Source organism: Pseudomonas sp. 21LCFQ02, assembly GCF_024129895.2.
GTDB lineage: Bacteria > Pseudomonadota > Gammaproteobacteria > Pseudomonadales > Pseudomonadaceae > Aquipseudomonas.
In genome coordinates, this window is sequence record NZ_CM178749.1 from 3381432 (window position 1) to 3495882 (window position 114451).

The 114451-nt window shown below is 61.2% G+C and carries 103 protein-coding genes and 3 tRNA genes (2 of these 106 only partly in view); 53 read left to right on the plus strand and 53 right to left on the minus strand.

Features of this window, described 5'->3' with window-relative positions:
- From ccmA to NJC40_RS15225, 10 genes are all read left to right on the plus strand, one after another.
- Nucleotides 1-77, plus strand: partial view of a cytochrome c biogenesis heme-transporting ATPase CcmA gene (ccmA, locus tag NJC40_RS15180; RefSeq protein WP_253140131.1) — the 3' end only. It extends 556 nt beyond the left edge of the window; only the last 77 of its 633 coding nucleotides appear in the window; its start codon lies beyond the left edge, outside the window; the stop codon is at nucleotides 75-77.
- The gene (ccmB, locus tag NJC40_RS15185; RefSeq protein ID WP_253115299.1) at nucleotides 74-745 is read left to right on the plus strand and encodes a heme exporter protein CcmB; all 672 of its coding nucleotides are present in this window, start codon (nucleotides 74-76) and stop codon (nucleotides 743-745) included. Before ccmA ends, ccmB begins: the two co-directional genes overlap by 4 nt.
- Nucleotides 746-846: 101 nt before the next feature.
- The gene (locus NJC40_RS15190) at nucleotides 847-1629 is read left to right on the plus strand and encodes a heme ABC transporter permease (protein WP_045489528.1); all 783 of its coding nucleotides are present in this window, start codon (nucleotides 847-849) and stop codon (nucleotides 1627-1629) included.
- Nucleotides 1626-1799: a heme exporter protein CcmD gene (ccmD, locus tag NJC40_RS15195; protein ID WP_045489531.1), complete on the plus strand. Its 174-nt coding sequence runs from the start codon at nucleotides 1626-1628 to the stop codon at nucleotides 1797-1799. The genes NJC40_RS15190 and ccmD overlap by 4 nt, the downstream gene beginning before the upstream one ends.
- Nucleotides 1799-2278 (plus strand): cytochrome c maturation protein CcmE, encoded by a 480-nt coding sequence (gene ccmE, locus NJC40_RS15200; protein WP_253140132.1) that lies wholly within the window; start codon nucleotides 1799-1801, stop codon nucleotides 2276-2278. The genes ccmD and ccmE overlap by 1 nt, the downstream gene beginning before the upstream one ends.
- A gap of 3 nt (nucleotides 2279-2281) precedes the next feature.
- Nucleotides 2282-4255, plus strand: a complete 1974-nt coding sequence (locus tag NJC40_RS15205) for a heme lyase CcmF/NrfE family subunit (RefSeq protein WP_253140133.1) — start codon at nucleotides 2282-2284, stop codon at nucleotides 4253-4255.
- Entirely contained in the window at nucleotides 4252-4788 is a 537-nt protein-coding gene (locus NJC40_RS15210; protein ID WP_253140134.1) for a DsbE family thiol:disulfide interchange protein, read from the plus strand. Before NJC40_RS15205 ends, NJC40_RS15210 begins: the two co-directional genes overlap by 4 nt.
- A complete protein-coding gene (locus NJC40_RS15215; RefSeq protein WP_045489539.1) occupies nucleotides 4785-5267 on the plus strand; it encodes a cytochrome c-type biogenesis protein in 483 nt (160 codons plus the stop codon). Before NJC40_RS15210 ends, NJC40_RS15215 begins: the two co-directional genes overlap by 4 nt.
- Complete coding sequence (gene ccmI, locus NJC40_RS15220) at nucleotides 5264-6451, plus strand: c-type cytochrome biogenesis protein CcmI (protein WP_253140135.1); 1188 nt, start codon at nucleotides 5264-5266, stop codon at nucleotides 6449-6451. The genes NJC40_RS15215 and ccmI overlap by 4 nt, the downstream gene beginning before the upstream one ends.
- 9 nt (nucleotides 6452-6460) lie before the next feature.
- Nucleotides 6461-6874 carry a hypothetical protein gene (locus tag NJC40_RS15225; protein ID WP_045489544.1) on the plus strand — a complete coding sequence of 138 codons (414 nt, stop codon included), beginning with the start codon at nucleotides 6461-6463 and terminating at the stop codon, nucleotides 6872-6874.
- Between the two features lie 367 nt (nucleotides 6875-7241).
- On the opposite strand, the gene NJC40_RS15230 is transcribed toward NJC40_RS15225, so the two are convergent.
- From NJC40_RS15230 to NJC40_RS15265, 8 genes are all read right to left on the minus strand, one after another.
- Nucleotides 7242-8237 (minus strand): sulfate ABC transporter substrate-binding protein, encoded by a 996-nt coding sequence (locus NJC40_RS15230; protein WP_253140136.1) that lies wholly within the window; start codon nucleotides 8235-8237, stop codon nucleotides 7242-7244.
- Between the two features lie 105 nt (nucleotides 8238-8342).
- Nucleotides 8343-9176 (minus strand): ion transporter, encoded by an 834-nt coding sequence (locus NJC40_RS15235; protein ID WP_045489551.1) that lies wholly within the window; start codon nucleotides 9174-9176, stop codon nucleotides 8343-8345.
- Nucleotides 9177-9465: 289 nt separating this feature from the next.
- Nucleotides 9466-10878: an efflux transporter outer membrane subunit gene (locus tag NJC40_RS15240; RefSeq protein ID WP_045489554.1), complete on the minus strand. Its 1413-nt coding sequence runs from the start codon at nucleotides 10876-10878 to the stop codon at nucleotides 9466-9468.
- Complete coding sequence (locus NJC40_RS15245) at nucleotides 10875-11762, minus strand: efflux RND transporter periplasmic adaptor subunit (protein WP_253140137.1); 888 nt, start codon at nucleotides 11760-11762, stop codon at nucleotides 10875-10877. Before NJC40_RS15245 ends, NJC40_RS15240 begins: the two co-directional genes overlap by 4 nt.
- Nucleotides 11759-11968 (minus strand): DUF1656 domain-containing protein, encoded by a 210-nt coding sequence (locus NJC40_RS15250; RefSeq protein ID WP_045489560.1) that lies wholly within the window; start codon nucleotides 11966-11968, stop codon nucleotides 11759-11761. Before NJC40_RS15250 ends, NJC40_RS15245 begins: the two co-directional genes overlap by 4 nt.
- A complete protein-coding gene (locus tag NJC40_RS15255; RefSeq protein WP_253140138.1) occupies nucleotides 11965-14052 on the minus strand; it encodes an FUSC family protein in 2088 nt (695 codons plus the stop codon). The genes NJC40_RS15250 and NJC40_RS15255 overlap by 4 nt, the downstream gene beginning before the upstream one ends.
- Nucleotides 14053-14054: 2 nt before the next feature.
- On the minus strand, nucleotides 14055-14504 hold the full coding sequence (locus tag NJC40_RS15260) for a MarR family winged helix-turn-helix transcriptional regulator (protein ID WP_253115277.1): 450 nt from the start codon (nucleotides 14502-14504) through the stop codon (nucleotides 14055-14057).
- A gap of 115 nt (nucleotides 14505-14619) precedes the next feature.
- Nucleotides 14620-15519, minus strand: a complete 900-nt coding sequence (locus tag NJC40_RS15265; RefSeq protein WP_045489568.1) for a LysR family transcriptional regulator — start codon at nucleotides 15517-15519, stop codon at nucleotides 14620-14622.
- A gap of 111 nt (nucleotides 15520-15630) precedes the next feature.
- Between NJC40_RS15265 and NJC40_RS15270 the strand changes: the two genes are divergently transcribed.
- Both NJC40_RS15270 and NJC40_RS15275 read left to right on the plus strand, forming a co-directional pair.
- Nucleotides 15631-16296, plus strand: a complete 666-nt coding sequence (locus NJC40_RS15270; protein ID WP_253115273.1) for an aspartate/glutamate racemase family protein — start codon at nucleotides 15631-15633, stop codon at nucleotides 16294-16296.
- A 303-nt stretch (nucleotides 16297-16599) separates the two neighbouring features.
- The gene (locus tag NJC40_RS15275; RefSeq protein ID WP_045489574.1) at nucleotides 16600-17268 is read left to right on the plus strand and encodes a polysaccharide lyase family 7 protein; all 669 of its coding nucleotides are present in this window, start codon (nucleotides 16600-16602) and stop codon (nucleotides 17266-17268) included.
- 85 nt (nucleotides 17269-17353) lie between these two features.
- Here the strand turns inward: NJC40_RS15275 and efeO (NJC40_RS15280) are convergent, their stop codons facing one another.
- The 5 genes from efeO (NJC40_RS15280) to ampC all read right to left on the minus strand — a co-directional run bounded on the left by efeO (NJC40_RS15280) (nucleotide 17354) and on the right by ampC (nucleotide 22990).
- A complete protein-coding gene (efeO, locus tag NJC40_RS15280) occupies nucleotides 17354-18178 on the minus strand; it encodes an iron uptake system protein EfeO (protein ID WP_045489576.1) in 825 nt (274 codons plus the stop codon).
- A gap of 21 nt (nucleotides 18179-18199) precedes the next feature.
- On the minus strand, nucleotides 18200-19507 hold the full coding sequence (efeB, locus tag NJC40_RS15285; protein ID WP_045489577.1) for an iron uptake transporter deferrochelatase/peroxidase subunit: 1308 nt from the start codon (nucleotides 19505-19507) through the stop codon (nucleotides 18200-18202).
- 22 nt (nucleotides 19508-19529) lie between these two features.
- A complete protein-coding gene (efeO, locus tag NJC40_RS15290) occupies nucleotides 19530-20726 on the minus strand; it encodes an iron uptake system protein EfeO (RefSeq protein ID WP_253140139.1) in 1197 nt (398 codons plus the stop codon).
- A gap of 15 nt (nucleotides 20727-20741) precedes the next feature.
- A complete protein-coding gene (efeU, locus tag NJC40_RS15295) occupies nucleotides 20742-21584 on the minus strand; it encodes an iron uptake transporter permease EfeU (protein ID WP_253140140.1) in 843 nt (280 codons plus the stop codon).
- Between the two features lie 233 nt (nucleotides 21585-21817).
- The gene (ampC, locus tag NJC40_RS15300; protein ID WP_492180567.1) at nucleotides 21818-22990 is read right to left on the minus strand and encodes a class C beta-lactamase; all 1173 of its coding nucleotides are present in this window, start codon (nucleotides 22988-22990) and stop codon (nucleotides 21818-21820) included.
- 178 nt (nucleotides 22991-23168) lie between these two features.
- Between ampC and NJC40_RS15305 the strand changes: the two genes are divergently transcribed.
- Nucleotides 23169-24620 (plus strand): SulP family inorganic anion transporter, encoded by a 1452-nt coding sequence (locus NJC40_RS15305; RefSeq protein ID WP_253140142.1) that lies wholly within the window; start codon nucleotides 23169-23171, stop codon nucleotides 24618-24620.
- Nucleotides 24621-24623: 3 nt separating this feature from the next.
- Nucleotides 24624-25733 carry a cell division protein ZapE gene (gene zapE / locus NJC40_RS15310; protein ID WP_253115257.1) on the plus strand — a complete coding sequence of 370 codons (1110 nt, stop codon included), beginning with the start codon at nucleotides 24624-24626 and terminating at the stop codon, nucleotides 25731-25733.
- Nucleotides 25734-26272: 539 nt separating this feature from the next.
- Here zapE and rarD read toward each other — a convergent pair.
- Entirely contained in the window at nucleotides 26273-27160 is an 888-nt protein-coding gene (gene rarD / locus NJC40_RS15315; RefSeq protein WP_045489594.1) for an EamA family transporter RarD, read from the minus strand.
- 282 nt (nucleotides 27161-27442) lie between these two features.
- On the opposite strand from rarD, the gene NJC40_RS15320 reads away from it, so the two are divergent.
- Both NJC40_RS15320 and NJC40_RS15325 read left to right on the plus strand, forming a co-directional pair.
- Nucleotides 27443-28105, plus strand: a complete 663-nt coding sequence (locus NJC40_RS15320) for a DUF4214 domain-containing protein (RefSeq protein ID WP_045489597.1) — start codon at nucleotides 27443-27445, stop codon at nucleotides 28103-28105.
- Nucleotides 28106-28182: 77 nt separating this feature from the next.
- Entirely contained in the window at nucleotides 28183-29340 is a 1158-nt protein-coding gene (locus NJC40_RS15325; RefSeq protein WP_253140143.1) for an MFS transporter, read from the plus strand.
- Nucleotides 29341-29347: 7 nt separating this feature from the next.
- On the opposite strand, the gene NJC40_RS15330 is transcribed toward NJC40_RS15325, so the two are convergent.
- Nucleotides 29348-30181, minus strand: a complete 834-nt coding sequence (locus NJC40_RS15330; RefSeq protein WP_253140144.1) for a PhzF family phenazine biosynthesis protein — start codon at nucleotides 30179-30181, stop codon at nucleotides 29348-29350.
- 89 nt (nucleotides 30182-30270) lie between these two features.
- Nucleotides 30271-30732: a multidrug/biocide efflux PACE transporter gene (locus NJC40_RS15335; protein WP_253140145.1), complete on the minus strand. Its 462-nt coding sequence runs from the start codon at nucleotides 30730-30732 to the stop codon at nucleotides 30271-30273.
- A 96-nt stretch (nucleotides 30733-30828) separates the two neighbouring features.
- Here NJC40_RS15335 and NJC40_RS15340 point away from each other — a divergent pair, with 96 nt between their 5' ends.
- From NJC40_RS15340 to NJC40_RS15365, 6 genes are all read left to right on the plus strand, one after another.
- A complete protein-coding gene (locus NJC40_RS15340) occupies nucleotides 30829-31701 on the plus strand; it encodes a LysR family transcriptional regulator (RefSeq protein WP_045489608.1) in 873 nt (290 codons plus the stop codon).
- A gap of 95 nt (nucleotides 31702-31796) precedes the next feature.
- Nucleotides 31797-33020, plus strand: a complete 1224-nt coding sequence (locus tag NJC40_RS15345; protein WP_253140146.1) for a SpoIIE family protein phosphatase — start codon at nucleotides 31797-31799, stop codon at nucleotides 33018-33020.
- Nucleotides 33013-33588, plus strand: coding sequence for a SiaB family protein kinase (locus NJC40_RS15350; protein ID WP_045489610.1), 576 nt, complete (start codon nucleotides 33013-33015; stop codon nucleotides 33586-33588). The genes NJC40_RS15345 and NJC40_RS15350 overlap by 8 nt, the downstream gene beginning before the upstream one ends.
- A gap of 17 nt (nucleotides 33589-33605) precedes the next feature.
- A complete protein-coding gene (locus NJC40_RS15355; RefSeq protein WP_045489613.1) occupies nucleotides 33606-33995 on the plus strand; it encodes a DUF1987 domain-containing protein in 390 nt (129 codons plus the stop codon).
- A gap of 12 nt (nucleotides 33996-34007) precedes the next feature.
- Nucleotides 34008-34757 carry a GGDEF domain-containing protein gene (locus tag NJC40_RS15360; protein WP_253140147.1) on the plus strand — a complete coding sequence of 250 codons (750 nt, stop codon included), beginning with the start codon at nucleotides 34008-34010 and terminating at the stop codon, nucleotides 34755-34757.
- Between the two features lie 104 nt (nucleotides 34758-34861).
- Nucleotides 34862-36061, plus strand: coding sequence for a GGDEF domain-containing protein (locus tag NJC40_RS15365; protein WP_158497591.1), 1200 nt, complete (start codon nucleotides 34862-34864; stop codon nucleotides 36059-36061).
- On the opposite strand, the gene paaZ is transcribed toward NJC40_RS15365, so the two are convergent.
- The 15 genes from paaZ to paaF form a co-directional block, all read right to left on the minus strand.
- Nucleotides 36058-38118 carry a phenylacetic acid degradation bifunctional protein PaaZ gene (paaZ, locus tag NJC40_RS15370; protein ID WP_253140148.1) on the minus strand — a complete coding sequence of 687 codons (2061 nt, stop codon included), beginning with the start codon at nucleotides 38116-38118 and terminating at the stop codon, nucleotides 36058-36060. The genes NJC40_RS15365 and paaZ overlap by 4 nt on opposite strands.
- Nucleotides 38119-38155: 37 nt before the next feature.
- Nucleotides 38156-39382, minus strand: coding sequence for an OprD family porin (locus tag NJC40_RS15375; protein WP_253140149.1), 1227 nt, complete (start codon nucleotides 39380-39382; stop codon nucleotides 38156-38158).
- Between the two features lie 68 nt (nucleotides 39383-39450).
- Nucleotides 39451-41097, minus strand: coding sequence for a cation acetate symporter (locus NJC40_RS15380; RefSeq protein WP_253140150.1), 1647 nt, complete (start codon nucleotides 41095-41097; stop codon nucleotides 39451-39453).
- On the minus strand, nucleotides 41094-41402 hold the full coding sequence (locus NJC40_RS15385; RefSeq protein ID WP_045489627.1) for a DUF485 domain-containing protein: 309 nt from the start codon (nucleotides 41400-41402) through the stop codon (nucleotides 41094-41096). The genes NJC40_RS15380 and NJC40_RS15385 overlap by 4 nt, the downstream gene beginning before the upstream one ends.
- A 148-nt stretch (nucleotides 41403-41550) precedes the next feature.
- The gene (paaE, locus tag NJC40_RS15390; protein ID WP_253140151.1) at nucleotides 41551-42627 is read right to left on the minus strand and encodes a 1,2-phenylacetyl-CoA epoxidase subunit PaaE; all 1077 of its coding nucleotides are present in this window, start codon (nucleotides 42625-42627) and stop codon (nucleotides 41551-41553) included.
- 24 nt (nucleotides 42628-42651) lie between these two features.
- Nucleotides 42652-43200 (minus strand): 1,2-phenylacetyl-CoA epoxidase subunit PaaD, encoded by a 549-nt coding sequence (paaD, locus tag NJC40_RS15395; protein WP_253140152.1) that lies wholly within the window; start codon nucleotides 43198-43200, stop codon nucleotides 42652-42654.
- Complete coding sequence (gene paaC, locus NJC40_RS15400; protein WP_045489636.1) at nucleotides 43187-43948, minus strand: 1,2-phenylacetyl-CoA epoxidase subunit PaaC; 762 nt, start codon at nucleotides 43946-43948, stop codon at nucleotides 43187-43189. Before paaC ends, paaD begins: the two co-directional genes overlap by 14 nt.
- 10 nt (nucleotides 43949-43958) lie before the next feature.
- Nucleotides 43959-44240, minus strand: coding sequence for a 1,2-phenylacetyl-CoA epoxidase subunit PaaB (gene paaB / locus NJC40_RS15405; RefSeq protein WP_024764426.1), 282 nt, complete (start codon nucleotides 44238-44240; stop codon nucleotides 43959-43961).
- 15 nt (nucleotides 44241-44255) lie between these two features.
- On the minus strand, nucleotides 44256-45248 hold the full coding sequence (gene paaA, locus NJC40_RS15410) for a 1,2-phenylacetyl-CoA epoxidase subunit PaaA (RefSeq protein WP_045489661.1): 993 nt from the start codon (nucleotides 45246-45248) through the stop codon (nucleotides 44256-44258).
- A gap of 571 nt (nucleotides 45249-45819) precedes the next feature.
- Nucleotides 45820-47145 carry a phenylacetate--CoA ligase PaaK gene (gene paaK, locus NJC40_RS15415; RefSeq protein WP_045489664.1) on the minus strand — a complete coding sequence of 442 codons (1326 nt, stop codon included), beginning with the start codon at nucleotides 47143-47145 and terminating at the stop codon, nucleotides 45820-45822.
- 80 nt (nucleotides 47146-47225) lie between these two features.
- On the minus strand, nucleotides 47226-48446 hold the full coding sequence (gene pcaF / locus NJC40_RS15420; RefSeq protein WP_253140153.1) for a 3-oxoadipyl-CoA thiolase: 1221 nt from the start codon (nucleotides 48444-48446) through the stop codon (nucleotides 47226-47228).
- Nucleotides 48439-48885: a hydroxyphenylacetyl-CoA thioesterase PaaI gene (gene paaI / locus NJC40_RS15425; protein WP_253117327.1), complete on the minus strand. Its 447-nt coding sequence runs from the start codon at nucleotides 48883-48885 to the stop codon at nucleotides 48439-48441. Before paaI ends, pcaF begins: the two co-directional genes overlap by 8 nt.
- Nucleotides 48875-50395 (minus strand): 3-hydroxyacyl-CoA dehydrogenase PaaH, encoded by a 1521-nt coding sequence (gene paaH, locus NJC40_RS15430; protein WP_253140154.1) that lies wholly within the window; start codon nucleotides 50393-50395, stop codon nucleotides 48875-48877. Before paaH ends, paaI begins: the two co-directional genes overlap by 11 nt.
- 3 nt (nucleotides 50396-50398) lie before the next feature.
- Nucleotides 50399-51190, minus strand: a complete 792-nt coding sequence (paaG, locus tag NJC40_RS15435) for a 2-(1,2-epoxy-1,2-dihydrophenyl)acetyl-CoA isomerase PaaG (RefSeq protein ID WP_045489674.1) — start codon at nucleotides 51188-51190, stop codon at nucleotides 50399-50401.
- Nucleotides 51191-51219: 29 nt separating this feature from the next.
- Entirely contained in the window at nucleotides 51220-51993 is a 774-nt protein-coding gene (gene paaF / locus NJC40_RS15440) for a 2,3-dehydroadipyl-CoA hydratase PaaF (RefSeq protein WP_253140155.1), read from the minus strand.
- Nucleotides 51994-52323: 330 nt separating this feature from the next.
- Here paaF and paaY point away from each other — a divergent pair, with 330 nt between their 5' ends.
- The 5 genes from paaY to NJC40_RS15465 all read left to right on the plus strand — a co-directional run bounded on the left by paaY (nucleotide 52324) and on the right by NJC40_RS15465 (nucleotide 56822).
- Nucleotides 52324-52917, plus strand: a complete 594-nt coding sequence (gene paaY / locus NJC40_RS15445; protein ID WP_253140156.1) for a phenylacetic acid degradation protein PaaY — start codon at nucleotides 52324-52326, stop codon at nucleotides 52915-52917.
- A 67-nt stretch (nucleotides 52918-52984) separates the two neighbouring features.
- Complete coding sequence (paaX, locus tag NJC40_RS15450; protein ID WP_253140157.1) at nucleotides 52985-53908, plus strand: phenylacetic acid degradation operon negative regulatory protein PaaX; 924 nt, start codon at nucleotides 52985-52987, stop codon at nucleotides 53906-53908.
- A gap of 311 nt (nucleotides 53909-54219) precedes the next feature.
- Entirely contained in the window at nucleotides 54220-56151 is a 1932-nt protein-coding gene (locus NJC40_RS15455) for a PAS domain-containing protein (protein ID WP_492180568.1), read from the plus strand.
- Between the two features lie 93 nt (nucleotides 56152-56244).
- Complete coding sequence (locus tag NJC40_RS15460; protein ID WP_045489685.1) at nucleotides 56245-56616, plus strand: hypothetical protein; 372 nt, start codon at nucleotides 56245-56247, stop codon at nucleotides 56614-56616.
- The gene (locus tag NJC40_RS15465) at nucleotides 56613-56822 is read left to right on the plus strand and encodes a helix-turn-helix transcriptional regulator (protein ID WP_045489688.1); all 210 of its coding nucleotides are present in this window, start codon (nucleotides 56613-56615) and stop codon (nucleotides 56820-56822) included. The genes NJC40_RS15460 and NJC40_RS15465 overlap by 4 nt, the downstream gene beginning before the upstream one ends.
- Before the next feature lies 1 nt (nucleotide 56823).
- On the opposite strand, the gene NJC40_RS15470 is transcribed toward NJC40_RS15465, so the two are convergent.
- On the minus strand, nucleotides 56824-57759 hold the full coding sequence (locus NJC40_RS15470) for an alpha/beta hydrolase (RefSeq protein ID WP_253140159.1): 936 nt from the start codon (nucleotides 57757-57759) through the stop codon (nucleotides 56824-56826).
- Between the two features lie 456 nt (nucleotides 57760-58215).
- On the opposite strand from NJC40_RS15470, the gene NJC40_RS15475 reads away from it, so the two are divergent.
- From NJC40_RS15475 to NJC40_RS15490, 4 genes are all read left to right on the plus strand, one after another.
- Nucleotides 58216-58695, plus strand: a complete 480-nt coding sequence (locus NJC40_RS15475; protein ID WP_045489693.1) for a GNAT family N-acetyltransferase — start codon at nucleotides 58216-58218, stop codon at nucleotides 58693-58695.
- Between the two features lie 336 nt (nucleotides 58696-59031).
- Nucleotides 59032-59298 (plus strand): DUF1652 domain-containing protein, encoded by a 267-nt coding sequence (locus NJC40_RS15480; protein ID WP_253140160.1) that lies wholly within the window; start codon nucleotides 59032-59034, stop codon nucleotides 59296-59298.
- A 499-nt stretch (nucleotides 59299-59797) separates the two neighbouring features.
- Entirely contained in the window at nucleotides 59798-61222 is a 1425-nt protein-coding gene (locus NJC40_RS15485) for an NAD(P)/FAD-dependent oxidoreductase (RefSeq protein WP_253140161.1), read from the plus strand.
- A 104-nt stretch (nucleotides 61223-61326) separates the two neighbouring features.
- Nucleotides 61327-61569 (plus strand): DUF465 domain-containing protein, encoded by a 243-nt coding sequence (locus tag NJC40_RS15490; RefSeq protein WP_045489700.1) that lies wholly within the window; start codon nucleotides 61327-61329, stop codon nucleotides 61567-61569.
- A 45-nt stretch (nucleotides 61570-61614) separates the two neighbouring features.
- Here the strand turns inward: NJC40_RS15490 and NJC40_RS15495 are convergent, their stop codons facing one another.
- The 6 genes from NJC40_RS15495 to NJC40_RS15520 form a co-directional block, all read right to left on the minus strand.
- Nucleotides 61615-62169, minus strand: a complete 555-nt coding sequence (locus NJC40_RS15495; RefSeq protein ID WP_253140162.1) for a DUF3618 domain-containing protein — start codon at nucleotides 62167-62169, stop codon at nucleotides 61615-61617.
- Nucleotides 62166-62576, minus strand: a complete 411-nt coding sequence (locus NJC40_RS15500) for a phage holin family protein (RefSeq protein WP_253140163.1) — start codon at nucleotides 62574-62576, stop codon at nucleotides 62166-62168. The genes NJC40_RS15495 and NJC40_RS15500 overlap by 4 nt, the downstream gene beginning before the upstream one ends.
- 2 nt (nucleotides 62577-62578) lie before the next feature.
- Complete coding sequence (locus NJC40_RS15505) at nucleotides 62579-63019, minus strand: hypothetical protein (RefSeq protein WP_253140164.1); 441 nt, start codon at nucleotides 63017-63019, stop codon at nucleotides 62579-62581.
- Between the two features lie 272 nt (nucleotides 63020-63291).
- The gene (gene csrA / locus NJC40_RS15510; protein ID WP_045489705.1) at nucleotides 63292-63480 is read right to left on the minus strand and encodes a carbon storage regulator CsrA; all 189 of its coding nucleotides are present in this window, start codon (nucleotides 63478-63480) and stop codon (nucleotides 63292-63294) included.
- A gap of 546 nt (nucleotides 63481-64026) precedes the next feature.
- Nucleotides 64027-65379: a GntP family permease gene (locus tag NJC40_RS15515; RefSeq protein WP_253117312.1), complete on the minus strand. Its 1353-nt coding sequence runs from the start codon at nucleotides 65377-65379 to the stop codon at nucleotides 64027-64029.
- Between the two features lie 95 nt (nucleotides 65380-65474).
- A complete protein-coding gene (locus NJC40_RS15520) occupies nucleotides 65475-65966 on the minus strand; it encodes a gluconokinase (protein WP_253140226.1) in 492 nt (163 codons plus the stop codon).
- Between the two features lie 264 nt (nucleotides 65967-66230).
- On the opposite strand from NJC40_RS15520, the gene gntR reads away from it, so the two are divergent.
- The gene (gntR, locus tag NJC40_RS15525) at nucleotides 66231-67250 is read left to right on the plus strand and encodes an HTH-type transcriptional regulator GntR (protein ID WP_253140165.1); all 1020 of its coding nucleotides are present in this window, start codon (nucleotides 66231-66233) and stop codon (nucleotides 67248-67250) included.
- Nucleotides 67251-67273: 23 nt separating this feature from the next.
- Here the strand turns inward: gntR and NJC40_RS15530 are convergent, their stop codons facing one another.
- Nucleotides 67274-68920 (minus strand): aldolase/citrate lyase/malate synthase family protein, encoded by a 1647-nt coding sequence (locus tag NJC40_RS15530; RefSeq protein WP_253140166.1) that lies wholly within the window; start codon nucleotides 68918-68920, stop codon nucleotides 67274-67276.
- Nucleotides 68921-68997: 77 nt separating this feature from the next.
- On the minus strand, nucleotides 68998-69405 hold the full coding sequence (locus tag NJC40_RS15535; RefSeq protein ID WP_045489716.1) for a heme-binding protein: 408 nt from the start codon (nucleotides 69403-69405) through the stop codon (nucleotides 68998-69000).
- 259 nt (nucleotides 69406-69664) lie between these two features.
- Here NJC40_RS15535 and hppD point away from each other — a divergent pair, with 259 nt between their 5' ends.
- From hppD to fahA, 3 genes are read left to right on the plus strand one after another with little or no spacing between them, the layout of a single operon-like run.
- On the plus strand, nucleotides 69665-70753 hold the full coding sequence (gene hppD, locus NJC40_RS15540; RefSeq protein ID WP_253140167.1) for a 4-hydroxyphenylpyruvate dioxygenase: 1089 nt from the start codon (nucleotides 69665-69667) through the stop codon (nucleotides 70751-70753).
- A gap of 53 nt (nucleotides 70754-70806) precedes the next feature.
- Entirely contained in the window at nucleotides 70807-72084 is a 1278-nt protein-coding gene (gene hmgA / locus NJC40_RS15545; protein ID WP_253140168.1) for a homogentisate 1,2-dioxygenase, read from the plus strand.
- On the plus strand, nucleotides 72077-73363 hold the full coding sequence (fahA, locus tag NJC40_RS15550) for a fumarylacetoacetase (protein WP_253140169.1): 1287 nt from the start codon (nucleotides 72077-72079) through the stop codon (nucleotides 73361-73363). Before hmgA ends, fahA begins: the two co-directional genes overlap by 8 nt.
- Nucleotides 73364-73368: 5 nt before the next feature.
- On the opposite strand, the gene NJC40_RS15555 is transcribed toward fahA, so the two are convergent.
- Nucleotides 73369-74115, minus strand: a complete 747-nt coding sequence (locus NJC40_RS15555) for a UDP-2,3-diacylglucosamine diphosphatase (RefSeq protein ID WP_045489723.1) — start codon at nucleotides 74113-74115, stop codon at nucleotides 73369-73371.
- Nucleotides 74112-74615 (minus strand): peptidylprolyl isomerase, encoded by a 504-nt coding sequence (locus NJC40_RS15560; protein ID WP_045489724.1) that lies wholly within the window; start codon nucleotides 74613-74615, stop codon nucleotides 74112-74114. Before NJC40_RS15560 ends, NJC40_RS15555 begins: the two co-directional genes overlap by 4 nt.
- Nucleotides 74616-74844: 229 nt before the next feature.
- Here NJC40_RS15560 and NJC40_RS15565 point away from each other — a divergent pair, with 229 nt between their 5' ends.
- Nucleotides 74845-76539, plus strand: a complete 1695-nt coding sequence (locus NJC40_RS15565) for a glutamine--tRNA ligase/YqeY domain fusion protein (RefSeq protein WP_045489726.1) — start codon at nucleotides 74845-74847, stop codon at nucleotides 76537-76539.
- 54 nt (nucleotides 76540-76593) lie between these two features.
- Complete coding sequence (gene cysS, locus NJC40_RS15570) at nucleotides 76594-77976, plus strand: cysteine--tRNA ligase (RefSeq protein ID WP_253140170.1); 1383 nt, start codon at nucleotides 76594-76596, stop codon at nucleotides 77974-77976.
- Nucleotides 77977-78054: 78 nt separating this feature from the next.
- Here the strand turns inward: cysS and folD are convergent, their stop codons facing one another.
- Nucleotides 78055-78909, minus strand: a complete 855-nt coding sequence (gene folD, locus NJC40_RS15575; RefSeq protein ID WP_253140171.1) for a bifunctional methylenetetrahydrofolate dehydrogenase/methenyltetrahydrofolate cyclohydrolase FolD — start codon at nucleotides 78907-78909, stop codon at nucleotides 78055-78057.
- A 299-nt stretch (nucleotides 78910-79208) separates the two neighbouring features.
- Here folD and NJC40_RS15580 point away from each other — a divergent pair.
- The 9 genes from NJC40_RS15580 (at nucleotide 79209) to NJC40_RS15620 (ending at nucleotide 88514) form a co-directional block, all read left to right on the plus strand.
- Nucleotides 79209-79285, plus strand: a tRNA-Arg gene (locus NJC40_RS15580).
- Between the two features lie 35 nt (nucleotides 79286-79320).
- A tRNA-His gene (locus NJC40_RS15585) sits at nucleotides 79321-79396 on the plus strand.
- A 58-nt stretch (nucleotides 79397-79454) separates the two neighbouring features.
- Nucleotides 79455-79539: transfer RNA gene (locus tag NJC40_RS15590), tRNA-Leu, on the plus strand.
- 371 nt (nucleotides 79540-79910) lie between these two features.
- The gene (gene tig, locus NJC40_RS15595; RefSeq protein WP_253140172.1) at nucleotides 79911-81221 is read left to right on the plus strand and encodes a trigger factor; all 1311 of its coding nucleotides are present in this window, start codon (nucleotides 79911-79913) and stop codon (nucleotides 81219-81221) included.
- 92 nt (nucleotides 81222-81313) lie between these two features.
- Complete coding sequence (clpP, locus tag NJC40_RS15600) at nucleotides 81314-81955, plus strand: ATP-dependent Clp endopeptidase proteolytic subunit ClpP (protein WP_045489734.1); 642 nt, start codon at nucleotides 81314-81316, stop codon at nucleotides 81953-81955.
- 105 nt (nucleotides 81956-82060) lie between these two features.
- The gene (gene clpX, locus NJC40_RS15605) at nucleotides 82061-83344 is read left to right on the plus strand and encodes an ATP-dependent Clp protease ATP-binding subunit ClpX (protein ID WP_045489737.1); all 1284 of its coding nucleotides are present in this window, start codon (nucleotides 82061-82063) and stop codon (nucleotides 83342-83344) included.
- 294 nt (nucleotides 83345-83638) lie between these two features.
- Nucleotides 83639-86035, plus strand: coding sequence for an endopeptidase La (gene lon / locus NJC40_RS15610; RefSeq protein WP_045489739.1), 2397 nt, complete (start codon nucleotides 83639-83641; stop codon nucleotides 86033-86035).
- 145 nt (nucleotides 86036-86180) lie between these two features.
- Nucleotides 86181-86453, plus strand: a complete 273-nt coding sequence (locus NJC40_RS15615) for an HU family DNA-binding protein (protein WP_045489741.1) — start codon at nucleotides 86181-86183, stop codon at nucleotides 86451-86453.
- A 177-nt stretch (nucleotides 86454-86630) separates the two neighbouring features.
- Entirely contained in the window at nucleotides 86631-88514 is a 1884-nt protein-coding gene (locus NJC40_RS15620) for a SurA N-terminal domain-containing protein (RefSeq protein WP_253140173.1), read from the plus strand.
- 137 nt (nucleotides 88515-88651) lie between these two features.
- Here NJC40_RS15620 and fabI read toward each other — a convergent pair whose 3' ends face one another.
- From fabI to gloB, 8 genes are all read right to left on the minus strand, one after another.
- Nucleotides 88652-89446 (minus strand): enoyl-ACP reductase FabI, encoded by a 795-nt coding sequence (gene fabI / locus NJC40_RS15625; RefSeq protein WP_045489747.1) that lies wholly within the window; start codon nucleotides 89444-89446, stop codon nucleotides 88652-88654.
- A gap of 18 nt (nucleotides 89447-89464) precedes the next feature.
- Nucleotides 89465-91075 (minus strand): ABC transporter ATP-binding protein, encoded by a 1611-nt coding sequence (locus NJC40_RS15630; RefSeq protein ID WP_253117300.1) that lies wholly within the window; start codon nucleotides 91073-91075, stop codon nucleotides 89465-89467.
- Between the two features lies 1 nt (nucleotide 91076).
- Entirely contained in the window at nucleotides 91077-92096 is a 1020-nt protein-coding gene (locus NJC40_RS15635) for an ABC transporter permease (RefSeq protein WP_045489752.1), read from the minus strand.
- Nucleotide 92097: 1 nt separating this feature from the next.
- Nucleotides 92098-93171, minus strand: a complete 1074-nt coding sequence (locus NJC40_RS15640) for a microcin C ABC transporter permease YejB (protein ID WP_045489754.1) — start codon at nucleotides 93169-93171, stop codon at nucleotides 92098-92100.
- Between the two features lies 1 nt (nucleotide 93172).
- Nucleotides 93173-95047 (minus strand): extracellular solute-binding protein, encoded by a 1875-nt coding sequence (locus NJC40_RS15645; protein ID WP_253140174.1) that lies wholly within the window; start codon nucleotides 95045-95047, stop codon nucleotides 93173-93175.
- Nucleotides 95044-96873, minus strand: coding sequence for an extracellular solute-binding protein (locus tag NJC40_RS15650; RefSeq protein WP_253140227.1), 1830 nt, complete (start codon nucleotides 96871-96873; stop codon nucleotides 95044-95046). Before NJC40_RS15650 ends, NJC40_RS15645 begins: the two co-directional genes overlap by 4 nt.
- 97 nt (nucleotides 96874-96970) lie before the next feature.
- Nucleotides 96971-98572, minus strand: coding sequence for a LysM peptidoglycan-binding domain-containing protein (locus NJC40_RS15655; RefSeq protein ID WP_253140175.1), 1602 nt, complete (start codon nucleotides 98570-98572; stop codon nucleotides 96971-96973).
- Nucleotides 98573-98670: 98 nt separating this feature from the next.
- Nucleotides 98671-99450: a hydroxyacylglutathione hydrolase gene (gene gloB / locus NJC40_RS15660; protein WP_045489760.1), complete on the minus strand. Its 780-nt coding sequence runs from the start codon at nucleotides 99448-99450 to the stop codon at nucleotides 98671-98673.
- A 285-nt stretch (nucleotides 99451-99735) separates the two neighbouring features.
- Between gloB and NJC40_RS15665 the strand changes: the two genes are divergently transcribed.
- From NJC40_RS15665 to NJC40_RS15680, 4 genes are all read left to right on the plus strand, one after another.
- Nucleotides 99736-100494, plus strand: a complete 759-nt coding sequence (locus tag NJC40_RS15665) for a methyltransferase domain-containing protein (RefSeq protein ID WP_253140176.1) — start codon at nucleotides 99736-99738, stop codon at nucleotides 100492-100494.
- Nucleotides 100495-100543: 49 nt separating this feature from the next.
- Nucleotides 100544-100990: a ribonuclease HI gene (gene rnhA / locus NJC40_RS15670; RefSeq protein WP_253140177.1), complete on the plus strand. Its 447-nt coding sequence runs from the start codon at nucleotides 100544-100546 to the stop codon at nucleotides 100988-100990.
- A 295-nt stretch (nucleotides 100991-101285) separates the two neighbouring features.
- Complete coding sequence (dnaQ, locus tag NJC40_RS15675) at nucleotides 101286-102053, plus strand: DNA polymerase III subunit epsilon (RefSeq protein WP_045489767.1); 768 nt, start codon at nucleotides 101286-101288, stop codon at nucleotides 102051-102053.
- Nucleotides 102054-102074: 21 nt separating this feature from the next.
- Complete coding sequence (locus tag NJC40_RS15680) at nucleotides 102075-102629, plus strand: GNAT family N-acetyltransferase (RefSeq protein ID WP_045489768.1); 555 nt, start codon at nucleotides 102075-102077, stop codon at nucleotides 102627-102629.
- A gap of 7 nt (nucleotides 102630-102636) precedes the next feature.
- Here NJC40_RS15680 and NJC40_RS15685 read toward each other — a convergent pair whose 3' ends face one another.
- A complete protein-coding gene (locus NJC40_RS15685) occupies nucleotides 102637-102849 on the minus strand; it encodes a hypothetical protein (RefSeq protein ID WP_045489770.1) in 213 nt (70 codons plus the stop codon).
- A gap of 197 nt (nucleotides 102850-103046) precedes the next feature.
- Between NJC40_RS15685 and NJC40_RS15690 the strand changes: the two genes are divergently transcribed.
- From NJC40_RS15690 to NJC40_RS15700, 3 genes are all read left to right on the plus strand, one after another.
- Entirely contained in the window at nucleotides 103047-103607 is a 561-nt protein-coding gene (locus tag NJC40_RS15690) for an NADPH-dependent FMN reductase (protein WP_045489771.1), read from the plus strand.
- A gap of 129 nt (nucleotides 103608-103736) precedes the next feature.
- Nucleotides 103737-108875, plus strand: a complete 5139-nt coding sequence (locus NJC40_RS15695; RefSeq protein WP_253140178.1) for a dermonecrotic toxin domain-containing protein — start codon at nucleotides 103737-103739, stop codon at nucleotides 108873-108875.
- Nucleotides 108876-109236: 361 nt separating this feature from the next.
- Nucleotides 109237-114393, plus strand: a complete 5157-nt coding sequence (locus NJC40_RS15700) for a dermonecrotic toxin domain-containing protein (protein ID WP_253140179.1) — start codon at nucleotides 109237-109239, stop codon at nucleotides 114391-114393.
- A gap of 5 nt (nucleotides 114394-114398) precedes the next feature.
- Here the strand turns inward: NJC40_RS15700 and NJC40_RS15705 are convergent, their stop codons facing one another.
- Nucleotides 114399-114451, minus strand: the end of a protein-coding gene (locus NJC40_RS15705) for an acyl-CoA dehydrogenase family protein (RefSeq protein WP_253140180.1). The gene runs 1099 nt beyond the window's last position; the window shows 53 of its 1152 coding nt (coding positions 1100-1152); the start codon falls outside the window, past its right edge — the gene reads right to left on this strand; its stop codon occupies nucleotides 114399-114401.

Sequence of the window (114451 nt, forward strand, 5' to 3'; positions counted from 1 at the left end):
TGATGACCACCCACCACCTGCTGCAGCGTCGGCCGGCCGGTTACCGCAACCTTGATCTGGCGCAGGTGCAGGCATGAGGCAGGTCTTTATCCTTCTGCTGGGGCGCGAAGTCCGCCTGTTGGTCCGCCGTCCGGCGGAGTTGCTCAACCCACTGGTTTTTTTCGCTATCGTGATTGCTCTGTTTCCCCTCGCGGTAGGGCCACAAGCGCAGTTGTTGCAGACCCTGGCGCCGGGATTGGTGTGGGTCGCAGCGCTGTTGGCGGTGTTGTTGTCGCTGGACGGTCTGTTTCGCAGCGATTTTGAAGACGGCTCGCTTGAGCAGTGGGTCCTTTCGCCGCACCCGCTGGCGCTTATGGTGTTGGCCAAGGTGCTGGCACACTGGCTGTTTTCCGGGTTGGCGCTGGTGTTGCTGGCACCTGTGCTGGCCTTGATGCTGGGGTTGCCTACGCGCTGCGTGCCGGCACTGGTGGCGTCACTGTTGCTGGGCACCATGGTATTGAGCCTGCTGGGCGCGGTCGGTGCCGCGCTGACCGTCGGCCTCAAGCGCGGCGGTCTGTTACTGGCCCTGCTGATTTTGCCGCTGTACATTCCGGTGCTGATTCTGGGCAGCGGTACGCTCCAGGCGTCCCTGCAGGGCATGCCGGTTGCTGGCTACCTTCTGTGGTTGAGTTGCTTGGCGGTGCTGGCATTGACGCTCTGCCCATTGGCCATTGCTGAGGGCTTGAAAATCAGCGTAGGTGAATAATCGAGGTGCCGAGACCGCTGTAGCGGTCATCAGCGACCCCTTGCAGGCGATGCGGGTAACCGGCCCACAGCGTTTGTGTAACCGTGAACAAAGGCAGTTTCATGAAAAGCAGCATTAGTTGGGCCTGGTTTCACCGTCTGGGCTCACCGAAAACCTTCTACGACTTCAGCGGCCGCTGGTTGCCCTGGCTGGCGGCGTTTGCCGCGCTGTCGCTGACTGTGGGAGTGGTCTGGGGTCTGGCCTTCGCGCCAGCGGACTACCAGCAGGGCAATAGCTTCCGGATCATCTATATCCATGTGCCCAGCGCCATCCTGGCTCAGTCGTGCTACATGATGCTGGCGGCCTGCGGCGTGGTGGGGCTGGTCTGGCGCATGAAGCTGGCTGACGTTGCACTGCAATGCGCGGCGCCCATCGGCGCCTGGATGACCGCCCTGGCGCTGTTGACCGGGGCGATCTGGGGCAAGCCGACCTGGGGGTCGTGGTGGGTCTGGGATGCGCGGCTGACGTCCATGCTGATTCTGTTGTTTCTGTATCTGGGGCTGATCGCGCTGGGCAACGCCATCAGCAACCGCGACAGCGCCGCCAAGGCCTGCGCGGTGCTGGCGATTGTCGGGGTGGTGAACATCCCGATCATCAAGTACTCGGTGGAGTGGTGGAACACCCTGCACCAAGGCGCGACCTTCACCCTCACAGAAAAACCGGCGATGCCCGCTGAAATGTGGCTGCCGCTGCTGTTCACCACATTGGGTTTTTACGCGTTCTTCGCCAGCGTGCTGCTGCTGCGCATGCGTCTTGAAGTGCTCAAGCGCGAGGCCCGGACCCGCTGGGTCCAGGATGAAGTGCTCAAAACCCTGGGGCGTCCGGTCACGCAGGTGCAACCATGAGTTTCGAATCCTTTGCCGACTTTCTGGCCATGGGCCGCCACGGGCTGTTCGTCTGGTCGGCCTATGGCCTGTTCGTGCTGGTGGTGTTGATCAATATCGCGTTGCCGCTGCTGTCCCGGCGCCGCTATTTGCAGGAGCAGGCCCGTCGCCTGCGCCGGGAGGGGAAGTGATGAACCCGCAGCGTAAAAAGCGTCTGCTATTGATCCTTGCGTTGCTGACGGGCATCGGCGCGGCGCTGGGGCTGGCCCTCAGCGCCCTGCAAGAGAACATCAACCTGTTCTATACCCCGACCCAGATCGCCAATGGCGAAGCGCCGCTGGACACCCGTATCCGCGCCGGTGGCATGGTGCAAAAGGGCTCATTGCAACGCTCGCCGGATTCGCTTGAGGTACGCTTTGTGGTCACCGACTACAACCGTTCGGTGACCATCCGCTATCAGGGCATCCTTCCGGATCTGTTCCGCGAAGGGCAGGGCATCGTCGCCCTGGGCCGGCTCAATGCCGCAGGCGTGGTCGAAGCCGATGAGGTGCTGGCCAAGCACGATGAGAAATACATGCCGCCGGAGGTCACCAAGGCTTTGCAAGACAGTGGCAAGACTGACAGCCCGACGCCTGCCGCAGCCGTTCCATCAGTCTCCAGGGAGGGGTAAGCCATGCTTCCCGAACTCGGCCATCTGGCCATGATTCTCGCGCTGTGCTTTGCCCTGGTCCAGGCCAGCCTGCCGCTGATTGGCGCTTGGCGCGGTGATCGTTTGTGGATGAGCATCGCCCGTCCCGCTGCCTGGGGGCAATTCGCGTTTCTGCTGTTCGCCTTCGGCTGCCTGACCCAGGCGTTCATGAGCGATGATTTTTCCGTGGCTTATGTCGCGCAAAACTCCAACAGCGCGCTGCCCTGGTATTACAAGTTCAGCGCGGTGTGGGGCGCCCACGAGGGTTCGCTATTGCTCTGGGCATTGATTCTGGGCGGCTGGACCTTCGCGGTGTCAGTCCTTTCACGGCAATTGCCACACGAGATGCTGGCCAGGGTGCTGGCGGTGATGGGCATGATCAGCGTGGGCTTTCTGTCGTTTCTGATTCTTACCTCCAACCCGTTCTTGCGCCTGTTGCCGCAGAGCCCGGCCAACGGCCGCGACCTCAACCCGTTGTTGCAGGATATTGGCCTGATCGTCCACCCGCCGATGCTGTACATGGGCTATGTCGGCTTTTCGGTGGCCTTTGCCTTTGCCATCGCGGCGCTGCTTGGTGGCCGTCTGGATGCGGCCTGGGCGCGCTGGTCGCGGCCATGGACCATGGTCGCCTGGGCATTTCTCGGCGTTGGCATCACCCTTGGTTCCTGGTGGGCCTATTACGAACTGGGCTGGGGCGGCTGGTGGTTCTGGGACCCGGTGGAGAATGCCTCGTTCATGCCCTGGCTGGTGGGCACGGCACTGATCCACTCACTGGCAGTGACAGAAAAGCGCGGCGTATTCAAAAGCTGGACGGTGCTGCTGGCCATCGCTGCCTTTTCCCTGAGCCTGCTGGGGACCTTCCTGGTCCGTTCCGGGGTGCTGACCTCGGTCCACGCCTTTGCTACCGATCCGGAGCGCGGGGTGTTTATCCTGGCTTTCCTGCTGCTGGTGGTCGGCGGCTCGCTGACGCTGTTCGCGGTGCGTGCGCCGGTGGTCAAGAGCCAGGTCGGCTTCGCCCTCTGGTCGCGCGAAACCCTGCTGTTGGCCAACAATCTGCTGCTGGTGGTCGCGGCGTCGATGATTTTGCTGGGCACCTTGTATCCGTTGGTCATTGATGCCCTCAGCGGTGCCAAGATGTCGGTCGGCCCGCCGTACTTCAATACCCTGTTCGTGCCGCTGATGGCGTTGCTGATGGCGGTGCTGAGTGTCGGCGTGCTGGTGCGCTGGAAAGACACACCGGTCAAGTGGCTGTTGGGCATGCTGACGCCGGTGTTGATCGGCAGCGTGGTATTGGCGGTGGCGCTGGGCCTGATCCTTGGCGAAGGCCAGTGGGCGGTACTGGCCGTGGTATTGCTGGCTGGCTGGGTGGTGCTGGGCGCGTTGCGGGATATCCACGACAAGATCCGCCACAAGGGCCTGTTCAAAGGGCTGGCCGGTCTGAGCCGCAGTTACTGGGGCATGCAGCTGGCGCACCTGGGGCTGGTGCTGTGCGCGCTGGGGGTGGTGCTTTCCAGCCAGCACAGTATCGAACGCGACCTGCGCCTGGCGCCGGGGCAATCCACCGAACTGGGCGGTTACCGCTTCGTGTTCGAAGGTGCCCGGCATTACGAGGGGCCGAACTTCACGTCCGACCGGGGCACGGTGCGGGTTCTGCGTAATGAGCAGCCAATCAGCGTCCTGCACCCGGAGAAGCGTCTGTACACCGTGCAGCAGTCGATGATGACCGAGGCCGGTATTGATGCAGGCTTTACCCGCGACCTGTATGTGGCGCTCGGCGAGCCGCTGGAGCAGGGCGCCTGGGCGGTGCGTATTCATGTCAAACCGTTCGTGCGCTGGATCTGGCTGGGCGGCCTGCTGACCGGGCTGGGCGGTTTCCTGGCGGCGCTGGATCGCCGCTATCGGCTCAAGGTCAGCCAAAAGGTACGCCAGGCCCTCAGTCCTGCCGGAGCATTGTCATGAGACGCTGGATTCTGTTGATCCCCCTGGTGGTCTTTCTCGGCCTCAGCGCGCTGTTGTTTCGCGGCCTGTTTCTTGACCCTGCCGCGTTGCCGTCGGCGCTGATCGGCAAGCCGTTTCCCGAGTTCAGCCTGCGCGATGTCAGCAGCGCCAGGACCCTGACCCGTGCCGACTTGATCGGGCGCCCGGCGCTGGTCAACGTCTGGGCCACCTGGTGCGTGGCCTGCCGCGCCGAACACCCGGTGCTCAACCGGCTGGCGCAGCAGGGGGTGGTGATCCATGGCATCAACTACAAGGATGTGAACGCCGAGGCGCAGAAGTGGCTCAAGGACTTTCATAACCCTTACCAGCTCAATATCCGCGACGATGACGGTACGCTGGGTCTGAACCTTGGCGTATACGGCGCTCCGGAAACCTTCCTGATCGACAGCCAAGGCATCATCCGCCACAAATTCGTCGGAGTGATCGACGATCAGGTCTGGCGCGAGCAACTGGCCGGCCGTTATCAGGCACTGGTTGACGAGGCCCGGCCATGAAGCGCTGGCTGGCCGCTGCGCTGTTGAGTCTGGGGCTGACCGGTCTGGCCCAGGCCGCCATCGAGGCGCATACCTTTCGCGATGAAGCCGAGCGGGCGCGGTTTGCCGAGCTGACCCGCGAACTGCGCTGCCCCAAGTGCCAGAATCAGGACATTGCCGACTCCAATGCGCCGATCGCTGCCGATCTGCGTAAGGAAATCTACCGGTTGCTGGAAGAGGGCCGCAGCAATCGCCAGATCGTCGATTACATGGTCGATCGCTACGGCGAGTTCGTGCGCTACAAGCCGACCCTCACGGCCCGCACCTGGCTGCTGTGGTTCGGCCCGGCCGGCCTGTTGATCGTCGGCGGCGCTGTGATTGCGCTGATCGTCCGGCGTCGGCGCCTTGCGGTGCACAGCGATGCAACGCTTTCTGACGAAGAGCGCGAGCGTCTGGCGAATCTTTTGAATAACCACCCCATGGATAAACACCGGCAATGATCGATTTCTGGATGGCCGTCGGGCTTGTGTCACTGGTGGCTGCAAGTTTCCTGCTGATTCCGATCCTGCGTGGCCGCCCGCTGGCGGCTGCTGCGGATCGCACGGCAGTCAATATCGAGCTGTACGAAGAGCGGCTGGCGCAGTTGCAGGCCCAACGTGATGCGGGCGGGCTGAGTGCCGAGCAACTGGACATCGGCAAGGCCGAAGCCGCACGCGAACTGCTGGCTGATACCGAAGGCAGCGACCGCGCCCGTGCGGCGGGCAGCCTGGGTAAAGCCTGGCCGTTGACCGCCGCCATCCTGGTGCCGCTGCTGGGGGTAGGTCTTTACCTGCATTACGGCGCCAGTGAGCGGGTCGAGCTGAGCCGGGAGTTCGCCGAACCGCCGACTTCGCTGGCAGAAATGACCCGTCGCCTGGAGCGGACCGTCGAAGTCCAGCCCGAATCGGCCGAGGGCTTCTACTTTCTGGGCCGCAGCTACATGGCCCAGCAACGCCCGGCCGATGCAGCGCGGCAGTTCGAACGCGCAGCGGCACTGACCGGCCGTCAACCGGAACTGTTGGGGCAATGGGCCCAGGCGTTGTACTTCGCCGCGAACAAGACCTTTACCCCGCAGGTGCAGGCGCTGACTGACGAAGCCCTGAAAACCGATGCCAACGAAGTCACCAGCCTGGGCTTGCTGGGCATCGCGGCGTTCGAGAGCAAGCGTTATCAGGACGCGGTGGACTACTGGACCCGCCTGCAACAGTTGCTGCCGGTTCAGGACCCGTCCCGTGCCGCGCTGGAAGGTGGCATCGCCAGAGCCCGTGAAAACCTCGGCACCACCGCGCCGGCGCCAGCCGTCAGTGGCCCGCAGCTCAAGGTCCGGGTCGAACTGGCCGCCGCGTTAAAAGACAAGGTACAGCCCGGCGACAGTGTATTCATCTTTGCCCGTGCCGTAGGCGGCCCGCCTGCGCCGTTGGCGGTCAGGCGGGTGACTGTGGCTGACCTGCCGATCGAGGTGCAGATGAGCGATGCCGACGCCATGATGCCGCAACTGAAACTGTCGAACTTCGCGCAAGTCCAACTCAGTGCACGGGTGTCGCGTGCCGGGCAGCCAACCAAGGGTGAATGGGTGGGCAACAGCCCACCACTGGCGACCAGCACGACGGCCCGTCAAGCGTTGATCATTGACCGTTCTGAATAGGTACTTGCCATGTCTGCTGTCATCACCTGGCGCCTTGCCCGCACAACCTTGCTGGCCGCCGTCATGGGCCTGAGCGCCTGTGCGGTACACCAGCCACCCTCCGGGCCGCGCAGCCAGGAGTCGATCAAGAGCCTGCCGGGCCCGTCGCAACCGGGCACGCCGAAGCCCAAGCCGAGCCAGCCTGTGAAACCGGCTCCTGCCAAAACCTCAGCCAGCTTTGCGCCGCCGCCAGGGGGCAATAGTCATTGGGATCAGAAACTGGGCGTCTATGTGCTCGATGGCAAGACCAACACGTTTTATCGCCAGCGCACGTACTACCAGTGGAACAACGGCTGGAGCTGGTCAACCCAGCCTGACGGGCCCTGGCAGCCTACCGATGCCAATGGTGTGCCGGGTGGGTTGGGGCAGAAGTTCGGTAATTGATGTGCGATGAGATTTTGACGGGTTGAGCGGTGTACATTCGCCGCGGCGGCGCCTGCAAGATCGCATTCCAAATGATCTGTGCTCGGCTGTAGATCGTTGCCGTTGATTTTGCTTTTGATCTTTGAGCCGAGATGGCACAGGCGCCGCAAATCGCGACTTGGGCGCTGGCCGAGGGTAGGCGTTGATTCGGGGGAGAAACCGACATGGATGTCGCTGCTCTTGAGATCAGGAGCAGGTGCGTTGGGCAGGACGCCCATCGCGCCGGCCCCCGAATCGACGCCGGACGGAGGGACGTTCGCCCGCAGTCCAGACAACCGCGGCAAAGACTCTTGCGCAGAACGGAAGGTCTTCGCGGCTAAAGCCGCTCCTACTTGCCGGTGTAAATCTGGTCGAACACGCCACCATCGACAAAGTGCGTCTTCTGCACGGTGCGCCAGTCACCAAAGGTCTTCTCTACCGATAGGAAGTCAACCTTCGGGAAGCGGTCCTTGTACTTGGCCAGTACCGTTTCATCACGCGGGCGCAGGAAGTTATTGGCGGCGATCTCCTGACCCTCAGGCGACCACAGATACTTCAGATAGGCTTCAGCCAGGGCACGCGAACCCTTCTTGTCGACCACCTTGTCAACCACGCTTACCGGTGGCTCGGCCTGAGCAGAAACACTCGGATAGATCACTTCAAACTGATCACGGCCAAATTCACGGGCGATCATTTCCGCTTCGTTCTCGAAGGTCACCAGCACGTCGCCGATCTGGTTGGTCATGAATGTGGTGGTGGCGCCACGGCCGCCGCTGTCCAGCACCGGCACATGCTTGAACAGCTTGCCGACAAACTCTTTGGCCTTGGCTTCATCGCCGCCATTCTTCAGGCTGTAGCCCCAGGCCGACAGATAGGTGTAACGACCATTACCCGAGGTCTTGGGGTTCGGCACGATGACCTCAACGCCATCCTTGATCAGATCCGGCCAGTCTTTCAGGGCTTTAGGGTTGCCCTTGCGCACGATGAATACCGTGGCGGAGGTGAACGGCGCGCTGTTGTTTGGCAGGCGCGTCACCCAGTCTTTGGGCACCAGCTCACCGTTGTCGGCCAGGGCGTTGATGTCGGTGGCCATGTTCATGGTGATCACATCCGCCGGCAGACCGTCGATGACCGAACGGGCCTGCTTGCTCGAACCACCAAAGGACATCTGCACGGTGGCCTTTTCCTTGTGCTGGGCCTCCCAATGCTTCTGGAACGCGACGTTGTAGTCTTTATAGAAGTCGCGCATCACGTCGTAGGAGACGTTCAGCAGCGGCGCGGCCTGGGCGCTGCTGCCCAGAGCCAGGCCGGCGGCCAGCAGTGAGGCGGCGAATAGTTTCTTCACAGCAGATTCCTTTAGATGAGTGCGTCGTTGTTATGCGGCAGATATCCAGCTGCCGCGATCATAACGGCGGGGCACCTTGCCATTAAAGATTAAAAAAATATTTACTTATGCCCGATCGTCGAGTTTCGGGAACAGCGCGTTGCCGCACCGTGAACAGAACGCTGCGCCGTGTTCATGCTGTTTCTTGGCGCACACCGGGCAGTCGTGCTTGAGCTGTTCACCGCGCATGGCATTGGCCAGCTCGGCGGTGAAGATTCCGGTGGGGACCGCGATGATCGAGTAACCGATGATCATCACCAGCGATGAAACCATCTGGCCCACCGGGGTCTTGGGCACGATGTCGCCAAAGCCCACGGTGGTCAGGGTCACGATGGCCCAGTAAATGCCCTTCGGAATGCTGGTAAAGCCATGCTCCGGGCCTTCGATCACGTACATCAGGGTGCCGAACACCGTTACCAGGGTCGAGACGCTGGCCAGAAACACGATGATCTTCTGTTTGCTGCCGCGCAGTGCTTCGAGCAGGTAGTGGGCCTGGCGCAGGTACATGCCCATTTTCAGGACCCGGAAGATACGCAACATGCGGATGATCCGCACGATCAACAGATACTGGGCGTCGCTGTAATAAATCGCCAGGATGCCGGGGATGATCGCCAGCAGGTCGACCAGCCCATAAAAGCTGAAAGCGTACTTCAATGGCCGGGGCGAGCAGTACAGGCGCAGCAGGTACTCGACGGCGAACACCGCTGTGAAGCCCCATTCGATCCAGGCCAGCGCGGTGGCGTATTCGGCGTGGATGCTCTCGATACTGTCAATGATGGTGACCAGCAGGCTGAGCAGGATGATCACCAGCAAGGTCTGGTCGAAGCGGCGGCCGGCGGGGGTGTCGGTCTGGAAGATGACCGTGTGCAACCGCTCGCGGCGGTTTGGGGTGGTGCTCATGGGTGGTCTCTGCGTGGCAAGGATGGCTCGGTGGTCATTCGACAGCGATGGCGAGCGTATTCAAGCGCTCAGCCTGTGATTTCGCCTCCTTGAGCAATTGCTCCCAGTCGCCTGGCTGCAGGTTAAGCCTTGTTCAGGGAAACGTCTGTTTCCCTGGTGCTGAAAAAGTTGTGAGAGTCTGCTCCTGGTTTCTGATGTTTACTACCTGCTGGATGTCAGATTTTTTCCGAAATTTTGTGAGAGATTTCTGCGAAGCTGCCCGTTCGGGCATGCTCGGGCTTGAGTCGGGCTACTGCTGCCAGCCCCCACCCAACGCCAGAAACAGATCGATCTGCCCCATCGCCACCTGGGTATTGGCCTGCGCCAGTTGTGCACGCATCTGGGTGTAGGTGCGGGTGGCCTGCAGGTCCGCCAGGAATGACTCCCGGCCGGCCTGGTAAAACCGATGGGTCTGTTCGGCGGCTTCTTTGGCCGATTGCTCGGCTTCTACCAAGGCATCGCGGCGGTCGAGCAGGGCGGTGTACTGGGCCATGCTGGTCTGGGTTTCGCGGATGGCATTGAGCACCACGGCGTCGAAGCGCGCCAGCGCGACCTGGCTTGCCGCCTCGGCCTGATGGATGCGCGCCCGGGTGCCATTGCTCGGCACGGTCCAACTGATCAGCGGGCCGAAGCCCCAGCGATTGGTGGCGGGTTTGCCCAGATGATCAAGAAAACCGATGGTCGCCACCGAGGCGCCAATGCTGATGTCCGGGTACAGCTCGCCGGTGGCCACGCCGATTTCGGCAGTGGCCATGTGCAGGTGACGCTCGGCCTGGCGGACATCGGGGCGGCGCTTGAGCAGCGCGGCGCCGTCGCCCACCGGAATGACCTGGGCGAGGTGCGGCAGCTCGGCGCAGTTCTCGACTCCGGCCGGCAGTTGCGCCACGGGTTTGGCCAGCAGCATCGACAGCCGGAACAGCGCGCTCTGGCGTAGCGCTTCATAGCGCGGCAGTTCGGCGCGCAGCGACTTGAATTGGGTCTGCGAGCGGGTCACCTGGGTCTGATCGCCACGCCCGGCATCGCGCAGGCGCTGGTTGAGGTTCACGCTCTGTTGTTGCAGGTCCAGCGACTGGTGAGCGATGGCCAGCTCTTCGTTGGCGGCGCAGACCTGGGTGTAGGCCCGCACCACGTCGGCCACCACGGTAATGCGCGCCGTATCAGCCGCCGCCTGGGTGGCGTCGACATTGGCCTGGGCCGCTTCGATGCCGCGTTGCAGGGTGCCGAACAGGTCAAACTGATACGAGGTGGTCAGACCCACATCACCCACGGTTGCCACCGGGACTTTTTCAGCCAGCAGAAAGGCTTCGCCCGATTCCTGTAAACGCTGGGCGCCGGCCTTGGCGCTGCCGTGAAAACCTCCGGCGGCTTCGGCCTCGGCGCTCTGGTAGCGCGAGCGTTGCAGGTTGGCCGCTGCGATGCGCAGGTCGGTGTTGCTGGCCAGCGCCTGGCGCACCAGCTCATCGAGTTGCCGGTCCTGGTACAGCCGCCACCAATGCTCAGGCACCGGCGCTGAAACCACATTGGCCGAGTTGCCCAGCGTACCTTGCAGGTCGGCACGATTGACTGCGGCGTCCTTGGGTGGCTGGTAGTCCGGGCCGACCACCTGACAGGCCGAGAGCAGGGCGCCGACGCTCAGCGCCAGCAGGCGTAAGGCCGGTTTCATTGCACGGCCTCCTGGTGTGAGGCGTCGATGATCGACACGGTGGCGGTACGCCCGGCGATCATGCGGAAATTCTCGGGCACTTGGTCGAAGGCAATGCGCACCGGGATACGCTGCGCCAGGCGTACCCAACTGAACGCGGGGTTGACGTTGGGCAACAGGTTGCTGCTGCTGGTGCGGTCACGGTCTTCGATGGCGGCGACCATGCTCACGACATGGCCTGTCAGGCGCGCATTGTCGCCCACCACGCGGATATCGACCTTTGAGCCAATATGGATGCCGTCGAGTTTGGTTTCTTCGAAGTAGCCGTCGATGTGGTAGGAGGCTGCATCCACCAGTGACAGCACCGGCCGCCCGGCAGTGACGAATTCATGGGGGCGTGGGGCGCGGTCGTTGAGGTAGCCATCCACCGGGCTACGGATCACCGAGCGATCCAGGTTCAGTTGCGCGGCGTCCACTGACACTCTGGCTTCATTGAGTGCTGACAGCGCCCGGGCCTCTTTGGACTGGCTCTCTTCCAGTTGTTCGCGCGATACCAGATTGCCCAGCGACCGGTTGCGGCGATTCTCGCGTTGCGCCTGCTGCCAGGTTTCCTGACGCTCGGCTGCGGTGGCCTGGGCCTGGCGCAGCGCCAGTTTGAAGCGGTCCTGGTCAATGCTGAACAGCACCTGGCCCTTGCTGACCTGCTGGTTGTCGCGCACCTGGACCTGCTGGATCAGCCCGGATACATCCGGGGCGATTTGCACGATGTCGGCGCGAATGTGCCCGTCGCGGGTCCAGGGCGCGAACATGTAGTACATCACCATGCGCCACACCAGCACGCTGGCCAGCGCCACCACAATTAACGTCAGGACCACGCGGCCCAAGGTCAGGATCGGTTTTTTCATGTCATCAGGTACCGGCTAAAGGTGTCCAGTACGCCCAGCAGCAGGGCATACAAACCTGTGTTGAACAACGCCCGGTGCCAGACCAGACGATAAAAGCGGGTGTGCGACAGCACAGCGTGAACAGCCAGAAACAACAGGTACGCCAGGCCCATCAGCACCAGAAAGGTCGGGATGAAGATCCCGTTGATATCCAGCTCGCCAATCATGCGGGTGCTCCATCGGGGCCGTGGATCGGTTGTTCGATGCTTTGGCCATTGACGTCGATGATCTCCAGCCCCGGCAGCAGTGCCAGGCGCAGGCCGCTCAGGGCATGCAGCAGGTGCAGGCGTGCCTGAGGTTCGGCCGGGGCCTGGCTGTTCAGCGCCCGCCGGGTTCGGTCCAGCGTCATCAGCAGGCCGTTGGGGGCCGGCAGGCGCTCCCCGGCCTTGAGGCAGGCGGCAAAATAACCGCCGATCTGCGCGACCACCTGACGCAGCGGTGCCTGACAGGAGGTCGGGATCCGGGGTGTCCAGGCCAGCAGGTCAAGCAGGTTCAACGCCACCCGCAGTTCACGCAGTGGCGTGCTGCTGTCCTGGGCGGTCTGGGCCAGGCGTGGCACCTGCTGCATGAGGCGGTCGATCATCTGCACGCCCAGGCGCCGATGTTCGGCCAGAGTGGCCGGTTCGCTCAGGCTGACAATGTCCTGCCAGTTGAAACGGGTCATGCGGCGCACGGCCATCTCTACACCGAACGGGCGCATGATCAGCGTCCAGATGAACGCGAACAGCAGACCGGCGGGGCCGGCCAGATTGTTGTTGATAAACACCAGAAAGTCGGCGTCATAGGCGCCCTGCACGCTGACGAACGTCGCGGTGTTTACCGCCGTCAGCACCGTAGGCAGGAAGAATTTCGGCTGGGCGCTGAGGGTCGCCACCGTGATGAATGGCGCTGCAAAGGCCAGTACCAGCATCGGGAAGTCATGCACTGTGGGCAGCACCACGAACAGGTACAGGCTCGACAGCACCACCGAAACCAGGGTCCAGAAGAAGAACCGGTAGATCTGCGGCGCCGGGTCATCCATGGCGGCAAAGAAGCTGCACGACACTGCGGCCAGAATCACTGCACTGGCGCCGTCCTGCCAGCCCATGAAAATCCAGATCAGCGAAGCGACGACAATCGCCAGCACCGCCGAAGCCACCGAGTAGAGCATCAGACCGCGATCCAGCGCCGGGCTGATCCGTCCCAGCCGCCAGTGTCGGTACACCGCCTGCCAGGGCCGGCCATCATCGGCCTCGATAGCCTGTTGCAAGCTTCGGCAGTCCTGCCACAGATCGATCCACTCGCCCAGGCGATACAGGGCGTTGGAGAGCAGCAGGTGCTCGCGCTCGTCGAGCTGTTCGGCGTCCGGTTGCAGGCGTTGCAACGCCTGATGCAGATAGTCCCACTGCTCCGGTTGCAGGCCCCTGGCAGTGGCTCGCAGCCAGTGGCGCGCCTCGATCAGCAGGGCCGAAAGGTCGGCCATGCGTTCCGGGCAGCGCCGTTCCAGCGCCCACAGCGCGTCGTTGAGCGCGTCGATCACCGGCAGCAGATGGATCATCCGCCCGCGCAGTTCCAGCGCGTGTCGCACGGTCTGTTTATGCGCACCCTCATGGCGCAATTGGCCAATCATTGGCTCCAGGCTGTTGAACCCGGCGGCCATGGCGGTGCGCAGGCCCGCGACCTCGCCGGGGTCAACGTTGCGGCTGAGAAACTGCTCGCTGTACAGGGTGGCATCGCTGAACCATTTGTCGGTGCTGGCCCGGAACACCGGCGCCAGGCGCCGTGGCCAGAACATGGCGCCGACCACCGCGGCGCAGGTGATCCCGAGGAAGATTTCTTCGGTACGCGACACAGCAATTTCAAACACCGCCTGGGGGTTGTCCACGGCGGGCAAGGCAATCAGCGGCATGGTGTAGCCGGCCAGCATCAGCGCGTAGCTGTTGGCGGTACGCAGGTGCAGCGACAGGTACAGCAGGGTGCCGGTCCACAAGGCAATAACGATGGCCAGCAGGATCGGCGTCTGGACGAAAATCGGCACCAGGATCACCGAGGCGCAGGCGCCAGTCAGTGTGCCTAGCGCCCGGTACAGGGCCTTGGAACTGGTCGGGCCGACAAACGGGCTGGCGACGATGTACACCGTGGCCATGGCCCAGTAAGGACGCGGCATTTCCATAGCCAGTGCGATGTACAGCGCCAGCATCGAGGCAGCGAAAGTGCGTACTCCGTGCAGCCAGTCGCGGCCGGGCGGCAGGTCGCTGAGAAAGTCCTTCATGCTCAAGCCGGATCCCCCTCGGGCGGCAGCGCATCAGAAAACGCCTGCAGCACGCGCAGGGCAATTTGCAGGTCTTCAGCGGTGATGCCGCTCAGCACCCCTGCACGCAGGCGGGTCAGCTCGACCTCGATTGAGGCGGCCAACTCGCGGCCCTTGTCGGTCAGGCTCAAGGCCTTGGCGCGGCGGTCGTTGGGGTCTTCGGTACGGCAGACGATCCCGGCCTTGCATAACTGGTCGAGCAGGCGCACCAGAGTCGGACTTTCCATCCCCGCAGCATGCGCCACCCTGACCTGATGCACCCCGTCGCCCAGGCGAGCGATGGCCAGCAGGGGACCGGCGCAGGCTTCGCTGATGCTGTAGCTGGACAGCGTGGCATGGCACAGCCGCCGCCAATGACGGGAGGCGGCGACCATGGTGCTGCTGATGGCGCGATGCAGGGTCGGGTCAGACATGGCTCAGGTCGTTAGGGTGAGTATTATTAGTGAGGATATTAATAGCTTGCTAAGTATTACTATCCTGTAACAACCTGTTTCAGTCAAATGAAATTTCTTGCTTGCAGGCGCGGCTTCAGCCGCGAACACGCTCCGCCGCTGACTCAGCGAAAAACGCCTGCGCCGCTTCGACAAACCGCTGGTTGGCCAATGACAAGTACTCCTGAGGACGCCAGCACAGGCCAAAGCTCAGCAGTAACGGCGGATCGAACGGCACGCCGACCAGCCTTGGTTGCTGACGCTGGATTGAGCGCAGCAGGGTGCAGATGCCCATCCCGTCGCAGGCCAGGCGGCTGATCAGCGACACGAAATTGCTCTCCAGGGCAATCCGGTAGCGGACCTGACGGTTGGCGCAGAAGGCGTCTAGCAGGTGACGCTGCAAGAAGCTCTGGTCGAACACCAGCATGTCGATGTCCTGCAGTTGCTCGGCGCAAATTGCTGTTTCGTTGGCCAGCGGGTGGTCGTGAGCCATGCACAGGACCATTTCGTCGCTGCCCAGCGCCACGTGCTCCCATTCAGGATCGATTCGGCGCTGCTCGAGCAGCGCAACGTCTATCTGCCGGTCCTTGAGGCGCTGGCGGATATCGTCAGCGCTGCCCTCGACCACGTGCATGGCCATAGCCGGATACCGCGCCCGAAACTGCGCCAGCAACTCAGGAATATGACCAATACCGTACAACGGCGGGATGCCGACGCGGATCTCGCCGCACTCCAGCGCGGTCAGGTCCTTGAGTGCTTGCCGCGCTCCGCGTAACTGCACCAGACCAGCTTCTACCCGTTGCACGAACAACTGGCCTTCAGCGGTGATCGTCAGTTGCCGGCCGGCGCGGTTGAACAGTTGCACGCCGAGTTCTTCTTCCAGCCGCGCCACGGCCATGCTCAGCGCCGGTTGCGCCACATGCAGCGCCTGCGCCGCCTTGGTGAAGCTGCCCAGTTGCGCGACCGTGACGCAGTAAGTCAGTGCCTTGAGATTCATGACTCGCCATAGCTAACAAAAATTGATAGGTAGCATCACAAATGAATATTTTTTGTGATGAGCGCGATGCGGCAGGATGGTGTCACGTTTTCCAGCTCATGAGGGTTCGTTTTGAACACGCCGCGTATTTTCCTGATCCATGCCACTCCCTTGTCGATCAGCCCCATCAATGCGGCCTTTGACCGGCACTGGCCGCAAGCCGAGCTTGTCAACTTGCTGGAAGACTCGCTGCCCCGTGATTTGAAGGCTGCCGGGCAGCTGACCCCGGCCATTATCCAGCGCTTTCTCGATCTGACCCGTTACGCGGTCAGTGCTGGTGCCGATGCCATTCTGTTTACCTGCTCGGCGTTCGGTGAAGCCATCGATGCCTGCAAGCGCGAAGTGAGCATTCCGCTGCTCAAGCCCAATGAGGCGATGATCGAAGCGGCGTTGGCGCAAGGCAGCCGGATCGGGCTGTTGGCGACCTTTGAACCGACCCTGGCGTCGATGCGTGCCGAATTTATCGCGGCTGCCGAACGCCAGGGCCAGGCCTTGGACTTGCAACTGCAACTGGCCGAGGACGGCATGCAGATCCTGGCTCAGGGTGATGGCCCTGAGCATGACCGGCGAGTGGCGCAAGCAGCTGATGCGTTGGGGCCGGCTGAGGTGATCTGCCTGGCGCAATTCTCCATGGCCCGTGCCAGTGAGTGGGTGCGTCAGGTCAGCGGCCTGCCGGTGTTGACCACGCCAGACAGCGCGGTTCTGAAGCTGCGCGGCCTGCTCGATCAGGCTGGTTGATGACCGTTGGTCGGAAGGCGTGCAACTTTTATTCGGTGTTTGAGTCGCGCCATTCAAAAAACTGACACTGCGATGTTGCCGCCTATGCCGATCAATCCGGCTTCGAAGCTGAAACGGTCCTGCACAAGGGCGGTCATCGGTGATATCGCAATAATGGCCAGGCGGCTCGGGCAACGATTCATTGACGCTTTCAGGGGGTCAACAAAAAACGCTCCAGGCCGATAGCGGTGGCGAACAGGGCAGGCCGAAAGGCCCGCTCCAGAGCCATTCTGTCGGTGCGCATGCGCACCTTGCGAGCCCCCTATGATTGACCTCGCCACCTGGAATTTGTCCGTTCCTGTCGGCATTCCCGCCACTACCATCAACACCCCGCAATTGGTGCGCGGCTACCAGGATGGTTACTTCCGCTCTGGCGAAACGCTGTTCTTCTGGGCGCCGGTAACCGGCTCGACCACTGACAACGCCAAGTACCCGCGCAGTGAACTGCGCGAGACCACCGCAGATGGTCGGGCTTTCAACTGGAGTTACACCTCGGCAGACAACGTTTTGCGTGCCGCCTTGACCGTTAACCAGGTGCCATCGAGCGGCAAGATTGTCATCGGCCAGATTCACGCTTATCAGAGTAATGAGCCGCTGCTCAAGGTGGAGTATCAGTACAAGGAGAAACTCCAGACCGGCAACATCGTTGCCAAACTGCGGCGCAACCCGGATGCCGAGATTGAAGTCATCACCCTGGCGCAAGGGGTGCCGCTCAATGTGCGCTTCAACTACACCATTGCGTTGACCAGCACCGGCGAGCTGAGCGTCAACGCTTATGATCACGACTGGAAAGTGCGCCTGGATCAGCAGTGGAGTACCAAACTTTTGTACTTCAAGGCCGGGGTCTATACCCAGGACAATACCGGCTATGCCAGTGAAGGGGGGGCGGCGACCTTTTATCTGCTGCGCATCAGCCACGACAAAAAGGCTTGAACCTTTGTAGGAGCAGCTTTAGCGGCGAAGCTAATTCGCGGCTAAAGCGGATCGCCGCCCGACCACTCCTACGGGGCAATGTCGATCAGTTCAGGCCCAGTTTGCCGCGCAGGGTCGAGAGGTCTTCGGCCAGGGTGTTGACCGGACCCACCAGTGCCTTGCGGTCGTTTTCCTTGACCTTGTCATAGGTCATAAAGCCGCCGTCAGCGGTCTGGTACTTGGCCAGGATCTTGTCCACCGAGGCGAAATTCTTGTCCACCTTGGCGGCAAAGGCTTTGTCCTGCTTCTCGATCTGCGGACGGAACAGGTCGACGATTTTCTTCGCGCCGTCAACGTTGCCCTGGAAGTCATACAGGTCGGTGTGGCTGTAGCGGTCTTCTTCGCCGGAGATCTTGGTGGCCGCCACTTCTTCGAGCAGCACGGCGGCGCCGCCGACTACTTTCTCCGGAGGGAAGGTCAAATCGGCAATGCGCTTTTGCAGGTCATTGACGTCAGCCATCAGCTTGTCAGCAATCGCGCCCTGATCTTGCGCGGTGTTCTTCTCGAACAGCGCGTGTTCCAAGCGGTGGAAACCGGTGAAGTCTTCGGCGTCCACGCCTTGTTCGTGGTCATCGACCCGCGAGTCGATGGAGGCGTCGAGGTCGCTGAACAGTTCGGCAATCGGCTCCACGCGCTCGTAGAACACGCGGGTCGGTGCGTAGAGTTTTTTCGCGGTGGCGATGTCGCCTTTTTTAACCGCATCGGTGAACTGGCGGGTGTGGCTGACCAGTTCATCGATGTTTTCGGTCACGTAGATCTTGTAGTCGGAGATCGGGCCGACCAGATCCAGCGGTGCGGGGGCGGCAACGGCGGCGAGCGGTGCGCTCAACACACCAAGGGCGAACAGCAGGGCGAGCGGGGTCTTGTTCATATCGACTCTTCCAGTTGAGGTTCAGACAGATTTCGGTGAAGTGGCCGCCAGCAGCGAGCGACCGATGAAATCTTCATCATTGGTCACCCCCGGCAGGGTGAAGAAGTAACCGCCGCCGACCGGCTTGAGGTATTCCTCCAGCGGTTCACCGTTAAGGCGGGTCTGGACGGTAATGAAGCCCTTCTCAAGGTCAGCCTGGTAGCAGATAAACAGCAGCCCCATATCCAGCTGACCATTCTTGTTGACGCCGTTGGAGTAGTTGAACGGGCGGCGCAGAATCAGGTTCTTGCGGCTCTCAGGGGTGCGCGGGTTGGCCAGGCGAATATGCGAATCCAGGCGGGTCTTTTTGCCGTGCGGGTCGGCGGCGTAATTCGGCTCGTCACTTTCGAGCTTGCCGTCCATGGGCGCACCGCTGGCTTTGGTGCGGCCGAAGATCGACTCCTGCTCCTGCAACGGGGTACGGTCCCAGCGTTCGACGAAGTTGCGGATGATGCGTACCACCTGATAGCTGCCGTGCGCGGCCCAGGCCGGCTCGTCACTGCCGGGCTGGACCCAGACCAGTTCGTCCATCTGTTTCTTGTCGTTGGAGTCCGGGTTGGCCGAGCCATCACGGAAACCCAGGAAGTTACGCGCGCTCTCTGCCGGCTGACCGGGCTTTTTCGGTGCCTGCGGCGGTACGGTGCCTTCCTGCTTCCAGCGCACCAGCAGCAGGTCCGGCAGGTTTTTGACGATGTCGCGCAGGGCGTGGATGTTGGTGTCCGGGGTGTTGGCGCAAAACTGAATGCTCAGGTCGCCATGGCAACTGGCGGCGTCCAGCGCGTCATTGGGAAAACCGACCATACGGCTCAGCCGCTTGGGTTTTGCCGCTTGCAGGCCGAAACGCTCGTCGAACAGCGAATCGCCCACCGACACGGTGATGGTCAGGTTGTCCGGGGTTACCAGTGGGCCGAGGATGCCGGAGTCCAGCGGTGGAAGCTTTGGATCAATGTCCTGGACCAGGCCGCCTTTCATCAAAAACGCGATGCGCTCGTTGAGGGTGCGCAGCAGTCGCTCCAGGTCTTGGCGGTCAGTGGCCAGTACATCGAAAGCGACGAACATGCCGGCCGCCGGGCGCGGGTTGACGATGCCGCTCTGGTGCACGCCATGAAAGGCGTTGCTGTCCTGGGTCTTGTCGCTGTTCGGTGCTTCGGTGACCTGCGCAGGTTTTGCGGCCATCGCTGGACCTGCCAGGCTGCTGCCGGCCAACGCCGCCCCGGCGGCGCCCAGCCCCATCAGCACGCGGCGGCGCTGGGGCGATTCGATCACAGCGGTTGCGTCTGGTTTTTTCATCTTGATTGAGTACTCCGCAGTCTTACAGGCTCGACAGGCCCAAGGCCGGATCGATTTGTTGCAGGGCATCGGCCAGCGCCGTGGACTGGCTGGCGATCAGTTGGCGGGCGGCGGCATCGACCTGATCGTAAGGTCGATAGCCGTCTGCGCTTTTCAGGCCGTTAAAGGTGCTGTCCAGGTTGGTCACGGCGCTGTCCAGGCGCTGTTGCAGGTCAGCGTGGTTCTTCGCCAGCAGTGGACGCAGCAGGTCGATGACCTTACGCGCGCCCTCAAGGTTGGCGGCAAACCCATTGAGGTCGGTGTGGCTGTAGCGTTCCTCTTCACCCTTGCTGCGGTTCTGCGCCAGGCTCAGCAGGTTGCGGATCACGATGCTGGTCAGTTGCTCCGGGGCAATGCTCTGGGCCAGCAGTTCCTGCTTGAGCCGTGCCACATCGGCACTGAGTTTTTGCGTCACAGGAGCAAGACCGTCGAGGCTGGCTTGCTTGAACAGACCGAATTCGATCCGGTGGAAGCCGCTGAAGCCTGGGTCTTGCTCACGTTGTTCGAAGTAATCGGCCCGGGCGTTGATGGTGTTGTCCAGTTCGGCCAGGCGCTGGGCGGCCGGGGCAATGCGCTGATAGGCGCTGCGCGCGGGCAGGTAGGCCGCCTGGGCAGCGTCGAGGTCGCCGGCTTCGATGGCTTGTTGCAAGCTGGCAACCGCTTTGATCAGCGCCGAGCCTTGCTGGCTCAGGTACACCCGGTACTCGGATAACGGGCCGATGAATGCGGTCATCGACGGGCGCGCCTTGGCCTGCGCCTCGGACTCGGCGGTCGGGGTCACGTGCAGGGTGCCGCGCGGGTTGCTCAGCAGGCCGCAAGTGATGGCGTAATCGCCGGGCATCAGATTAGCGTTGATCACCTGGCTCATGCCGGGGGTGATGTTTTCGCGCTCTTCGACCACCAGCACGCCGTCGAGGATTTCCCATTCCACAGCACGTTCGGACTGGTTAACGATGCGGAAGCTGTGCTTGCCCGCCGGCACGGTCAGGGCATTGGGCTCGCAACTGCGCGGGTGAATATTGATCACCGTTTCGTTACCGGCATTGGCGGCACGCTTGTGCGCGGCCACTTGCGAGGCGTAGTAGAACAGCCCGCCAGCGGCGAACATCAGGACCACGGAGCCGGCGACGGCCACGCGCAGGGCACGGGGAGACCAGGCTCCCGATGAGGCGTTGGACATGAGTATCCCTTGAGACTAGTGATTCGTGACGGCCGGGCGCGGCGCCTGCGGCTGGGCTTTGTGCGGCAGGAAAAACAGCGTCAGGGCGGCGAGCAGATACAGCAGCCATGCGCCGAGCACACTGACGGTGGGGGTGTCCTGGTAACCGAACATCCCGGCCAGGATCGCGCCGGTTGGACCATCCATCGGCAGCGTGGCGCTGAAATCGAAGACCACCTCTTGCCAGTGGTTCCAGATACCGGCTTCATGCAGTGACCTGACCGAATTGGCCAGCACTCCGGCCGCCACGACGAGGATGAACAGCCCGGTCCAGCGAAAGAACAGGCTCAGGTTCAGGCGCAGACTGCCGCGGTACAGTGCCACCCCCACGGCTACCGAGACCAGCAGGCCGAGCAGGGCACCCAGTGGGGCACCGGAGCCGGTGCTCTGCTGGAATACCGCGAGCAGAAAAAACACGGTCTCCAGACCTTCGCGGGCCACGGCGAAGAACACCATGGCAATCAACGCCCAGGTTTGATTGCGCGAACCGCTCAATGCGCTGTCCAGTGACTGTTGCAAATCGTCTTTGACCGAGCGCGCCACTTTGCGCATCCAGAACACCATGGAACTGAGGATGCCCACTGCCAGCAGGCCGACGATGCCTTCGAACAGTTCCTGCTGTTTTTGCGGAAATTCGGCGCTCATCAGTTCCAGGCCGCCACCGACGAACAAGGCCAGGGCGCCTGCGAGGAACACGCCGATCCACACCGCCGGCATCCATTGGCCGCGGCCGGTCTGTTTGAGATAGGAGGCAATGATGCCTACGATGAGCGCGGCTTCAATGCCTTCGCGCAGCATGATCAGAAAGGGAACGAGCATTTTTCACCAGGAATGACTACGGGCGGGTGAAGCGTTTCAAAGTGTTGCCACCGAAACAATGCGCAACATAATGATAGTCATTCCCGTGTAAGGGCCAGTTGTTTTTCCCTTATCCAAGGATTTCTGGCTGCTGTTCAGGGGCGGTTCAGGTGTTTGTCAAGCGCCGGTTGTCATGGCCAAAGCGTCTGGCGATGCCTTGTTTATCAATTCCAATCGGCGCTTTTAAACGGTTTTCAACGCACTAGTGGCGTGTCCGCAGCGTTGAGGATGGTCTGTGCCAAGCGCACTCGCTCTGGGTTCGGGTAGTTGCGGTTGGCCAGGATCACCACGCCCCATTCGCGGTCGGCCATGAAGGCCACATAACCACCGAAACCATTGGTCGAGCCGGTCTTGTTGAGCCAACTGCCGGGTACTGGCTGCACGGGGGGGCGCAGTGCCTGCGCCGCTTGGGTCTTGAGCGCCATGTCATTGGAATTGCCTGCCAGCAGTGCCGACAGGTCCGCCGGTGGCGGATAGCTCTCCCAGGCCAGCGCCTGAATCGCCGGGCCAAAGCTGAAATAACCCGTGTGGGTCGCTCGCAGCGCTTCTTGCAACGGACTGGTTGGCGGGTGGCTGGCGATATTGGCCTCGACAAAACGGATCAGGTCGGCGCTGCTGGATTTCACCCCGTAAGCCTGATCGGCCAGTATGCCGGGATTGAGCCGTACCGGTTGGTCCTGCCGGTCATAGCCTTGGGCATACAGGCTCTGTTTGTCCGCAGGCACCTTGATCCAGGTCGCCGACAGCCCCAGGGCCGGCAGCAACCCTTGCTGCATGGCCTGGTCGAACGGCAGCCCCAGGCTTTTGGCGGCAATCATCCCGAGCAGGCCGATACTCGGGTTGGCATAGCTGCGATGCGTGCCGGGCAGGTACTGCGGCTGCCATGCCTTGAAGTACGCCATCAGTTGTTGCTCATCCTGCACTCGATCCGGCACCTGTAACGGGAAGCCGCCGGCCGTGTGGGTGGCCAGGTGCAATACGGCGACCTTGCCCAGGCGGCTGTCATGCAGGGCGGGCAGGTAGCTGTCGATCGGGGCGTCGAGCCGGAGTTTGCCTTGCGCCTGAGCCCAGGTGGCGAGGGTCGCGGTGAAGGTCTTGCTGATCGAGCCCAGTTCGAACAGCGTGTCGCTGGTCACCGGTGCGCCCGTGTCTTTGGCCGCCACGCCGAAATTATAGAAGCGCTGGACGCCATGGTCAGTGACCGCGATGGCCATGCCGGCGATGCCGTTTTGTTGCATGACTTGCCGGGCGGCCTGCTCGATGAGCAGGTCCCGGGCCTGCGAATCGGTGGTCTGGCTCCAGGCCGCAGGGCTGCCGAGAAGGGCCAGCGTTACCGCGGTCAGCGTGATTGTTCGGTTCATTGTCAGTCCTGTTGCACGGGGGGGCGGTACATTGCCTGCCAATAGGAGAACGCTCAATAGACATTTGTTCTCTGAATATTGGCGAATGCACGCGCTGTAACCACATGTGTCTGGCTGCATTCGGCACGTTTGCGTACCATGCCAGCTTTTTCGCGTGCCCACGCGCCGCCTGGTCTGGTAACCCATGAAACTCTCCCGTCTGCGCGCCGATGTTCTCGCCGGCCTGACTACCTCTTTTGCGCTGGTGCCCGAGTGCATCGCCTTTGCCCTGGTGGCGCATCTCAACCCGCTGATGGGCCTGTACGGGGCTTTTATCATCTGCATCCTGACCGCCCTGTTGGGTGGTCGGCCGGGCATGATCTCCGGCGCAGCAGGCTCAATGGCGGTAGTGATCGTCGCGCTGGTGGTCGAACATGGCGTGCAATACCTGCTGGCCACGGTGCTGCTCGGCGGGGCGCTAATGGTGCTGTTCGGCCTGCTGCGCCTGGGCAAGCTGGTGCGGCTGGTGCCGTACCCGGTGATGCTCGGCTTCGTCAACGGTCTGGCCATTGTCATTGCCATGGCCCAGCTCGAACACTTTCAACATGACGGCGCCTGGCTCAGCGGCCAGGCGTTGTACATCATGCTCGCCTTGGTCGCGGTCACCATGGCCATCGTTTACCTGCTGCCGCGTCTGACCCGTGCGGCACCGCCCGCATTGGTAGCGATTGTCGGGGTTGGCCTGGCGGTGTACCTGCTCGACCTGCCGACCCGCACCCTGGGGGATATGGCGCACATGGCCGGTGGTTTGCCGGCCTTTGCCTGGCCGCAAGTGCCCTGGACGCTGGAAACCCTGTACATCGTCGCGCCTTATGCGCTGGTTATGGCCATGGTGGGCCTGCTGGAGACGTTGCTGACCCTTAACCTCACCGATGAAATCACCGAGACTCGTGGTTACCCGGACCGCGAGTGCGTGGCGCTGGGGGCGGCGAACATGGTGTCAGGGGTGTTCGGCGGGATGGGCGGCTGCGCCATGATTGGCCAGACCGTGATCAACCTTGGCTCCGGCGGTCGTGGGCGGCTGTCCGGGGTTGTGGCCGGTGGCATGATCCTGATGTTCATCCTGTTTCTGGCGCCGCTGATCGAGCGTATTGCATTGGCGGCACTGGTCGGTGTGATGTTGGTGGTGGCGCAGCAGACCTTCGCCTGGGCGTCGCTGCGCATCCTGCGCAAAGTGCCGGTCAGCGACATGCTGGCGATTGTCGCGGTAACCGTGGTCACGGTGCTCACCGACCTGGCCATGGCGGTGCTGTTCGGGGTTATCGTCGCCGCGCTGGACTTTGCCTGGAAGCATGCCCGTGACCTGTATGTCGACAGCCATCAGGCCGTCGATGGCAGCAAGGTCTACAACGCGCATGGCACGCTGTTCTTTGCCTCGACCACACATTTTCTCGAACAGTTCTCGCCGCAAGATGATCCTGAGCAGGTGGTACTCGACTGTCAGCACCTGAGCTTCGTCGACTACTCGGCCATTGCCGCACTCAAAACCCTGCGCGAGCGCTATGAAAAGGCCGGCAAACACCTGCGCGTGATCCATCTGTCCGAGCGTTGCCGCAGCCTGCTGCGGCGTGCCGGCATCCAGCCACAAGGAGTGTGAACAATGACTGGCCCGACGCCGCTGCAAGCCTATGAACAAGCCCTGCAACGGGGCTTTCATGCTGATGCGTCCCAGCGTGATGCCGCTGAACAGTTGCAGGCCTGCTGGCAGGCGCTGGCTGATGGCGGCGGCGCCAGGGGCATCTACTTGTGGGGGCCAGTGGGGCGCGGCAAGACCTGGCTGATGGATCGCTTCCATGAAAGCCTGCAAGTACCGTCGCGGCGTCAGCACTTTCATCACTTCATGCGCTGGGTCCACAAGCGCATGTTTGAACTGACCGGCACCGCCCAGCCGTTGGCGGTGATCGCCCGGGAACTGGCGGCAGACGTGCGAGTGCTGTGTTTCGACGAGCTGTTCGTCACCGACATTGGCGACGCGGTGATTCTCGGCGGGCTGCTACAGACCATGTTCGAAGCCGGTGTGGTGCTGGTCTGCACCTCGAACATCCCGCCGCCGCAGTTGTACAGCCACGGCCACAACCGCGAACGCTTCCTGCCGGCCATTGCTGCGATCGAGCACTACATGCAAGTGGTCGAGGTCGATGGCGGCGCAGACCACCGATTGCATCCGGGGCAACTGCTGCAACGCTACTGGGTCAGCGAACCCGGCAAGCCCGGCGCCCTGGCTGAAATCTTCAAGGGCCTGACCCATGGCCAGACCGTTCACGACACTCAGGTCATGCTGGGCTATCGCAGCGTCAATGTCCTGCAACATACCGACAACGTGATCTGGTGCCGCTACCGCGACCTGTGCGAACAACCACTGGCGGCGATGGACTTCATCGCCCTGTGCGACCGTTTTGCCGTGGTCATGCTCAGCGAAGTACCGCTGCTCAGCGCTGTACAGCGCGAGGCGAAGATTGCCCGCGGCACCGAAGACGGCGTCGAACAGGTCAAAGCCGGTGACCGCGAACTGCCGCAACTGTCACCCAAAGATGACAGCGTGCGGCGCTTCATCGCCCTGGTCGACGAATGCTACGACCGCCGCGTCCCGCTCTATGTCGAAGCCCCCGTGCCCATGGACCAGCTTTACACCCAGGGCTACCTGGAATTCGCCTTCCGCCGAACTTTGAGCCGTTTGCAGGAGATGCAGTTGCAGCGGTTTAGTGAGTGAGTGAGAGAGCCCCGGCAGATTAAAACCCGTCCTGCCAAGCGCACCTGCTCCTTATAGAAAGAGCAGCGACTTCCCTGCCGGCTTTCCCACCAAATCGACACCTGCGTTCGGCCAGCGCCCAAGTCGCGTTCGGCGGCGCCTGCAAGAACATTCCAAAACAAATCGCGCATGGCTTGAGAACTTCGTTGCCGTTGCCGTTGCCGTAGATTTTGATTTTTGAGCCGAGATGGCACAGACGACGCGGGCCGCGACTTTGGCGCTGGCCGAGGGTAGGCGTCGATTCGGGGGAGAAACCGACATGGAGGTCGGTTTCAGGTGCGCTGGGCAGGGATGCCCATCGCGCCGACCCCCGAATCGATGCCGGACGGAGGGAAGTTCGCCCGCAGGGCGGACCCAAGCCAGGAGCAAGCGGTTTTCCCCTATTTTGCCAAGCACAAAATAGGGTCGCCCGTCGGGGCGAAACCCGCAGGCCAGACAACCGCGGCAATGAACCTGCCAAGACATCAGCTGTTCGCGGCTGAAGCCGCTCCTACAGCCGTTCAGGAAACCGCGTTGCGCCGCCGCTGCGCCAACAGATGCTTAGCCCCCTCGATCACCAACACCAGCACCGCCAGCCAGATCGGCACATAGGTCAGCCACTCATCAGCGCCGATACTCTCGCCCAGCAACAACGCCACGCCCACCAGCAACACCGGCTCCACATAACTGAGCAGCCCGAACAGGCTGAACGACAACAGCCGGCTCGCCAGCAGATAGCTGATCAGCGCCGACGCACTGATCACCCCCAACAGCGGAATCAACACATACAACATCGGCGTCGCCTGCGCCGCCGCCGGATTACCGCTGACAATGAACCACACCCCGACCGGCAACATGAACAACATGTCAAACCACAGCCCGCCCAGATTGTCTGTCTGCAACCGTCGGCGCAGCACGAAATACACCGGATAACCGGCCGCCACCACCAGCGTCTCCCAGGAAAAACTGCCCAGTCGCCACACTTCATGCGCCACCCCAAACGCAGCAAAGGCTGCCGCCACCTTCTGCAGGTGCGACAGGTGCTCGCCATACACCAGACGCCCGGTCAGGATCATCGTCAGTGGCAACAGAAAATAACCCAGCGACACCTCCAGGCTGCGACCGTGCAACGGCGCCCACATGAACAACAGCAACTGCACACCCATCAGAAACGAAGACAGCATGATCCCCGGAATCAGCACCGGGTGACGCAAAATGCGCGCGCCCAGCGCCTTGACCAGCGGCCAGTCACCGCACATGAACATGAACAGCGTCACGCACGGCACCGTCAGCAGCATGCGCCAGCCGAAAATCTCTTCACCGCTGAGCGGGGCCATCAACGAGGTGTAGTAGTACATGACTCCGAACAGACAGGAAGCCAGTACCGAAAGCGCAATTCCTTTCTGCACGAGGGACTCTTGGGAACGCAATGGATGAAAGAGAAGGGTTGCACCGCAGTGGTGCAATGCCTGCCTATTCTAAGGACTGTTCGCGATTCAAAACAGTCGTGTAGTTGAAAATGCTACAGAATTTGTCCGTCTGCCTGCCCAGATGCGTCCCTTGAATACCCGAACGCGATGCCGTGCACTGAATGGGGGCGAGGTTGTAACTGGTTATTAAGTTTCGTTTAAGCCAAGTGCCATACATTTGCCTGACATCAAATGTTCACATTGTTAGGGAGAGGGTGAGTCATGGCGGATATCGATCTGAAGCGTTTCGATATTGTTTCCGGGCAGATCCAGCGGGTCTATGAGTTCGACGACGGTCGCTGGGAGCTTGAGAACATTGATCGCGACGAGACCTACAGCGTGTCTGGCACTGATGTGCTGCATGTCGAGCGCGACGATGGCTGGATCGAGACCACCGTTTACCGCGACCTGGACGGCAGTGGCATCTATCAGGAAATCTCGGTGTCGCACAGTCGTCCGGGCGAGACCGGCCAGCCGTTGGTGGCGCAAGTCAGTGATGCGTCACTGGCGCGCCTGTACATGACCACCTTCGACCGCAGCCCGGACCTTGGCGGCTTTCGTTACTGGGAACAGCAAGTGGACCGCGGCATGTCACTGACGGACGTGGCTGCAAGCTTTGTGAACAGTAGCGAGTTCAATCAGACCTACGGTGCCCTCAACAATACCGACTTCGTCAATCAGCTGTACCTCAATGCCCTGGATCGCAGCGCCGACGCCGGTGGCCGGGATTGGTGGACCGGCCATCTGGACAACCAGACCATGAGCCGTCAGGAAGTGGTGATCGCCTTCTCCGAGTCGGCCGAGTTCGTCGCCTTGAGCAACCAGGCCGTCGACGGCTTCATTCAACTGGCCGGCCAGCCGGTCGCTACTGAAGCGTTTGTCTGACGCGTATTCGACTTTTCCAGCGTTGTCAGGTCTGAGTCGCTACCATGGCCCTTTTTTGTCATGGATGAGGAGCCCGCATGACCGCTTGTGACACCGCTACCGCTGCCTCGCGCAGCACCCCGCGCCAGGAGCAGATGGCAACGCGCCTGGCGTTTTTCATTGCCGGTTTCGGGATGGCCGCCTGGGCACCACTGGTGCCTTACGCCAAGCTCCGCGTCGGCCTGGATGAGGGCATGCTCGGCCTGCTGCTGTTGTGTCTCGGGGTGGGTTCGATCAGTGCCATGCCGGTGGCCGGAGCGCTGGCGGCGCGTTGGGGGTGTCGACGTCTGCTTGTAGGCGGCACCTTGCTGATCTGCCTGTGCCTGCCCCTGCTGGCCACGGTCGACAGCCTGGCGCTACTGATTGCCGCGCTGTTTATGTTCGGGGTGGGGATGGGCGCTGTGGACTGCACGGCCAACATCCAGGCGGTGATTGTCGAGCGTGAAAGCGGCAAGACCATGATGTCGGGCTTTCACGGCTTGTTCAGCCTTGGCGGGATCGTCGGTGCTGCCGGCGTCAGCGTACTGCTGGTGCTGGGCGCCTCGCCGTTGCAGGCGATTTTGGTGGTGCTGGTCATTATTGCGCTGGCGTTGTTCAAGGCCATGGCGCATTTGCTGCCTTATGGCAGTGCTGCTGAAGGCCCGGCGTTTGCGATTCCGCGTGGGGTGGTGCTGTTCATTGGCCTGCTGTGCTTCACCGTATTTCTCGCCGAAGGTGCAATGCTCGACTGGAGTGCGGTGTTCCTGACCGCCAGCCGCGGCATGGAGACCGCCTACGCCGGCCTGGGTTATGCGGTATTTGCCGTGACCATGACCTTTGGCCGGTTGTTCGGCGATGCCATCGTGCGCCGGGTCGGGCCGAACCGCATCATTGTTTTGGGTGGCCTGCTGGCGGCGCTGGGCCTGGCCATCGCCACCCTGGTGCCGGCCTGGGAAGCGGCCTTGCTGGGGTATGCGATGGTTGGCGCCGGCTGCTCGAACATCGTTCCAGTGTGTTACAGCGCCGTAGGGCGCCAGCAAGACATGCCCGAAAGCGTGGCCATCCCGGCAGTGACCACGGTCGGCTATGCCGGGATTCTGATGGGGCCGGCAGCCATCGGCTTTGTCGCCCACCTCAGCAGCCTGGGCGTTGCGTTCATGGTCGTGGCGATCATGCTGCTGGGCGTTGCCGCCAGTGGCAGCCGGCTGAGGGCTTGATGCCTGATTATAGGTAGCGGGCCATTCCCGATACCCGGATCGAGCTGCCCGGCTGTGCGCTGATTTCTGCCCGCAGCCGCGACGGGCTGCCCATGTCTTCGCCCTGCAGGATATCGATCACACCGCCATGTGGCCAACCGATGTCACGCAGGTAACCGGCCAGCGCGGCAGTGGCGGCGCCGGTTGCCGGGTCTTCGTAGACACCGCCGAACGCGAACGGATTGCGGGTATGGAAAAACTGCGCGCTTTCAGCAAACACCAGCACAATTGTGGCCCAGCCTTCACGCACCATCAGCTCGCGCCCGGCGGCCTGGTCATAACGCATGGCGCTGAGCGCTTCACGGCTGTTGAGCGCCAGCACCAGGTGCCCCGCACCGCCATTGATCGCTGCTGGCGCAATGCGCAGGTCCAGCTCATCGCGGCGATAACCGAACAGAGCCAGCGCCTCGTTCAGCAGTGCTTCACTGATCGGCTGGCTGTGGGTCGGTGGTGATTGCAACGCCGCCGAAACCAGTTGCCCCTGCGCATGGCCCTCCACGGTAATGCTGGCCTGGTTCAATTGCAGATCGAACACTCCGTCACCGTGCTGCGCCGCCAGTGCCGCTCCTAGGGCAATGGTGGCATGGCCGCAGAATGGCACCTCGGCCAAGGGCGAGAAATAACGTACCCGCCAGCGCCCGCCGTCCAGTGGGGCGGCAAACGCGGTCTCGGAAAATCCGACCTCTGCCGCGATGGCTTGCATGCGTGGCTCATCGGGCAGGGCATCGCCAATCCACACCCCGGCCGGGTTGCCGCCTGTTTCGCCATCGCTGAAGGCCGCCAGTTTTAGGATCTCTGTCATGGTATTGCGCTCCCTGGCTTGTCAATTTCGGTCAGTGTGCAAGAAGCGGGCGAGCGCGGCCCCATACAGCCATGCGGTTTTTTGACCGGTCAGTTGTAGCGTTGCACTGGCCGGTTAGCCAGCAACCGCTCCCGCGCGCCATCCCAGGCCCAGTTGAACGCCATGGTGTAGGGCAGGAAAAACAGCAGCACGCCAATGTCCAGCCAGAACGCCTGGACCAGGCTGATCGACAGCCACCAGGCGGCCAGCGGTACCACGGCCAGAATCAGACCCGCCTCAAAGCACAGCGCATGCAGCGTACGGTTGGTCAGGGTCATGTTGAAGCCCATCCGGGCGCGGATACGGTCAAAAAGCAGGTTGAACAGCATGTTCCAGAGCATCGCCACGGTGGAGATCATCACTGTAAGGGCGCCCATGCTGCCAATTGAGCGATCCATCACCCAGGCCAGGATCGGCGCACAGATGATGACCCCGACCGTCTCGAAGGCGAAGGCGTGCAGCACGCGTTCCTTGAGGGTTTTGGCAGGGAGTGAATGGGCTGAGCTGTTCATGACGGAGCCACCTGTCAATAAAGATCCTGCATTCTTATCGGTCATCGGGCTAAAGTGAAAATACGATCAATCGGTAAAACCGATGGAGGCCGCGTCATGAATTATTCACCCGAAGCCCTTGAGGCGTTTGTCCAGATCGCCGCGCTGGGTTCGTTCAGTGCGGCGGCGCGCCGGCTGGGTAAAAGCCAGTCAACCATCAGCGAGGCCATTGCCCGGCTGGAGATCGATCTGGATCTGCAACTGTTTGATCGTTCGGCGCGCCAGCCGGTGTTGACCGCAGCGGGCAGGGCCATGCTGGAGCGGGTCGAGGATGTGCTGTGTGCCCAGGACTTGCTGCGTCGCACCGCCGGGCGGCTGGCGGCTGGCGTTGAGCCGCGCCTGACCCTGGTGTTGTCCGATGCCAACCAGTTCGTCGAATTCGAAGCGCGTATGACCGAGCTGGACCAGCGTTTTCCGGATATCGAGCTGGAATGCGTATTTGCCGAACACGGCGATGCCATCAATCTGATCCAGAGCGGCCGGGCGACGCTGGGCCTGCTTTCGGCCCAGGCCGGTTATCCGCCCGAGATCGGCCATGCAACCATCACCGAACGCGCCGATTTTGGCTTGTTCGTTGCGCACCAGCATCCACTGGCTGGCCAGCAGCAGGTCAGCTACGCGCAATTGGCGGGTCATCGGGCCTTGCGACTCAACACCCTGGTAGAGCACCTCAACCCGACCGATGACCTGCCCACCAGCAGCCGGCGCAGTTGGTCGGCGCCTAACTATCTGCTGCTAATGGACATGGCGGTGTTCGGCTTTGGCTGGGCCGCCTTGCCGCGCTGGCTGGTGTCTGGCTACGCCCAGGGGCGCTTGCAGGAGTTGCAGGTGCCGGGCTGGCCACGCCGCTCGGCGGTCGATGTGATCTGGTCGCGGCAGCGCACTCTGGGGCCTGCCGGCGCCTGGTTGCTGGAGACCCTGATGCCCTGAAAGGACACTGTAATATCAGTTTAATATCGCTGTAGTAGGGTCACGTATTTATGATGTGCAGTGGCCCGCGAATGAAAGCAGAGCATTTTCAATTCATGCGTCCCCGATTGCCCCGTGACCACAAAAGTGCGGGGGATCTGTGCAACTTCGTTCCAGCCATCGATATCGACGACAGTAACTCACTGGTCATGGAGGTCTTTACCACCCAGCGTGACCTGGTGTGTCTGGCGGTGGTCGATCAAGAGCGGCCGGTCGGGCTGATCAATCGCAATATCTTCATGTCACAGATGAGCAAGTTGTATCACCGCGAGCTGTACGACAAGAAAAGCTGCATCGCCTTCATGGACAAGGAGCCGCTGATCGTCGATGCCGAGATGAGCATCGAAGAGCTGACCTTCAAGACCGTCGAGTTTGGTGAAAAAGCGCTGGCCGACGGCTTTATCGTGACCCGTGAAGGGCGGTTTGTCGGCTTGGGCAACGGTTTGCAACTGATCGCGGTGGTGGCGGCGATGCAGGCGGAAAAGAACCGCCAGATGATGCAAAGCATCGAATACGCCAGTGTGATTCAACGCGCCATGCTGCGTGCTTCGCGCGAGACACTGGCCTCGACCTTGAGTGACGCCTCGCTGGTCTGGGAGCCGCGTGATGTGGTGGGCGGCGACTTCTATCACTTCTGCAAGTACCCCGACGGCTGGTTCGGGGCGATTGCCGACTGTACCGGCCATGGTGTGCCCGGTGCGTTCATGACCCTGATTGCCTCCAGCGCGCTGGGCCAGGCGCTGGATCAGTACGGGCCGCGCAACCCGGCGACCCTGCTGTCGGCGGTCAACCGCAGCGTCAAGAGCATGCTCGGTCAGGACCGCGACGCCGACGGCACCCCGGAATCCGATGACGGGCTGGACGCTGCGTTCTTCTGGTTCGATACCCATACCTGGACCCTGCGCTTTGCCGGTGCGCGGCTCTCCCTGCATGTGCTGCACCCGCAGGCTGAGCAGTTTCAGACGGTTGCCGGCCAGCGGATGGGCGTCGGCTACGTCGACAGCGGCATGGATTACCAATGGGAGATGCACAGTGTGCCGCTGGAGTCCGGCAGCCTGATTTTTATCACCACCGATGGCCTGACCGACCAGATTGGCGGGGTCAAGAACATCGCCTTTGGCAAGCGCCGGGTATTTGAAAGCCTGCTGGCCAATAGCGATAGCCCGGCGGCCGAGATTGGCCAGGGGTTGTTGCAAGTCCTGTCGCACTGGCAGGGCGAACAGAATCGTCGTGACGATTTGACTTTCTTTTGCGCTCGTCTCAGGAGCAATGATGACTAATCTGCTGCGCGCCATTGAGGACCATGACATGAGCTTTTTCGACCTTGCCCAACAGCGCAACGTGATTTTCTACCACATGGGCTACTTCTCCCACAGCGTCGTTTCGGCGATGGCCGAGGTGGTCAAGCTGCAGCTTGAAGTCTCCGGTGTCAGCGGCCCGACCCGCCGCAAGCTGTTCTCATCGTTCATCGAGCTGTCGCAAAACATCGTCCACTACTCGGTCGATGCCTTGGGCGTGTCGGCCGAGGACGACACCGGGCTGCGTCATGGGGCGGTCTGCATCAGTGCCGAAAACAATCGGTTCACCATGCTCTGTGCCAACCCGGTGGCCAGTGGCGAGGTCGAGCGGCTGCGCGCCAACCTCGAACCGCTGCGCGGCATGTCGGTTGAAGAAATCAAACAGGCCTACAAGGTGTCCCTGCGGGCCGAAACGCCGGAGGGCAGCAAAGGCGCGGGGCTGGGTTTTCTGACCATGGCCCGCGACGCCAGCGAGCCGCTGGAGTACAGCTTCCAGCCGCGCCCGCAAGACCCGGAGACCACCTTGTTCTGCCTCAAAGCCACTATTTGAATGGATTGATGACTGTGATGGACAATTTTTTCATTGAAGCCACTGCCACTTCGCCTGAAGTCGATTTTCGTTATGACCAACGCCTGCTGACCATCAAGGGCGAGTCCTATCCTGAAAACGCCGCCGCGTTTTATGCGCCGATCGTCCAGCAACTGCGCGACTTTCTTGCTAATTGCGCCGGCGTTGAAGTGACGGCCAACATTGCACTGGCCTACTTCAACAGCTCCAGCACCAAGATGCTGTTCAATATCTTCGATACCCTTGACCACGCGGCCATGGCCGGTAACAAGATCGTGGTCAACTGGTATCACGATGAAGAAGACGAAACGATCTTCGAGTTCGGTGAAGAACTGCAGGCCGATTTCACCTCGTTGACCTTCAATGATCATCCCGTGTCGGTTTCATAAAGGAGATTGGTCATGGTGACTGCTGGCTCTGCGCTCCAGGCGCGTGCGGATCAGACCGTGGACTTGTTCAGTAGCGAGACCGACGCGTTGCGGCGTGCCCGCTCGGTCCTCGCTCAGGCCGATGCCGACGCTGAGCTCTACCAGCAGTCGCTGGCCGAACTGACCAGCCACTTCGAGCGCCTGATTCGAGAAACCCGGCGCTTGATCACTCGCAGTGACCGTGCCGAACGCGAGATGAGCGCGCTCAATCTGCAGTTGCAAACGCTGGCCGAACAGCTGGAGTTCCGCGCTACCCATGATGCCCTGACCGGGGTGCTGAACCGCGGTGCTGTGATCGAGCGGGCCAAGCGGATGCTGGAAAGCACCGGCGCGGTATTGATCGTGCTGGACATTGATCTGTTCAAGCAGATCAACGATGACTTTGGTCATCCGGCGGGCGATGCAGTGATTCGCGGGATCGTCGAATGCCTGGCGCCGATCGTGGCCAAGGTCGGGGTGATCGGCCGGGTGGGCGGTGAAGAGTTCACCGTCGTGCTGCCTGGCAGCGACTTGCAGCAGGGGCTGGACTATGCCGAAGCCATGCGCGCGGCGATCGCCGGGCATTGCTTTGCTGCCCCGGTCAACCGCCAGGTCACTGCCAGTTTCGGGGTCAGCGCCAGTGCGGCCGGCCTGCGCTTCGATGCCGCTTACAGCTCTGCGGACACGGCGTTGTACCAGGCCAAACGTACCGGGCGTAACCGGGTAGAGCGGGCCCAAGGCTGACTCTGGCGGGCTGAAAACTATCTGCCCATCGGCCAGAGTCAAATTGCTGGCGCTCTGACATAATGCGAGGGTGCTTGCAGCCCTTTGTCCAGAAGCCGCCGTTCATGTTGCTCAGCGATCCCTTCTCGTTACTGTTGATCATCACTCCGTTCGGGATCATGACGGCGCTATTGCTGTGCCTGTCGTATGTCGGTGCGGGGCGCAGCAACAAGGCCCTGCACTGGTGGCTGTTGGGTGAACTGTGCAATACCTCGTACCGGGTTGCCGAAATGCTCCAGCCCGGCCTGTTGCTGCCGTCGCTGCACTGGCTGGAGATTCTGTCGCCACGCGCTGCCTTGCTGGCCAGCACCGGTCTGCTGATTGCCAGTATTGGTTGTCATACCGTGGCGTTGCGTCATTTTGTCGGGCTGCCGGGACGCCTCGGCCAGCAGCTCGGCTGGGTGCTGGTGCCGCTGGCCGGCTATCTGGCTCTGGCGGTGGCGTTGATCGACACTTCCTGGATTCTTCCCTGGTTTGCCGGGGTGGCGGCGCTGGCGATTGCCGTGCAGATGCGGGTCTGTGCCGGGCTGTTGAGGACTTATCGCGGCGCTTGGGGGATTGCCGCGACCCAGGTGTTCGCCTTCGGCTTCCAGCTGTGGTCATGTGTCAGCCTATTGATCGAGCCGATCCCGCCGCTGCCTTATGACGAGCCGGACATGCCCTCGCGGATGGCGCTGCTGGTGGATTTTACGGTGTCATTCCTGTTTACCCTCGGCTTTGCCCTGATGCTTCAGGAGCACTTGCGCATGCAGGCCCTGCAACTGAGCATCACCGACGTGCTGACCGGGGCCTTGAACCGGCGCGGCGCCCAGCCGATTCTCAACCAGCAATGGGCGCAGGCCGCACTCGGCAGCTATCCGCTGACGGTGGCGATGATCGATCTGGACAACTTCAAGAACATCAATGACAAGTACGGCCATGCGGTGGGCGACAGTGCCTTGCAGGCGTTCTCGGCGGCGGTGTTTTCGCTCAAGCGTCATAGCGATGTGTTCGTGCGCTGGGGCGGGGAAGAGTTTCTGTTGATGTTTCCGCACACCGATGTCGCCCAGGCGCAGGTGTTTATGGCGCGCCTGCGCGATGCGCTGGCCAGTCGCGAACTGGACCCGCAGTTGCCATTGCCGATTGCGTTCAGTGCCGGTCTGACCCAGTCCGGCAGCCGCCATCTGCAGCACAGCTTCGATGCGCTGCTGCGCACCGCAGACCAGGCGCTGTACCGGGCCAAGCAGCACCGTGACCGGGTCGAAGTCGGCGAGATCGCCGGTTAAGCAAGGCTTGAGCGTTTGAGCACCAGGGTCAGGATGTCGTAACTGGCCACCAACTCGTCGTGCTGGTTGGTCACCTCCACATCCCAGGCCACCACCCCTTGCGGTTCGTCCCTGGCGCTGAGCTTGCCCTGGTCGATCTTGCGCTTGCAGGTCAGCCGCGCACGGATCGTGTCACCAATGCCCACCGGGTTGATGAAGCGCAGCGTATCCAGGCCATAGTTGGCCAGTACCGGACCCGCCGCGGGGGAGACGAACAGCCCGGCGGCTGCAGAGAGTACGAAGTAGCCGTGGGCGATGCGCTTGCCGAACTGCGATTGGCGGGCGGCAATCTCGTCAAAATGCATGTAGAAGTGATCCCCCGACAGGCAGCCAAAGTTGACCAGGTCAGCTTCGGTCACGGTGCGCCGATGGGTCAGCAGCGATTCGCCGATCTGCAGGTCGTCAAAATAGCGGCGGAACGGGTGGACCTCGGTTTCGATCAGCCTGGCACCGCGCACGTACTCGCCGGTGACGGCCATGAGCATACTCGGCGAGCCTTGCACGGCGCTGCGTTGCAGGTAGTGTTTCACCGCCCGCAGACCGCCCAGTTCCTCACCGCCGCCGGCCCGCCCGGGGCCGCCGTGCTTGAGTTGGGGCAGGGGCGAGCCATGGCCGGTGGACTCGGCGGCTGATTCACGGTCGAGAATGTGCAGCCGACCATGCAGCGCGGCTGCGGCGGGCACCACTTTGGCGGCGACCTGCGGGTCTTTGGTGATCAGGCTGGCAACCAGGCTGCCTTTGCCACGGGCGGCCAGGGCAATGGCCTCGTCCAGATCCTCGTAGGCCATCAATGTGCTGACCGGCCCAAACGCTTCGATATCGTGGGCGCCGCCCTCGGCATGCGGGTTGCGGCTGCGCAGCAGGGTCGGGGCAAAGAACGCGCCCTCGGCCACCCCTTCGCCACGCGGCGCAAAACCGTCGGCGGCCCCCAGCAGCAGCTCACTGCTGGCCAGCAGCAGTTGCAAGCGCTCGGCAACGTCGGCCTGTTGTGCATGGGACGCCAGGGCGCCCATCTTCACGCCTTCCACTGACGGGTCGCCGACCACCACTTTACTGAGCCGCGCATGCAGCTGTTGCGCGACCGCATCGATGTGTCTGGCCGGCACAATGGCGCGGCGGATGGCGGTGCACTTCTGGCCGGCCTTGACGGTCATCTCGCGGGCCACTTCCTTGATGAACAGCTCGAACTCAGGATCGTCCGGGGTCACTTCCGGGGCGAGGATCGCGCAGTTCAGCGAGTCGGCCTCGGCGTTGAACGGCACGCACTGGCGGATCAGGTTAGGGTTGACGCGCAGTTTCGCGGCGGTGTCGGCCGAGCCGGTGAAGGTCAGCACATCCTGACCTTGCAGGCGGTCAAGCAAATCGCCCGTGCTGCCGATGATCAGTTGCAGGCTGCCAGCGGGCAGCAAGCCGGACTCGTGCATCAGGCGCACGGTCGCTTCGGCCAGGTAACTGGTCGCGGTGGCCGGTTTGACGATGCACGGCATGCCGGCCAGAAAGCTCGGCGCAAACTTTTCCAGCATCCCCCAGATTGGAAAGTTGAACGCATTGATATGCACTGCCACGCCGCCGCGCGGCACCAGAATATGGCTGCCAACGAAGCTGCCCAGCTTGCCCAGCGGCATGGCCGGGCCTTCGTGCAGCAGGTTGCCCGAGGGCAGTTCGCGGCGGCCGATACTGGCATAGGCGAACAGCGTACCGGCACCTCCCTCGATGTCGATCCAGCTATCGGTCCGCGTGGCGCCGCTATGGTGCGACAGGCTGTACAGCAGTTCCTTGCGTTCGAGCAGGTAGTTGCCGAGCGCCTTCAGGCATGCGGCGCGCTGCTGGAAATCCAGAGCCAGCAGGCTGTCACGGCCTTGCCGGCGCGCGTGCTCCAGGGCCTCGTTGAAATCCAGCGGCTCGTCATGCGTGTGGGCAATGCCCTGGCCATTGAGAGCGCTGCGCAGCGAGGCGGCGCCATGCTCGCCAATCCAGCGACCAGCGATAAAACTTTGCAGGGTAGGGGCGTTGCTCATCAGAGTGTCTCCACATTTATGGTGGGCGGGGCCAGCACTACCAAAGCGCCAGGGTGTAGCCCAGGATCAGCCGGTTCTCGTCCAGGTCGGTGCTCAGCCCGTTGCCGGAGCGAAAGGTCAGGTTGCGCCAGCGCATGCTCAAGCCCTTGAACGGGCCGCTTTGCAGCACGTAGGCGATATCGGTATTGCGTTCCCATTCTTCGCCGTGATCGCCGCTGGCGGTGCGCGCATTGCGGCCATCGACATAGCGGGTCATGAAGCTCAGGCCCGGCACGCCGAGGGCAGCAAAGTCATAGTCGTAACGCAGTTGCCAGGCGTCCTCTTCGGCGCGGGTAAAGGTGTTATAGGTCACCAGATTGACCGAGTACGGGTCACCGCCATTGAGAAACGCAAAGGCGCTGTCGCCCGACATGCGCTGAAAGCCCAGGCCGACTTTGTGCCCGCCGTAGCCCAGCGTGAACATGCCGTTGAGGTTGCGGTTATCGATGCGCCCGGCGCGTTGCTGGCCATCGTTGCCGCTGTCGAAATAGCGCAGGTCACTGCGCAGGCTCAAGTTCGTCCCCAGCGGCACGCTGTGCACCAGGCCGATAAAGTGCTGGCGGTAGATGTTGGTGAGCTTGCCGTAGTAGTAACTGGCGGTCAGTCGCGGGCTGAACGCGTAGCTGCCACCGGCAAAGTCAAACGCGTCGCTGCTGGCGGCGCCGTAGCCAATCGCATCGCGGCTGGACGAATCGCGCAGGTTGGCGCGGGTCAGGCGTCCGGCATTGATGGTCAGGCCGTCGATGTCTGTGGAGGTCAGCATGCCGCCCTGAAAGGTCGACGACAGCAGACGGGTGTCGTTATAGGTCACCACCGGCAGCATGGGTTGCAAGGTGCCGAGTTTCAGAACGGTTTTCGCCACCCGCAGTTTGGCCGCGATGCCCAGTTCGCTGTACTGGTCGACCGGCTCACCGCTGGCCGGGTCGAAGGCCAGCAGCCCGGTATTGCGCCGGCTGGCACTGGAGTCGAGCTTGATACCCAGTTCGCCGATGGCGTCCACGCCCAGACCCACGGTGCCCTCGGTAAAGCCCGACGTCAGGCGGGCGGTGAAGCCTTGCGCCCATTCTTCAGCCTTGGCCTGAGGCGCATCGCTCTGGCGAAAGTCGCGGTTCAGGTAGAAGTTGCGCATCTCCAGGCTGGCCTTGCTGTCTTCGACAAAACCGGCCTGGGCGCTGGCGGCTCCCATGGCCAGCAGCAATGAGGCAGAAACACGGACGTTATGCATTGTTATTGTTCCGTCGGTTATAGAAGCGGACTGAGCCGCGATCAATGCGAAAATCTTTTACCCAAAACCTAATGCCGGCTGGCCCCCGCAGCCCCCAGCCCGGTCATCGAGCGAATGAACTGCGCGAGATAGCGGCCGCGTTCCTGAGTGGCGCGTTCGGAGCGGTCGGTGACCGAGAACAGCCAGGCGCAGGCAAACGCGCAGCTCATGGAGAGCAGCGCGGGGTTGGAGTAGGGGAACAATGCTGTGTCGTGGCCAAGCAGCTTGACCCACACCACCGGGCTCAAGACCAGCAGCACCACCGCCGATATCAGGCCCGCCAGGCTGCCGGCCACCGCACCACGGGTGGTCAGGCCTTTCCAGAACATCGAGAGCAACAGCACCGGGAAATTCACCGAGGCGGCAATCGCCAGCACCAGACCTGACAGGAAGGCGATGTTCTGCGACTCGAACAGCAAGCCGAGAATGACCGCCAGTACGCCGATCACCAGGGTGGTCAGGCGCGACATGCGCATCTCTTCGCGCTCGCTGGCCTGGCCTTTACGGATCACGCAGGCATACAGGTCGTGGGCCACTGCCGAGGCGCCAGACAAGGCCAGGCCCGCGACCACCGCCAGAATGGTGGCGAAGGCCACGGCCGAGATGAAACCGAGAAACAGGCTGCCGCCGACCGCCTGGGCCAGATGCACCGCGACCATATTGCCGCCACCGATGATGGCGCCAGTGCCGTCGCGAAAGGCCGCATCGGTGCCGACCATGACAATTGCGCCGAAGCCGATGGCGATCAGCAGCAGGTAGAAATAGCCGATGAAACCGGTGGCATACAGCACGCTCTTGCGCGCCTCGCGGGCATCCTTGACGGTGAAAAAACGCATCAGGATATGCGGCAGACCCGCCGTGCCGAACATCATCCCCACTGCCAGCGACAGGGTGTCGATGGGGCTGCTGAGCATGCCGCCCGGCGCCATGATCGCGGCCCCCTTGGCATGCACCGCTGCCGCACCGGCGAACATCGCCTCGGTGCTGAAGTTGAAGTGGCGCAAGACCATGAACGCCATGAAGCTGGCGCCCGAGAGCAGCATCACGGCCTTGATGATCTGGACCCAGGTGGTGGCCAGCATGCCGCCGAAAGTGACGTAGCACACCATCAGCACCCCGACCAGCAGCACCGCTTGCAGGTAACTGATACCGAACAGCAGCTCGATCAGTTTGCCGGCACCGACCATCTGCGCCATCAGGTACATCAGCGCCACGATCAAGGTGCCGAACGCGGCCGTGATACGGATGGGTGTCTGTTGCAAACGGTACGACACCACATCGGCAAAGGTGTATTTGCCCAGGTTGCGCAACCGCTCGGCAATCAGGAACAGAATGATCGGCCAGGCGGCGACGACGCCCAGCGAGTACAGCAGACCGTCATAGCCGACCATGAAGATCATCGCCGAGATCCCCAGGAACGACGCCGCGCTGATCATGTCGCCAGCAATCGCCAGACCGTTCTGCAAACCCGTGATGCCGCCGCCTGCGGTGTAGAAGTCGCTGGCCGAGCGGGTCCGCAATGCCGCCCAGCGGGTCACCCCGAGGGTGAACAGCACGAACACCACAAACATGCCGATGGCATGCCAGTTCAATGGCCGTGCAGGCGCGTCGGCGGCCAGCGCGTTGGCACTGCACAACAGGCTGCCGAGGGCGGTGACAAGCAGCGAAGGCTTCATGGCTGCACCTGCTGCAACAGTTTTTCGGTCAGCGGATCGAGCACCCGGTTGCTCTGGCGCACATACAGGGCGGTCAACACAAACGACAGGAGGATCACCGCAACGGCCAGCACGATCCCCAGGCTGGTCACCCCACCGCTGAGCGAGCGGCCCAGTGTCTGTGGGTAGAAGGCCATCAATACGACGAAGCCGTAGTAAATCCCCAGCATGATCAGGGTCAGCGACCAGGTCAGGCGTTGCTTGCGCTTGACCAGCTCGATGAAGTCGGGGTGGCGCTGTAACTGTTCGATGTCCTGTGGCGTCATGGGGCGGCTCTCTTTTTTTGTGATTGTTTTAGAAACGCGGTGTGGCGGAGGCAGGGATGCATCCGCTGCTAACGGGCTCGCAGGCGCAATACCGATCGGTTAGGGGCTGTGTGGTCCGCTGGGCGATCGCCCGGCGGCGCCTATGGGTTCAGCGCTGGTCAAAATCCAGCACCACCTGGTCGCTCAACGGGAAGGCCTGGCACGACAGCACGTAGCCGGCGGCGACTTCGTAATCTTCCAGGGCGAAGTTGCTGTCCATTTCCACCTCGCCGCTGATCACCTTGCATTTGCAGGTCGAGCACACGCCGGCCTTGCACGAATACGGCAGCTCGGCGCCCTGGGCGTTACCGGCTTCGAGCACGCTGACGCTGTTGCGGGGCAGGGCGAAAGAGAGCTCGCGACCGTCGCTGATCACGGTGATCTGGCTCGTGGCGCTGCCTGCCTGGGCGGCGATCTGGCGGGCCTGGCGGGTGTGGCTGCTGCCCGCTGCGGCGAACAGCTCAAAGTGAATGCGCTCGCTTGGCAGACCGTTGGCCCGAAGCTGCTCGCGCACGGTCTCGGTCATCGCTTGCGGACCGCAGATAAACGCCGCATCCAGCGCCTTGACGTTGATCCAGCGGCTGAACAACTGGCTGCATTTGTCGGCATCGATGCGCCCGTTGTACAGCTCGACATCCTGTTGCTCGCGGCTGAACACGAAGATCAGGTTCAGGCGTTGCAGGTAGCGGTTTTTCAAGTCTTCGAGTTGCTCGCGAAACAGCGCCGCAGTGCTGGAGCGGTTGCCGTAGATCAGCGTGACCTGGCTGTGCGGCTCGCTCTGCAGGGTGGTTTTGATGATCGACAGGATCGGGGTGATGCCGCTGCCGGCGGCCACCGCCAGATAGCGGCCATGGCGCGCCGGGTCGAGTGGCACACTGAAATGCCCGGCCGGTGGCATGACCTCCAGTTGCTGGCCGACCTTGAGACGGTCGTTGGCCCAGGCCGAGAACATCCCGCCGGCGACCCGCTTGATCGCCACGCGCAGTTCGCCATCGTTGGCGCCGGTGCAGATCGAGTAGGAGCGGCGCACTTCTTTGCCGTCCAGATGGGTGCGCATCACCAGATGCTGACCGTGTTCGAAACGAAAGCGCTCGGCCAGTTCAGGCGGAATGTCGAAGGCAATCGATACCGCATCACGGGTTTCGGTGCGTACGTCGCTGACGGTCAGGCTGTGGAATTTGCTCATTATTGTTCTCCTGCAGCAGGCCGCTCAGATGCACTTGAAGTAATCGAAAGGTTCCAGGCAGTCGCGGCAGCGATACAGCGCTTTGCAGGCTGTGGAACCAAATTCGCTGAGCCGCTCGGTGTGTGCGCTGCCGCACTGCGGACAGTTGATCTGTACTGCCTCGCCCAGCAGGCTGCGTTTGCTGACGCTGCCCTCAGGCGGGGCGATGCCATAACCGCGCAGCCGCTCGCGGCCGCTGGCGCTGAGCCAGTCGGTGGTCCACGCCGGGGTCAGGCGCCGCTCCAGCTGCGGCGCAGCAAAGCCGGCCTGTTCCAGCGCCGCGGCGATGTCCTGCTCGATCACTTCAGTGGCCGGGCAACCCGAGTAGGTTGGGGTCACCACCACATGCAGGTGGCCGCCCTGCCAGCCCAGATCACGGACAATCCCCAGCTCGACCACGCTGACCACCGGCACTTCGGGGTCCATGACATTGCCAAGCACCGCCCAGGCATGGGCCAGATCGCCAGGCTGCAGCGGCCGCGCACCACGGTCGCCCGCGATCAGTTCGGTGCTTGGCTGTTCACCAGGTCGCATCGGGATGACTCCTGTGCAGCGACTGCATTTCTGCCAGCAGCAGGCCCAGATGTTCGCTGTGCAAGCCTTGCCGGCCACTGAGGTAGAACGGGCTGGCCGGCGCGGGCAGTGGTAGGGTGGCGCGGGCCAACTGGTCGGCCACCGTGCTTTGCCAGGCATCGGCCACTTGTTGCGGGTTGGCGGCGATGCCCGCCTCGAACAGGCGCTGCTCCAGCTCATCAGCGGCGGTCAGCTCGACCGTGAAGCGCCATAGCTGATCAATGGCGTTGAGCATGCGCCGATGGCTTTCGTCGGTGCCATCGCCCAACCGCTCGACCCATTCGCCGGAGCGGCGCAGGTGATAGGTGACTTCCTTGAACGCTTTGGCGGCGATGCCGGCGATACGCTCATCACTGGAACTGCTCAGCCCGCGCAGCATCTGTAAATGCCAGGCGTCATACAGAAATTGCTTGGTCATGGTCACGGCATAATCGCCGTTGGGTTGTTCGACCAGCAGCAGGTTGCGCAAGGCGCGCTCATCGCGGCGAAACGCCAGATGATCTGCATCGCGGCCGTCGTCCAGCAGCTCGGCGGCGTACTCCAGCCAGTTGCGCGACTGGCCAATCAGATCCAGGCCCACATTCATCAACGCCAGCTCTTCTTCCAGGGCCGGTGCACTGCCGCACCACTCGCACAGGCGCTGGCCCTGGATCAGGGCGCTGTCACCCAGACGCAGCAGGTATTCAATAAGGTCGGCAGACGGGTTCATGCTCGGTTCCTCACATGTGGCCGACTTCAGGCGGCAGTTCATAGAAGCTGGCATGCCGGTAGACCTTGTCTTGCGCCGGGTCGAACAACGGGTCTTTCTCGTCTGGCGAGGACGCGGTAATCAGCGCCGAAGGCACCACCCACAGGCTCACCCCTTCGTTGCGCCGGGTGTATAGCTCGCGGGCATTCTCGATCGCCATCGCGGCGTCGGCGGCATGCACGCTGCCAACATGTTTGTGATTGAGTCCATGCTTGCTGCGCACGAACACTTCGAACAGGGTCCATTCGGACATGGCGGTGTCTCCCGATCAGGCGGCGGTGTGCCTGGCGTGTTGTTTTTGCGCGTATGCCACGGCGGCTTCACGGACCCAGGCGCCGTTTTCAATGGCCTGGCGGCGTTTGGCGACCCGTTCCTGGTTGCACGGGCCGTTGCCCTTGAGCACTTCATAGAACTCCTGCCACTGGATTTCGCCGAAGTCATAGTGACCACGTTCGGCGTTCCACTTCAGGTCCGGGTCGGGGGCTGTGCAGCCGAGCAGTTGCAGTTGCGGCACGGTCTGGTCGACGAAGCGCTGGCGCAACTCGTCGTTGCTCTGGCGCTTGATTTTCCAGGCCATGGACTGGGCGCTGTTGGGCGAGTCGGCGTCGCTTGGGCCGAACATCATCAGCGCTGGCCACCACAGGCGGTTGATGGCGTCCTGGACCATGTCTTTCTGGGCCTGGGTGCCTTCTTTCATCATGGTCAGCAACAGTTGATAGCCCTGGCGCTGGTGGAAGCTTTCTTCCTTGCAGATGCGCACCATGGCCCGTGAGTAGGGACCGTAGGAGGTGCGTTGCAGGACGACCTGATTGACGATGGCAGCGCCGTCGACCAGCCAGCCCACTGCGCCCATGTCGGCCCAGCTCAAGGTGGGGTAGTTGAAAATGCTGGAGTACTTGGCCTGGCCGTTGTGCAGTTTGGCGATTTCTTCGTCGCGGTCGGCGCCGAGGGTTTCCATAGCGCTGTAGAGGTACAGGCCGTGGCCGGCTTCGTCCTGGATCTTGGCCATCAGTTGCAGCTTGCGCTTGAGGGTCGGGGCGCGGGTTAGCCAGTTGCCTTCGGGCAGCATGCCGACGATTTCCGAATGCGCGTGTTGGGATATTTGCCGGATCAGGGTCTGCCGGTAGGCATCGGGCATCCAGTTCTTTGGCTCGATCTTGATCTCGGCGTCGATCTTTTCCTGAAACGCCCGTTCCTCGGGCGACATGTCTTGCAGTGCCTTGATGCGCTTGACGCCGGTCTCGACCAGTTGTGCGTACATGCTGCGTCTCCCGCGTGTGGTGGGTGGGTGGTTTGGGCCCTTGAGACAGTTTTAAGTGATACACAAAAAAATATCAAACAGAAATTTATGTTTTGTGTTTTGGTTTCGTATCGCTTTATAGGGTTGGTATCAGGTTGCGTATGTTGTTTATGGGCTTTTATGCAGGTTTTTTGGGGTGATTTTCGAGTGCTTGGTTGGTGATAAGTGATACAGGAAAAATTTAATTGTCGTTTTTAAGGTTTTTCATGGATGGGCAGCATTGGCTGCGGCGGTGGTGGTTTTTAGTCACCTTTGCGCGTTTACAGCGGGTCACAGCCCGAAACAAACACAAGTGCGGCGCAGCCCCTTGCGTAAAGCGAAAGGTCTTCCCGGCTAAAGCCAGTCACAGATTAATGCCGATCAGTTAAGGTCCAGTCGGTCAATGTGGGAGGCATCTTTGCTGGCGACAGGGCCAGTAAAACCAGCACATCAGCTACTGGTTCGCCGCTGAAGTCGCCAGCAGACCGGGGCGTCGGCCGGCTCCTCCCGGATGATCGGCATTAGTTCGGCAGATTGCCCTGCGCATGAGGGCTCACGCGCTGGGCCGCTTGTCAAACACATGACAAGCCTTGCCCTCAGACCGCTTGAGGGTATGAAACGGCTGGATCAGCACCCGTGAACTGATCCCGATATGGGTCTTGATCCGGCGCCCCAGCTCGTCGGCGACCTGTTGCTGCTGCGGGGCCGCCAGCCCTTGCAGGTCATGCTTGAGCTCAACATGCACATCGACGCTGTCCAGGTTGCCGTTACGATGCAGATGCAGCTCATAGACCTGGGCCAACTGGCCGATCTTGAGAATCTGCTCTTCGATCTGCGTCGGAAACACATTTACCCCGCGAATGATCAACATATCGTCACTGCGCCCTGTGATCTTGTCGATGCGCCGCATTGGCCGCGCTGTGCCCGGCAGCAACCGGGTCAGGTCGCGGGTGCGGTAGCGGACCATCGGCAGCGCTTCCTTGGACAGTGAGGTGAACACCAGTTCGCCCATTTCGCCGTCGGGCAACACCGCACCGGTCGCCGGGTCGATGATTTCCGGGTAGAAATGATCTTCCCAGACCGTCGGGCCGTCCTTGGTTTCGGCGCACTCCATGGCCACGCCCGGCCCCATGATCTCCGACAGGCCGTAGATATCCAGGGCGGTGATGCCCAGACGCTGTTCCATGGCGCGACGCAGCTCGGCGGTCCACGGCTCGGCACCGAAAATCCCCAGGCGCAGTTTCAGTTGATGCGGGTCGATGCCCTGGCGTTCGAACTCATCGGCCAGGTTCAGCATGTAGGACGGCGTGACCATGATGATGTCGGGCTGGAAGTCCTGAATCAGTTGCACCTGCTTTTCGGTCTGCCCGCCCGACATCGGGATCACCGTGCAGCCCAGCCGCTCAGCGCCGTAGTGCGCGCCCAGTCCGCCGGTGAACAAACCGTACCCATAAGCGACATGCACTTTGTCGCCACGGCGGCCGCCTGCCGCACGAATCGAGCGGGCCACCACGTTGGCCCAAGTGTCGATATCGTTCTGGGTGTAGCCGACCACGGTCGGCTTGCCGGTGGTGCCACTGGAGGCATGCAGGCGCACCACCTCGCTCTGTGGCACGGCAAACATGCCGAAGGGGTAGTTGTCGCGCAGGTCGCTCTTGGCGGTAAACGGAAACTGGCTGAGGTCTTCCAGAGTACCCAGGTCATCAGGGTGCACGCCACGTTCGTCAAAGCGCTGGCGGTACAGCGGCACATTGTCGTAGGCGTGCTTGAGACTCCAGCGCAGGCGGTCGAGCTGGTGCTGGCGCAACTGGTCGATGCTGGCGGTCTCGAGCGGGTCGAGCAAGGCGCTAGCGGGGCTATTGGCGGCGATCATGTTCATGGTTCACTCGGTTATTTTTATGTTTGAGTGCTGATGAGGAGAAGACTCCTCGCCTGGGTGGCTAATGGTGTTTATCGGTATCAGAGTCTTTCGATGATCAGCGCGATGCCCTGGCCGACGCCGATGCACAGGGTGCACAGCGCGTAGCGGCCCTGGCGGTTTTCCAGTTCATACAAGGCCGTGGTGACCAGTCGTGCACCGCTCATGCCCAATGGATGCCCCAGGGCAATGGCGCCGCCGTTGGGGTTGACCCGCGGGTCGTCGTCGGCCAGCCCCAGTTCGCGCAGCACGGCCAGGCTCTGGGCGGCGAAGGCTTCGTTGAGTTCGATGATGTCCATGTCGGCCAGGCTCAGGCCGGTCAGTTCCAGCACCTTGCGGGTTGCAGGGACAGGGCCGATGCCCATTATCCGGGGTTCGACGCCTGCCGTGGCCATTCCTGCCACCCGCCCACGGGCCTTCAGGCCATGGCGGCGCGCCGCTGCCGGGCTGGCCAGCAACAGGGCGCAGGCGCCGTCGTTGACCCCTGAGGCATTGCCGGCGGTGATGCTGCCACCTTCGCGGAACGGGGTGCCGAGCCTGCTCAGTTGCTCCAGGCTGGTATCGGCGCGGGGATGCTCGTCCTGTTCAATGAGCCTGGCCGGGCCTTTGCGCTGGCTGATTGCAACTGGGGTGATTTCCTGTGTCAGGCGGCCATTGGCTTGCGCCGCAGCGGCCTTGTGCTGGCTGCGCAGGGCGAAGGCATCCTGGTCGGCGCGGGAAATATTGAACTGCGCTGCGACGTTCTCGGCAGTTTCCGGCATCGAATCGATATCGAACTGCGCCTTCAGCAGTGGGTTGACGAAGCGCCAGCCAATGGTGGTGTCGAACAGCTCGGCAGCGCGGCCGAAGGCTTGCTCGGACTTGCCCATTACAAAGGGGGCTCGGGACATTGACTCGACGCCGCCGGCAATCAGCAGACCGGCTTCACCGGCACGAATCGCCCGAGCTGCACTGCCCACCGCATCCAGGCCCGAGCCACACAGGCGGTTGAGGGTGGTGCCCGCTACGCTGACCGGCAGGCCGGCAAGCAGTGCCGACATGCGCGCGACATTGCGGTTGTCTTCACCGGCCTGATTGGCGCAGCCGTAGAACACGTCGTCGATCTGGCTGAAGTCCAGTTGTGGATGGCGCTGGATCAAGGCGCGAATCGGCACGGCGCCCAGGTCGTCGGCGCGCACGCTGGCCAGCGCCCCGGCGTAGCGGCCGATGGGGGTGCGGATGGCGTCGATGATCAGCGCTTGAGGGTTCTGGGTATCACTCATCAGAAGTCTCCAGGTCGAGCAGGGTGCCGCGCACCTTGTAGGATTTGCCATGAAACAGGGCAATCAGCTGCCCGTGCTGGTTTTCGATACGCACGTCGTAGTTGCCGGTGCGGCCGCTGCGGCTCTGTTCACTGGCGCTGGCGGTGAGCAGGTCGTCGAGCTGCGCAGGCGCCACATAGTCGATGCTGCAGCCAATCGCTACGGTGACCGCGTTGTAGGTATTGCAGGCAAAGGCGAAGGCCGAGTCGGCCAGGGCAAACAGATGACCGCCATGGCAGGTGCCGACGCCCTGCAGCATGTCGGCACGTACCCGCATGCTTAGTTGTGCGCTGCCAGGGCCGACACTCAGCAGGTGCATGCCCATGGCCTGGCTGGCGGCGTCGCGTTCGTACAAGGTGCTGGCGCAGCGCTGCGCCAGTTGTTGAGGGTCAAGTGTCATGCAGGTGCCTCCCTTCGGTGGCGCGGCGGCGCAACAACAATGACGGGCGATAGCGTGGCTCAGCGTAGGCGGCTTGCAGGTTGTCGAGGGTCGTCAGCAGCCGTTGCGGGCCGATGGCATCGGCCCAGGCCAGTGGTCCAAGCGGGTAGTTGACGCCGGCGCACATGGCCAGGTCGATGTCCGCTGCGCTGGCCACTCCGTGCAGCAGGGCATCGGCCGCCTCGTTGGCCAGCATCGCTACAGTACGCAGCACTGCCAGCGCCGGGGTGTCGCTGAGCAGGCTGACCTTGAACCCGGCACGCTGCAGCAGCGCCACGACCTGCTGGCAGGCCAGCACCGAGGTGTCGGCAGCGCAACTGATGGCGATGCGTGCGGCGCGGCGGTAATCCAGTGCCAGGTCGAACAGCACCAGATTGTCGATGCCTTGTGCCTGGGCGCGCTGGCTGGCCAGCCGTCCGTCACTGAGCGCCAGCGTGGCCGTCCCTACCCGGATCACTCCGCTGCCGGCGCGTTGGGTGATCTGCACGCCGGCCTGTTGCAGGCGCGCAATCAGCGGCGCGGCAATGCCCAGATCGCCCTCCACTGCGCAGCTGTCAATGTGCAGCGGGCTGCTGATTTCCTGCGGCTGGGGGCGCTCTGCCGTCTCGCTGTAGTCATAGAAGCCGCGACCGCTCTTGCGTCCCAGATGGCCGGCATCGACCAGCTCCCTCTGGACCAGTGAAGGCTGGAAGCGCATGTCGCCGTGGTAAGCGTCGAACACCGAGCAGGTCACCGCGTAATTGACATCATGGCCGATCAGGTCGGTCAGCTCGAAGGCGCCCATGCGAAAGCCACCGGCATCGCGCAGCAGCGCGTCGAGGGTGGCGCAGTCGGCGGCGCCTTCCTGGAGCAGGCGCAGGCTTTCGGCATAAAACGGGCGTGCTACCCGGTTGACGATAAAGCCGGGTGTCGAGCGGGTGTGCACAGGCTGTTTGCCCCAGGCGTCGGCGGTGTCATACAGGCGCGCTGCCAGTTGCGGGTCGCTGGCCAGGCCCGAGACAATTTCGACCAGCGCCATGAGCGGTACCGGATTGAAAAAGTGCATGCCGAGTATCCGCTGAGGATGCTTGAGGCCGGCCGCCAGCCGGGTGAGCGACAATGACGACGTGTTGCTGGCCAGGATGCAGTGGGCGCTGCAGATGCTTTCCAGTTGCTCGAACAGCTGGCGCTTGAGGTCGAGGTTTTCCACGATCGCTTCGATCACCAGCGCGGCGTCGGCCAGCGCTTGGAGGCTGTCTGCCGGTTGCAGGCGCGCGGCAATCACGCGGCGCTGCGAGGCATCCAGTTGGCCTTTGTCGACCAGCCGCGCCAGTTGCCGGTCAATCCCGCTGATGGCCTGGGCGGCGGCGCCCTGGCGGGTATCGAATAGCCAGACGCGATGACCGGCCTGCGCGGCCACTTGGGCAATCCCTGCGCCCATGGCGCCGGCGCCAATCACCGCGACGATGCTGCTGGTGTCCAGTGCGGTCATTGTTCAGCGTCCTTTGAAAGTCGCAGTGCGTTTGTTGATGAATGCCGATACGCCTTCGCGGTAATCCTCGCTGCGTCCGGCCAGGCGTTGCAGGTCGCGCTCCAGTTCCAGTTGCGCATCAAGGCTGTTGTGCGCACTGGCGTTGAGCGCGCGTTTGATCAGGGCCAGGCCGTAGGTGGGCTGGGTCGCCAGATGCCGGGCCAGCTTGAGGGCTTCGTCGCGCAGATCGGCATCGTCGTGTACCTGATAAATCAGCCCCCATTGCTCGGCCTGCTCGGCGCTCAGTTTGTTGCCAAGCAGGGCCAGTGCCTTGGCCCTGGCCATGCCCACCAGGCGCGGCAGGTGCCAGGTGCCACCGGAGTCGGGCACCAGGCCGATTTTGCAAAACGCCTGGATAAAGCTTGCCGAGCGGGCGGCCAGCACCAGGTCGCAAGCCAGCGGGATATTCGCCCCGGCACCGGCGGCCACGCCGTTGACCGCGCAGATCACCGGTAATGGCAGGTCGCGCAGACTGCGGATCAGCGGGTTATAGAATGTGTCGATGGACTCGCCCAGATCCGGCATCGCGCTGCCCGGTGCGACATTACGGTCAGACAGGTCCTGGCCGGCACAAAAGCCCCGGCCTTCACCGGTGAGCAGCAGCACCCGTGCTGTGCTGCTTTGGCGAACCTGTTTGAGTGCTTCGCGCACTTGCAGATGCATGGCGGCATTGAAGCTATTGAGTTGCTCGGGGCGGTTGAGGCTAAGGAAAGCAACGCCGTCCTCGATGGAAAACAGGATGTGCTCAAAGTCCATGGCTGGAGCTCTCTGTGCAGGACGAAGGATTACCGGCCGGTGAACGCCGGAGCGCGTTTTGCCTGAAAAGCCTGAATGCCTTCGTTGCGGTCGGCGGTGCCGGCCAGCAAGGTGAAGGCATGGCGTTCGAAGCGCAGGCCGCTGGCTAGGTCAAGGTCCTGGGCCTTGAGCACGGCCTCCCTGGCCAGGCGGACCGCCAGCGGCGCTTTGCTGGCGATGACGCGGGCGATCTCCAGGGCCCGGTCAACGGTGAACTCCGGCTGGGTGAGCTCGCTGACCAGCCCGGCGCGCCGGGCGTGACGGGCATCGATCGGCAGGCCGGTAAGCACCATCTGCATCGCCAGTGACTTGCCCACCGCGTGCAGCAGGCGTTGGGTGCCGCCGGCGCCGGGCATGATGCCAAGGTTGATTTCCGGTTGCCCGAAACGGGCATCTTCACCGGCGATGATCACGTCGGCATGCATCGCCAGTTCACAGCCAGCGCCGAGGCAGAAGCCGTTGACGGCGGCGATCAGCGGTTTGCTAAAGGCGCCGATGCGTTGCCAGTGTGCCTGGCGTGGGTCGTCAAGGATGCCGACCATGTCGCGCTCTGCCATTCCGTGGATATCGGCGCCAGCGGCAAACGCTTTGCGGCTGCCGGTGATGACCACCGCCCGGATGTCAGGGTCTGCCGCTGCCACCTCAAGCGCCTCGGCCAGGTCACCCAGCAGCGCGGTGTTCAGGGCGTTCAGCGCCTCGGGCCGGTGCAGGGTCAGCAGCCGCACACCGGTCATCGGCGTGGTCATGACAAGGGTCTTAGGCATGGGGCAGTCCTCCGGCAGCAAGGGCGGTGTGAGCACCGCTGATTATTGGAAAGGCGCGCTCTGTGAGGCGGGCTGAAATGAGTATAGGCATAACGCGATACGGAAAAACAGATTTGTGTATTGGTTTTTGTGTCTAGTATGTTTGTTTTTATCCGATGTTTTTTAGTAAAAGCATTGTTTATCAGGTGTTTATGTTGGTTTTTGCCTGGGTTTTTCAGGTCTTGATACGATACGTGTATCAATAATTTTCATTGATTTAAGGTTTGTTTTTATAGGAAGGTGGTGTGTCTGCAGCCCACCTGCCGGGCGTTCCCGGCCAGAGGATCCCCCATGACCTGCTACAGCCTTGATGGCCTGACTCCGGTGGTTCATCCCACCGCTTACGTGCATCCCTCTGCGGTATTGATTGGTGATGTGATCATTGGTCCTGGCTGCTATGTCGGGCCGCTGGCCAGCCTGCGCGGCGATTTCGGGCGCATCGTGCTGGAGGAGGGCGCCAACCTGCAGGACACCTGCGTCATGCATGGTTTCCCTGACAGCGACACGGTGGTGGGGCGCAACGGCCATATCGGCCACGGCGCCGTGCTGCACGGTTGCTGTATCGGCGCGGATGTTCTGGTGGGTATCAATGCCGTGGTGATGGATGCAGCCCAAATCGGTGCGCGGTCATTTGTTGCCGCCGCCAGCCTGGTCAAGGCGAATTTCAGTTGCGCCGAGCAATCGCTGGTGATGGGCTCTCCGGCCAGCGTCAAACGCCTGCTCAGTGATGACGAGGTCGCCTGGAAACAGGCCGGTACCCGTGAGTATCAGGCGCTTGCCCGGCGCTGCCAGCACAGTCTGGTGGCGTGTGAACCGTTGCTGGAGGCCGAGCCAGACCGGCCCCGTATCAGTGCCAGTGCCCATCGGCCCAAGGCTGCCGGTTGATGGGCAGACTCGCGGCGATCGGTGGCGGGCGGTATATTCGGCATCCTTTTCGTTGTCCGGTAAGCCCATGTCGTCCCTTGCCCCGCTGAATCACCTTATCCAGCGCTTCCAGGAGCGCACCCCGATCCGCGCCAGTTCGTTGATCATCACCCTGTACGGCGATGCCATCGAACCTCATGGCGGCACGGTCTGGCTGGGCAGCCTGATCCAGTTGCTGGAGCCGGTGGGGATCAATGAGCGGCTGATCCGCACCTCGATCTTTCGCCTGAGCAAAGAGGGCTGGCTGAGCGCCGAAAAAGTCGGGCGCCGCAGCTATTACAGCCTAACCGGCACCGGGCGGCGGCGCTTCGAGCAAGCCTTCAAACGGGTGTACAGCGCCAGCGTCCCGGCCTGGGACGGTGCCTGGTGCCTGGTGATGCTGTCGCAATTGAGCGCCGATAAACGCAAACAGGTGCGTGAAGAGCTGGAGTGGCAGGGCTTTGCCGCTATCTCTACGACGGTGCTGGCCAGCCCGCGCTGTGACAAGGCGGAGCTCAATGCCAGCCTGCAAGCGCTCGATGCATTGGACGACAGTATCGTGTTCGAGACCAAGGCGCAGGATGTGCTGGCGTCCAGAGCGCTGCGCATGCAGGTGCGCGAGAGCTGGAATATTGACGAACTGGGCCGCCATTACAGTGAGTTCATCCAGCTGTTCCGGCCGTTGTGGCAGGCGCTGCGCGAGCAAGACAACCTCAGCGGCGCAGACTGCTTCCTGGCCCGGACCCTGTTGGTCCATGAATACCGTCGCCTGCTGCTGCGCGACCCGCAGTTGCCCGACCAGTTGCTGCCCGGCGACTGGGAAGGCCGCGCGGCGCGTCAGTTGTGCCGCAATATCTACCGGCTGGTCTGCGGCAAGGCCGAAGAATGGCTGGCCGGTGTACTGGAAACCGCCGACGGCCCGTTGCCGGATGTGGGAGAAAATTTCTGGCAGCGCTTTGGCGGCTTGCGCTGAGCCAACGATATTGTTGAAACGCTCTGATTCGGTATTGGCTGCGCATCAACGCCTTGCAAACGAGTGGATTGTCTTTGCCAGCGCACGCTTTTTCTCGTAGCGTGCTGCTGTCGTCCTGCCTGTCGCCAGAGCGGCACCTTACATCGGGACTTCACGCCTTGACCGACCACCCAATCCAGAGCCTGCGCAACCGGCTGCAGAGCCTCGAAGACGAAAATGCCCGCCTGCGCCAGCAGATGGCGATCCTTGACCAGCAAGCCCAAAGCGCCCTGGCCCAGTCCCGAGAGCGCTATCGCTTTCTGTTCGACTCGATGGACGAGGGCTTTTGCATCATCGAGTTCTTCGACGGCCCGCACGGCCCGCTCAGCGACTACATCCACATTGAGGCCAACGCGGCCTACGCCTTTCACGCCGGGATCAGCAATGTGGTCGGCCAGAAAGTGCGCGAGATGGTCGGTGCCGAAGCCGATGGCTGGGTGCAGTTGTACGGTGAAGTGCTGCGCACCGGCGAGCCGATCCGCTTCGAGCGCGAACTGGTCGCCACCGGGCGCTACCTGGCATTGGCGGCGTTTCGTATCGAACCGGCCAGTTGCCGGCAGGTTGCCGTGCTATTTCAGGACATCACCGCCCGCAGACGTGCCGAGCTGGCCCTGCAGCAGTTGAACGAGACCCTGGAAAGCCGCGTGCGTGATGCGGTGGCCGAGCGCAATGTGCTGGCCGATGTGGTCAATGGCACTGACGCGCGCATCCATGTGATTGATCGGAACTATCGCTGGCTGGCAATCAACGCGGTGGCGGTCTGGGAGTTCGAGCGGCTGTACGGCGTCAAACCCCAGGTTGGCGAGAGTATTCTTGACGCGCTGCAGGGCCAGCCTGAGGAGCGCGAAAAGGTGCGCAAGCTCTGGGGTCGGGTGCTGGCGGGCGAGGAATTCATTGAGATCACCCACTTCGGTGAACCACACCGTCACTATGAAATTCGCTACAGCTCCTTGCGCGACGCTGACGGGCAACCGGTGGGCGCCTACCTGTTTGCCTATGACATCAGTGAGCGACTGCGCGAGCAGGAGCGTTTGAAGCAGGCCGAGGAAGCGCTGCGCCAGTCACAGAAAATGGAAGCGGTCGGTCAGTTGACCGGCGGCATCGCGCATGACTTCAACAACCTGCTGACCGGTATCAACGGCGCGCTGGAACTGTTGCGTACGCGCCTGACCCAGGGGCGCTATAACGATATTGATCGCTATGCGGCCACTGCTCAGGACGCCGCTCGCCGTGCGGCCTCGCTGACTCACCGTTTACTGGCTTTTTCCAGGCGCCAGACGCTGGACCCCAAAGCGGTGGACGTCAATCGTCTGGTCAGCAGCATGGAAGAGCTGGTGCGGCGTTCGGTCGGGCCGCACATTGCCGTGGAAGTGGTGACCGCCATCGGTCTGTGGTCGACGTTCATTGATGCACCGCAGCTGGAAAATGCCTTGCTCAATCTGTGTCTCAACGCCCGGGATGCGATGCCGAACGGCGGCCGGATTACCATTGAGACGGCCAATAAGTGGATCGATGAGCGCGAATCGAGGGTTCGTGACCTGTCGCCTGGGCAGTACTTGTCGTTATGTGTGACCGACACCGGGACCGGCATGACTCCAGAGATCATCTCGCGGGCCTTCGACCCGTTTTTCACCACCAAGCCGCTGGGGCAGGGCACCGGGCTGGGGCTGTCGATGGTCTATGGCTTTGTCCGCCAGTCGGGCGGCCAGGTGCGGATTTATTCCGAGCCCGGTCAGGGCACGACCATGTGCCTGTACTTGCCGCGTCACTATCAGGATGAGGTGGCGGATGAGCCTGACGAGCAGGCCGGTGAGGTCGCTCAGGCACCGTCGCTGCGCACGGTGATGATCGTTGACGATGAACCGACCATTCGCATGCTGGTCAGCGAAGTGCTCGAAGACCGCGGCTACGCGGTGATCGAGGCGCCGGAAGGCGCCAGCGCATTGCGGTTACTGGAAAGTGATATCCGGGTCGATCTGCTGGTGACCGATGTCGGCTTGCCGGGCGGCATGAATGGCCGGCAGTTGGCCGATGCGGCACGCTCGCTGCGCCCGCAGCTGAGCGTGCTGTTCATCACCGGTTATGCGGAAAACGCCATTATCGGCAATGGCCACCTCGACCCCGGCATGTGGATCATGACCAAACCCTTCACCATGGAGGCCTTCGCGGCGCGTATTTTCGACATGCTGGAGCGCGAGGGTTAAGTCTCGGTAGCGTTCCCGATGGAAAGTAAGCTTTACATCTGGCAGTCTCTGAGGCAGGGTGTAAAGCGTGCTTTACATTGACGAGGTTTTTTCATGAGTCCCTACTTGCGCGAGTTTGGCCTGGCCATGGGCTGCTATATGCTGGTTTTGCTGATTTCTCTGCTGATGTTGACCGTCGATGGCTTGGGCGCTGCGACCCGCATCGCCATCAGCGTCGCACCGGTATTGCCTTGCCTGCTGGTGTGTTGGGCAGTGGTCCGGCAACTGCGGCGGATGGATGAACTGCAACTGCGCATTCAGTTCGAGGCACTGGGTTTTGCTTTTGCGGCCAGCGCATTACTGACCTTCAGCTACGGTTTTCTGGAAAACGTCGGCCTGCCAAAGCTGTCACTGTTTGTGGTCTGGCCACTGATGGCGGCGATGTGGATGCTGGGCCTGTTGATCGCTTCGCGGCGCTACCGGTGAACAATCGGCTCAAGGTGCTGCGCGCCGAGCGGCGCTGGTCTCAGGAGGATCTGGCCAGCCGCCTGGGCGTATCGCGGCAGACCGTCAACGCCATCGAGAATGGCCGCTACGACCCCAGCCTGCCCCTGGCGTTCCAGATATCGCGGGTATTTGGCCTGCCCATCGAGGCGATTTTCCAGGATCAGGACGCTGTGCCGACCAACTGAGCTAACCCGCCTGCCCAGGGCGGCTGGCCGGCTGGGTGGCCTGGGTCCGTGGTGTGGGGGTGCGCAGCAGCGCCTGGAGGGCTTCGCTGTAGGCCTGACGGCCCAGGCGCATGCTGTTGTTGTGGCTGCCGCCGGGCACCAGCAAGAGTTTTTTCGGCTCTACGGCGGCGGCATAGAGTTGCTCACTGAAGCGCGGCGGCACGTAGCGGTCGTCCGTGCCGTGGACGATCAGCACCGGCATGTGGATGTCAGCGATCTTGTCTTGCGAGTCGAACTTTTGCGACAGCAGCCAGCGCACCGGCAGTGAGGTATAGCTGCTGGCGATGGCGGTAGCGACGTCGGCAAGGTTGGTGAAGGTCGACTCGATGACCAGTGCCCGAGCTTGTGGCAGATCTTCCTGGCCCAGTTCTGCGGCCAGGTCCACGGCCACCGCGCCACCGAGCGAGTGGCCGTAGATCAGGCGGCGGTCAGGGTCCGGTTGCAGCAGTTTGAGCCGCTGCCAGGCAATGCGTGCGTCTTCATATACGCTTTTTTCCGATGGCAGCTCGCCTTTGCTCTGGCCGAAGCCGCGGTAGTCGATGGCCAATACCGAGAAGCCCAAGGCACGCAATTGCTCGATACGGAACAACTGACCGGTCAGGTTCCAGCGCGAGCCATGCAGGTAAAGCACGGCCGGGGCATCCTTGCGCGGCGCGGGCCACCACCAGGCGTGAATGTTCTGTGCCGGACCGAAGTCAGGGGCCTTGAGCTCCAGTTCCTGAATCCCGGCTGGCAGGCCGCCGTACCAACTGGCGGTGCCCGGTTCGATACGAAACACCAGTTCGCGCTCTTTGCGTTCGAGCAGGGTGCAACCTACGGGCAGGCCGATGATGAGCAGGATCATCAACACCCAGGTCAGGCGACGAAATCCGCGACGGGCAGGCAGGTCTGAAGGCATGTTGAATCCAGTAACCGAAATGACATAGATGCCGTTTATAGGGTGGCATTGCACGATAGTGCAGGAAAGATCGGTTACAGAATATTGCTCATTGTCCGGTACGCCCCGCTGCCCGGCAATCAATGGGCGGTGCAGGTGGCACCTCCCGGTCTTGTTATCGACCGGTTAGCCGACAGACAGATGCACGCAGGTGACCAGAGGGTGCTGTACTGACAGGTGCGCAGGCAGAGCGAAAGTGGCCCGCACGCGGGTTTTGCTGATTGCCACCCGACGGGTTTGTGAAAGGCCTGGCACGCTCACGCTGGCCGGTTGAGCGTTCGGCGCATGCTGCGCGGGCAGTGATTTCGAGCAGCCATAAAGCTGCTCAGTGATAAGGCACAATGCAACTGCGCACCCGACCGTTGGCACAATGCGCTATGGTGCAGCTTCTTCAGCTTCTTCAAGAGGTTATTGCCCATGCTGCTTTACCGTGCTCTGGAAGAGAAAGACGTCGCCGCCGTCTGCGCCTTGCCACAGAATGCCGACGAACTGTTCTACATGTTCCCCCGGGCGAGCTGGCCGCTGACTGCGGCGCAGTTGCATGAATCGCTTGAGCAGCGTTCAGACCCGACGGTGATCGAGAACAACGGTGAAGTGGTGGGCTACGCCAACTTTGTGCGCTGTGATTTTCGCGGTCGCTGCACGTTGGGCAATGTCATCATCGCTGCCCGCGCACGCAGTAAAGGCGTGGGCCGTTATCTGATCGGCTGCATGGCTGAAATTGCCTTCGATAAACACGAGGCCAAGGAAATGACCGCTTCGTGCTTCAACCACAACGTCACCGGCCTGCTGTTTTACTCCCGGCTGGGGCTGCGCCCCTTTGCAATTGAAGAGCGCCGCGACAAGCAGGGCGCTTCGGTGGCGTTGATTCATTTAAGGTTGTTGCGGCCGGAGTGATGAGACAGCGTTGGATGGCGGTCTTAAAGGCCGCCTGCCTGATCGTTTTTAACAACTCAGGTTCATTGTTTAACAAGGTATATTCGAACCGTTGTTCAATAAAATCGGTGAAACGATTTTTCAATGACCCATTGTCGGATAAGTAGCATAATGCTGGCTCGTTAGTCGGATGTTGATTGCTCCACTTTCGGGCGGCGCGTATAAGGGCTGAAGATCGCCGCTGGTTTGGCGGTAATCCTTAAGATCAGAATATTTTCTGATTATAACTTTTGATTGGACAATAAGCGTAAGTGTGCAGGGTTAAACCTGTTGTGCTTGCAAATAAGGAGATGGCTAATGATCGCTTGTGGACTGTCTACTCTTGAGCTGAGAAGTATCGTGGAAGGCGCTTTTCTGCCTTTGAACTGCACCTGCACCATTGCGCAGGATCAGTCGATGACCGTACAGATCACTGAACCCAGTACCGGCCAGGTCAATCTGTTCGTCACCGGCATTTCCCTGGGCCGGTTGAATACCAGTCGTGAGATCAGCAACCTGGTGGCTGAGTTGCGCGACGAATTGCACACTGTCGCTCAGCCCCAGCTCTATTCGCGCATGGCCTGAGTAACCGTTACCGCTGTGCTGCGGTCGACGCCTGTGTGCGTCGACCGTCAGGTTTACGGCGTCGGTTCTCTGCGCCGCGCTTGCAGGGTGATAAGTAAATACTACTTATCGGCCTTTTTTCGAGGCCTGGTCCTGAACAGCGCCCAACGGACCCGATCTTACGTTTTGCTCCAGCCAGTAATCACTGGATCCTGGCTGATTCAATCTTGCAACCGCTGCGGTTTATTTGACTCTTTTTGGGTTGTTTGAAATTATTCGCCCTGCTCGCCATTTAACTGGCGGCTGCTTGCTTCTCTCCCTCTCGGTGTTTTTATTGCCCTGCATTCAACAGGTCGGCGGTAGCGTGGTCGGCGTATTTGTTTGAATCGGGTTTCATATCGGAAAATCCGCAACTATCTCCCGGTCCGGTCAGGCCGTTGTGGCGGGATGGCGTCTGTCTTTAATTTCTCCACCGACCTGTATGCAGACAACTTGTAACAGGTCAGACAAGGAAGCCATTATGTTCGAAGATCATTTAGACACTGAGTGTGCCTGCGTCGTGGGCGGCGCCGGGTTGGCGGGCATGGGCTTTTTATTCAATGCGTTGAAGACCGGGGTGCTGCCACAGTTGTGTCGCGACGGTCTGATTGTCGTCGACGCCAGTGACCGCCCCGGTGTCGGCAGCCTGGGGCAGTACCGGATTACCGCCAATTCGGTCGGCGATGTTTTTATTGATTGCCTGCGCGATCCCCGTCTGGCGAGCATTTTCGAGCCACTGGAATACTCGCCGGCCTATTGGCGGATCCGCCGTCAGGCTGACAGCGCGCCGCCGTTGGCTGAGGTCGGCGAACTGATGGCCGAGGCCCACCGGCTGGTGCTTGAGCATATCGTCAAGCACTTCGGGGTCAGGATATGGCACAGCACCGCTATTACCGCCGTCACCTGGCAGCCTGGCGAGGTCCACCTGCTGGTTGAAACCGCCGGTTTTGAACGGCGTATCCGCTGCCGTGCACTGGTGCTCAATCTGGGCGGGCGGCAAACGCCGCAGCATCTGTATGCGGGCCTGGCTGCGCATGGCTTGAGCCTGCCTGCGGCAGCCGACGTGCTGGGGTCAGATGTGCTGTTGCGCATGAACGCGGTGCAGATTCGTGAGCGGTTGGTGCCGGTGCTGGCTGCCGGGCGACGGATCAGTGTGATCGGCGGTTCGCACAGTGCGTTTTCGGTTCTGGAAAACCTTGCCGATGCGCTGGAGTTTGCCGGTCTGCAGGAACTGACCCTGATTCACCGCAACCCTGTGCGGTTGTTCTATGAATGCGCCGAACAGGCCCGCGCGCAAGGTTATGACTTCGATGCGCAACGTGATGTCTGCCCGGTCTCGGGGCGTATCAATCGCTCCGGCGGGTTACGTTATCGGGCCCAGCAAATCGGTCGTGAAGTGCTGCACAACGGCCGGGTCGGCAAAACCGGGGTGACCGTCCGGCGTGCCCAGTTGCAAGGTGGTGCACCGGCAGATCTGGAGCTGGCGGCTCAGGCACTGGGCGAGTCTGGTGCGGTGATCCAGTGCACCGGTTATCAGCCGGTATTGCCGCAGCTGTATCATGCCGACGACACCTCGATTCAATTGCGTCAGGCCAATGGCGGGCTGGATGCCAATGCCCAAGGCTGTCCACAGGATCAGGACGGACGACGGCTGGACGGCATCTATCTGTTCGGCATCGGTGCCGGTCTGGCGCCAGACCCGCAACTGGGCAGCGAGCAGGCGTTTGAAGGGCGTATCTACGGTGTCTGGCAATTCCACAACACCGCCAGCAGCGCCGTGCTCGAAGCGGTGCTGGCACGTGTGCAGCGCCTGGCCCGCAAGCCGGAGCCGGCACGACCGTCGTTGGTGCAGACCCTCGATGAGCGCATGCACCTGCTATTACCGGGGCTGTCCGGGAAAGTCTGAGAGGCTGCTGGCTGTTTCAGGTGCGGACCTGATCGGGTTGTGCAGGCTTTTTCCAGCGATTGGCTACTATTAGGCTTTCAGTTTTCTACCGAGGAGGCCTGTTCATGCCAGTCAAACACGATTTATTCGCGGACCTGAATCTGGATAAAGAAGCGGTGCTGGCACGTGGCAAGGCCGATGAGCGCTTACAGCAGCTCCTCGACGACTACCGGCATGCCGACCTGCAGGTCGTGGATGCCGAGAAGGGCATCGCCGGCGGGATTGGCGATGACCAACTGAAAAAACTCAAGGAGCATCGACTGCTGATCAAGGACCGGATCGTCCAGCGCCTTGAACTGCATGGCTGAGAGCCGGCGGCCCTGCTTGGCGAGCAAGCAGGGCCGCGAGGCTGTTCAGAGTGCCGCGCCGCGCCCCGGTGAGGCGGGAAGCTGGCGCGCCCATTGCCGCTCGCCGGGCGGCAGGTTTTGGCCAATCGCGGCGCCCAGAGCGATTGCGACACCGGCCAGGGCCAGGGGTTGCTGGTGCATCAAGTCAGTCAGCCCCGATTGCAAGCGCTGCCCCTGCTGACGCAGATTCAGGTCACCCAACTGGCTGGCCTTGTCTTTGAGGGTCGAAGCGCCGGCCTGGAGTTGGTCTTTCAAGCTGTCCACACCGTTACCCACCGCGCTGGCTGGCGAACGGTCTGCGGTACTGCGCTGGCCGAGCATCAGCCAGGCGATACTGACCGACAGCAACACGGCGGGCAGGGGATTTTGCTTGATGTTCTGACCCAGATTGCCGGCAAGTTCGCCGCCGTTTTCCCGGGCGTAGGCGAGGGTCTGGTCAATCCACTGGCCGGGTGACATTTTCTTTTCCAGCGCTTCGACAATCTGATCGATGCTGGAGCGTTGTTCATCGACTTCGCGCTGGAGCTGCTCAGGGCTGCCGGTGCTGTTGTTTGTGCTCATGATGCTTTCCTCTGGATAACATCTTTGTCTTTGTTAAACGCCTCGACCGTGCGCTCCGGGGTCAGGCTGGTCAGTTTGAGCTGACGGTTGCCGGCCTTGAGCATCATCATGCCGCCGGCCATTGCCGCGATCCCGACCAGTAGCGCTGCCAGCCAGGACGCGAGCCACCAGGCCAGGACCTGGACCACGCCCAGCAGCAGGATCACCAGGCCTGCGAGCATCAGCATGATGCCGCCGGCAATTTCCCTACCGCCGGCCTGGGCCGTGTTTAACGATTCACGGAACTCAGCCTTGGCCAGTGCGATTTCCTTGCTTATCAGTACCGGCACTTCATGCACCAACTGGCCGACCAGGCCAAGGATCGAGGTGTCGTTGTCAGGGCCGGGTGCTTGTGGGGTGTCAGTCATCGTCATGCTCCTTGCGGGCCTTCGCCGCCATCGCGAAGCTGGCCGTTCGGCTCAAGCGGATCATGGGGGAACAGTGTGTTGTCGGTCGCACCGGTTGGCAGCGGGTCGAAGGGCGGCTGCTGCTCCGGGCTCTGGTCCTTGAGGACTCGCGACAGGCCGAAGCCCAGCGCCAAGCTGCCAAGCAGGAACAGCGCCGGGTTATCACGGGCCATGCTGCCAGCCTGTTGCAGTGCTTCATCGGCATTTTGATGACGCAGGTTATCGGCCAACTGACTGATGCCTTGCGCCAGTTCTTCGACATAGTGCGCCAGGCTTTGGGTGTGGCTGTCGGTGCCTGGAGAGTTGCGCAAACTGTCGTCTTGCAGGGTATCGAGAGGGTCGTGCAGGGGCGAATCAGATGTGCGAGCAGCACCGCCCGCCAAGTTTTCGTAGGGAGTTGCCATGGTCATTCACCGTTGAGTTGACGGATAAAATGCCCGGCTCACTGCTCACTTCGGGGCAGGCATGTGTGATGGACTGACGCTGCTCATGGCATGTTCCAGCTGGATGACCAGTGGGCATTTACGGGTTTTTGACGAAAACGGCCTGCGCTCGGCCATGCTGCGTTAAACACCGGCCACAAACGAAAACGGCACCGCCAAGGGTGTCCCAGGGGCGCCGTGCACAGCTTCTTGCGTCGTTAAAAAGCCGTTCGAATCGAGGGTGGCAGCAATAATTATTGGGAGTTCTGGTTCGGCGCCAGTTCTGCCTGGATGCGCTTGTAGATTTCTTCGCGATGCACGGAGACATTCTTGGGGGCGTTGATGCCCAGGCGCACTTGCAGCCCTTGAACACCAAGAATGGTGACGGTGATGTCGTCACCGATGTTTATGCTTTCGCCTACTTTGCGGGTCAGTATCAACATAATCTTTTCCTTGATGGCCTCTTTTGACGCCTCTCTCAAGAGGCTGGCATGTGCCTTTGCGTGGTGATTGTTGCCGAGTGCATCCAAATGCGTCCATCAATATGACGTTGCAGCGGTGAATTTAATTCCCTCGGTTCATTTTCTTGTCACCTTGATTTGCATCAGCGCGGTGACGAGCCTGCCAATTCTGCCCGTTTTGTCCTGCAAATGCCCGTATTTACTGGCAAAAGATTGAAAAAGACCAGATTGGATCCTGATTGACCCGTAGACCACGCATTAGTTGCCTTGCAGGATGGCTAATCCTGATTTGTAGTCCTTTACCGAGTTGTAGCGTAGGCGTTCTCCTGAAAATTTGCCTGAAGATTCTGATATTTCAAATGGAAAGTAGGAAAGAGGCTGTAGGACATTGATTCGTAAAAGCACAGCAGCGCTTTTTTTGGGTGCACAAGAAGCACCCTCAGCCTATACAGGCTGAGGGGGTACTAGACAATGCGTTGAAATGTCGCAGGCAGTGTTCGCCGTTTTCCTACGGCGAACCCGGAAGGGTCATACCACAGTAGCAAGTAGCAGGATAAAGATAAGGCCGACCACCGAAAGAATGGTTTCCATCACGGTCCAGGTCTTGAATGTTTCGCTGACGGTCATATTGAAGTACTGCTTGACCAGCCAGAAACCGGCGTCGTTGACGTGGGAGAGAATCAGCGAGCCGGCGCCGGTGGCCAGCACCAGCAGTTCGCGGTTGACGCCCGGGATCAGCCCGACCACCGGCGCCACGATGCCCGCGCCGGTAATGGTTGCCACGGTGGCGGAACCGGTGGCAATGCGGATCACCGCCGCGACCAGCCAGGCCAGCAGAATCGGGTTGAGCTGCGCCTGCACGGCCATGTGACCGATTACATCACCCACGCCGCTGGCCACCAGCATCTGCTTGAAGCCGCCGCCGGCACCGACGATAAGCACGATGGCCGCGACCGGTGTCAGGCTCTGATCGAGCATTTTCATGATTTGGCTGCGGTCAAAACCGCGCGCCGCACCAAAGGTGTAGAACGCCAGCAGCAGGGCGGCGAGCAGGGCGCTGATCGGATGGCCGATGAAGTCCATCCAGATACGGAAGATGTTGGTCTCCGGCAGCACCACGTCGGCAAAGGTCTTGAGCAGCATCAGGAACACTGGCAGCAGGATGGTTACCAGAGTGATGCCGAAACCTGGCAGGTTCTGCGCGCTGGACTCCTTGCCGATTTGCGCCATCAGTTCTGCCGATGGGCTGCCGGGGATGTATCGCGAGATCCACATGCCGTAGATCGGGCCGGCAATAACAGCGGTAGGCAGGGCAATCAGCAGGCCGTAGAAAATGGTTTTGCCGATGTCGGCGCCGAAAATGCCGATGGCCAGCAGCGGACCCGGGTGCGGCGGAACCAGGCCATGGACCGCCGACAGGCCGGCCAGCAGCGGGATGCCGATCCGGATGATCGAGATGCCGGTGCGCCGGGCCACGATATAGACCAGCGGAATCAGCAACACGAAGCCGATTTCAAAGAACAGCGGGATGCCCACCAGAAAGGCGGAGAACATCATCGCCCAGTGGACCTTCTGTTTACCGAAGGTGCGGATCAGTGTCTGGGCTATCTGATCGGCACCGCCGGAGTCGGCCATCAGCTTGCCGAGCATGGTGCCCAGGCCAAGGATGATACCGACAAAGCCCAGTACGCCACCGAAGCCGTCCTGGAATGCCTTCATTACTTTTTCCACCGGCATGCCCGAGGTCAGGCCGAGAAAACCGGCAGCCACGGTCAACGCGATGAACGGGTGAACCTTAAACTGTGTGATCAGCAGAATCAGGCCGACGATGGTGACCAGGGCGTCGACCAACAGATAGGTCTCGTGGGTCATTCCGAACATGAGTGTTCTCCAGTTGTCATTTTTTCATTGTTGTATGGAGCGGCCGCCGAGGGCGGAGTTCTTCTAAGACAGCGCTATCTTTAGCGGGTATGGTTTTATTCCCCACGTGAAGCGTCCCACCAGTCGGCGGCCTGGCGGCCCAACTGCTCGATGCTTTGCGTGGCGTCGACGATCAGGGTGCGTGGCTCATCGTGAGGGACTTCAAGGGTGTTGAACTGGCTGTCGACCAGGCTGGCCGGCATGAAATGCCCGCGGCGATGGGCGCAGCGTTGCCGCGCGGTTTCCTTCGACAATTGCAGGAACACGAAGCCTAGCCCGGGTACTGCCTGGCGCAGGCGGTCGCGGTAGCTGCGCTTGAGCGCCGAGCAGGCAAGAATCGGTCGCTCGCCGCGTGCCACGGCCTCAGCCAGCTCCTGGCCCAGGCGGGTCAGCCAGCCGGCGCGGTCTTCGTCATCAAGGGGAATGCCGGCGCTCATCTTGTCGATGTTGGCTTGGGGGTGGAAGGCGTCGCCTTCGATCAGTTGACCGCTGGTGTGCAGGGCGATGCACTGACCGACCTCACTCTTGCCGCAGCCGGAAACGCCCATCACCACCAGGGCAGAAATCTTGGTTGTTGCTGTTGTCACGTTAGCCACCTTGCTTTTAGCCTCGTCGCTCTGAGACAGCGCTGTCTTTGCTCGATAGGCCTACCGGCTGCTGCGCTGTTTCAGCTCTTGTCATTATTCTGGAGTGCTCAGTCACCATGCTCGGGTGCTCCGCGGGCAGTTCAGGCATTGCCACGGATGATGGGACAGCGCTACCTTAGTGCCGTCTCATTCCTCTGGCAACCCCTTCTATTCAGTTGGCAACACATGGCACGTATTGGTTCCCGCTCCACCGGCCGGCCGACGCTCAATGAAGTAGCGAAACTGGCTGGCGTCTCTCCCATTACCGCATCCAGGGCCTTGCGTGGCGTGGCGACGGTGGCTCCCGAGCTGGTCGAGAAGGTCCGCGCCGCTGCCCAGCGCCTGGGTTATGTGGCCAACCCGGCAGCTCGTGCCCTGGCGTCATCCAGCAGCCCGACGGTGGTGGTGCTGGTGCCGTCGCTGTCCAACCAGTTGTTCATCGAACCTCTGGAGGCGATTCAGAATGTGCTGCGCCCGCGTGGTCTGGAAGTGGTGATCGGCAACTACCATTACGACCCCAAAGAAGAAGAGACATTGCTGCGTAACCACCTGATCAACCGGCCGCGTGGTTTGCTGTTGACCGGGCTGGATCACACCCCGTCGGTCCGTCAGTTACTGGCCGACAGCGAGATCCCGTGCGTGCACATGATGGAGCTGGATATCACCGAGCAGACTCATTGCGTCGGCTTTTCCCAACATCAGGCCGGGGCCGGTGCGGCCAAACACTTGCTTGGTCGCGGCCGCAAACGGCTGGCCTACATTGCCGCGCAGCTTGACCCTCGTGTATTGCAGCGCGGCGCCGGGTTTCGTCAGGTGCTGGTCGAGGCGGGCCTGGACGACCCGCAACTGCATGTAATGTCGCCGTTACCTTCATCCATCGGCCTGGGCTGCGAGCTGTTCGCCAGGCTGCTGGTAGAGCACCCGGATGTCGATGGGGTGTTCTTCTGCAATGACGACCTGGCCCAGGGCGCGGCGCTGGAGGCCCTGCGCCTGGGTATCAAGATTCCCGAGCAGGTGGCGCTGGTAGGTTTCAACGACCTGCCAGGCTCTGCCCACATGGTTCCGCGTCTGACCTCGATCCGCACGCCGCGCGCCGCAGTAGGCCAGCATGCGGCGCAGATGCTGCTGGCGTTGCTCGACGATCAGTTGCCTGAGTCGCAACAGCTGGATCTGGGCTTCGAGCTGGTGGTGCGCGAGAGTTCCTGAGCGCCCCTGGCTGACGCCATCAGTCACGCTATCGGCTGACTGCAGCACTCATCCAGCAGGCTCGCACAGTGCTGCTGCAGGTTGTCCTGCTCAATAGCCCGCTGCACCTCAGCCACGTCGACCTGGTGATGGTGCAGGGCATGCAGCGTGGCAGCGATGGGCGTGCATACCAGCATGCCGCTGGCGCCCTGCTGCAGCGGCTCAATACCTGCTTCGAGCAGCGCCGCCATGTGTTCTGGCTGGTTCCATAGCCCTTTGCTGATCTGTGCCCGGCCACGCAGGCCGCAGGCCAGGGCTACCGGCACGGTGCGTCGCTCGGCCAGGCGCTGCCAGGGTGTGGTCGCGAGGGCGTTTCGCCAATCAACCGCGCCGCTGTGCAGCAGGGCAGTGCGGGCCGCAGCGGCATGGATACAGGCTTCCAGATTGAGGCTGGTGCGCCAGTGTTCGTCGGTCAGGCCCAGCTTGAGCGTTTGCGCTGCCAGCCCGAGCAGGGTTTCGATCCGCCCGAACAGCAGGTCGACGAATGCCACTTCCTGCACGCCCTCAAGGCCGGGCACGCTGAGATAGATGCTGCCGCTGCGCGAGTTGCCACGCCGCTGCAGGTCATGCAGGGCAATCAGGCTACCCAGTACCGCGTCGAGAATCAGTTGTGCAACTGGCTGGCCGTGGGCATCGAGCAGTGCCGGGTTGTGTCTGGCCAGGCCGTTGATATGCAACAGCGACAAGGCGCGGCCGGGCAGTTTCAATTCACCGCCAGCCGCGCCTTGCCAGGTCTGGTCTGGCTGCAGCGCCTGGCCTTTCATCAGGCTCAGCCAGTTTGCGTAGCCGTCCAGCTCGCGGGTGCGCAGCGGTGTGCTGATGTCGATCCAGGCGGTCAGTGCTGCTTCAAGCAGCACGTCGCTGATCCCGGCCACATCACAGCCACCGGCGCGGCTTTGCGGATCGATACGGACATCTACATGCAGCCGGTGATGGCCGAACAGCAAGGCATTGGGTTGCAACGCCTGGCCTTGATGGCCGAGAAACTGCTCCGGGCGTTGCAGGCCGGTTTCCTCGCCATTGGCCAGGGTGACGCTCAACTGAGCATGACGCACCCGATAGTGCCGGGCATTGACGTGGCTGCCACTGCTCAGGGGAATGACCTGATCAAACCACTCGCGCACTTGCACCACCACTTTGGCGCCGCGTTGCGGATTGTACTGAGCGTCGAGTTCATAACCTTGCTGCTGGGCAACCGCATCGCTGTAATACAGTGCGTCGTATAGCGAACCCCACCGGGCACTGGCCGCATTCACGACCGCTTGCGCATCGTGACCGGCGGCCAGCAACTGAGGACCGGACTGATCGCTGATTTCCATGTCGACACTGGCGGTACTGATCCGCACCAGTTGGGAGCAGGCTTGCGGGTAGCCCAGTTGCTCCAGAAAACTGCGCCAGGCGCCCGGCTCAGGGGGGCAATGGGCCTTGTGCCATTCGCTGAGCGCCAGTTGCACACGCTCGCGCTCGGCCAACAGGTCGCGGTGCAGCGGGGCCAGGTCCTGGAGCAGGTCGTCCAGGCCTTCCCAGAACGTCTCGCGGTCGATCAGTGTGCCGGGCAGCACCTGTTGTTCGATGAACTGGTGCAGCGCGGCGGTGACTCTCAGACGATTACAGCGAAGGTAGTCCGTCATGGCGGTTCCTTGAGATTGTCAGTGAACTGCAATCCTGAAGGCGGTTCCGCCACGGCCCGGCTGCGGTGCGCTTCAGGTCAATCGGCGTTGAGGGCGGCAATCCCGGCTTTGGCGATTTGCGCATCCTGATCGGAACGAACCCCGGAGACGCCGACAGCGCCAATCACCTGGCCATCGACGATGACAGGTACGCCGCCTTCCAGGGAGGTCAGCAGTGGCGCGCTGAGAAACGCCGTACGGCCACCGTTGACCACCTCTTCATAGCTTTTGGATTCGCGCCGGCCCAGCGCCGAGGTGCGGGCTTTCTCGGTGCTGATGTAGCTGCTGCTCGGGCTGGCATTGTCCAGGCGCTCGAAGGCCAGCAGGTGGCCGCCGTCATCGACAATGGCAATCGACACGGCCCATTCGTTGTGCAGGGCTTCCTGACGGGCGGCGGCGAGAATCTGGCTGACTTCAGCCTGGGTCAGAACGGCTTTTATTTTCATGCGAGGTCCTTGGCGGATGGGGGAGGCGTCCCGGCAACGCTCAGCAAGCGCCCCTCGGGTCTGGCAGGATAGCGGCTGACGACAGATTTTTCATGCATGGGCTGACAAGCCGGGCTAGGCTCAATGCATGAACACCTCAGCCTTGCAGTTACTCATCGGGGATTTTCTTGCGCGCAGTGTGCGTGGCATTCCCTGCGCGCCGCCTGCGTGAACTGATCGCGATTGCCGCCATTTTCAGTTTCCTGCAAGGAGCCATACCATGGCTGATCTATACGACAACCCGATGGGGTTGATGGGGTTTGAGTTCATCGAGCTGGCCGCGCCGGTGGCGGGTGTGCTTGAGCCGGTGCTGCAGATGCTCGGCTTTACCAGGGTGGCCGTGCACCGCTCCAAGGCGGTGGCCCTGTATCGTCAGGGTGACATCAACCTGATCCTCAATAACGAGCCGCACAGCCTGGCGTCTTATTTTGCGGCCGAGCATGGCCCCTCGGTCTGCGGCATGGCCTTTCGGGTCAAGGACTCGCATCTGGCCTACCAGCGTGCACTGGAACTCGGTGCGCAGCCGCTGGAGATTCCGGTCGGGCCGATGGAGCTGCGGCTACCGGCGATCAAGGGCATCGGTGGTGCGCCGTTGTACCTGATCGACCGTTTCGGCGAAGGTACGTCCATCTACGATATCGATTTCAATTTCATCGAGGGCGTCGAGCGTCACCCGCCGGGCGCTGGCCTGAAATTCATCGATCACCTGACTCACAACGTTTATCGCGGGCGTATGGCCTACTGGGCCGGGTTCTACGAGAAACTGTTCAACTTTCGTGAGATTCGTTACTTCGACATCAAGGGTGAATACACCGGCCTGACCTCCCGTGCGATGACCGCGCCGGACGGGCTGATCCGTATTCCGCTCAACGAGGAGTCGTCCAGAGGCGCAGGGCAGATCGAAGAGTTCCTCATGCAGTTCAACGGCGAGGGTATCCAGCACGTGGCGTTCTGCACGGACGACCTGATTGCCACCTGCGATGCTCTCAAGGCGCTGGGACTGCCATTCATGACCGCGCCCCCCGAGACCTATTACGAGATGCTCCCGGAGCGCTTGCCGGACCATGGTGAGCCTGTCGCCGAGCTCAAGGCACGGGGCATTTTGCTCGACGGCAGCAACGAGGGCGGCCAGCGGCGCCTGCTGCTGCAGATATTTTCCGGGACGCTGTTAGGGCCGGTGTTTTTCGAGTTTATCCAGCGCAAGGGGGATGAGGGCTTCGGTGAGGGCAATTTCAAGGCGCTGTTCGAGTCCATCGAACGTGATCAGATCCGCCGTGGCGTGCTGACCCAGGCACCGGCTGATGGCTGATAACGCATGCGCGCTTGCCCGCCATTGACTTGCCTCAGGCTAAGGAAACCCGCATGTATCAGTCAGGCTTCGGTAATCATTTCACCAGCGAGGCAATCCCCGGTGCCGTGCCGGTGGGGCAGAACTCGCCACAGCGGCACCCCTTGGGGTTGTACACAGAGCAACTGTCCGGCACTGCATTCACAGTGCCGCGCAGTGAGTCACGACGTACCTGGTTGTACCGGATCATGCCGTCGGCAGCGCATCCGCCTTTCCAGCGCTTGGCGCAGCAGTTATGCGGCATGCAGCCGGGGCCGCTGAACCCCAACCGCATGCGCTGGAACCCGTTTTTGGTGCCTGCCCAGGACACGGATTTTCTCGATGGACTCATCGGTCTGGCACGCACCGCCGCCGCTGAGCAGGCCGACGGCGTGAGCATCTATGTGTATGCCGCCAACCGGTCAATGAAACGGGTATTTTTCAATGCCGACGGTGAGTTGTTGATCGTGCCGCAACTGGGCCGATTGCGTATCGTCACAGAGCTTGGGGTGCTGGAGGTGGCGCCGCAGCAAATCGTGGTGCTGCCTCGCGGTCTGAGGTTCAGTGTCGAACTGCTCGACCGCGAAGTCAGGGGCTATGTCTGTGAAAATCACGGCAGCCTGCTGCGCCTGCCCGATCTTGGGCCGATCGGCAGCAATGGCCTGGCTAATGCCAGGGACTTCCTTGCGCCTTGTGCCGCGTTTCAGGACAGCCAGGAGCCGGTTGAGCTGGTGCAGAAGTTCCTTGGCGAGCTGTGGAGTACCACGCTGAATCACTCGCCGTTCGATGTGGTGGGGTGGCATGGCAATAACGTGCCGTACCTTTATGACCTGCGTCACTTCAACACGCTGGGGACGGTGAGCTTCGATCACCCGGACCCATCGATCTTTACCGTGTTGACCTCGCCCGGTGCAGTGGCTGGTCAGGCCAATGTGGACCTGGTGATTTTTCCGCCGCGCTGGATGGTGGCGCAAAACACCTTTCGCCCACCGTGGTTTCACCGCAACCTGATGAACGAGTTCATGGGCTTGATCGAGGGTGTTTACGATGCCAAGACAGCAGGCTTCCTGCCTGGCGGGGCGTCGCTGCACAACTGCATGAGTGCCCACGGGCCGGACAACGCCACAGTGCAGTCCGCCATGGCTGCAGAGCTTGCACCGCATAAGATCGCAGGCACCCTGGCGTTCATGTTCGAGACCGGCCAGGTATTGCGCCCGACCCGCCATGCGCTCGATTGCGCACAGTTGCAGCGTGACTACGACCATTGCTGGGATGGCATGCGCCGATTGTTCAGGAGCTCTGACGATGAGTGATGAACATCAGCGCCGCAGTTGGCTGGCATCGGCCAACGGGCATGCGGATTTCCCTTTGCAGAATCTGCCGTTGGGCATCTTCAGTCATGATGATGGGCGCAAGCGTGGTGGTGTGGCGATCGGTGAGCGCATTCTGGATCTGCAGGGAGCGCTGCAGGCAGGTGTGTTTCAGGGCCTGGCCAGGCAGGCCGCCGAGGCCGCCAGTACGGATTGCCTCAATGACTACTTTGCCCTGGGCAGCACCGCACGCCAGGCCTTGCGCGCCGCGTTACTGGCCTTGCTTGATGTCTCCAGTCAGCAGCGAGAGGCGCTTGAGCCATTGCTGTTGCGCAGCGATGAGTGCCAGATGCATTTACCTGCACGGGTAGGCGATTACACCGATTTTTACGTCGGTATTCATCACGCGCACAATGTGGGCAAGCTGTTTCGTCCCGACCAGCCGCTGCTGGCCAACTACAAGTACTTGCCCATTGCCTACCACGGTCGGGCTTCGACCCTGTGTGTGTCCGGCACCCCGGTGCACAGGCCGCAGGGACAGATTCGCCCGGATCCATCGCAGCCGCCGACTCTCGCGCCGTCGCAGCGCCTGGACTTCGAGCTGGAAGCGGGCATCTGGATCGGTCCGGGCAACGCTCAGGGGCAACCCATTGGCATTGCGGCCGCGCCGGCCCACATTGCCGGTTTCTGTCTGCTCAACGACTGGTCGGCGCGCGATATTCAGGCCTGGGAATACCAGCCGCTGGGACCGTTTCTGTCCAAGAGCTTCGCCACCAGCCTGTCGCCCTGGGTGGTCAGCCCCGAGGCGCTGGCGCCGTTTCGCTGCGCCCAGCCAACACGCCCGGCCGGTGATCCGCAGCCATTGCCTTACCTGTTTGACAGCGCCGATCAACAAAACGGGGCATTGGATATCGAACTGCAGGTGCTACTGCTCACCGAGCGCATGCGCAGCGCGGGTCAGCCGCCGCAGTCACTGGCAGTGAGCAACACGTTGTTTATGTACTGGAGCGCGGCACAGATGGTTGCCCATCACAGCGTCAACGGTTGCAAGCTGCAGCCTGGCGACCTGTTCGGCACGGGGACGTTATCGGGGCCGCAGCCGGGGCAGTATGGCAGCCTGCTGGAAATCACCGGCGGTGGCCGCCAGCCGCTGGTGCTGGACAATGGCGAGCAGCGCAGCTTTCTTGAATGCGGCGATGAGGTGATTCTGCGTGCCCGTTGCCGTGCCGAGGGGCAGGTGTCAATCGGCTTTGGCGAGTGTCGCGGCCGGGTGCTGGACTGAGCGGCTCAGTTCAGCAGCAAGGTGGGTTCAGCAACGAGCGGCAGGGTCTTGAGGGTAAAGCCCTGCTCGTCGACCTGCAGCATCCAGCCCTGGCGATCCCAGTCGCCCAGCACGATGCGCTGTGCGGTGTGCTCGCCGATCTGCAACTTATGAATGGCAGGACGGTGAGTGTGGCCATGGATCAGGGTGCGCACGCCGAACGCCTGCATGATGCGTGGGACTTCGTCAGGGGTGACGTCGACGATGTCATTGGCTTTCATGCGGGTTTTGGCCTGGCTCTGGTTGCGCAGCTTGCGCGCCAGTTTGTGGCGGGTGGCCAGTGGCAGGTTGCGCAGGATGAACCGGCTCAGCGGGTTGCGTAACAACCGGCGCATCTTCTGGTAGCCCACGTCCCGGGTGCACAGGCTGTCGCCGTGCATCAGCAGCACTGGCTCGTCGTTCATGACCACCAGGCTGGGTTCGCGCAGCAGGGTGCAGCCGGCGGCCTTGCAGAATTTGCGGCCCACCATGAAGTCCCGGTTGCCGTGCATCAGAAATACTCGCGTGCCGCTGTCGCTGAGTGCACGCAATGCCTGGCAGATCGAAAGCTGGAACGGCGACATGGCATCGTCGCCGATCCAGACTTCGAAGAAATCCCCGAGGATATACAGCGCCTGGGCCTGGCGGGCAGGCCCGGCCAGCAGATCCAGAAACGCCCGGCTGATGTCCGGACGCTCCTCTTCAAGATGCAGATCGGAGATCAGCAGAATCACTCAATGATCTCTGCTTTTTCAATGATCACGTCTTCTACAGGCACATCCTGGTGACCGGCCTTGCTGGTGGTGGCGACGGCTTTGATCTTGTCGACCACGTCCTGGCCTTCGGTCACTTCACCGAACACGGCATAGCCCCAACCCTGGGTGGTCGGTGCGGTGTGGTTCAGGAAGCTGTTGTCCGCGACGTTGATGAAAAACTGTGCCGACGCCGAATGCGGGTCCATGGTGCGGGCCATGGCGATGCTGTACTTCTTGTTCGGCAGGCCGTTGTTGGCTTCGTTCTGGATGCTTGGGCGCTTGTCTTTCTTTTCTTTCATGCCCGGCTCGAAGCCACCACCCTGGATCATGAAATTGCCGATCACGCGGTGGAAGATCAGGTTGCTGTAATGGCCGGCGTTGACGTACTCGATGAAGTTGGCGACGGTCAGCGGCGCCTTTTCAGCGTTGAGTTGCAGCACGATGTCACCGTGGTTGGTGGTCAGCTTTACCTTGGACATAAAAACTCGCTCTCTTGGCATTCATTGATAGGTGCAAAAACACCCTGACGCGCAGTTTACCGTGCGCGATACATCTTTCAGGGCTTTTTTCTGCATTTGCCAGGGCAACCTGGGGTGGCAACCGGCAGTTTTCGCACAGTCTGTTGTCAGGGACTTGACAGCATCGGCTATGATAGGCGCTTTGATTTGCCGGCCCATCCTGGTCGCGCGCTAGAAGTTCAAGGATCCTATGAGCAAGCCCACTCCCGAATCCGCAGCCAATACCAAGGCAGCCCCTGTCGTCCCAACCAATTTCCTGCGCCCGATCCTGCAGGCCGACCTGGATTCGGGCAAGCACAGCCAGATCGTGACGCGCTTTCCGCCAGAGCCCAACGGCTACCTGCACATCGGCCACGCCAAGTCCATCTGTGTGAACTTTGGTCTGGCCAACGAGTTCGGTGGCAGCACTCACCTGCGCTTCGACGACACCAACCCGGCCAAGGAAGACCAGGAATACATCGACGCCATCATGAGCGATGTCAAATGGCTGGGCTTCGACTGGGCGGGCGAGGTGCGTTACGCCTCGCAGTATTTCGACCAGTTGCATGACTGGGCGGTAGAGCTGATCAAGGCCGGCAAGGCCTATGTCGACGACCTGACCCCCGAGCAGGCTCGCGAGTACCGTGGCACCCTGACTGAGCCTGGCAAGAACAGCCCGTTCCGTGAGCGCAGCGTCGAGGAAAACCTCGACCTGTTCGCCCGCATGAAAGCCGGTGAGTTCGAAGACGGCGCCCGTGTACTGCGAGCCAAAATCGACATGGCTTCGCCGAACATGAACCTGCGCGACCCGATCCTGTACCGCATTCGGCATGCCCATCACCACCAGACCGGTGACAAGTGGTGCATCTACCCGATCTACGACTTCACCCACGGTCAGTCCGATGCGATCGAAGGCATCACCCACTCGATCTGCACTCTGGAGTTCGAAAGCCATCGGCCGCTTTACGACTGGTTCCTCGACAACCTGTCGGTGCCGTGCAAGCCGCGCCAGTACGAATTCTCGCGTCTGAACCTGAGCTACACGGTGACCAGCAAGCGCAAGCTCAAGCAACTGGTCGACGAGCAGCACGTCAATGGCTGGGACGATCCGCGCATGTCGACCTTGTCGGGTTTCCGCCGGCGTGGCTATACCCCGGCGTCGATCCGCAACTTCTGCGAAATGATCGGCACCAACCGCTCTGACGGCGTGGTCGACTTTGCCATGCTCGAATTCAGTATTCGCGATGATCTGGACCGCAATGCACCGCGGGCCATGTGCGTGCTGCGTCCGCTCAAGGTGGTGATTACCAATTACCCAGAAGGTCAGGTCGAGAAGCTGGAACTGCCGCGCCACCCTAAAGAAGACCTTGGCGTGCGCGAGCTGCCGTTCTCCCGCGAGCTGTACATCGACCGCGACGACTACATGGAAGAACCGCCAAAGGGCTATAAGCGTCTGGAGCCTAATGGCGAAGTGCGTCTGCGTGGCAGCTATGTGATTCGTGCCGACGAAGCAATCAAGGATGCTGACGGCAATATCGTCGAGCTGCGTTGCTCGTTTGATCCCGACACGCTGGGCAAGAACCCTGAGGGCCGCAAGGTCAAGGGCGTGATCCACTGGGTGCCGGCCGCCGAGAGCGTTGAATGTGAAGTGCGTCTGTATGATCGCCTGTTCCGCTCGCCGTCGCCTGAAAAAGCCGAGGAGGGCGCGAGCTTCCTGGACAACATCAACCCTGACTCCCTGCAAGTGCTGACCGGTTGTCGGGCCGAGCCTTCGCTGGCGCAAGCGCAGCCGGAGGACCGTTTCCAGTTCGAGCGCGAAGGTTACTTCTGCGCTGACATCAAGGACTCGAAACCTGGCCGGCCGGTATTCAATCGTACCGTTACTTTGCGGGACTCCTGGAGCTAAAAGCGTTCGGGCTTCGGCCCGCAGGCTTTCAGGAACAACAAGGGTAGGAACAACGTGCTTTCCATCTACAACACGCTCACCAAGAGCAAAGAAGTCTTCAAGCCACTCAATGGCAATCAGGTACGTATGTATGTCTGCGGCATGACCGTATACGACTACTGTCATCTGGGCCATGGGCGCAGCATGGTTGCCTTTGATCTGGTGACCCGCTGGTTGCGTTTCAGTGGTTATGACCTGACCTATGTGCGCAACATCACTGATATCGACGACAAGATCATCAACAGGGCCAGGGAGAACGGCGAGTCGTTCGACGCGCTGACCGAGCGCATGATCGCCGCCATGCATGAGGACGAGGCGCGGCTGAACATCCTCAAGCCGGACATGGAGCCGCGTGCCACCGATCATATTCCGGGCATGCATGCCATGATCCAGACCCTGATCGACAAGGGCTACGCCTACGCACCGGGCAACGGTGACGTTTACTACCGGGTCGGCAAGTTCCAGGGGTATGGCAAGCTGTCGCGCAAGAAAATCGAAGACCTGCGCATCGGTGCGCGGATCGAGGTTGACGAATCCAAGCAGGATCCGCTGGACTTCGTTCTGTGGAAAGGCGCCAAACCGGGCGAGCCCAGTTGGGACTCGCCGTGGGGCGCCGGGCGTCCGGGCTGGCATATCGAGTGCTCGGTGATGTCCACCTGCTGCCTGGGTGACACCTTTGATATTCACGGTGGCGGCAGCGACCTGGAATTTCCGCACCACGAGAACGAGATCGCCCAGAGCGAGGCGGCCACCGGCCAGACCTATGCCAATGCCTGGCTGCATTGCGGGATGATCCGTATCAATGGCGAGAAGATGTCCAAGTCGTTGAACAACTTCTTCACCATTCGTGATGTGCTGGACAAATATCACCCGGAAGTGGTGCGCTACCTGTTGGTGTCGAGTCATTACCGCAGCGCGATCAACTACTCCGAAGACAGCCTGCGTGAGTCCAAGGGCGCGCTGGAGCGTTTCTACCATGCCCTCAAAGGCCTGCCGGTGGTTGAGCCTGCGGGTGGCGAAGCGTTTGTCGAGCGCTTCAAGGCGGCCATGGATGACGATTTCGGCACGCCGGAAGCCTGCGCGGTGCTGTTCGAGATGGTTCGTGAGATCAACCGCCTGCGTGACAGCGATCCAGCCACCGCCGCTGGCCTTGCGGCGCGGCTCAAGCAACTGGCCAGCGTGCTGGGCGTGCTGCAACTCGAAGCTGACGAGTTCCTGCGTGCCGGTGCCGAAGGCAAGGTGGATGCCGCTGAGGTAGAGGCCTTGATCCAGGCGCGTCTGGAGGCTCGGGCCAACAAGGACTGGGCTGAATCCGACCGTATCCGCGACCAGATCACCGCCATGGGCGTGATTCTGGAAGATGGCAAGGGCGGCACGACCTGGCGTCTGGCTGACTGACGGGCACCCTGACGTTGCTGGGTAAACAAAAAACGGCACCTCGGGTGCCGTTTTTTGTGGGTGTATGCCAGCCAGAAATCAGTTGTGCAAGGTTTCTGCTGCGTACAGGGTGTTTTCCAGCAGGCAGGCGCGAGTCATCGGGCCAACGCCGCCAGGTACTGGCGTGATCCAGCCGGCGCGGGGCAGGGCGGTCTCGTAGACCACGTCGCCGACCAGTCGGCCGTCGGCCTGCCGGTTGATACCGACGTCAATCACGATCGCGCCGGGCTTGATCCACTCACCTTTCACCAGGCCAGGCTTGCCGGCGGCGACGACCACCAGGTCGGCACGGCCTACATGAGCGGCCAGGTCCTGGGTGAAGCGGTGAGTCACGGTTACGGTGCAGCCGCCCAGCAGCAGTTCCATGGCCATCGGCCGGCCGACGATGTTCGAGGCGCCGACAACCACCGCATCCATACCGTACAGGTCGGCGCCGGTGCTCTCCAGCAGGGTCATGATGCCCTTGGGGGTGCAGGGGCGCAGCAGCGGGATGCGCTGAGCGAGGCGACCGATGTTATAGGGATGGAACCCGTCGACGTCCTTGTCCGGGCGAATGCGCTCCAGCAGCAAGGAGGCATCCAGATGCGCCGGCAGCGGCAGTTGCAGCAGAATGCCGTCAACCTGGGCGTCTTCATTAAGGCGGTCGATCAGTGCGGTCAGGTCTGCCTGGGACGTGCTGGTCGGCAGGTCATAGGCCTGGGACAGGAAGCCTACTTCTTCACAATCCTTGCGTTTGTGCGAGACATAGACCTGGGAGGCGGGATCGCTGCCGACCAGGATCACCGCGAGGCCCGGGGTGCGCAGGCCTTGCTGGCGGCGTTCGGCGACACGTTGGGCGATCTGCTGGCGCAGGTTCGCGGCGATCGCTTTGCCGTCGATTAGTTTTGCAGTCATGCGGGTGATTAACCATCGAGAAGGATTAAAAAGAGCGCGTATTCTCTCATGACATGGCGTCAGGGCAAAGGCGCTCGCTGCGCCTAATAAGCTAACTCCTTTATCTGCCTGAATTTTTTTTAAAAAAAGTGTTGACGACCTTCGGGGTCGTCTATAAGATTCGCACCACTTGCCGGGCAGAGCCCAGCGCCGAAGACCTCGGGACTGGATAATGCTAGTCAGATTGAACAAGGTTAACGCCCGGTTCGAGATGATCTAAAGCCTGTAATTTGTAATCGTTAAAGATGCAGATTATATAAGTGCCCGTAGCTCAGCTGGATAGAGCATCCGCCTTCTAAGCGGATGGTCGCAGGTTCGAGTCCTGCCGGGTGCGCCATTCAAGGCAGCTTTGGCACAAGTAAATGCAATATGGTGGGCGTAGCTCAGTTGGTAGAGCACAGGATTGTGACTCCTGTTGTCGTGGGTTCGATCCCCATCGTCCACCCCATATTCGAGAGAGGCGCCGGATTTAAAAGTCTGGCGCCTTTGCTTTAAAAGCTGGTTGCGCGGAAGTGGCGAAATTGGTAGACGCACTGGATTTAGGTTCCAGCGCCGCAAGGTGTAAGAGTTCGAGTCTCTTCTTCCGCACCATGAAACAAGCAGGTATTGGCTAGATGTCTTTATCCTGTTAAATGAAAAAGCCGCTCTAGAGCGGCTTTTTCTGTTTTGGCAAACTGGTTTTTGGTTTCCCGGACTGATGCCGTCGGTCTGGTGAAACGCAGTATCCGGATGGAATCGGTGCTGCCCGGTCCGGTAGCTCCTCATGGGGGGGGCAGGGCGGGGTAGACGGGTTGCCGGGGAAGCGGCCAGTTGCATCAGTCCTTTCATCGGCGATTCGATAACATCCTCTTAAAACTGCCCTTTTTCAGTAGGGTGACTTCTTGAGTTCGACCCACTAGAATGCATGCCCTTGATTCTAGGGTCGGAAACGCCGGCTAACGTCTGTGCAACGAGGAATATCCATGCAAGTTTCTGTTGAAAACACTTCTGCTCTCGAACGCCGCATGACCATTGGCGTGCCTGCCGAGCGCATCGAGACCGAAGTCAACAAGCGTCTGCAACAGACTGCGCGCAGGGCCAAAATCCCGGGCTTCCGCCCAGGCAAAGTGCCAATGAGCGTGATCCGTCAGCGTTTTGAAGAGGGTGCTCGTCAGGAGGCTCTGGGTGAGCTGATCCAGGCGACCTTCTACGAAGCTGTGGTTGAGCAGAAGCTGAACCCGGCTGGCTCGCCTGCTGTTGAGCCAAAGTCTTTCGAGAAAGGCAAGGATCTGGAATACGTCGCCACTTTCGAAGTTTTCCCTGAATTCACTGTTTCCGGCTTTGAAACCATCGCTGTCGAGCGCCTGTCTGCTGACGTGGCTGATGGCGATCTGGACAACATGCTGGACATCCTGCGCAAGCAGAACGTGCGTTTTGAAGAGGCTGACCGTGCCGCTCAGAACGACGATCAGGTCAACATCGATTTCGTTGGCAAGGTCGACGGCGAAGCGTTCGCTGGCGGCTCCGCCAGCGGCACTCAGCTGGTACTGGGCTCCGGTCGCATGATTCCTGGCTTCGAAGACGGCCTGGTCGGTGCCAAGGCGGGTGAAGAGCGCGTTCTGAACGTGACCTTCCCTGAGGACTATCAGAACCTTGAGTTGGCTGGCAAGGCCGCTGAGTTCACTGTGACCGTCAACAGCGTTTCCGAGCCTAAGCTGCCTGAGCTGAACGAAGAGTTCTTCAAGCTGTTCGGCATTAAGGAAACCGGTCTGGACGGCTTCCGCACCGAAGTTCGCAAGAACATGGAGCGTGAACTGCGTCAGGCGATCAAATCCAAGGTCAAGAACCAGGTCATGGACGGTCTGCTGGCTGCCAACCCGATCGAAGTGCCAAAAGCGCTGCTGGAAAACGAAGTCAACCGTCTGCGCGTTCAGGCTGTTCAGCAGTTCGGCGGCAACATCAAGCCTGACCAACTGCCGGCCGAGCTGTTCCAGGAGCAGGCCAAGCGCCGCGTTGAGCTGGGTCTGATCGTTGCTGAAGTGGTCAAGCAGTTCGATCTCAAGCCTGATGAAGATCGCGTTCGCGAGCTGATCCAGGAAATGGCTTCGGCCTACCAGGAGCCAGAGCAGGTCGTGGCCTGGTACCTGAAGAACGAACAGCAGATGAACGAAGTTCGTTCGGTTGTGCTGGAAGAGCAAGTTGTAGATACTGTTTTGCAGAAAGCTAGCGTGACCGACAAATCGGTCTCCTACGAAGAAGCGGTCAAGCCGGTAGAAGCTCCACAAGCCGACTGATTTCGTTGTTTCGTTCGAAAACACTCACAAGCCAGCCTTCGCGCTGGCTTGTGCGTATTCAAGACTCGACTATTTGGGAGTGAGTGCAGGACATGTCCCGCAATTCTTATTTTCAGCACAACTCTGACATCCAGGCTGCTGGCGGCCTGGTCCCGATGGTTATCGAGCAGTCCGCCCGTGGCGAACGCGCGTACGACATCTATTCGCGCCTTCTCAAGGAGCGGGTGATTTTCATGGTGGGTCCGGTAGAAGACTACATGGCCAACCTGATCGCGGCGCAGCTCCTGTTCCTGGAAGCGGAAAACCCGGACAAGGATATCCATCTCTACATCAACTCACCTGGCGGTTCGGTGACAGCAGGCATGTCGATCTACGACACCATGCAGTTCATCAAGCCGGACGTGTCCACCATCTGCATCGGCCAGGCCTGCAGCATGGGTGCGTTCCTGCTCGCAGGTGGTGCCAAGGGCAAGCGGCATTGTCTGCCCAACTCGCGGATGATGATTCACCAGCCACTGGGAGGTTTCCAGGGCCAGGCTTCGGATATCGATATCCATGCCCGTGAAATTCTGCATATCCGTCACCGCCTGAACAGCCTGTTGGCCGAGCATACCGGCCAAAGCCTTGAAACCATTGAACGTGACACAGAGCGCGACAATTTCATGAGTGCGGATCGCGCAGCCGAATACGGCCTGATCGACTCCGTCATCACCAAGCGTGAAATGCCTGCCTGAGTAACCCGGGATGTGGGCGGTCCTGCAACTGACCGCCTGCGGACTTGAAAAAGCCCGCAAGAGCCTTCATCTTGTGTTGCAAGCCTATCGGACTGGATCGATCGAATGACTGACACCCGCAACGGCGAGGACAACGGTAAATTGCTCTATTGCTCCTTCTGCGGCAAAAGCCAGCATGAAGTGCGTAAATTGATTGCCGGCCCCTCGGTCTTTATCTGCGACGAGTGCGTCGACCTGTGCAATGACATCATCCGTGAGGAGGTGCAGGAAGCACAGGCCGAAAGCAGCGCACATAAACTGCCTTCGCCTAAAGAAATCAGCGGCATCCTTGACCAGTACGTCATCGGTCAGGAGCGCGCCAAGAAGGTTCTCGCAGTAGCGGTGTACAACCACTACAAGCGCTTGAACCAACGCGACAAAAAAAATGACGACGTTGAACTGGGCAAGAGCAACATCCTGCTGATTGGGCCTACCGGCTCGGGCAAGACCCTGCTCGCCGAAACCCTGGCTCGCCTGCTCAACGTGCCGTTCACCATCGCCGACGCCACCACCCTGACCGAAGCCGGTTATGTGGGCGAGGACGTGGAGAACATTATTCAGAAGCTGTTGCAGAAATGTGATTACGACGTAGAGAAGGCCCAGATGGGTATTGTCTACATCGACGAAATCGACAAGATTTCGCGCAAATCCGACAACCCTTCCATCACTCGCGACGTGTCCGGCGAAGGTGTTCAGCAGGCTCTGCTGAAGCTGATCGAAGGCACTGTGGCTTCCGTACCGCCACAAGGCGGTCGCAAGCACCCGCAGCAGGAATTCCTGCAGGTTGATACCCGCAATATCCTGTTCATCTGCGGTGGCGCGTTCTCGGGTCTGGAGAAAGTCATCCAGAACCGCTCGACCCGCGGCGGCATCGGCTTCAATGCTGAGGTGCGCAGCAAGGAAGAGGGCAAGAAGGTCGGTGAGTCGCTGCGTGAAGTCGAGCCGGACGATCTGGTCAAGTTCGGCCTGATCCCCGAGTTCGTCGGTCGTTTGCCGGTATTGGCAACACTGGACGAACTGGATGAGCCGGCGCTGATCCAGATTCTGACCGAGCCGAAGAACGCCTTGACCAAGCAGTACGGCAAGCTGTTCGAGATGGAAGGCGTTGACCTGGAGTTCCGTTCCGATGCACTCAAGGCCGTGGCTCGCCGCGCCCTGGAGCGCAAGACCGGCGCTCGTGGCCTGCGCTCGATCCTCGAAGGCGTGCTGCTCGACACCATGTACGAAATCCCGTCGCAAAACGACGTGAGCAAGGTGGTGATCGACGAGAGCGTCATTGAAGGCACCTCCAAGCCGCTGCTGATCTATGAAAACAGCGAGCCTGCCGCCAAAGCTGCACCCGATGCCTGACGCCTGTGCGTGAGTGCTGACAAGGGGTTGTACGAAACGTCGGCGAATGCAGGCAGTTTTCGTGCAAAACCCAAGAAGGGGCCCTTGTGGCCCCTTCTGCATTTTGGGGGGTATGCGCCGCCAGCAGTGCGGCGTTCGTCGTTGGTCGGCAAGCCCTGCCGGATCCGGGAAATAAAATCGTAACTATTTCCTGATCGGGCCGCTAAGGCTTGTATTTTTGCAACGCAGACCCCATCTTGGTTTCAAGCACATTCAATCTGTCCACGGCCAATTGGCCGCTGTAGAGGCGAAATCATGAAAGCCACCATCGAATTGCCTCTTTTGCCATTGCGTGATGTTGTGGTTTATCCGCATATGGTTATCCCGCTGTTCGTGGGGCGCGAGAAGTCTATCGAAGCCCTTGAGGCGGCGATGACCGGTGACAAGCAGATTCTCCTGCTTGCGCAGAGAAACCCGGCTGACGACGATCCGGGCGAAGAAGCCCTCTATGGTGTCGGTACTGTCGCCACTGTCCTGCAACTGCTTAAACTGCCTGATGGCACTGTCAAAGTCCTGGTTGAAGGCGAGCAGCGCGGCAGCGTTGAGCGCTTCATGGAAGTCGACGGTCATTGCCGCGCCGAAGTTGCGCTGATCGATGAAACTGCCGCGCCGGACCGTGAGTCCGAGGTCTTTGTACGCAGCTTGCTCGGCCAGTTCGAGCAATATGTGCAATTGGGTAAAAAAGTCCCTGCTGAAGTCCTGTCCTCGCTCAACAGCATCGAAGAGCCAGGTCGCCTGGTCGATACCATGGCAGCGCACATGGCGCTGAAGATCGAGCAAAAGCAGGAAATCCTCGAAATCATCGACCTGTCTGCACGTGTCGAGCATGTGCTCGCGCTGCTGGATGCTGAAATCGACCTGTTGCAGGTCGAGAAGCGCATTCGTGGCCGGGTCAAGAAACAGATGGAGCGCAGCCAGCGCGAGTACTATCTGAATGAGCAGATGAAGGCCATTCAGAAAGAACTGGGTGATGGTGATGAAGGCCACAACGAGATCGAAGAGCTGAAAAAGCGCATCGACGCCGCTGGTCTGCCTAAAGATGCTCTCACCAAAGCCACCGCCGAGCTGAACAAGCTCAAGCAGATGTCGCCGATGTCCGCTGAAGCGACCGTGGTGCGTTCGTACATCGACTGGCTGGTGCAGGTGCCCTGGAAGGCGCAGAGCAAAGTGCGTCTGGACCTGGCCCGTGCCGAAGAGATTCTCGACTCTGATCACTACGGTCTGGAAGAGGTCAAGGAGCGCATCCTTGAGTACCTCGCCGTGCAGAAGCGGGTGAAAAAGATCCGTGGTCCGGTGCTGTGTCTGGTCGGCCCGCCGGGTGTCGGCAAGACATCGCTGGCCGAGTCGATTGCCAGTGCGACCAATCGCAAGTTCGTGCGCATGGCCTTGGGTGGCGTGCGTGATGAAGCAGAAATACGCGGTCACCGTCGTACTTACATCGGCTCGATGCCGGGTAGATTGATACAAAAGATGACCAAGGTTGGCGTCCGCAATCCACTGTTCCTGCTCGATGAGATCGACAAGATGGGCAGTGACATGCGCGGCGATCCGGCGTCGGCGCTGCTCGAAGTGCTCGACCCCGAGCAAAACCACAATTTCAACGATCACTATCTGGAGGTTGATTACGACCTTTCGGATGTGATGTTCCTGTGCACCTCCAACTCGATGAACATCCCGCCGGCGCTGCTCGACCGTATGGAAGTCATCCGTTTGCCAGGCTACACCGAAGACGAAAAGATCAACATCTCCGTCAAGTACCTCGCGCCCAAGCAGATCCAGGCCAATGGCCTGAAAAAGGCCGAGCTGGAGTTCGACGAGAGCGCCATTCGCGACATCATTCGCTACTACACCCGTGAAGCGGGCGTGCGCGGCCTTGAACGGCAGATTGCCAAAGTCTGCCGCAAGGTAGTCAAGGAGCACGCCAAGGAGCGTAAATTCGCCATCAAGGTCACCTCGGACAATCTTGAGCATTATCTGGGCGTGCGTAAATTCCGCTACGGACTCGCCGAGCAGCAGGATCAGATCGGTCAGGTAACGGGCCTGGCGTGGACTCAGGTGGGCGGCGAACTGCTGACCATCGAGTCGGCAGTGATTCCGGGCAAAGGCCAGTTGATCAAGACCGGTTCGCTGGGCGACGTGATGGTCGAGTCGATCACCGCCGCACAGACGGTGGTGCGTAGCCGTGCCAAGAGCCTGGGGATTGCGTCGGACTTCCATGAGAAGCACGATACCCACATCCACATGCCTGAGGGGGCAACCCCCAAGGATGGCCCGAGCGCCGGTATCGGCATGTGCACCGCGCTGGTGTCGGCCCTGACCCAGATCCCGGTGCGCGCCGATGTGGCGATGACCGGTGAGATCACCCTGCGTGGTCAGGTACTGGCGATTGGCGGTCTGAAGGAAAAGTTACTCGCGGCACATCGTGGCGGGATCAAGACTGTAATCATTCCCGAAGAAAACGTACGCGATTTGAAGGAAATTCCTGACAACATCAAGCAAGACTTGCAGATCAAGCCCGTTAAATGGATTGACGAAGTCCTGCAAATTGCGCTGCAATACGCCCCTGAGCCCTTGCCGGATGTAGCTCCCGACAGGGTGGCGAAGGACGAAAAGCGCGAGTCTGACTCTAAGGAAAGAATTAGCACGCATTAAGTCTGAGTGGGCTTTCTTGACAGCTTTTTGGAGCGCTTGTTATAAAGCGGCTCTTTCAGGCCAGTATTTGAAGACCCTCAGCGCTCGTTTTGCTTAACACCAAAAACTTAGAAACATACTCCATATAGAGATAAGGGGACTTAGAGTGAACAAGTCGGAACTGATTGATGCTATCGCTGCATCTGCTGATATCCCGAAAGCTGCTGCTGGCCGTGCGCTGGACGCGGTGATCGAATCCGTCACTGGCGCTCTGAAGGCTGGCGACTCGGTTGTTCTGGTTGGCTTTGGTACGTTCTCCGTTACTGACCGTCCTGCCCGTGTAGGTCGTAACCCGCAGACTGGCAAGACCCTGGAAATTCCAGCGGCCAAGAAGCCAGTATTCAAAGCCGGCAAGGCCCTGAAAGAAGCTGTCAACTAAGTTTCTTTCAAGCCTTGACGCGCTGGTTCGCGTGCATTCGCGAACCGGTCGCGGAAGGTTCGAGACCTTCCGCTACGCGATTTACGGGAAGGCGCATCCTCGGATGCGCCTTTCTTCTATCCGCTTTCTACCCACGCTCCGCGGTTGGTTCGTGAGTTCAACCGTTCTGGGGGACGCATGCTGCAGAACATCAGGGACAATTCCCAAGGCTGGATTGCCAAAACCATTATCGGGATCATCGTTGCACTGATGGCCCTGACGGGCATCGAAGCGATGTTCACCTCTTCGAGCAGCAAGCAGAATGCTGCCGAGGTGAATGGCGAAGAGGTGACCCAAAACGAATTGAGTCAAGCGGTCGATATGCAACGCCGCCAGTTGGCTCAGCAATTGGCTCAGCAGTTGGGCAAGGACTTCGATCCTTCGCTGCTGGACGAAAAGCTGCTGCGTGAATCGGCTCTCAAGGGCCTGATCGAACGCAAACTGCTGCTGCAGGCTGCCGCAGACGACAAGTTCGCCTTCTCCGAAGCCGCCGTTGACCAGCAACTGTTGATGACGCCCGAGTTCCAGGTCGATGGCAAATTCAGTGCCGACCGGTTTGATCAGGTCATTCGTCAATTGGGCTATAGCCGTCTGCAGTTCCGGCAGATGCTGACCCAGGAAATGCTCATCGCTCAGACCCGTGCCGGTATCGCTGGCAGCGCGTTCGTGACCGATGCCCAGGTCGAGGCGTTTGCCCGGCTGGAGAAGCAGACCCGTGATTCGGCCACCCTGACCATTGCTGCCAATACTGCTGGCGTTTCGGTAAGCGATGACGAGGTCAAGGCCCACTACGATCAGCACGCCAAAGAGTTCATGAGCCCCGAGCAAGTGGTTCTGGACTATATCGAGCTGAAGAAGTCGGCGTTCTTTGACAAGGTTGAGGTCAAGGATGCAGACCTGCAGACCGCTTACCAGCAGGAAATTGCCAATCTGACCGAACAGCGTCGGGCTGCGCACATCCTGATCGAAGTCGGCGACAAGGTGAACGATCAGCAGGCCAAGGCCAAACTGGAAGAAATCCAGCAGCGCCTGGCCAAAGGTGAAGACTTTGCCGCCCTGGCCAAAGAGTTCTCTCAGGATCCGGGTTCGTCCACCAAGGGCGGTGATCTGGGTTACGCCGGCAAGGGGGTATACGACCCGGCTTTCGAAGATGCCCTGTACGCGCTGAACAAGGACCAGGTCTCGCAGCCGGTACGCAGCGATTACGGCTGGCACCTGATCAAGCTGCTGGGCGTTGAAGCACCTTCGGTGCCGAGCTTCGCCAGCCTCAAGGACAAGCTGACCGCCGACCTGAAATCGCAACAGGTTGAGCAGAAGTTCGTCGAAGTCACCAAGCAACTGCAGGACGCGGCATTTGAGTCTGCCGATCTGAGCCAGCCGGCTCAGGATCTGGGGCTCAAGGTCCAGACCACCGCGGCGTTCGGGCGTGAAGGTGGTGAAGGTCTGACAGCCAACCGTGCGGTGATCCAGGCAGCGTTCAGTCCGCAAGTGCTGGAAGAGGGTTCCAACAGCAACGTGCTGGAACTTGATCCTGACACTGTGCTGGTGGTGCGCGCCAAGGAGCACCTGCAGCCTCAGCAACTGCCACTGGAACAAGTGGCCGGCGCCATTCGTAACCAGTTGGTCCATGACAAGGCTGCCGCTGCGGCCAAAGCCAAGGGCGAGGCGCTGCTCGCGGGCCTGCGCGATGGCAAGGTTGCGCTGGCTGCGCGCCAGGACGGTATCGAGTGGAAGGTTCTGGAAGCGGTCAGCCGCGGTCAGGACGGTGTCGATCCGGCTGTGTTGCAGACCCTGTTCCGTATGCCCAAGCCTGAAGGCCAGGACAAGTCCGAGTACGCCAGCCTGAGCGCTCGTGACGGCAGCTTCGTGATTGTGCGCCTCAAGGGCGTCAACCAGGCCGCTGCGCCGTCTGAAGAGGAAAAGGCCCAGTACCGCCGCTTCCTGGCATCGCGTGCCGGGCAGCAGGATTTCTCGGCCTATCGTGCCGAGCTGGAGCACAAGGCCAAGATCGAGAAGTACTAACGTTAGCTGTGTAGGAGCGGCTTCAGCCGCGAATGGTGCCAAGGCCTTCGCTGCTGAAGCAGCTCCTACAGCGCAAAAAAGAAGGCCGCCCCTAGGGGCGGCCTTCTTTTTTTGCGTCTGAGTAAGCGGCTTGCCGATTACTCTTCGATGTTGCCCATCGCAGTGGTGTTGAAGCCACCGTCGACGTACATGATTTCACCGCTGATGCCCGATGCCAGGTCCGAGCACAGGAAGGCGGCGGCGTTGCCGACTTCTTCGATGGTCACGTTGCGGCGCAGTGGGGTCTGGGCCTCGTTGGCGGCCAGCATCTTGCGGAAGTTCTTGATGCCGGAAGCGGCCAGGGTGCGGATCGGGCCAGCCGACACGGCGTTGACGCGAGTGCCTTCAGCGCCCAGGCTGCCGGCCAGGTAACGTACACCGGCTTCCAGGCTGGCCTTGGCCATGCCCATCACGTTGTAGTTTGGCATGGTGCGCTCGGCGCCCAGGTACGACAGGGTCAGCAGGCTGCCATTGCGGCCTTTCATCAGCTCACGACCGCCTTTGGCCAGTGCCACGAAGCTGTAAGCGCTGATGTCGTGAGCGATGCGGAAACCTTCACGGGTGGTGGCGTCGGTGAAGTCGCCATCGAGCTGGTCGCCCGGGGCGTAGCCAACCGAGTGCACGATCACGTCCAGACCATCCCACTTCTTGCCCAGCTCTTCAAAGACCTTGGCGATTTCTTCATCGCTGGCCACATCGCAAGGGAAGCACAGCTCGGCGCTCGAACCCCAGCCAGCGGCGAATTCTTCGACACGGCCCTTGAGCTTGTCGTTCTGATAAGTGAAGGCAAGCTCTGCACCTTCCCGGTGCATGGCGGCAGCGATGCCGGATGCGATGGACAGTTTACTGGCGACACCGACGATCAGGACGCGCTTACCGGCGAGAAAACCCATGTGTTGTTCCTCTTCAGGTTAATCGACAGCTACTGGTGCCATGAAGGCGGCTTCCAGCAACTGCTGTGTGTAAGGATGTTGCGGTGCGGCGAAAACAGCCTCTGCCGCACCTTGTTCGACCACTTTGCCTTGCTTGACCACCATCAGTTGATGGCTCAGCGCCTTGACCACAGCCAGGTCATGACTGATGAACAGATAGGTCAGGTTGTACTTGGCTTGCAGCGAGCGTAGCAGCTCGACTACCTGGCGCTGGACGGTCCGGTCGAGCGCCGAAGTGGGCTCGTCCAGCAGAATCAGCGCCGGTTTTAACACCAATGCCCGGGCAATGGCGATTCTTTGTCGTTGCCCGCCGGAGAACTCGTGGGGGTAGCGGTGCCGGGTTTCCGGGTCCAGGCCTACCTCTTTGAGTGCTTCGACGATCGCGACCTGTTGTTCCTGGGCGCTGCCGATGTTGTGAATGCGTAAACCTTCACCCACGATTTCAGCCACTGACATGCGCGGGCTCAGGCTGCCAAACGGGTCCTGGAACACCACCTGCATCTGCCGCCGCAACGGACGAACCTGCTGCTGCGTCAGCCCGTTCAGGGGCTGCCCTTGAAACCGTATGGCGCCTTCGCTGCTCAATAGCCGCAAAATCGCCAGGCCCAGCGTGGACTTGCCTGATCCGCTTTCCCCGACGATCCCCAGTGTCTGCCCCTGCAGCAGGCTGAAGTCTACGCCATCGACCGCCTTGACGTGATCGACAGTGCGTTTGAACAGGCCTTTGTTGATCGGGAACCAGACCCGCAGGTTCTCGACTTCCAGTAACGGCTTGCCTGGCACATTGGCCACCGGGCCACCACTGGGCTCGGCATTGATCAGCATTTGGGTGTACGGGTGCCGGGGCGAACGGAACAATTGTTCGCACGATGCCTGTTCGACGATGGAACCGCGCTGCATGACACATACCCGATGGGCTATTTGTCGAACCACGTTCAGATCGTGGCTGATCAGCAGCAGCGCCATGCCCAGACGGGCCTGCAGCTGCTTGAGCAGTTCGAGGATTTTCAGCTGCACCGTGACGTCCAGCGCGGTGGTCGGTTCGTCGGCGATCAGTAGCTCCGGCTCGTTGGCCAGCGCCATGGCAATCATGACTCGTTGGCGCTGGCCGCCAGACAGCTCATGGGGCAAGGCCTTGAGTCGCTTGTGCGGCTCGCTGATACCCACCAGCTCCAGCAGCTCCAGCGTCCGTTTACGCGCCGCCTGACCGGTCAGCCCCTTGTGCAGGGCGAGCACCTCATTGATCTGCTTCTCCACCGAATGCAGCGGATTGAGCGAGGTCATCGGCTCCTGGAAGATCATCGCGATGCGGTTGCCGCGCAGGCCGCGCAGGCGTTTTTCACTGAGGCTCAGCAGGTCTTCGCCGGCATAGCGGATGCTGCCTTTGGGATGGCTGGCGATAGGGTAGGGCAGCAGGCGCAGAATCGAATGCGCGGTGACTGACTTGCCCGAGCCGCTTTCGCCGACCAACGCCAGGGTTTCACCCCGGCGGATATCCAGATTAACGCCTTCGACCACGCGCTGACGGTTATCACCGGTGGTGAATTCGACCGCCAGGTCGCGGATTTCGATCAGATTGTCCTGGCTCATGTCATTTCCTTGGGTCGAAGGCGTCGCGGGCCGATTCACCGATGAACACCAGCAGGCTGAGCATGATCGCCAGTACCGCAAAGGCGCTGATGCCCAGCCAGGGGGCCTGCAGGTTGGCCTTGCCCTGGGCGACCAGCTCGCCGAGCGACGGTGCGCCGGCTGGCAGGCCGAAGCCGAGAAAATCCAGTGCGGTCAGGGTGCCGATGGCGCCGGTGAGGATAAACGGCATGAAGGTCATGGTCGAGATCATCGCGTTGGGCAGAATGTGCCGGAACATGATTTCGCCATCGCGCATGCCCAGTGCCCGGGCTGCACGTACGTATTCAAGATTGCGGCCGCGCAGAAACTCGGCGCGCACCACGTCAACCAGGCTCATCCACGAAAATAGCAGCATGATGCCCAGCAGCCACCAGAAGTTGGGTTGTACGAAGCTGGCAAGAATGATCAGCAGGTAAAGCACCGGCAGGCCCGACCAGACTTCCAGAAACCGCTGGCCCAGCAGGTCGACCCAGCCGCCATAGAAGCCTTGCAGCGCACCGGCAATCACGCCGATGACCGAGCTGAGCAGCGTCAGGGTCAATGCGAACAGCACCGAAATACGAAAGCCATAGATGACCCGGGCCAGTACATCGCGGCCCTGGTCATCGGTGCCCAGCCAGTTGTCCGGTGACGGCGGAGCCGGGGCGGGGACTTTCAGGTCGTAGTTGATGCTCTGGTAGCTGTAGGGGATCGGTGCCCAAAGCGTCCAGCCATCTTTGGCGGCGAGCAGGTCCTGGATATAGGGGCTTTTGTAATTGGCTTCCAGCGGAAACTCGCCGCCGAAGGTGGTTTCCGGGTAGCGCTCGAACACCGGAAAGTACCACTGGCCGTCGTAACGCACTGCCAGCGGTTTGTCATTGGCGATCAATTCAGCGCCCAGGCTGAGGACGAACAGGGCCATGAACAGCCACAGAGACCACCAGCCACGGCGGTTGGCCTTGAAGCGCTCGAAGCGGCGGCGATTGAGGGGGGACAACGGCATATCAATGCTCCCTGCTTTCGAAGTCGATGCGCGGGTCGACCAGGGTATAGGTCAGATCGCCGATCAGTTTCACCACCAGGCCCAGCAGGGTGAAGATGAACAGGGTGCCGAACACCACTGGATAGTCGCGGTTGATGGCCGACTCGAAACTCATCAGGCCCAGACCGTCGAGCGAGAAGATCACCTCGACCAGCAAGGAACCGGTGAAAAATATGCCAATGAACGCCGCCGGAAAACCGGCAATCACCAGCAACATGGCATTGCGGAACACATGGCCGTACAGCACCCGGTTGTTACTCAGGCCCTTGGCCTTGGCAGTGATCACGTATTGCTTGCTGATTTCGTCGAGGAAGCTGTTTTTGGTCAGCAGGGTCAGGGTCGCGAAGTTGCCGATGACCAGCGCGGTGATTGGCAGCACCAGATGCCAGAAATAATCCAGCAATTTGCCAGTGGTGCTCAGCTCATCGAAGTTGTTCGAGGTCAGGCCGCGTAGCGGGAACCAGTCCAGATAACTGCCACCGGCGAACAGCACGATCAATAGAATCGCGAACAGGAACGCAGGGATCGCATACCCCACGACGATGGCCGAACTGGTCCACACGTCGAATTGGCTACCGTGCCGGGTGGCCTTGGCGATCCCCAGCGGGATCGACACCAGATACATGATCAGGGTGCTCCATAACCCCAGCGAAATTGAAACCGGCATCTTTTCCAGAATCAGGTCGGTGACCTTGGCGTCGCGGAAGAAACTGGTGCCGAAGTCCAGTTGGGCGTAGTTCTTGATCATGATCCACAAGCGTTCCGGCGCCGGTTTGTCGAAGCCGTACATACGCTCGATTTCTTCGATCAAAGCCGGGTCCAGACCTTGTGCACCCCGGTAGCTGGAGCCGGCCACGCCGACCTCCGAGCCACCGCCGCCGATGCGGCTGGTCGCACCGTCGAAGCCTTCGAGCTTGGCGATCGTCTGTTCCACCGGCCCGCCAGGGGCGGCCTGGACGATAATGAAGTTGATGATCAGGATGCCCAGCAGGGTCGGAATGATCAGCAGCAGACGCCGCAGGATATAAGCCAGCATTTCAGCGTTCCTCGTTGCCGGTGGCGGTGTCGCCGATGCTGTCATCTTCGCTGACTGGCGGCTGGCTTGGCGGTGCCGGCTGGACATCCGGCTTGGCCCACCAACTGCTCAGGCCGATGTCCGACAGCGCCTTGGCTTGCGGATGCGCCAGGTGGTCCCAGTAAGCGATGCGCCAGCTCTTGATATGCCAGTTGGGCACCACGTAAAAGCCCCACAGCAGCACCCGGTCCAGGGCACGGGTATGGGCCACCAGGCTCTCGCGCGAGTCGGCGCGGATCAGGCCGTCAACCAATGCATCGACTGCCGGATCGTTCAGGCCCATGTAGTTGCGGCTGCCGGGACGGTCGGCGCTGACCGAGTGGAAGAATTCGCGCTGTTCATTACCCGGCGAGCTGGACTGCGGGAAGCTGCTGACGATCATGTCGAAGTCCCGCGAGCGCAGGCGGTTCATGTATTCGGCGACATCGACCCGACGGATCGACAGTTCAATCCCCAGATCCTTGAGGTTGCGCTTGTAGGGCAGCATGACCCGCTCGAAGGCGGTCTGCACCATCAGGAACTCAAGCTTCACCGGATTGCCCTGGGCGTCGGTCATGCGATCATCCTTGATCTGCCAGCCAGCCTCCTGCAACAGCTGGTAGGCGCGGCGCAATTGCGGGCGGATCATGCCGCTACCGTCGTTGACCGGCAGCGTGAAGGGCTCGGTGAATACCCGCTCAGGAATCTTGCCGCGCAGCGCTTCAAGCAGTTTCAGCTCTTCACCGGTGGGCAGTCCGCTGGAGGCCATTTCCGAGTTGTCGAAGTAGCTGCGGGTACGGGTGTAGGAGCCGCTGAATAGCTGCTTGTTGGTCCACTCGAAATCGAACAGCAAGGTCAGTGCTTCGCGCACCCTTGGGTCCTGGAACACCGGGCGACGTAGGTTGAGGATGAAGCCCTGCATGCCTTGCGGGTTGCCGTTGGGCAGCTCTTCCTTGATCAGGCGTCCGTCACGCACCGCCGACACGTCATAGGCGCTGGCCCAGTTCTTTGCAGTGTTTTCTTCGCGGTAGTCATACTGCCCGGCCTTGAGCGCCTCCAGGGCCACATCGGGGTCGCGGTAGTAGTCAACGGTCATCACATCGAAGTTGTACAGCCCACGGTTAACCGGCAGATCCTTGGCCCAGTAGTCCTTGACCCGCTCGAAGCGCAGCGAGCGACCGGCCTTGACCTGGGTGACCTTGTACGGCCCGTTGCCCAGCGGCAATTCAAGATTGCCCTTGGTGAAGTCGCGCGTCGCCCAGAAATGCTTGGGCAATACCGGCAACTGGCCGATGATCAGTGGCAGCTCACGGCTGTGGCTGTCCTTGAAGACGAATTTGACTCGCAACGGGTCTTCGACGATGACCTTGTCGATGCCGGCATAGTAGGCGCGGTACAGCGGCGCACCGTCCTTGATCAGGGTATTGAAGGTGAACTCGACGTCTTCGGCACGAATCGGGTGGCCATCGTGAAAGCGCGCCTGGGGGCGCAGATAGAAACGCACCCACATGTTGTCAGGGGCTTTTTCGATTTTTTCAGCGATCAGGCCATATTCGGTGAGCGGCTCATCGAGGCTGGAGCGCGCCAGAGTGTCGTAGATCATGCTGATATCGGCGGCGGCTGTGCCCTTGCTGATGAAGGGGTTGAGGCTGTCGAAGCTGCCGAACCCGGCCTGGCGAAAGGTCCCGCCCTTGGGCGCATCGGGGTTCACGTAATCGAAATGCTTGAAGTTCGCCGGGTACTTGGGCGCTTCGTCGTACAGGGTCACGGCATGCTGGGGAGCAGCCTGGGCGGTGCAGGCCAGGGCCACCAGCAACAGGCTGCCGGCGCTGGCCAACAGCGTACGCATCGGGTTCATCGGGTGTTCTCCTGAGGCTTGAGCCACCACGCGCGCAAGCCCAGGGTATAGGGCGGCGTGGTGACCATGGCGAAGCGATTGCGCCAGGCCAGGCGGTGGTTGTTCAGATACCAGTTGGGAATCATGTAGTGCTCTGACAGCAAAACCCGGTCAAGTGCCCTGGCTGCGGCGACCTGATCTTCGCGGCTGGAGGCGGCGAGCAACTGGTTGAGCAGGCCGTCGACCACCGGGCTGCTAATGCCCGCGTAGTTCTTGCTGCCATTCACGGCGGCCTGGCTGGAATGAAAGTACTGCCACTGTTCCAGGCCCGGACTCAGGGTCTGCGACAGGGTCATGAGGATCATGTCGAAATCGAAACGGTCCAGGCGCTGCTTGTACTGGGCGCGGTCCACGGTTCGCAGCCCTGCGTCGATGCCGATGCGCCGCAGATCCTCTACATAAGGCTGCAGGATGCGCTCCAGGTTGGGATTGACCAGCAGGATTTCGAAGCGCAGCGGTTGCTGTTGGGCGTTGACCAGGCGTTGCCCGGAGAATGTCCAGCCGGCTTCGCCGAGCAGCGCCAGAGCCTTGCGCAGTGTCTCGCGCGGGAGGCCGCCACCGTCGCTGGCAGGCAGGCTGAACGGCTGGCTGAACAGGCTGGCCGGCAGACGCTCGCGGTACTGGGATAGCATCAGCCATTCGCGGCCACTGGGCAGCCCGCTGGCGGAAAACTCGCTGTTGGGGTAATAGCTGGTCGAGCGCTGGTAGGCGTTGCTGAACAGTGCCCTGTTGGTCCACTCGAAATTGAACATCAGCCCCAGTGCTTCGCGCACCCGCACGTCGCTGAAGGTGTTGCGCCGGGTGTTCATGAACAGGCCCTGGGTCTGGGTCGGGATCTGGTGGGCTATGGCAGCCCTGACGACCTCGCCACGTTGCAGCGCTGCGAAGTTGTAGCCGTTGGCCCAGTTTTTGGCCTGGTGCTCGATATAAATGTCGAACTCACCGGCTTTGAAGGCTTCGAAGGCCACCTCACTGTCGCGGTAGAACTCCACTTCGACCCGGTCGAAATTGTATTTGCCGCGATTGACCGGCAGGTCTTTAGCCCAGTAATCCTTGACCCGCTCGAAGATCAACTGGCGACCGGGCTGCACCTTGCTGATCCGGTACGGGCCGCTGCCCAGCGGCGGGTCGAAGCTGGTGGCCTTGAAGTCGCGGTCTTTCCAGTAATGCTGGGGCAGCACCGGCATCTCGCCCAGGCGCATGATCAGCAGTGGATTGCCGACCCGTTTGAACACGAAGCGGATGCGGTGACGGTTGAGAATGTCGACCCGCTGCACTTCCTGCAAGGCGGTGCGGTACTGTGGGTGGCCGTCCTTGAGCAGGGTGCGATAAGAGAACGCCACATCATAAGCCGTGATCGGCTGGCCATCATGAAAACGGGCTTGCGGGCGCAGGTTGTAGACCACCCAGCTACGGTCCTCGCTGTACTCGACACTGCGGGCTATCAGCCCGTAACTGGAGGTCGGCTCATCGCCGGATGGGTCGTAAGCACCGGTGCCCACCATCAGCGGTTCATTCAGTTCATTGACGCCGTACTGCAGGAAGTTGCCGGTCTCGACCGGGCTGGTGCCCTTGAAGGTATAAGGGTTCAGGGTGTCGAAGGTGCCGAATGCCATGATCCGCAAGGTGCCGTTTTTCGGCGCCTCGGGATTGACCCAGTCGAAGTGGGTAAAGCTGGCCGGGTACTTGAGCGCGCCAAACTGCGCGTAGCCATGGCTTTCGCTGATGGCGGCGCTGGCATTGGAGCTCAAGCCCAGGCTGATGGCTAACAGGATGGGACGAATCACATTGCGCACGGCTTGGGCTCTGGGCCGCTAACAGTAGCAGTTTGTCCTGTCTGGAAAAAGACTGCGGCACAGCACGACGCCTGACCGTCGTGGCTGATCAACGCGGCAGGTAGACCGTCAGGGTCTGGCCGGGGCGCAGTGCCTGGCCACTGCGTGGATTCCAGCGCTTGAGATGCTTCATCTCGACATTGAAGCGTTTGGCCACCAGGTACATGGAATCGCCTTTCTGGATCTTGTACTGCACCGGCTTGCCTTCGGCGGTCTTGGCGCTGGCCGCCGCAACGACTTTGCCGGCTGCCCGGCTATTGTCCTGAATGACCAGCGACTGGCCGATTTGCAGGCGATGACCAGAGAGCTTGTTCCAGCGTTGCAGGGCTTCGACATCGACCTTGTTGGCGCGGGCGATGCTCGACAGGTTGTCACCGCTCTTGACCCGGTAGGTGCGCGAACGGCTCGGTTTGTCTTCACTGGCGACCAGCTCGAAGGCCGGTTTCGCTGTGCCGCCCGGTTGCAGCGGGATATTCAGTGACTGGCCGACCTTCAGGCTGTTGCCTGACAACTGGTTGTTGCCTTTGAGTGAACTGACCGATACCTGATAACGCTTGGCCAGGCTGTCCAGGGTGTCGCCGCGACGGACCCGGTGATGCTGCCATTGCATCAGCTCGGCCGGCTGCAGGTTGGGCAGGTTGGCAGCCAGCAGCTGTGCCTTGGAGGTCGGCACCAGCAGGTGCTGTGGGCCATCAACGGTCAGGCGCTTCTTGAACGCCGGATTGAGCTGGATCAGTTCGTCTTCGTCGATGTCGGCCAGGCTCGCGACCTTGGACAGGTCGACGCGCTTGTTCAGCTCGACGACTTCAAAGTAGGGTTCGTTGGCGATCGGCGTGAGGTTCACACCATAGGCCGCCGGGGTCAGGACCACCTGTGAGAGGGCCAGCAGTTTGGGCACATAGTCACGGGTTTCCTGCGGTAGGGGCAGGTTCCAGTAATCGGTGGGCAGGTTGAGCTTGTCGTTGCGCTCAATGGCCCGGCTGACCGTGCCTTCACCGGCGTTATAGGCCGCCAGGGCCAGCAGCCAGTCACCGTTGAACATGTCATGCAGGCGGGTCAGGTAGTCGAGCGCCGCATTGGTCGAAGCCTGGATGTCGCGGCGGCCATCATAAAAGCTGGTCTGGCGCAGGTTGAAGTAACGCCCGGTGGACGGGATGAACTGCCACAGGCCGACCGCCTGGGCGCGGGAAATCGCCATCGGGTTGTAGGCGCTTTCAATCACCGGCAGCAGCGCCAGCTCAAGCGGCATGTTGCGTTCTTCGAGGCGCTCGACAATGTAGTGCATGTACAGGCTGCCACGCTCACCGGCAGTCTCAAGGAACGACGGGTTGTTGGCGAACCACAGGCGCTGCTGATCGATGCGCGGGTTCAGGTTGTCGCCTTGTTGCAACTGGAAGCCCAGCCGCATCCGCTCCCATACATCTTGCGGCTCGGCCTGGGCGGCGGGGGTCGGATTGACGAAGATCGGCTTCTGCTTGATGCCCGTCGCCAGGTTGGCCTTGCTGCGGTAGGTGCCGTCGTGCTCGACCTGACCAGTCGTCTGGCCGGTGCTTTGGCAGCCTGCCAACAGTGCGCTGGCGGTCACCGCGATGGCCTGTGCCAGGCGCGTCAAGGTGGCGGAATTCGCGGGTTTTCCAGTAGATGACGACATTGTCCGGGGGTGTTTCCAGGAAAAAATGTCGGGCGATTCTAGGAAGGGACCCCGCGATGGTCAACCTTTACGGGGTTTTCCGTAGATGAGCGGGTGTGTCAGAACTTGTTTTTCCAGTCGCGCAGGCTGGCAAATACCTCACTGGGCGAGGCATTGTCACGGCCATTCCACTCGTCCGCTTTTTCTTTAACGGATGTTACATGGACCCGGATAAATGGGTTTGTCAGGCGCTCCAGACCCAGTTGTGACGGCAGGCTGATGCGGTCCATGCTCCGCCATTGGCTGACCTGCGCCAGACGCTGGGTGATGTCAGCGTTGTCCGGTTCCACGGCGTGGGCGAAGCGCAGGTTACTCAGGGTATATTCATGGGCGCAGTAGATGGCCGTGTGGTCGGGCAGGGCGGCCAGCCGGCTCAGCGAGGTGTGCATCTGCTCGGGGGTGCCCTCGAACAACCGGCCACAACCGGCGGCAAACAGGGTGTCGCCGCTGAACAGCAGGGGCTTTTCAGGGCCTTCATGATAGAAGGCGATATGCCCGGCGGTGTGACCTGGGACCAGAATGACCTGCAGCGCCAACCCCAGTACCTCGATACGGTCGTTGTCGTGCAGCGCGACATCGCGCGCCGGAATCGTCTCGCCGGCCGGCCCATAGACCCGTGCATCAGTGATCGCCTTGATCGCCGCCACGCCGCCGACATGATCGTTATGATGATGAGTGATCAGGATGTCACTCAGTTGGTAGTCAGGGTTGGCCTTTAGCCAGCCAAGCACCGGTGCGGCGTCACCCGGATCGACCACTGCACAGCGTCGGGTCGAAAGGTCTTGTAACAACCAGATGTAGTTGTCACTGAAAGCGGGCAGGGCGTGGATCTGTATCATGGCGCAATTCGCTTGGCGGGAAACAATAGTGCATCTTAGGGGCTGTATACAAAATAGGCGAATGAAGGCAATACAAGGCGAGGTCAGGCGAAAAAGCGCAGCGTACATAACGTACATGAGCATCTTGAGGCTGATTTCAACGCAATATTGCCGAGTGCAGCCATTTTGTAGGCCACCCTTAGACACACGTATTGATGCCCGTCGAGCAAGCGGCCACAAGCCATGCCTGCCCTGTATCGCTCAAAGCGTCCAGCTGGCGCTGCGAGTCCCGGAGGAACATATCCCATGATCGATCAATCCTTCGCCCAGGCCGATCCGCAATGGCTGGAGCTGACCTGTGTGGCCCGTGAGTGGCTGGACGGACCGTTGGGGCGCATGCTGATTGAAGAAGAGCGGCGTGCTCTGGAAGAAGAACTGGCGCGGTTTTTCGGCGGTTATCTGGTGCATTACGGGCCAGCGCAACAGACGCCGCCGCAGGCCGTGCAAATCCAGCGCACCGTGCGTCTCGGTGCGCCCTTGCCGGGGATGGAAATCGTCTGCGAAGAGCAGGCCTGGCCGTTATGCGAGCACGCGGCTGATGTGGTGGTGCTGCAACATGGCCTGGATTTCTGCCTGTCTCCCCATGGCTTGTTGCGTGAGGCGGCCAGCAGTGTGCGTCCCGGCGGGCATTTGCTGATCGTCGGTATCAACCCCTGGAGCAGTTGGGGCATGCGCCGGGTGTTTGCCCGCGACGCCTTGCGCAAAGCGCGCTGTATTGCGCCGACAAGGGTGGCCGACTGGCTCAACCTGCTGGGCTTTGCGCTGGAGAAGCGCCGCTTCGGGTGTTATCGTCCGCCGTTTGCATCGGCCAAGTGGCAGACGCGCTTGCAAGGCATGGAGCGCTGGAGCACCAGCGGTCAGGCATTGGGTGGCGGCTTTTACCTGCTGGTGGCGCGCAAGCTGGTGGTCGGCCTGCGGCCATTGCGCCAGTCACGCCGCGAGCCCATGGGCAAGCTGATTCCGTTGCCGCTGGCCAAGGTCAACCGTGACGGTTGTGAGCCTTGAGCGGTTACTGGCTGCCGATGCCCAGGTTTTTTGAATTCGGAATACAGCCATGAGTGAACGCATAGAACTTTTTACCGACGGCGCCTGCAAGGGCAACCCTGGCCCGGGGGGCTGGGGCGCGCTGCTGATTTACAAGGGCCAGGAAAAGGAACTCTGGGGTGGCGAAGCCAACACCACCAACAACCGCATGGAACTGACTGGCGCGATTCGCGGCCTCGAAGCGCTCAAGCGCCCCTGCGAAGTGACCCTGGTCACCGACTCGCAGTATGTGATGAAAGGCATCACCGAGTGGATGGTCAACTGGAAAAAACGCGGCTGGAAGACGGCAGCCAAAGAGCCTGTGAAAAATGCCGACCTCTGGCAGCAACTCGATGAGCAGGTCAGCCGTCATCAGGTGGAGTGGAAATGGGTGCGCGGCCACATCGGCCACCCCGGCAACGAGCGTGCCGACCAGCTCGCCAATCGTGGTGTGGATGAGGTGCGCGGCAAGGCCTGACGGGCACCTCTAAAAACTACCTGCTGGCTGGGCGCCTGCGGCGTTACGCGCGCCATCGCGTTGTTGAAATCAGGCTCGTGCGCGAGTCCGACGGAGTGCCGCCCAATCAAAATGCTCATGTACAACCCGTAAAGTCGAGCGCGACTCCGACCGTTTTTCGCCTGATTTCGCCTAGCGCTGACTGCCTCGCCTACGTTTTTAGAGGTACCCTTGAAGTGCTGCCGGGGCAGTGCTGCCAACCGCGCACTGTCTGAACCCATGCTAATATTCGGGCCTGCACAAGAGGCAACAGAATATGTCATCGCAAAACCTTGATAATCGTTCGATCGTGCTCGATACCGAAACCACCGGCATGCCGGTGACTGAAGGTCACCGGATCATCGAGATCGGTTGTGTCGAGTTGATTGGCCGGCGCCTGACCGGCCGGCACTTTCACGTCTACCTGCAACCTGACCGCGAAAGCGATGAGGGGGCAATTGGCGTGCACGGTATCACCGACCAATTCCTGGTCGGCAAGCCGCGGTTTGCCGAGGTCGCCGACGAGTTCTACGAGTTCATTCGCGGCGCACAGCTGATCATTCACAACGCGACGTTCGACGTTGGCTTCATCAATAACGAATTCGCCTTGCTGGGGCAGCAGGATCGAGCCGACGTCAGCCGTTACTGCACGGTGCTCGATACCCTGGCCATGGCCCGTGAGCGCCACCCCGGCCAGCGCAACAGTCTTGATGCACTGTGCAAACGCTATGACGTAGACAACTCTGGCCGTGACCTGCACGGCGCATTGCTCGACTCGGAAATTCTGGCCGACGTCTACTTGGCCATGACTGGCGGGCAGACCACGCTGTCGTTGTCGGGGCAGGGCGCCGATGGCGGTGAAGGAGGCTCGGATCGCCCAAGTGAAATTCGTCGTCTGCCAGCCGACCGGCCTGCCGGGCGCATCTTGCGTGCCAGCGCCGATGAACTGGCGGCTCACGAGGCGCGCATGGCAATCATCGCCAAGGCCGCCGGCGCTCCGGCGCTGTGGGTGCAGATGCAGGAAGCCGGGCAGTCGGCCAACTGACCAGCCTCTGAGCCGACCCGTATGAAAATCCATCCGGCCCTGGCGATTCGTCCCGCCGACGAGCAGTTCGAGGACTACCTGCTCAACGGTGTGTTCACCTTCATGGTGCGCAGTTTCGCCACGGTTCGGCTCGGTGAGCCGGTGGCTGACTGGCCGCTTGAGCAGGTCAAGCCGTTTGAAAAAAACTACGGGATTGACTCAGAAGAGTTCAGCCAGCGGCGCGAATCGACCAACGCCACTGTGCTGGTGGCCTGGCTGGATGATCAGCCGGTCGGCCATCTGGCGATCCGGCCACACTGGAATGGCTTTGCCTATATAGATGAACTGGCGGTGGACGCGCCTGCCCGCCGCAATGGCGTGGCCCGCTCGCTGCTGGAAAGTGCCAGAGGCTGGAGCGAGAAGCACAACCTGGCAGGCATCATGCTTGAAACCCAGAACAACAATCTGGACGCCTGCCGGTTGTATGAGAAATTCGGTTTTGTGGTGGGTGGAGTCGACCATCTGAGTTATCGCGCAATTGATCCGCAGACCCGCGAAGTGGCGATTTTCTGGTACCTGATCTTTCCCGCAGGCTGAGACGCCCTCAAGGGATGCGGGTCATCTTCACGCCATTTTGCACCAGTTCGAACTCGTCGCCGCCCAGGTGATTGACCCGGTCGCCAATCGCCAACCGATACGTGGTCACCACAGTTGCGCCACCGACCCCGTCAATCTGCGCCTCCTGAAATTCATGCACCGGATAGACGCGACCCTCGGCATCTCTTGCTTGAAACTGCCCGACCAGAACTGAAGCCATTTGCCTTGAACCTCTGAAAATAACCGCATAATTGCCTGTCAATCGCGGCTGTAGACCATCAAATCGGCGACTGGTTCGCTCTCTGCCCGAGCATCAAGGTGCAGCAAGGCTTAAAGAAAAAAGCACAGGCTTCATACATTCAGCGCGGGCGCTGGTCTATAACTCAAGTTTCCTTGAACCCAGCGCCGGAGTTTTTTATGAGTCAGGTCCATCGCATTGCCGTACTGGTCGGCAGCCTGAGAAAAGAGTCGATCAACCGCAAGATTGCCCTGGCCCTGGCCGGGCTGGCACCGCCGAGCCTGGAGTTGAAGATCGTCGAGATCGGTGATCTGCCGCTGTATAACGAAGATATCGACGGTGCCAGCCCGCCAGCAGCCTACACCCGTTTTCGCGATGAGCTGGCCGCTGCCGATGGCCTGCTGTTCGTGACCCCGGAGTACAACCGCTCGGTGCCCGGTGCCCTGAAAAACGCCATCGACGTCGGTTCGCGCCCTTACGGTCAGAGCAAGATGAGCGGCAAGCCAGGCGCGGTGATCAGTGCCTCGCCGGGTGCCATTGGCGGCTTTGGTGCCAACCATCACCTGCGTCAGTCACTGGTGTTCCTCGATGTAGCGACCTTGCAGCAGCCAGAATCCTACCTGGGTAACATCGGCGCCAGCTTTGATGAAAATGGCGAGCTCAACGAGCGCACCACGGCCTTCCTGAAAACCTTCATCGAGACCTTCGCCGCCTGGGTCGAGAAAACCCGCAAATTCTGAGTCAGTCAGTGCAGGGATTGCCATATATATGGCAGTCCCTCGTCATACTCTGGTTACGCTCCTTTTCCATTTGATGCATTACCGGCACCTGTTGTGTCCGGCGGTGCCTTGTGCAAAAGGAAATTTGCCATGTCGCTCACACCTTATTTTCACCCTGAACCGCTACGTCAGCGGTTCATGCAGCATGTGCAGGCTGCACAAGCTGCACAGCGTATCGATGCCGATCAAGCGCACTGGCTACAGCGATTTTCCGATGTCGAGCAGCCCCTGCTCAGCGACGACCCGCCGGTATTGCACCGCCTGATTCTGGAAGACGGCTCGCCGGTGCCCTTAGCGCTGGCCTCGGCGATTCTGATTGTGCATCGCAGTGCGACGGGCGAGACCCTGTACCTGGATAGTCTGGCGCACGGGCTTGAGTGTTTCACCGAGCGCAGCCAGCTGGCGAGCTGGTTGAGGCAACGCTTCGCGATTCGCAGCGAGCTCAATCCGGAGTTCGAGTATCAGGTTCTTGAAGGCTCGCTGTTTGAGCAGCGTATGCTGTTGATCGTCGATCACCAGGTGCAGGCCTTGAACGGGCTGTTGGCTATGCTGCAAAAGCTGCCGTCGCTACAGCAGGCTATCGGCCGGATGCTCAAGCCCAGATTGCAGGCGATCTGGCCCGCAGCAGCGATCGACCCTCAAGCGCTCACGGTGCAGATTGTCGAGACTGACCCTGGCAAGTCTGGAGCCGATGCCCAGACCATCGTTCGGGTACTGCCCCCTGAGCAGGCGGTACTTGGCTTGCTGGCTGGCGATGCGTTGCCGGACAACCAGCAGTTGCGCTTTCTGGACCGGCATGGTGAGGAGCTGGGTTCACTTGCGGATGCTCAGTTCAAGTGGCAGCTCAATGAGTTGATCCGTGATTATGAAGCGTTGCTTGCCGACTACTGGGCGATTGCCGATGAACAGCGAGTGAGTCGCCGCGAGCGTGTGGCTCAACGGCTGGCTGACGGCTTTACCCATCAGGTGTTGGCGCTGCTAGCGTTATCGCCAACAGACACGCAGGTGTTGCTCAAGTTGGGATCACAGGCGCTCGGGGCAGAGCCCGCAGTGGCGATCAAGCGGCTTTCGTTGAGCGCTGCCCAGCAGGGGCCGTTCAAGCTGGTCAGTCTTTATCTTGTTCATCTGGAGGGCGGCTACGCGCTTTACTCGCCGGGCAAGGGCCTGCGCCTTGTCGGCAACTGGCAAGCCCTGATGCAACTGGCCAACAGCCCTGCCGGGCGCAGCGAACTGCGCGATTACCTGTCGCTGGACGACCAGCGCCTGTTCACCTCCGGCGACGCCTTGCAACTGCATAGCCACGACCTGGCCCAACCGTTGTTTCTCGACTGTATCGATTCAATCATCGGCCTGCAGAAGCGCAACCTGAACGAGGTGCTCAAGCGCCAGAGTGACGATGCCGGTGAGCTGCTCGCCATGGTCGACGATGCCCTGGATGTGCGCACCCTCATCGATCCACGGCTGAGCGGCCTCGAACCGGGCGGACGCTGGCAGGCCATACCCGCAAGATTCCTCGACATCTGGAGTAACCCGCCCGAGCCGGTCGCCTGGCCGTATGGCCTGACTCCTTCGTGGATGGAGCAAGTGACGCTGCACGATACCTTGCTCAAGGAAGTGGACAAGTTGCGTCCGCGGCTGGAGGCGTTGGCCAGGCAGGCATTGAATCCCTGGCTGGCGGTTGTGGGTGGTGCCAAGCCACTCGATGCGCAGCAGATTCGGGTCCGTGGGACCGGGTCGTCTTTGCTCGACCCAGACAGTGATCAGGACGATACCCAACCTGACAGTACGGCCCGGCCACTGACCGACCTGTTGCTTGAGCGCCTGACCGGCCTGCGTAACACGCCACTAGCAGACAACTGTGAAGTACTCGGCCAGGGCCAGCCCCCCGAGGTGCTAGCCAGCATTACGCCGGGATTGCTTGAGCATGTGCTTGCCCAGGCCGGTGTTCAACTGCTGGCGTTGTCCGCAGGGTCGGTCTCGGCGTTTTTCGATCGCCCGCTGCGCCAGGACCATGCGCAGTCAGTGCCTGGCCAGATGATGGGCGCGCTGCATTACAACCTGCTGCGTCTGGAACTGCAGGTGGCGCGGCGGCTTGGGCAATTTCCCCAGGCAGCGCTCGACATGCTCCAGCAGGTGCTGGATCGCCCGGGTCGTGACTTGCGTCTGGTTCATGGCAATAAGCTGGTCGAGGTCCATGCCGTGCACCTGCAGGTTGAAGGGCGACGGATTTCGCTGGGCTTGAGTGATGCCTGGGTCATGCAGTGCAGCGCCCATCCCGATCAAGGGCTATTGTTCTGGTCGCGGTTGTCGGGTTTGCAGGCAATGTCCTCGCTGGCGAGCTTGCAGGTCTGGCTCCAGCGGCACCTGGTACTGCCCGATTGGCGGGCCCGATGGCTGGAACTGTTCGAGGCCGCCGATCAGGCTTGGCTCGATCAGTCTATGGCAGCGGGAAAAGAGGTTCATCTGAGCCTGCTCGAAGTCGACGGGCATTTCATTGATCGGCTTCAAGCGGCTGAGCAGCAGCGTCAGCAGCAAGCCCTCGGTAGGGCAATAGCGCTGGTCAGGCAAAGCCGCTTGCCGGCTGAAACCTGTCGGCGGCACATCGATCTGGTCCTGACTAGCCAGCGACAAGGGGCCTGGCTCGACACCGTGGCGATTCGCATCCAGAACCTGTTGTTCGCGGCCGTACTGCCTGATTGGCTGCACAAGGCTGCGGACGCCGACCTTGAGCTTTATGTCCATTTGCTCGAAGACTTCTACGGCAATGGCAATCCCGCCGACGATTTTCTCGCCGATATCCCCATGCTGCGGCCCTTCGCCCGTGAACAGTTGCTGGCGGCTTTGAGCCGCGACTTTCCTGCGCAGGTGCTCGACCCGCATGATATCCGTGTGACCATGACCCGCTACGTCGCCGCCCCCGTGCCTCCTGGCAGCATCCCGTCAGCCATACCGGCGGCCACGGTCGTCGACAGTGAGAACCTGGTGAGTTTTTCCCTAAACCACTTCGCCAGAATCCAGGACGCCAGTCTCAGTGTGAGCATGGCGATTGGCGGCACCCTGCCTATGGGGCTTACGGCGGAGTATGTAACGTCATTGGTGCACCGGCTGGATATCGGCAAGCGTTATCAGGCATTGCTGAGCAGTCACTTCGATCCTGGTCGGGCAGATTATGCCGCAAGGCGCCTGAAGTTCATGCGCCAGATACCGGCGCGCCTGCTGTTGCCGGCCCTGGAACTCAAGTTGCAAGGCGAGCTTAGCCAGCAAGCCTTCGACTTCATCGCCAGAGTTATCGATATGCCCGATGGCAAGGCCCGTCAGCCGCTGCACCGGCAGACGGTCGTATTACGCCCGTTGACGCTGGTGCCTCGTGCAGACATGGCGCCTGATGAAGTGGAGGGCGCCTGGTTGATTGGCCCGCTGGACTCCCGCCAAGGGCCGGTGGTGCTGCATACCTTGTTCAACGATAAATTCACCTTCAAGGAGTTTCGCGATCAGGACCAGTTGTTGAGTCAACTGCGCACTGCCGGCCCGTTGCAGACTCTGGTGCTTGAGCGTCTCAAGCCGGCCGCGCGGACCCGCTATGACAATGGTGGGCTGACCGAGGCGCACGTCATTCCCTGGAGCATTGGCGGATTTTTGGAGCCGCCACTGGGCACGCCAGGCAAAGTCAGCATCGGCAGCTCGATAGTCGAAGGGAACGCTCTGCGCTATCTGTTCAAGGCTACCCTGCAATTGCTCCAGGACCTCAGCCACAAGCAGGCCGTGACCAGTGCCCAGGCCGACTGGGCCTCCTTTGTGCATGTCTTGACCCTGGGCGGCGAGCAGATTCTGTTGTTCCTGCCGGGCAGGCTGGGGCTGTTGGTGGGTGCCTGGCAGAGCCAGAACCTGCTGCGCGAATCGGCTGGCGCGCTGGCCGAGCAACACTGGGGCAAGGCGTTGTCCGAGTTTTCCGCGGCGCTGGGCATGCTGGTCATGACCCGGCGTGAGCAGGTCGAGGTTTCCCGTGCCAGGCCACATGTGCGCTTGCCAGAGTTTTCCTGGCGGCACTCATCGTTGGGCAACGACATCAGGTTACGGCTGGCTCAGCTCGAAGTGCATGACATCGAATTGGCCGATCTGAATTACGACGCGTTGTACAACCTGTATCAGGACCCTGGCACCCGGCTTCGCTATGCGGCCGTTGCTGGCAAGGTGTATGAAGTTCACCAGCAGGACGGTGTGTGGCGGATCAAGGGCGGCGATGGCAACGGGCCGAAGCTGCGCCTGAGTTCAAACCAGCAATGGGAGCTGAGTCTGGAGCTGGGCTTGCGCGGTGGTGCGCCGTCTCTGGTGGTAAGCAGCGAGCAGCAGATGCAGCATCGGGTCGCGCAGATCATCAATGTGCAGGCCCGGGGCATGGATCAGATTCGTGCCCTGTCCCGCGACCAGGCGCGCTTTATCAGCCTGGCTCGCCAGCGTGCGCTGGGCTATCTGGAAAATGCCCTGTTCAACCTCAACGCCCCCTTTGCCGAGGGTTTGCCGTTGCCGGTACAGACCCTGCTGGGCGAGTTTTTTGGTGTGACCACACCGGGCACGGTGCTGATCGACATGCTCAGGCAGCGTATCAGTCAGTTGTTCGTCGCACTGTCGGAGCCTTCACTGTCGCCGCTCGACTCAGTGCGTTTCGTCACCGGTACGGTCAGGCCTGGGTATGAAAATATGGCGGCTTTCGTGATCACGTCCGACCCGCTGCAACGCCTGTACCTGAGCGATATGTTCTTTACCCCACCGGTTTATATTCTCAAGTCGGCAAGCGGTATTCGCGCGTTCAATCCCGACGACCATTTTCGCGCCGTTACCCTGTTGCACGAACTGTCCCATCTGGTCTGCCGAACCCAGGACATTGCCTACCTGGATGCCGTCGCGCCGCCTCTTGACCTGCTCGATGACAGCCTGTCGCTTTCGGTCGATTACAAGCAGGAGTTGCAGTTGTTACGTGAGGCTTCGCTGTCGCATCAAACGCCTTTGGCGAATTTGTTCCGAACCTGGGACAGCAATGGCTGGCGCGACTTTCAACCCAGCGACGGCTCGGTCTTTGCGACCATTCTCAAGCTCGCTGGCCAGCCAGATCTGACGCAGGCGCGCAGAGCGTTTCTCACTGACGTGCACGTTCGTCGGCGGGTGATCCTCAGTAATGCAGATTCTTTGGCGTTGCTGGTAGCGCAGTTGGGGCTCGAGCGATTTACCTGAACGGGCGCAGTAATCACTAGGGTCTGTTGCCGTTTCATCGCAACCGCGCCGAGGTCTGTTTTGTCGGCCAGCATAGAGGTCACTCTGTTGGAGTGCGTGTGACAAAACAGCCACGGCCCTGCGGGTTGCGCCCCAAATCGCGCCATGCGTCGTTGAAGGACTTGAAAAGGGAGCGACCATTTCCTGCGTCCTTCGCCTCGCCTGACACGATTTGGCGCTGCAACGCGGCCTGCGCTGAAACGTCAACAGCCCCTAGCGTTATGTAGCGCAGCCTGGGTGGTATGCATCGATAGGCTCCTGTTTCACCTTCCTGCCCTGTATTGCCATGCAGCAGGGCAGGTCATACACAAGGAACCTTATCGTGACCCAATCAGCAACACCCTGGTTTTACCACCACGCGCTCAGCCAGCGCTTTGCCCAGGACGTGCGTGCAGCGCTAAGCGCGGCACGCATCAGCCCCGAGCAACAGCAATGGCTGCAACGCCTGATCGACAACCCCGACAACGGTCAGCCACTCCCCCGAGTCGACCACCTGCTCACCGACACGCAGTTGCCCATGGGTGCCGAACTGGCGGGTGCCTGGGTCATTAGCGACCCCTCGCAAGTCGCTGCACCTCTTTTACTCAGCACCCTGCTGCGCGGTATCGAGCCTTTTGCTGATCGTGACGCGCTCAATGCCGAGCTGATCTTGCGTCTGCCGGTGGGGGCAGGCATGTCGGTGGTGCTGGAAGCCGAACGGGCCGAGGGCAAGCTTTTCGAGCAACGCATGCTGGCGATCGTCGATCAGCAGGCCGGGCAGTTGCAGGCGCTCAGCCAACAGCTCGATGCGCTGCCATCGTTGTATACGGTCATCGGCAAGCACCTGCAGGAAGCCGTTGACCGGCTGCTGCCAGGCGCCGGCATTGATGTTTTCTCACAGCTGCTGCAGGTGGTCAGTGCAGACGGCACGCAAGTGCTCGGCACCCTGAGCCTGGCCGATGCGGCTTACCAGGATCATGGCAGCCAGACCGCCAACCCTGGCAAGGACACCCGGCGTCGTTTCATGAGTGCCAGCGGCGAGCTGATGTCTGAAACCCAAGCGCAGCCCTGGGTGATGGCGCTGGCCGAAGCAGGCAATGGATTGGCCGGACAATTCGAGCGCTTGCTGGACCAGTACTGGCTCTCGCGGCGCGACGAGGGTGTCACGGTGCGAGAGTTCGCCGCTCGCGGCCTGGCTGAAGCATTCGGCCATGAAATCCTCAAGTCCGCTCACGAGCAACGCTTGACTGAGACAGAGCTGCACTATCTGGGACGAATACTGGAGCGTCCCGCCTTGCCACTCCATGAGGACCTGTGCCGCGCCTGGCAGCTTTCGCTGGAGCTTGAGGGGCAGGGCTCTCCCAAACTGGCCGGTATGTTCCTGCTGGAGTTCGCCAACCAGCAGATGCCGGGCCTGTACCTGTTCTCGGCGGCCTACGGGCTGCGCCGTTTTGCGAGCCGTCAGGTGCTGGACCAGCACTTCTCCAGTGCTCAGGCATTGCCTGAGTTGAACCGCTGCACTTCACTGGATGAACACGCCGGCTTGGAGGTAAACAAGGTGCAGCGTGTGCGCCTGGACCTGATCGAGCAACCGCTGTTTGTACGCATGCTCGACTCGATCATCGCTCTGCAGAAACGCAACCTGCAGCATGTGTCTGGGCTGGCGGCGATCCACCATCAGCGCGCCACAGTGCGTATGGACGATGCGCTGGATATCCGCCATCTGCTTGACCTGCGTTTGCTTGGCCTGCACGACGCCTGGCGCTGGACGGTCGAGCAGGACAGCTTCGAGCAGCGCTGGGCGGCCCGCCAGACCGTTGCCGAGTTTGGTGCGGCGCAACTGGACGCCCCCATGTATTCGCTGTCGGGCTCCTGGTACGGGCAATTGAATTCGCTGGACGGGTTCGTCGACCGCCAGTGCCAGCTTTACGAGCATGCAGTGGGCTGCATGCGCCTGGCACTCAACCGTTACCTGAGCGTTTTCGGCGAGCAGGGTATGGATGCGCGCGATCTGTGGGTGCACAGTGCCGGTTCGACCAATACCCACCTCATTTCCCTGGCCTTGGCGCGGTTCAGTGGCCATGTCGCCGGGCCTTTGGCAGCGGGCAGTAACGTGCTGCCCGAGGTGGTAAGTGGCCGCCTGCCGGTCGACTTGCTCGAAGCGATCCTCAACCGGGTTACTGACGATTTCGTGCGGCGTTACGACTGGCATCTTCGCAGTTTCTTTATGCGGCCGGTGCGCTGGCTCGATACTCAACTGCGTCCGCGGTTACTCAACGGTCTGATTCGCGATTGCGCCCTGCGTCTGGAGGTCTCCATGGAGCGCCGCCGTCAGGAACTCGATGCGCGGAGCCTGGACATGTTCCAGCAGGTGCTCGACCGGCCCACCGCTGCGCTACGTCAGGCATTGGGTACCCACCAGGTCAATGCGCACCGTGTGCAGTTGATTTCTGATCCGGCTCAGCCAGCGCTGGCGCTGGCCAGCGTGCTGGTTCTCAGCAGTACGGCGGCGCCCGGGCGTTATGTGCTCTGGTCGCTGAGCGACGGGCTCAGCAGCCATGCTTCATTGCAAGCACTGGAGCAAAACCTGGCCCGCCGTTTCGACTGGCCGGCAGCGCGGCAAGCCTGGATGGCCCTGCTGAACGAAACCGACCGGCAACGTCTGCAGCGGCACCTGGACCGCCTGCAGCATCCTCTACATCTGAAGGTTAGCTTGCAGCGTCTGGACGGGCATGTGTTCCATGCCTTGCAACAGACCGAGATCGAGCGCCATTGCCAGAAGGTTGTCCGGGCCTGCCAACAGGCCTTGCCGCGCAAACTGTCTGCCGACCTGCTGCGCCATGTGCTCAGAGAAAGCGAAGATGACGATGGCAATCGTCCGCTGCTCGATCATCTGGGCCTGACCATGGAACTGATGCTCACCGATGCCTTGCTGCCTGCCTGGATGAAGCAAGCCTCGATTGCGCAGTTGTTCAGCCTCTCGGCATTGATCAAGAACTGGTACATCGCCTGCAATTCCGGCAAGGATTTTCTCGTTGATATCCCAGAACCTGGCCACTATGCCCGCGACCGACTGCTGGCGCGTTTGCAGGCTGATTTTCCTGGCGCAGAGGTCGACCCCGACCGGATCATGGTGACCCTGACCCGCTACATATCGGCTCCCGTCGCGATTGGTCAGATCCCGCAAGCAATACCTGCGGCCAGCAGTCGCGTGCAAACGAGCTTGAGCGAGTATGCCATCGGCCGCTTCAGTGCCAGCCAGGATGGCATCCTTTCGGTGTCGACGGGTGAGGCGGTATGGCCGGGCAAGCCGATCAGCGCAGAGTATCTGAGCGCCTTGATTCGCGATCTGGACATCGCCGCCGGCTACCGGACGCTGCTCAGGCAGACACTCAGCCACGACAGCCCGGACTATGCGATGCGACTCAGGTACTACGCCTTGCAGGTGCCGGCGCTGGAGCTGCTCAGGACTTACGCGATGCGCGTGCGTGGTGAGCTGAGCGATGAGGCGTTCTGTTTTGTCGAGGGGGTAATGATCATGCCTGACGGCCTCGGGCGCCTGCAGGTGCTGGGCCGGGATATCATCATCAGCCCCTTGCAACTGCGCGCCGCTCCCGGTCTGGCTGCCGATACGGTGCTGGGCGCGTTCATCATCGCCCCGTTGGCGCCGCAGCCAGGCCCGTGGCTGCTGTACACGTTGTTCAACGCTGATTTTGTCGTCGAGGAATACGCCAGCGAAGCCGCGCTGCTCAGTGATATCCACACTGACCAGAACTTGCAGAAGTTCATCCTGAGTCGCCTGCCTGCCCCGGCGCAGCGCTTGTATGACAATGGCGGCTTTGTGGAGCCCCACCTGCCATTCAGCACCGAGTCGGACCTGGACGTGCCTTGGGAAACCCCGACGCCGGTCGGCCTGGTGCTCTCGCCGGTGCAGGGCAACGCGCTGCAGGCGTTGTTCGACAGCACCGGGCAAGTGTTGCGTTGGTGGTTCGAGCAACTGAGTGTGACCAATGTCGAAGATCAGCGCATGGCCTCCAGGTTTCTCTGGGGGTTGGGCGCCGAACAGGTGCTGGCCCTGTTGCCGGGACGTTTGGGGGCGTTAGTGGGGCTGTGGCAAAGCCATGATCTGTTGCATGCGTCGGCGATGGATGTCGCCCAGATGCAATGGGGCAAGGCCGCTGCGGAACTGCTGGCCGCTGTAGGTGTACTGATTGCCGAGCGACGCTCCCACCAGGAAGAATTGCTCGAACCCGAACGGCTCGCTGTCGACCGCCAGGTCCCACGACTGCCGGACCTTTCACAGTTCGGCTGGGGTAAAAACAGCCTGACCCCGGACCTTTGGTCACGGCTGCGCCTGTTCCAGGCCAGCGACGTCGCCTTGACCACCCTGACCCACGATCCGCTGTTCAACACCTACAAAGATACGGCCGGTCGTACCTATGCCACGATTGCGGGTGCGGTGTACCGCATCGATAAGGATGAATACGGCTGGTTTATTGTCGGCGATAACGTCCAGGGTCCTAGGGTTGTCCTGCGTCAGCAGCAATGGGAACTGAACCTGCAACTGGGGCTCAGGGGCGGGGGCGGCATCCTGACCCGGGTCAAGACCGGTTTGATCAACGCCGAGGTCGACGACGTGCTGATCGTCGAAGCGCGCGGCATGACTGATATACGTCACAAGTACCGCACGCGTGCCGACGACATCGCCCTGGCCCATGCGCAGGCACGTGAGTACCTGGAAAACAGCCTGGACAATCTGCTGCAGCGCACGCCTGACGGCCAGCCTCATCCAAGAGTCAACGCCATCCTCAAGGACTTTTTTGATATCAATGCTCCTGATGAGCGCCTGCACAGCGCGGTGAGCACGATAGTCAAGCAGCTCTACAGCGCCCTGATGGATGGCAGCCTGTCGCCCTACAACTCTGCGCGCTATGTGGTCGGGGTACGTCGATCAAGCGTCGACGACAGCACCGCGTTCACCTTTCCCAACGAACCACAGAAACACATCTACCTGACCGACCGTTTCTTTCGTGACCCGGTATGCCGGCTCAAACCCCACGTACTGAGCCGTAGTCGTTTCAATGCGGGCATCCATTCGCGGGCGATGGTTCTGCTGCATGAGCTGTCGCACCTGTACAGCGCAACCGAGGACATCGCCTACCTCGATGCACACATGCCGTTCATCGACATGCTTGAGGACCATTCAGCCTATCGGGCTTCGCTCAAGAGCGACCTGATCGTCCGGCAGCGCGGTTTGTCTTACCGCACCCCGCGCCACGAACTGTTCCGCGACCGGGACGACACTACCGATATCTGGTACGAGGTCAGTGAAAACAACGCGGTCAGCAAGATTCTGCGAAGCGCCAACACCCGGACCATGGAAAAGGCCCGTGATGCGTTCTACGCCGATGCGCGGGTGCGCAGCGACATCATCCTCGGCAATGCCGACTCGGTGGCCTTGCTGGTGTCGTTGCTGGGCAGGGAGAAGCTGGTGCCGTAGAGTGCTTACAACAGGTAATGGCGCAACTCGCGGGCGATCAGCAGGCGCTGGATTTCGC

Bases quoted from the DNA above. Each gene is read 5' to 3' on its own strand.
- NJC40_RS15665 (WP_253140176.1), top strand. From the start codon at position 99,736: ATGATCGATCAATCCTTCGCCCAGGCCGATCCGCAATGGCTGGAGCTG.
- NJC40_RS15460 (WP_045489685.1), top strand. From the start codon at position 56,245: ATGAGTCCCTACTTGCGCGAGTTTGGCCTGGCCATGGGCTGCTATATG.
- NJC40_RS15560 (WP_045489724.1), bottom strand. From the start codon at position 74,615: ATGTCCAAGGTAAAGCTGACCACCAACCACGGTGACATCGTGCTGCAA.
- NJC40_RS15365 (WP_158497591.1), top strand. From the start codon at position 34,862: ATGTTGCTCAGCGATCCCTTCTCGTTACTGTTGATCATCACTCCGTTC.
- NJC40_RS15485 (WP_253140161.1), top strand. From the start codon at position 59,798: ATGTTCGAAGATCATTTAGACACTGAGTGTGCCTGCGTCGTGGGCGGC.
- NJC40_RS15235 (WP_045489551.1), bottom strand. From the start codon at position 9,176: ATGAGCACCACCCCAAACCGCCGCGAGCGGTTGCACACGGTCATCTTC.
- NJC40_RS15345 (WP_253140146.1), top strand. From the start codon at position 31,797: ATGCGTCCCCGATTGCCCCGTGACCACAAAAGTGCGGGGGATCTGTGC.
- paaZ (WP_253140148.1), bottom strand. From the start codon at position 38,118: ATGAGCAACGCCCCTACCCTGCAAAGTTTTATCGCTGGTCGCTGGATT.
- NJC40_RS15565 (WP_045489726.1), top strand. From the start codon at position 74,845: ATGAGCAAGCCCACTCCCGAATCCGCAGCCAATACCAAGGCAGCCCCT.
- NJC40_RS15325 (WP_253140143.1), top strand. From the start codon at position 28,183: ATGACCGCTTGTGACACCGCTACCGCTGCCTCGCGCAGCACCCCGCGC.
- paaI (WP_253117327.1), bottom strand. From the start codon at position 48,885: ATGACACTTGACCCTCAACAACTGGCGCAGCGCTGCGCCAGCACCTTG.
- NJC40_RS15385 (WP_045489627.1), bottom strand. From the start codon at position 41,402: ATGACGCCACAGGACATCGAACAGTTACAGCGCCACCCCGACTTCATC.
- efeO (WP_045489576.1), bottom strand. From the start codon at position 18,178: ATGAACAAGACCCCGCTCGCCCTGCTGTTCGCCCTTGGTGTGTTGAGC.
- NJC40_RS15490 (WP_045489700.1), top strand. From the start codon at position 61,327: ATGCCAGTCAAACACGATTTATTCGCGGACCTGAATCTGGATAAAGAA.
- folD (WP_253140171.1), bottom strand. From the start codon at position 78,909: ATGACTGCAAAACTAATCGACGGCAAAGCGATCGCCGCGAACCTGCGC.
- NJC40_RS15190 (WP_045489528.1), top strand. From the start codon at position 847: ATGAAAAGCAGCATTAGTTGGGCCTGGTTTCACCGTCTGGGCTCACCG.
- efeU (WP_253140140.1), bottom strand. From the start codon at position 21,584: ATGCTCGTTCCCTTTCTGATCATGCTGCGCGAAGGCATTGAAGCCGCG.
- ccmE (WP_253140132.1), top strand. From the start codon at position 1,799: ATGAACCCGCAGCGTAAAAAGCGTCTGCTATTGATCCTTGCGTTGCTG.
- efeB (WP_045489577.1), bottom strand. From the start codon at position 19,507: ATGAAAAAACCAGACGCAACCGCTGTGATCGAATCGCCCCAGCGCCGC.
- hmgA (WP_253140168.1), top strand. From the start codon at position 70,807: ATGTATCAGTCAGGCTTCGGTAATCATTTCACCAGCGAGGCAATCCCC.
- NJC40_RS15210 (WP_253140134.1), top strand. From the start codon at position 4,252: ATGAGACGCTGGATTCTGTTGATCCCCCTGGTGGTCTTTCTCGGCCTC.
- paaF (WP_253140155.1), bottom strand. From the start codon at position 51,993: ATGCCTAAGACCCTTGTCATGACCACGCCGATGACCGGTGTGCGGCTG.
- NJC40_RS15520 (WP_253140226.1), bottom strand. From the start codon at position 65,966: ATGGGCGTTTCCGGCTGCGGCAAGAGTGAGGTCGGTCAGTGCATCGCC.
- NJC40_RS15225 (WP_045489544.1), top strand. From the start codon at position 6,461: ATGTCTGCTGTCATCACCTGGCGCCTTGCCCGCACAACCTTGCTGGCC.
- paaX (WP_253140157.1), top strand. From the start codon at position 52,985: ATGTCGTCCCTTGCCCCGCTGAATCACCTTATCCAGCGCTTCCAGGAG.
- NJC40_RS15350 (WP_045489610.1), top strand. From the start codon at position 33,013: ATGACTAATCTGCTGCGCGCCATTGAGGACCATGACATGAGCTTTTTC.
- NJC40_RS15475 (WP_045489693.1), top strand. From the start codon at position 58,216: ATGCTGCTTTACCGTGCTCTGGAAGAGAAAGACGTCGCCGCCGTCTGC.
- ccmB (WP_253115299.1), top strand. From the start codon at position 74: ATGAGGCAGGTCTTTATCCTTCTGCTGGGGCGCGAAGTCCGCCTGTTG.
- NJC40_RS15255 (WP_253140138.1), bottom strand. From the start codon at position 14,052: ATGAAGGACTTTCTCAGCGACCTGCCGCCCGGCCGCGACTGGCTGCAC.
- hppD (WP_253140167.1), top strand. From the start codon at position 69,665: ATGGCTGATCTATACGACAACCCGATGGGGTTGATGGGGTTTGAGTTC.
- NJC40_RS15655 (WP_253140175.1), bottom strand. From the start codon at position 98,572: ATGTCGTCATCTACTGGAAAACCCGCGAATTCCGCCACCTTGACGCGC.
- NJC40_RS15275 (WP_045489574.1), top strand. From the start codon at position 16,600: ATGATTGACCTCGCCACCTGGAATTTGTCCGTTCCTGTCGGCATTCCC.
- gloB (WP_045489760.1), bottom strand. From the start codon at position 99,450: ATGATACAGATCCACGCCCTGCCCGCTTTCAGTGACAACTACATCTGG.
- dnaQ (WP_045489767.1), top strand. From the start codon at position 101,286: ATGTCATCGCAAAACCTTGATAATCGTTCGATCGTGCTCGATACCGAA.
- NJC40_RS15685 (WP_045489770.1), bottom strand. From the start codon at position 102,849: ATGGCTTCAGTTCTGGTCGGGCAGTTTCAAGCAAGAGATGCCGAGGGT.
- paaK (WP_045489664.1), bottom strand. From the start codon at position 47,145: ATGAACATGATCGCCGCCAATAGCCCCGCTAGCGCCTTGCTCGACCCG.
- NJC40_RS15690 (WP_045489771.1), top strand. From the start codon at position 103,047: ATGAGTCAGGTCCATCGCATTGCCGTACTGGTCGGCAGCCTGAGAAAA.
- NJC40_RS15620 (WP_253140173.1), top strand. From the start codon at position 86,631: ATGCTGCAGAACATCAGGGACAATTCCCAAGGCTGGATTGCCAAAACC.
- tig (WP_253140172.1), top strand. From the start codon at position 79,911: ATGCAAGTTTCTGTTGAAAACACTTCTGCTCTCGAACGCCGCATGACC.
- ccmI (WP_253140135.1), top strand. From the start codon at position 5,264: ATGATCGATTTCTGGATGGCCGTCGGGCTTGTGTCACTGGTGGCTGCA.
- NJC40_RS15495 (WP_253140162.1), bottom strand. From the start codon at position 62,169: ATGAGCACAAACAACAGCACCGGCAGCCCTGAGCAGCTCCAGCGCGAA.
- paaG (WP_045489674.1), bottom strand. From the start codon at position 51,190: ATGGACTTTGAGCACATCCTGTTTTCCATCGAGGACGGCGTTGCTTTC.
- paaB (WP_024764426.1), bottom strand. From the start codon at position 44,240: ATGTCCGAATGGACCCTGTTCGAAGTGTTCGTGCGCAGCAAGCATGGA.
- NJC40_RS15380 (WP_253140150.1), bottom strand. From the start codon at position 41,097: ATGAAGCCTTCGCTGCTTGTCACCGCCCTCGGCAGCCTGTTGTGCAGT.
- NJC40_RS15640 (WP_045489754.1), bottom strand. From the start codon at position 93,171: ATGCTGGCTTATATCCTGCGGCGTCTGCTGCTGATCATTCCGACCCTG.
- NJC40_RS15535 (WP_045489716.1), bottom strand. From the start codon at position 69,405: ATGAAAATAAAAGCCGTTCTGACCCAGGCTGAAGTCAGCCAGATTCTC.
- NJC40_RS15250 (WP_045489560.1), bottom strand. From the start codon at position 11,968: ATGATTGGCGAGCTGGATATCAACGGGATCTTCATCCCGACCTTTCTG.
- NJC40_RS15360 (WP_253140147.1), top strand. From the start codon at position 34,008: ATGGTGACTGCTGGCTCTGCGCTCCAGGCGCGTGCGGATCAGACCGTG.
- paaC (WP_045489636.1), bottom strand. From the start codon at position 43,948: ATGAACCCGTCTGCCGACCTTATTGAATACCTGCTGCGTCTGGGTGAC.
- NJC40_RS15530 (WP_253140166.1), bottom strand. From the start codon at position 68,920: ATGACGGACTACCTTCGCTGTAATCGTCTGAGAGTCACCGCCGCGCTG.
- NJC40_RS15635 (WP_045489752.1), bottom strand. From the start codon at position 92,096: ATGCCGTTGTCCCCCCTCAATCGCCGCCGCTTCGAGCGCTTCAAGGCC.
- NJC40_RS15340 (WP_045489608.1), top strand. From the start codon at position 30,829: ATGAATTATTCACCCGAAGCCCTTGAGGCGTTTGTCCAGATCGCCGCG.
- paaY (WP_253140156.1), top strand. From the start codon at position 52,324: ATGACCTGCTACAGCCTTGATGGCCTGACTCCGGTGGTTCATCCCACC.
- NJC40_RS15265 (WP_045489568.1), bottom strand. From the start codon at position 15,519: ATGAATCTCAAGGCACTGACTTACTGCGTCACGGTCGCGCAACTGGGC.
- clpP (WP_045489734.1), top strand. From the start codon at position 81,314: ATGTCCCGCAATTCTTATTTTCAGCACAACTCTGACATCCAGGCTGCT.
- NJC40_RS15505 (WP_253140164.1), bottom strand. From the start codon at position 63,019: ATGGCAACTCCCTACGAAAACTTGGCGGGCGGTGCTGCTCGCACATCT.
- NJC40_RS15480 (WP_253140160.1), top strand. From the start codon at position 59,032: ATGATCGCTTGTGGACTGTCTACTCTTGAGCTGAGAAGTATCGTGGAA.
- paaA (WP_045489661.1), bottom strand. From the start codon at position 45,248: ATGTACGCACAACTGGTCGAGACCGGCGTCAAGCGCATCAAGGCACTG.
- NJC40_RS15330 (WP_253140144.1), bottom strand. From the start codon at position 30,181: ATGACAGAGATCCTAAAACTGGCGGCCTTCAGCGATGGCGAAACAGGC.
- NJC40_RS15355 (WP_045489613.1), top strand. From the start codon at position 33,606: ATGGACAATTTTTTCATTGAAGCCACTGCCACTTCGCCTGAAGTCGAT.
- NJC40_RS15680 (WP_045489768.1), top strand. From the start codon at position 102,075: ATGAAAATCCATCCGGCCCTGGCGATTCGTCCCGCCGACGAGCAGTTC.
- NJC40_RS15215 (WP_045489539.1), top strand. From the start codon at position 4,785: ATGAAGCGCTGGCTGGCCGCTGCGCTGTTGAGTCTGGGGCTGACCGGT.
- NJC40_RS15240 (WP_045489554.1), bottom strand. From the start codon at position 10,878: ATGAAACCGGCCTTACGCCTGCTGGCGCTGAGCGTCGGCGCCCTGCTC.
- efeO (WP_253140139.1), bottom strand. From the start codon at position 20,726: ATGTCCAACGCCTCATCGGGAGCCTGGTCTCCCCGTGCCCTGCGCGTG.
- NJC40_RS15515 (WP_253117312.1), bottom strand. From the start codon at position 65,379: ATGTTCGGAATGACCCACGAGACCTATCTGTTGGTCGACGCCCTGGTC.
- lon (WP_045489739.1), top strand. From the start codon at position 83,639: ATGAAAGCCACCATCGAATTGCCTCTTTTGCCATTGCGTGATGTTGTG.
- NJC40_RS15630 (WP_253117300.1), bottom strand. From the start codon at position 91,075: ATGAGCCAGGACAATCTGATCGAAATCCGCGACCTGGCGGTCGAATTC.
- NJC40_RS15455 (WP_492180568.1), top strand. From the start codon at position 54,220: ATGGACGAGGGCTTTTGCATCATCGAGTTCTTCGACGGCCCGCACGGC.
- pcaF (WP_253140153.1), bottom strand. From the start codon at position 48,446: ATGAGTGATACCCAGAACCCTCAAGCGCTGATCATCGACGCCATCCGC.
- ccmD (WP_045489531.1), top strand. From the start codon at position 1,626: ATGAGTTTCGAATCCTTTGCCGACTTTCTGGCCATGGGCCGCCACGGG.
- fahA (WP_253140169.1), top strand. From the start codon at position 72,077: ATGAGTGATGAACATCAGCGCCGCAGTTGGCTGGCATCGGCCAACGGG.
- NJC40_RS15500 (WP_253140163.1), bottom strand. From the start codon at position 62,576: ATGACTGACACCCCACAAGCACCCGGCCCTGACAACGACACCTCGATC.
- NJC40_RS15305 (WP_253140142.1), top strand. From the start codon at position 23,169: ATGAAACTCTCCCGTCTGCGCGCCGATGTTCTCGCCGGCCTGACTACC.
- NJC40_RS15645 (WP_253140174.1), bottom strand. From the start codon at position 95,047: ATGAACCCGATGCGTACGCTGTTGGCCAGCGCCGGCAGCCTGTTGCTG.
- NJC40_RS15375 (WP_253140149.1), bottom strand. From the start codon at position 39,382: ATGCATAACGTCCGTGTTTCTGCCTCATTGCTGCTGGCCATGGGAGCC.
- NJC40_RS15695 (WP_253140178.1), top strand. From the start codon at position 103,737: ATGTCGCTCACACCTTATTTTCACCCTGAACCGCTACGTCAGCGGTTC.
- rnhA (WP_253140177.1), top strand. From the start codon at position 100,544: ATGAGTGAACGCATAGAACTTTTTACCGACGGCGCCTGCAAGGGCAAC.
- paaE (WP_253140151.1), bottom strand. From the start codon at position 42,627: ATGAGCAAATTCCACAGCCTGACCGTCAGCGACGTACGCACCGAAACC.
- NJC40_RS15205 (WP_253140133.1), top strand. From the start codon at position 2,282: ATGCTTCCCGAACTCGGCCATCTGGCCATGATTCTCGCGCTGTGCTTT.
- paaD (WP_253140152.1), bottom strand. From the start codon at position 43,200: ATGCGACCTGGTGAACAGCCAAGCACCGAACTGATCGCGGGCGACCGT.
- zapE (WP_253115257.1), top strand. From the start codon at position 24,624: ATGACTGGCCCGACGCCGCTGCAAGCCTATGAACAAGCCCTGCAACGG.
- gntR (WP_253140165.1), top strand. From the start codon at position 66,231: ATGGCACGTATTGGTTCCCGCTCCACCGGCCGGCCGACGCTCAATGAA.
- paaH (WP_253140154.1), bottom strand. From the start codon at position 50,395: ATGACCGCACTGGACACCAGCAGCATCGTCGCGGTGATTGGCGCCGGC.
- NJC40_RS15245 (WP_253140137.1), bottom strand. From the start codon at position 11,762: ATGAAAAAACCGATCCTGACCTTGGGCCGCGTGGTCCTGACGTTAATT.
- NJC40_RS15260 (WP_253115277.1), bottom strand. From the start codon at position 14,504: ATGTCTGACCCGACCCTGCATCGCGCCATCAGCAGCACCATGGTCGCC.
- csrA (WP_045489705.1), bottom strand. From the start codon at position 63,480: ATGTTGATACTGACCCGCAAAGTAGGCGAAAGCATAAACATCGGTGAC.
- fabI (WP_045489747.1), bottom strand. From the start codon at position 89,446: ATGGGTTTTCTCGCCGGTAAGCGCGTCCTGATCGTCGGTGTCGCCAGT.
- clpX (WP_045489737.1), top strand. From the start codon at position 82,061: ATGACTGACACCCGCAACGGCGAGGACAACGGTAAATTGCTCTATTGC.
- NJC40_RS15320 (WP_045489597.1), top strand. From the start codon at position 27,443: ATGGCGGATATCGATCTGAAGCGTTTCGATATTGTTTCCGGGCAGATC.
- NJC40_RS15335 (WP_253140145.1), bottom strand. From the start codon at position 30,732: ATGAACAGCTCAGCCCATTCACTCCCTGCCAAAACCCTCAAGGAACGC.
- NJC40_RS15470 (WP_253140159.1), bottom strand. From the start codon at position 57,759: ATGCCTTCAGACCTGCCTGCCCGTCGCGGATTTCGTCGCCTGACCTGG.